The organism is Bacillus sp. HMSC036E02, from assembly GCF_001836235.1.
In the GTDB taxonomy this organism is placed as follows: domain Bacteria; phylum Bacillota; class Bacilli; order Bacillales; family Bacillaceae_G; genus Bacillus_A; species Bacillus_A cereus.
In genome coordinates, this window is record NZ_KV827816.1 from 374,708 (window position 1) to 487,595 (window position 112,888).

The window sequence follows — 112,888 nt, forward strand, 5'->3', positions numbered from 1 at the left end:
CACCAGCAGCAATTTTTTTACTCATAATCGAACTTGCAATAAGCGGAATTGAGTTTACTGTTGCTGTTACATCACGAAGTGCATATAACTTTTTATCAGCAGGCGTTAAGTTACCACTTTGGCCGATAACTGCGATTTTGTTTTCATTTACAAGACGCATGAATTCATCGTTTTCAATTTCCACATGGAATCCTGGGACTGCTTCTAATTTATCAATTGTACCACCAGTATGTCCTAAACCGCGTCCAGACATTTTCGCTACTGGTACATCTAAAGCAGCTACTAATGGACCTAATACAAGTGTCGTTGTATCACCAACACCACCTGTTGAATGCTTATCTACTTTTACACCTTCAATAGCTGATAAGTCGATTGTATCACCGCTATTTACCATTGCCATCGTTAAATCAGCACGCTCTTGATCGTTCATATCTTGGAAGAAAATTGCCATTGCAAGTGAACTTACTTGATAATCAGGAATATCACCATTTGTATATCCTTCAACAATAAAATTAATTTCTTCTGTCGTTAATGCATGTCCGTCACGTTTTTTTGCAATTAGGTCCACCATTCTCATTGTGAGGTCACCCCTTCATTTGTTTTACGATTGCTTTTACTAATGCTAAGAAGTTCGCTTTAACACGTTCTGTCGTTTCAATTACTTCATCGTGGTGAAGTGGCTGATCTAAAATACCAGCTGCCATATTTGAAATACAAGAAATACCTAATACTTTCATACCAGCATGACGCGCTACAATTACTTCAGGTACTGTTGACATACCAACTGCATCTCCGCCAAGTGTACGAAGCATACGAATTTCAGCAGGTGTTTCATATACAGGACCTGTCATTCCTACGTATACACCTTCTTGTACTTTAATATTTAAGTCTGCTGCAACTTGTTTCGCCATTTCGCGAAGTTCTACCGTATATGACGTAGACATATCAGGGAAACGTACGCCCATTTCAGAATCATTTGGTCCGATTAATGGATTCGTACCCATGAAGTTAATGTGGTCTGAAATTAACATAAGATCGCCTGGCTCAAATGATGTATTTACACCACCAGCTGCGTTTGTTACAACAACTGTTTCTACACCTAGTTCTTTCATAACACGAACTGGGAATGTTACTTTTTGCATGTCGTATCCTTCATAGAAGTGGAAACGTCCTTGCATTGCTACTACTGTTACACCTTGAAGTGTACCGAATACTAGTTGACCTGCATGGCCTTCTACAGTTGATACTGGGAACTCAGGGATTTCACTGTAAGGTACTGTTACTGCGTTCTCAATTTCGTCTGCTAATACACCTAGTCCTGATCCAAGGATTAGTCCTACTTGTGGTGTCTCTTGAAATTTCTCTTTTAAGTATGAAGCTGATTTTGTAATAAGTTCACGATTCATTTGTTTATCCCCCTATTTCTTTAGCTCGTTTAAGAAGCTTGTTCCGTATTCTGGCATTTTCACACCGAAGTTTTCTGCTACTGTTGCACCAATATCAGCAAATGTTTGACGAAGTGGTAACTCTTGTCCGCCTTCTTTCATGCTTGGGCTATATGCTAATAATGGTACATATTCACGTGTATGGTCAGTACCAGGATGAATTGGATCATTACCGTGGTCTGCTGTAATTAGTAATAAATCATCTTCTTTTAGTTTTGCGAATACTTCTGGAAGACGTGCATCATATTCTTGCAGAGCTTCTCCGTATCCTTGTGGATCACGGCGGTGGCCGAATAATGCATCAAAGTCAACTAAGTTTAAGAAGCTAAGACCTGTAAAGTCCATATTTAATGTATCTACAAGCTTATCCATTCCATCCATGTTAGACTTCGTACGAAGTGATTCTGTTACCCCTTCGCCATCATAAATATCAGAGATTTTACCGATAGCAATTACATCGTAGTCACTATCTTTTAATTCATTCATTACTGTACGGCCGAATGGTTTTAGTGCATAATCATGACGGTTTGGTGTACGTGTAAAGTTTCCAGGTTCACCAACGAATGGACGAGCAATAACACGACCTACCATGTATTTCTCATCTAATGTTAATTCACGTGCAATTTTACAGATTTTATATAACTCATCAAGTGGCACTACTTCTTCGTGTGCTGCAATTTGTAATACGCTATCAGCAGAAGTATAAACGATTAAAGAGCCTGTTTCCATTTGCTCTTGACCAAGTTCATCAAGAATCTCAGTTCCTGAAGCTGGCTTATTACCGATAATTTTACGGCCTGTTTTTTCTTCTAATTCATCAAGTAATTCTTTCGGGAATCCTTCCGGGAACACTTGGAATGGTGTATCAATGTAAAGGCCCATGATTTCCCAGTGACCTGTCATTGTATCTTTACCAGTAGATTTCTCTTGCATTTTTGTGTAATATCCAAGTGGTTTCTCTACTTTAGAGATACCTTTCATTTCTCGAATGTTACCAAGACCTAATTTCACCATGTTAGGCATTTGTAACCCATTCATATGTTCAGCAATGTGACCAATTGTGTCAGATCCTAAATCACCAAATTGCTCAGCATCTGGTGCTTCACCGATTCCCACAGAGTCCATTACGACTAGGAATATACGTTTATATTTATTCATAACTGCGACCTCCTATAAGTTCAGTTCTACTTCTTGTAGTATGTTCAAAACGCTATAAAGTGAAACTGTTATCCAAAAGAATTCTCATTGTCAAACAGTACTTCTTTAAATCATTTTCTAACCTATTTCGTTTACTTGAAACGATTCAAAAACATTTCTAGTTTTTTCTAAGTCAGATGTCAGACATCTGATACTGATATCATAACATGTTTACGCTTTCTTTTTAATACATTTTCGTAGAATTTCTCATTTTCTTCACACTTCTATTGTAATCCATTCTGCAACGAAGTGCTAATTTTTTTATGATTTATTTCTTCATATTAAAAATAAAAAGTAGCTCTAAAGAGCTACTTTTTATTTTACTTCTATTGTTTCTTCTTTATGTTCATGCAATTCGCCTTTTCTTACATGTACTTTCACTTTGTAAGCACCGTTCTCTTTGAAAGTATGTTTTGTTTCATACTCTCCTTTATTCCCTTCTTTCGCTGGAATAAATTCGTGTTTTTCAACACCATCTTTCCAAATCTCTAGTTGTACTTCAGCACCAGTTAGGGCTTCTTCTTTTTGTTTTAAATGAACTTTCATTGTAGATTCAGCATTTGCCTTTATGTCTCCAGCCATAAGATGGATCATTGTGTCACTTTTATGATCTCCATGTCCTGCACTGTGATCACTATTTTCTTTTTTTGCATCTTCTACTTTCGCATTTCCTACAGCAACTTTTACTTCTGGCATAACGTGCATTTCACGTGCATTTGTGTGAGCGATAATATGGTATACTCCATCCGTTTCGAATGTTTTCTCTACTGCATAAACACCTTTTCCTTTATGCTTACCATCTAACATCTCGTGTTTTTCGTCGCCATCTTTCCAAATTTCAAACTTTACATCATCGGCATCCGTTACTTTTTCTTTCCCTTGTGTAACAAGTGCTTGTACTTCTGTTTTTTCACCTGGTTTAATTTCTTTCGGATTTGTTTGTACTGCTACTTTTACAGCTTCAAGTTTCTGTTCTTTTTTCGGTTCTTCTTTGTTTGTATTACAGCCAGCCAACGCTAGCATCGCGATAAATAAAGTTATAATCAGTTTTTTCATCATCATTTCCTCCTTTATACTTTATTTAGTATAGAGGAAATACATTGTAATATTCCAGTCTTCTGCTGAAAACAATATACGAAATGTTTGTGAAGTTTCTGTGAAACGCTCTTCCCCTCTTAATCTATGAAAAAAAGAGCATAGTAACTATGCTCTCGGATGAAACTGTTTATATACATCTTTTAATCTAGTTTTTGAAACGTGCGTATAGATTTGCGTCGTTGAAATATCTGCATGTCCAAGCATTTCTTGTACAGCACGTAAATCTGCTCCATTTTCTAATAAGTGCGTAGCAAACGAATGACGCAACGTATGAGGTGTAAGCTCTTTTTCAATATTTGCTTCTTTCGCTAATCGTTTTAATATTTTCCAAAATCCTTGTCTTGATAATCGATTACCATGATGGTTTAAAAAGAGTGCATCTACTACTTTTTTCCCCATTAATTCTCTTCTTCCTTTTTCAATATACTTTTGAATCGCTTCCGTTGCTAAACTTCCTAGTGGAATAATTCTTTCTTTATTCCCTTTCCCTATGCAACGAACAAATCCCATTGTTAAATGTACATCTTCTAAATTGAGTGCAATCAATTCTGAAACACGAAGTCCTGTCGCATACAGTAACTCTAGCATCGCCTTATCACGAATCCCAAAAGCACTTGTCATTTTTGGTGTTTGAAGTAACGCCTCTACTTCATCAACTGATAATACTTTTGGTAATTTCCGTTCCCCTTGTGGCGTTTCAATATGTACGGATGGGTCGTGTTCTACCGCTCGTTCACGAAGTAAAAATTGGTGGAACGAACGAATTGATGCGATATGACGCGCCAATGTTTTCGAAGATTTTCCGTTCTCTTTTAAATACTGCAAAAAGTTAACAATGTGTAAACGGGTCACTTCATGAAAAGTTTTCGTCTGTTCCACATTTTGCAAATACTTTACGTAGCTTTTTAAATCCCGTTCATAAGATACTACTGTATTCTTTGCTAATCCTTTTTCGACAACCATATAATGAATAAAATCTTTTAATTGATCTTCCACTCTACACTACTCCCCATTTTCATAGAAAAACATCATTCTATTTACGAAAGCATCCTTTGCCGGTTCTTCATTCCCTGATACTTTTTCTACAGTCTCTTCTTTAGGTTTTTCATAACGATGATAGCTTTCATATTCTTCATTTATCCATAGTATAGCGAAATAAAACAAAATCGTACAACTTGTAAATAATAAAAATACTTTTATTCCATCAAAAGTTAATTTTAAAGCTCGGCGCATTGTAAATTCCTCCAAAATATAAGTTATTACAACATATGCCAAGCTTTCACCAATTTATACCTTATTCAAATAAAAAACCTCTTCCTAGATAAATAGGAAAAGGTTATTTTTCATCCGTTTCATTTTCTTGACAATTTTTACAAATCCCATGGAATGTTAAACGATGATCTTTCACCTTAAAGCTCCAGTCTCGTTCTACTTTCCTTTCCACTTCACCAAGTAAATCTTCTTGTATTTCTTGTACAGCACCACATTGTGTACAAATCAAATGATGGTGGAAACGCTGCGCACCTTCTTGGCGTAAGTCATAGCGTGAAACACCGTCTCCGAAGTTAATCTTATCGACAACTTTTAACTCAGATAATAGTTCTAAAGTTCGATAGACGGTTGCTAATCCGATCTCTGGCGACTTTTCTTTTACAAGGAGGTAAACATCTTCTGCGCTTAAATGATCTTCTTCATTTTCTAGCAGCACACGAACTGTTGCTTCACGTTGCGGTGTTAATTTGTAGCTCGCTGCATGTAATTGCTTCTTAATTCGTTCAATTCTTTCTTCCATTCGGTACTACTCCCTCCTCGCCACTCTTACACCATTATATCAGAAGAAGGGCTTCTGTCAAAAGAAAAAACAATAAAAACAAATTGATAATTATTCTCAAAAAGTATTCATTTTTTATTAATAGCCTCAACGACTTCTTTCATTAAAACTGGTGATGCGTAAGCCTCCACACTAGAAGCAAGTGCTAACACTACTCCAATTACGAGAAAGAAGCATGTATAACGGATTAATAATGGTAATAGTGGCTCGGTTATTTTTCTAATAAATTGATGCCTAATCATCCGTAAAGAAAAACTTGCAGCAATAGTTGTCATAACGAGAAAGACTGGAATGATAATTAAATTTTGTGGCAAAACAGATACAAATGCTAATAATAGTCCATTCCATCCATGCTGACTTACTAAAAAACCAACTGTAAATCCAACGACAACTCCTTTTACAAATAATAAAATAAAAATAAGTGGTAATCCAATAATTGAAATCCCTAAAATCCAAATAAACCCGATGTATTTTAATTGCGAAAAGTAACTTTCTCGAAACATTTCGCCCGCAATAGCAAATTCTCCTTTAGAGACTTGTCCAAAAAAACGTTGTAAATAAAATGATAAATCTTGTTTTTGATTGATTTGTAAACTATTCACCAGAATGGCTCCGAATATTACTCCCATCAATAATAAAACGACGTTAAATATATATAATGAAGAGTTTTCCTGTATGTGAGACATTACACGGTCTTGCCAATTTTTTCGCCACATTTTTCTTCCCTCCGTTCACACTCTTATTAAAAATGTATGAAAGAAAGAAAAAAGTATGACGAATTAACATTGAAATTCCGCTCTACTTTGCTAAACTAAAAAGTAGAGAATAGGAGGGATTTCTCTTGAAACCATTATTATTAGATTTTCCAACATTATTTCAAACTGAACGCTTGCAAGTTCGTAAACCATTTCCAGGTGATGGTGCAGAAGTATATGAAGCAATCCAAGCTTCTCTAGAAGACTTAGTACCGTGGATACCAATTAACGCTGAAACAGAAGAGAGTGCTGAAGAAATTGTTCGCGAAGCTCACGGACAGTTTTTACTTCGTGAAACACTTGATTTTCACTTATACGATAAAGTATCTGGTACATTCATCGGAGCAATTACACTAAAGCCTGAAAACTGGGATATTCCAAAGTTTTCACTTCACTTCTGGCTACATAGTGCCTATACAAAACAAGGCTATATGACCGAAGCTGTTAAAGGTGCAATTCAGTTCGCCTTTGATAAACTAGGCGCTAGAAGAATTGAAATTCGTACTGATGCAACAAATATAAATGCATGTAGCTTAGCAGAACGTCTAGAATTCATTCTAGAAGGTACAATGGAAAATGATTTCCTAGCACCAGATGGTAGCTTAAGTGATGCACGTGTATATGCAAAAATCAATTAAAAAACACTCGCCTTTGGCGAGTGTTTATTTTTGTAGTTGTAAATATTGTACTGCAAACATCGTCTTCGCATCATGAATACGAAGATCTTTCATAAGAGTAATCGCTTCTTCTAACGATACTTCCATTAATTCCACAAACTCATCTTCATCTAACTCAGCTTTATTTTCTTTTTTTGTCAAACCTGTCGCTTTATATACATATAAAATTTCATCTGCGAATCCTGGAGATGTATAGAAAGAAGTAATGAGCTCCATATTTTCACATACATATCCTGTTTCCTCTTCTAGTTCACGAACTGCTGTTACCTCAGGTTTTTCACCAGGTTCTAACTTGCCAGCCGGAATTTCTATAATCGCCTTTTCAAGTGCTTTACGATACTGCTCAACAAGCACAATTTTCCCCTCATCAGTAATAGCAATAATAGCAACTGCACCAGGGTGATTTACAATTTCACGTTTACTCATTGCTCCATTTGGTAATACTACATCATCAACACGAACTTTTATAACTCTACCATCAAAAATCGGCTCAGTTTTTACTGTTCTCTCTGCAAGATTACTCACACTACTTCATCTCCCTGTTCTATTTCCTATTCTTTCCTCATACATTTTACCACATTGAAAGGAGCGTGATAGAAATGAAAGTTTATATTTTACCAAATCGCGTCACTTTAGTCGGAAAAGCATGGCAAATTCGCCATAAGCTAAAGCAATATAGCAAAGAGTATACAACTGTACAAGAGTGGATTACAGCAAATAAAGTGAAACATTAATCATGCTTTTACGGGCAGTTAATGCGCAGCGAAAAGTAAACGTTTGTCAACCTCTTTTCCCTCTCGTACAATAAAGGTAAGGAGGTTGACCTATGAAAAAACGTCAATTAGGAAACTCAGATTTGTTTGTTACAGAAATGGGCCTTGGCTGTATGTCTCTCGGTACATCTGAAACAGAAGCTATGCATATTATCGATGAAGCGATCGATTTAGGAATTAATTTTTTTGATACAGCAGATTTATATGATTACGGATTAAATGAAGAATTTGTTGGAAAAGCCTTGAAGGGAAGAAGAGACCAAATTGTACTTACAACGAAGGTTGGAAATCGTTGGACAGAAGAAAAAAATGGCTGGTCTTGGGATCCTTCTAAAGCTTACATAAAGACTGAAGTAAAGGAAAGTTTACGTAGACTTCAAACTGATTATATTGACCTTTACCAACTTCATGGCGGAACGATTGAAGATCCAATAGATGAAACAATTGAAGCTTTTGAAGAATTGAAAAAGGAAGGTATTATTCGCCATTACGGTATTTCTTCTATACGCCCAAATGTCGTTCGTGAGTATGCAAAACGCTCAAACATCGTTAGTGTACTAATGGAATATAGCCTTTTAAATCGTCGCCCTGAAGAATGGTTCCCACTTCTGAATGAACACCAAATTAGCGTCATTGCCCGCGGGCCACTTGCAAAAGGAATTTTAACTGACAACAATGCAAGAAAAATAGAAAGAGTAAAGGAAAAGGATTATCTTTCTTATTCTTACGATGAATTACATACAACTCTAGCGAGTGTAAAAGAAACGATTGGAGAACGCTCTTTAACAGGAACAGCTATTCAATATTGCTTACATAATAAGACTGTTGCAGCTGTTATACCTGGTGCAAGCTCGCTTCAACAATTACAGGAAAATATACGAGCTAGCCAACAGTTACCTTTAACGAAAGAAGAATATATACAACTTCAAAAGATTGTTAAATATGACACATATGCTTTGCATCGTTAAAAATATCGAATTACCGATAAATAGAAGACTGTCTCCAGTATCAGGAGACAGTCTTTTTTATAACGTATCATATTTATCAGGATTCGTTCCTACATGTAAATCACGATTCAACGTGTTAATTTGACGTATCTCTTCTTCAGTTAGTGCAAAATCAAAAATAGTAAAGTTTTCTTTAATACGAGATGGTGTAACAGATTTAGGAATTGTAACAATCCCGCTTTGAATATCCCACCTTAATATAACTTGTGCAGGTGTTTTTTCATATTTGTTAGCAATAGCCTGAATGATTGGATGCTGGAATACTTCTCCGCCCCTCATTAACGGACTCCATGCTTCCATTTGAATTTGCTCATCTTGACAATAATTGCGCAACTCAAATTGCGTCAACATCGGATGAAGTTCCACTTGGTTTACCATCGGCTTCACTTTGCAATTTGGTAATAATAGTTCTAAATGATGTTTATGAAAATTAGAAACACCAATCGCGCGCACTTTACCTTCTTCATACAATTTTTCCAAAGCTCGGTACGTATCAACATACTTCCCTCTTACCGGCCAATGTATTAAATATAAATCTACATAGTCCATTTGTAATTTTTTTAAACTCTTTTCAAATGCCTCGAGTGTCTCCTCATATCCTTGATCGTCGTTCCATACTTTTGTTGTAATAAATAGATCTTCTCTTGGAATTCCTGATTCACGTATCGCCTCTCCGACACCGCTTTCATTTTCATATACAGTTGCTGTATCAATCGAACGGTATCCAACTTCTAACGCTGTTTTTACTGCTTGCTTTACTTCGTCTCCTTCTTTCGCTTTATATACGCCTAGACCAATCATCGGCATTTTCACGCCATTATGAAGTGTAGTTGTTGGAATATGCACAGTCGTCTCCCTTTCATTGTTACATTTTTTATAAGCCACAACTTTATTTCAACAAGATTCATCCCAAAAGTCAAAACATACGTACAGTTTACATAACACTTTTATATAGTTAAAAAATAACGTGAATTCATTCATTCACGTTATTTTTTCTCCATTCTTTCGCTTTTTCATCCACATTGCGCACAAACTCATTTTTTCCTTCCGTATATAACGCGCCATCATATGTATACTTTTCGGCTAATTCTTTCTTTAAGGTTGCATATGTCTCTGCTTCTTCACAATGAGCCATCATATAATCACGAAATGCTAAATGCCTTACTATCTCTGGATTTCCTTTTTCAAACACGTGTAAATGATACGAACGTTTTTCTTCAGTTCCATGAATAAAATATCGGCGTCTTGAAATACCATTTTCCCCTTTTACGATGTAACCAAGCTCTATAAATCGTTCATTCCACCCATCTACTCTTTCGATATTTTCTACTTCCATGATCATATCAATAATAGGTTTAGCTGCCAGTCCAGGAACTGACGTACTTCCAATATGATGAATTTTTACCGTTTCTGGCATCGCTGATTTTAATCTTTTAGCCTCCATTTGAAATTTTTCACTCCAATGGTTTTCATGTGGAACAACGACAATTTTTCTCATTCTAACTCCCCTTTTCTTACAAGCTCGTCAAAAAATGATCAGTGGTATTTCACTGATCATTTTTTATTATTTAAAGTCTTTCCAAGTAAGGTTACTTTCACTTAGCAGTTCTTCAAATGATTTATTCTTTTCACGTTCTTTTTGTTCTTGGCGCTTTCTTTCCAGTTCAGCTGCCTCTTTTTCCTCTTCTCTCACTTGCAACTCTTTCTTCTTACTCTTTAATTGTTGCATGAGTGAATCATTTAATTGATCGCCTAATGTAAGTGTTTCTTTCTTTGGTTGATTCACTTGCGATTGTCTTTGCATTTGTCTTTGTTTCTTTTTCTTCATGCTACTCACCTTTTACTTTTTTCTCCATTATAGTAGATACACGATGAAATCGACAATAAAAAAGGGTCTTTACTCTATTATTCACTTTTTGTAAATATGTTAATTTTTCGAAAATACTAAATTTTTGTGTAGCTATAATCCTATGAATCTATTAAAATTATGTCGTATGATGTCAGATTATAAAAAAAGGAGAATTATATTATGTGGAAAAAAATTATTCCTGCCGTTGCTGTTTTAAGCACCATTACTTTTTCAAGCGTATTTGCCGCTCCCCCATCTCAGAATCCAGCTGAACAAAACCGCTACATAGACGTACAAATGCTTGGTATTAATGATTTCCATGGACAACTAGATACTGTTAAAAAAATCAATAATAAAGAAGCTGGTGGCGCTGATTACTTAGCTACTTATTTAAAAGAACGTAAAAAACAAAACCCTAATACACTTCTCGTACATGCTGGTGATATCGTCGGAGCTAGTCCACCAGTTTCAGCATTATTACAAGATGAACCGACAATTGAATTTTTAAATGACTTAAAATTTGATGTTGGTACAATCGGAAACCATGAATTTGATGAAGGTATTGATGAAATGCAACGCCTCATTTACGGTGGATATCATGAAAAAACAGGAAATTTCAAAGGAGCTAACTTCCCCTATGTAGCTGCTAACTTCTACAACAAATCAACTGGCCGCTTATTTTTACCACCGTTTACTGTAAAAATGGTAGATGGTGTTCCTGTAGGATTCATTGGGGTTGTTACAACTGATACACCAAATGTCGTTATGCCTACGATGCTTAACAATGTACAAATTACTGATGAAGTAGAAGCAATTAATAAATCAACACAACAATTAAAACGTCTCGGCGTTAAATCTATCGTCGTTCTTGCTCATGTCGGTGGAACAACCGATGAGTCTGGGGTAACAAATGGCGATCTTACTCGAATTGCAAATGAAACAGACCCAGAAGTTGATGTTATTTTCGGTGGACATAGTCATACGTATGTAAATGGTACAGTAAATAATAAACTAATTGTCCAAGCAAATTCATACGGAACGGCTTTCTCAGACGTGGATGTAACAATTGATCGTAAAACAAAGGATATTGTAAAGAAAAAAGCTGAAGTTGTTACAACGTATCATGAAGGTGTAGAACCTGATAAACAAGTAAAGAAAAAACTAGATCAATATAAAGAAAAAATTGCACCACTTGTAAATGAAGTAGTCGGAAAATCTACAGCACCTATCGACCGTAAACAAAATGATGCTGGTGAGTCCACTCTTGGAAATTTAGTTGCCGATGCTCAGCGTCAAACAATGCAAACTCAAATCGCCCTCATGAATCCTGGTGGCATTCGTAATGACTTAGATGCTGGTGATATTACGTGGGGTGAGTTATACGGCATTCAACCTTTTGGAAATCAATTAATTAAAGTAGATTTAACAGGTCAAGACATTCGCGATATTTTAAATCAGCAATGGCAAAAAGGAACAACAAGAATGCTTCAAATTTCAGGTATTCAATATACGTGGGATGCAAATAAACCAAACGGTGAAAAAGTTACAAATATACGTTTAACAAACGGTGAAGAATTATCTCCATCTAAAATGTATAGCGTAGTTGCAAATGCCTTCTTAGCTTCTGGCGGTGACGGATTCGTATCATTTAAAAATGGTAAAAATGCAGAAACTGGTCCAAACGACTTTGAAGCGTTAGTCGATTACGTAAAACAATTAAAAGAACCAATTCAGCCAGTTATTGATGGAAGAATTCAAAAAGTAAATTAAGTGTTTCTCTAATAATAAATTTCATTTTTCACGCCATAAAGGATTTATACTGATCCTCTATTTTATATGTAATATACATTATAAAAAGGATACTCGTTCTTCCAATGAACATAGTATCCTTTTCTTTAGTTATCAAAATGTGATGTTTTGTCAACTTCATATTGCTGTAAAAATTGGTGCAACGCCTCTTCTACAAGTTTAGATTTTTGAACTCCTTTCGATTCTGATATAAGGTCCAATTGTGATAATATTTCTGTATTAATAGAAAAGGTTCGTCTCTTCTTCTCTGTACTTTTACTCATAATTGGTACAATTACTTCTTCTCTTTTTCTTAATAATTCATAAATGCTTTGTAATTGCTCATAAATTAACAATTGATAATCTGTTTTCTCATATTGAAGGGCGGTCGCTTCTTGGAGTTGTAAGTGACGTGGTTCTTCTCCATCTCCTACAAAAATACGTTTCTTCTGCTCTCCATCATATTCGTATCCAATCAATCTTAATTTCTTCGATAATGTATACGGGCTTATTTCAAGACGTTTTGCTATAATAGCGATGGGTTCACGTCTATTTAAACCATCTATAATTTCTCCAATCGTCACAATTTCCCTCCTCCCGTGTTGAAATGACACTAGTATGGTATGTTACAATGATTTTCTAACAGTATATGCAAAATGAATAGCCTGTGCGATTCATACGATTTCACAAAAGGAGGTTTTCAATATGCTTTTTCGTAGCTACACCCCTCAGTTCTATAATGAAAACAAACAACTCATTCCTAATAGTATCGCTACGATAGAAAGCGTTATGATTAATAATCGAAAACAAACTCTCCTTATGCGTGGACAAAACGTAGAGCAACCTATTTTATTATGCTGTCACGGCGGACCTGGGATGGCACAAATCGGATTTATTCGCCATTTTCAAAAAGAATTAGAGAAGCAATTTATTGTTATTAATTGGGATCAGCGCGGGGCTGGTAAATCCTTTTCACTGAAAGATTTCGGAGCAAATTTCACAATCGAACAATTCGTTTCCGATGCAAAAGAAGTGATTCAATATGTACTTAAAAGGTTCAACAAACAAAAACTATTTCTCGCTGGTCATTCTTGGGGAAGTATTATTGGGCTTAACATAGCACATCAATATCCAAAGTATATCGAGGCTTACATCGGTATTGGGCAAATTGTACATATGAAACAAAATGAAGAATTGCTATATCAACATTTAATTCATTCTGCAAAAAAACATGATCATAAAAAGGCATTAGCTTCCCTTTTAAAATTAGGCAAACCACCATTTTTAGATACGAGACGTCTCATTATTCAAAGAAAGTGGCTTGGCACATTTGGAGGCGCAATCCAAAACGGATCTTCCTTTTCTTTCATACGAAAAGGTTTCTTTTCTCCTGAGTATACGCTATTAGATTGGTTCAAGTTTCTCGCAGGAAATTTAAAATCTGGCGTTTTATGGGAAGAAATGCTGACAATCGATTTCTTTTCTTCTATCTCAAGTTTATCTATTCCAGTTTATTTTTGTTCTGGTCGCTATGATTATCAAACTCCTTATGCACTCGTTCAAGAATATTGCGATATTATTGAAGCGCCTATAAAAAAGATGATTTGGTTCCCAAATTCAGCACATTCTCCTGATTTAGAAGAACCAGAATTATTCGCTAATTCTTTGCAATCAATTAAACAAGAGCTAGCTTTTCAGCATTAGTAACAAAAGGCTCTTTTACATTTCATAGAAAACATTTTATAATAATATGTCGCAAGTATGTATAAACATAGCAAAACATTTCATATTTACTTGTCTTAACAGAATAAATATTTAGGGAGATTACATTTATTATGAACGCTGTACTCGTCGCAGTAGCAATTATGCTATTGCTTAGTTTGTTACGTGTCCAGGTCATTGTCGCCATCATTGTTGGAGCTTTAACAGGCGGAATTATCGGCGGACTCGGTATTTCAGAAACGATTAACACTTTTACAACTGGTCTTGGAAATAGTGCTCCAATCGCTTTAAGTTATGCAATGCTTGGTGGTTTCGCTATTTCCCTTTCCAAAACAGGACTTCCAGATGCTATGATTCAAACTGCATTAAAATGGATTGGCAATGAACAAGACACGAAAAAACAAGTTTATTCTAAAATACTTATTTTATTCATTATTTTAACGATGGCTTGTTTCTCACAAAATTTGATTCCTGTTCACATTGCTTTCATCCCCATCTTAATTCCAGCACTTTTAAAAGTATTAAATGAGCTGAAAGTGGATCGCAGACTTGTCACATGTATTATTACATTTGGATTGATTACTCCTTATATGTGGATCCCTGCAGGATTCGGAAAAATTTATCATGACGTATTACAAACCAACGCTGCGCAAAGCGGCCTTACATTTGATGTCACACTTATTCCAAAAGCAATGACTATTCCAGCAATTGGTATGATTATTGGATTATGTGTAGCGGTATTCATTACGTACCGAAAACCTCGTACGTATGAAACAGAACAAATTCATACTACCGAAAATGAAATCGTTCCCTATACAAAACGTAGCATTACTTTCGGGTTATTATCTATTATTGCTACATTAACTGTTCAATTAACAACCGAATCAATGATTTTCGGTGCTTTAGCAGGTATTATCGTCTTATCAGTTAGTGGTAGTCTACCACTTAAAGAAGCAGATGCGATATTAACAAGCGGAATGCGTATGATGTCCTTCATTGGCTTTGTTATGATTGCTGCCGCTGGATTCGGCGCTGTTCTTCGAAAAACAGGACATGTTGAATCTCTGGTGCAAACGAGTGCACATATAATCGGAAATAACAAACCACTCGCTGCATTTCTTATGCTCGTTATTGGACTTCTCGTTACGATGGGAATTGGTTCATCCTTTTCAACCATCCCTATCTTAACAACCATTTTTGTACCTCTTTGCATTCAGCTTGGATTTAGTCCAATGGCCACAATTGCAATTATCGGTACAGCCGGAGCACTAGGTGACGCAGGATCTCCAGCATCGGATAGTACCCTTGGACCAACATCCGGTTTAAATGCTGATGGTCAGCACCATCATATATGGGATACATGTGTACCCACTTTTCTACATTACAATATACCGTTACTTATATTTGGCTTTATTGCCGCAATTACATTATAAAAAGGTGCGTATAAAACGCACCTTTTACTTTTTTATTTTTCCTTTTAATTGTTGAAAAGCTACTTTTCCGTTATCTTTGACATAGCTTTCAATTGTCGGTAGTGATGAACCTATCCATTCACACTCTATACTCCCGTTCGGTCCAACAATTTTTAATTTATCTGGTATATGTATATTTAGAAATCTCGCTGACCGAATTAACTCAATAGCAATCTGATCACTTGAGGCTACAATTCCATCTACATACGGATTGTTTTGCAATAATGTAATAAATTGTTTATTTGTATACCCTTGTACACATTCTTCTCGATAAGAGATTCCTTCATCCCAAACAGCGTCTAAAAACCCTGCTATATGATCTTCCATTTCTTCACTTTCTTCTCCCTCACCGAAATATGCAAGAAAGTGACACCCTTTCTCTTTTAATAAAGAAACAGCTCTCTGTCCACTTTCATAATAATTTCCATGTGATTGTTGCTCATCGATCACAACAAACGGAAATGGAATTTTTCCTACACTTTTAAAAACTGCTCTTGTCAAAATAACACCTGCAATGTTATTTTGCTTCAGCATATGTATGTATCTATCTTTATTCTCTATATTACAAATAATGATTTGATAACCTTCTTTATATGCTATTTCCTCAATACAATGTAGCAAAGTGATGTTTGATTGGTTACATAAATTATCTACAAGTAATGCAATTATCGTTGAATTCTCTTTAAATAGTGGCTTCGCTGCACTGTTTGGCCTATAACGTAATTCTTCAATTGCTTCCTTTACTTGTTTTACTGTGTCCTCATGAACGTATCCTTTTTCATTAATAACTCGTGAAACGGTTGCGACTGAAACACCTGCCAATTTTGCAACATCACGTATAGTTGCCACATCGTCACCCCTTAATATGGTAATAGATTACAAATTTACGGTAACCTAAATTACACTATCCGTCAAGATTAATAACTCACATTTCTGAAAATTGTTACATCATTTCACTAAACGATACTCCAACTGAATTTCATGTAAAATTGGGATATTATCATATCCAATACGTGGAATTTCTTTCTTTATTTTTCGTGCCTCCTCTACCGCATTCACATATAAATTAGTCATTACAAAATTACGTTTTTGGTAAAATCGTAACGCATTCATATTATCATTTGTTGTAATAAGCCAAACCTGTCTGCACCGTTCTTCTTCTGCAACTTGTAATACACAATCCACAAGTTTCGTCCCTATTCCTTTTCTTTCTTCAAAGCTATCTAGCGATACAATTTCGCACATATTCCCGATCACTTCATACGTTATAATTCCGATTATTCTGTCATCTAAGAGCGCAACAAATCCTGGCAACTCTTCTAACTGATGTCCCTTACCACGTGAAACCATCAATGAACTTCCCCAGTTCTCACACATGAACATTCGGATTGTTTCTTTCATCGCTGGCGTAATTTTTTGTATATGCAGCATTTCCTATTTCTCCCCTTTTATATCATTGTGATACAATATAAGTGTATCACATGTAACGGTATTTGGAGGATGAGGTAAAGTATGAAACGTTTTTTTGCAGCATTGTTTACTATACTAGGTGCAATAACTGCCCTTGGGATTTTCTTTACAAATAAAGTGATGTACTTAAAGAAAAAAACAGAGGAAGAAGTACTCGAAAGAGAAACGAAAAAACATTTTCGTATAGAGGATTTTGATGCTCTTCATAAAGAAGAAATTCATATCCCTTCACAATTCGGATACGACCTTCACGGATATTACATTCCTGCTGGTCATTCCACCAATAAGTTTATGGTTTTTTGCCACGGTGTAACTGTAAATAAAATAAACTCTGTAAAATATGCAAACTTATTCTTAAAAAGGGGATATAACGTCCTCATTTACGATCATCGTCGTCATGGTAAAACTGGCGGAAAAACAACAAGCTATGGATACTATGAAAAACATGATTTAAAATCCGTAGTTGACTGGCTAAAAAACCGTTTTGGCACCAATATTACACTTGGTATTCATGGTGAATCTATGGGAGCTGCAACACTTCTTCAATACGCAGGACTTGTAGAAGATGGTGCTGATTTCTATATTGCAGATTGTCCTTTCTCTGATTTTCGCGGACAATTACAGCACCGTTTAAAGGTTGAATTCCATTTACCAAAATGGCCTTTATTACCTTTAGCAAACGCATTTTTGAAAGTTCGTGACGGTTATACAATTCGTGAAGTTTCACCAATCGACTGTATAAAAAACATTAACAATCCCGTTCTCTTTATTCATAGTAAAGATGACGACTATATTTTAGCTGATATGACAAAAGCGTTATATGAAGCGAAAGAAAATAATAAGCAGCTTTATATTGCAGAACACGGTGCACACGCTTGCTCTTATAACGAAAATAAAGAAGAGTACGAAGCAGCCGTCGATCAATTTTTAAACACATATGTGAAAGAAACAAAAAACAGGCTTGCATAAGCCTGTTTTTTATTGCGCTAAAACGTCTGTAACTTGTTCCATATTTTCAGAAATCCATTGCATTGCATCATCTAACGTTGGGAATTCTGTCGTTTGAAATGTTACTTCATCTTGCAGTAGCCAAACATCCTTTGCCTCTTGCCCTACACCTGCAATGGACCAATGTAACAAACTATATGGATGATTATCATTCAAAAATGATGCCCACGTGCGCTCATTTGCAATGTTTCGTAATGTATGTAATTGTTTATCCATCTCTCGTCACCTTACTCTAGTCAGTTATGAAAACTATTATAACACTCTCTTCTTTCTCAAACAAAGTGCTCTTTTTTCTCCGCTATTTGCGGGCAGTAAAACTCCCACCTCAAAATTCGGCTGAAACAAAGCAGTTAGGTGGGAGTTTTACTGCCCCTAAAAGCCCGATTGGTTCAACTAATAATTAGTGGGGGATACCTCCCCCACTAATTAAAGTTTCACTTTATATTGCCAAGCACTTCCCTTGATTATATGATGAAATTAAGCGTTTGGGAAGGAGGGATAACGTTGGCAAAAGTACAAATTAAAGTAAATGATAATGGCTCTTTTCGCGTTACAGGGGACGTGGAATTAGTCGACTCACAAGGGAATGCATTCCCAGCAAAACCGGCATTTTCTTTATGCCGTTGTGGTTTATCAAAAAATATGCCTTATTGCGACGCTTCGCATAAAGGTAAATTCGAGTCTGTTGTTAGAGCACCAGAGGCAGAATAATTTTACATGTGACATGCACATTTTTTTGTGCATGTTTTTTCTTTTTAGCAACTCCGTTATATCCCTTCTCTTTACAACATTTCTAATACTTTTATTTCCATTCCAGCCTGCATATATTTTCACACAATTCTTCACATTCGAATATTTTTTACTAGCCTTTTATTTTTTTTGTGCTATAATTTGAGCAAACAGCATCCTTCGGGGTCGGGTGAAATTCCCAACCGGCGGTGATGAAGTGAAAACTTCTAAGTCCGTGACCCGTTTTCAACTCGAAAACGGTGGATCTAGTGAAACTCTAGGGCCGACAGTATAGTCTGGATGGGAGAAGGATATGTTTCTAGTTTTTTATATAGTGAATACACTTTTATTTCAGTATGCATATTTTTAAAGATTCATTTTGATTCTTTATATATGTTTAATTTTCTATACTTATTTTTTATACTGAAATAAAAAGAGACAACTAGCGTTTAAAAATTCGATATTTTGCTAGGTTTTTTCCTTATGCAGAAATATCAATTATCGTTAGGTTTCTTTCCTATGCTTTCGTATTCAAACTATATTTCTAGAAATCACGTCTCCCAAACCCCAAGGATATTAAATCCTTGGGGTTTTTTGATTTTTTTAGGAGAGGTGAAGAAAATGACAGATCAAGAATATATGAGGATTGCCCTGCTGTTAGCAGAAGGAACATCAGGACAAACAAGTCCAAATCCTATGGTTGGTGCTGTTGTTGTAAAAGATGGAAACATCGTTGGTATGGGGGCTCATTTACGAGCTGGTGAAGAACACGCAGAAGTTCATGCCCTTCAAATGGCTGGTCAGAACGCCAAAGACGCTACCGTTTATGTAACACTGGAACCGTGTAGCCACTTTGGAAAAACACCACCTTGTTGTGAATTGCTCATCGAAAAAGGAGTTAAGCGTGTTGTAATTGCTACTCTCGATTGTAATCCGCTCGTTTCTGGTAACGGAAAAAGAAGATTAGAGGAAGCTAGAATTGAAGTAACTACCGGTGTTCTTGAAGCAGAAGCAGTTTTATTAAATCGCTACTTTTTTCACTACATGAAAACGAAACGCCCTTTTGTAACAATCAAAACAGCAATGAGCTTAGATGGAAAAACAGCAACTGTAACTGGTGAAAGTAAGTGGATTACAGGTGAAGAAGCACGTGCTGATGTTCACCAATATCGCCATACACATGATGCAATTCTTGTTGGAGTGAATACAGTTATAGCTGATAATCCTCATTTAACAACAAGAATTCCAAATGGTGGGAAACATCCTATTCGCGTTGTTTTAGATACCCATTTACGAACGCCACCATCTTCTCATGTTATAACAGATGGTTTAGCACCGACATGGATTATTGTCGGTAAGGATGTAAAGAAAGAGAAGATATCTTCTTATGAATCTAAAAATATAGCTATATTCCAAATGGAAACGAAGCATATAGAAATCGAGGACCTTCTTTCCTTTCTTGGAGAAAAACAAATTCTTTCTCTATTCGTTGAAGGTGGCCAATCGATTCATGCAAGTTTCTTAAAAACAAACAATTTTAATGAAATTGTAACCTATATAAGTCCGAAATTAATTGGTGGGAAAGATGCTCCTACTTTATTTGGAGGAAATGGTTTTTCAAAATTACAAGATGCGCTTTCCTTGAAAATTCAAGAGATGAAACAAATTGGTGATGATATAAAAATCGTTGCGAATGCCCGAAACGAGGTGACGAAATGTTTACAGGAATTGTAGAAGAATTAGGAACGATAGCAAACATGCAACAAAGCGGAGAAGCGATGAAATTAACGATTCATGCAAACAAAATTTTATCAGATGTTCACTTAGGTGATAGTATCGCTGTTAACGGCATTTGCTTAACTGTAACAAGCTTTACAACTACTTCATTTACAGTTGATGCAATGCCTGAAACGATGCAGTCGACATCACTTCGCATGCTTAAACCGCACTCTAAAGTAAATTTAGAGCGAGCAATGGCTGCAAATGGACGATTCGGTGGACATTTCGTTTCAGGACATATTGATGGCATCGGAACGATTTTAAATAAAAAACAACATTACAATGCCGTCTATTACAAAATAGCAATTTCTGATGAACTGCTGCGCTATTGTTTGCAGAAAGGGTCCATTGCTGTTGATGGAACGAGTTTAACGATATTTGCTATAGACGAATCTTCCATAACGATTTCACTCATCCCGCACACAGTAAGCGAGTCTGTCATTGGAGAAAAAAATGCCGGAGATATCGTAAACATTGAGTGTGACATGATTGGTAAATATATCGAACGCTTTATTACTAAACCTACAAAACGAGTAGGTTCAATGACTGAAAGCTTTTTACAAGAAAACGGATTTCTATAAGGGGGAAGCACAATGTTTCATCGTATTGAAGAAGCTCTAGAAGATTTAAAACAAGGTAAAGTCGTTATCGTATGTGATGATGAAAACCGAGAAAATGAAGGCGATTTTATTGCTTTAGCAGAGTACATTACACCAGAAACAATTAATTTTATGATTACACATGGCCGTGGTCTCGTTTGTGTACCGATTACAGCAGGGTACGCAGAACGTCTACAATTAGAACCAATGGTATCTCATAATACAGATTCACATCATACTGCGTTTACAGTGAGCATTGACCATGTTTCTACAACAACAGGGATTAGCGCTCACGAACGTGCAACTACGATACAAGAATTGTTAAACCCCGCATCAAAAGGCGCTGATTTCAATCGACCTGGACATATCTTTCCATTAATTGCGAAAGAAGGCGGTGTCCTGCGTCGTGCAGGTCATACAGAAGCTGCTGTTGATTTAGCAAAGCTATGCGGTGCCGAACCAGCTGGAGTTATTTGCGAAATTATAAATGAGGACGGCACGATGGCACGTGTACCTGATTTAATAGAATGTGCAAAACAATTTGATATAAAAATGATTACAATAGAAGATTTAATTGCTTATCGCCGCCATCATGAAACACTTGTGACGAGAGAAGTGGAAATTACATTACCTACAGATTTCGGTACTTTCCACGCAATTGGCTATTCTAACTCATTAGATACGAAAGAACATATCGCACTTGTAAAAGGTGATATTTCAACAGGTGAACCGGTACTTGTACGTGTTCATTCTGAATGCTTAACAGGAGATGTATTCGGTTCACATCGCTGCGATTGCGGACCACAACTCCATGCAGCACTTGCTCAAATTGAGCGTGAAGGAAAAGGTGTTCTTCTTTATATGAGACAAGAAGGAAGAGGCATTGGGCTTCTTAATAAGCTTCGCGCTTATAAATTACAAGAAGAAGGATTCGATACTGTAGAAGCAAATGAAAAACTCGGCTTCCCTGCTGATCTTCGTGATTACGGTATCGGTGCTCAAATATTAAAAGATTTAGGTTTACAAAGCTTACGATTATTAACGAATAACCCAAGAAAAATTGCTGGCTTACAAGGTTACGATTTAGAAGTAGTCGAGCGTGTACCGTTGCAAATGCCGGCAAAAGAAGAAAATAAATCGTATTTACAAACGAAAGTAAATAAATTAGGACACTTACTAAACTTATAATTAAAGGAGAGATTTATTATGGTATTCGAAGGTCATTTAGTTGGTACAGGATTAAAAGTTGGAGTTGTTGTTGGACGTTTTAACGAATTTATTACAAGTAAGTTACTTGGCGGCGCTTTAGACGGATTAAAGCGTCACGGTGTAGAAGAAAATGATATTGATGTTGCTTGGGTTCCTGGTGCATTTGAAATTCCTTTAATCGCTAAAAAGATGGCTAGTAGCGGAAAGTATGATGCTGTTATTACACTAGGTACTGTAATCCGAGGTGCTACAACTCACTACGATTACGTTTGTAATGAAGTAGCAAAAGGTGTTGCGTCTTTATCACTACAAATGGACATCCCAGTTATTTTCGGCGTATTAACGACAGAAACAATTGAACAAGCGATTGAACGCGCAGGTACGAAAGCTGGTAATAAAGGATATGAATCAGCTGTTGCTGCAATTGAAATGGCTCACTTATCAAAACAATGGGCATAAAAAAAGAGGCTGCGGCCTCTTTTTATTTTTTCACCTTTTTTTGTACATCTTTTATTAATTCATTCATCGTTTTTCCTTCTGTTTTTATATGAAGAGCTTGTGCTGTTCTCCATACATTCTCTCTTTTTTTCGCTTCTTCTATAATAGTAATTTCTTTTCTAACTTCCTTTAAATCTTTTCCTTCCGTTTTCAATCCAAAATGTTCAGCTTTCGTTCGAAAGTGTTGTTCGATTCTTTGTTGCATCTCTTTTTGTTCAGGATTTTCAGCAGCCTTAACTGGATCAGAACTTATTGCTTTTATTAAAATTAAACAAGTCATAATCGCTAATATGTATTTGTACATGTAAAATCCTCCAACCCAATATAAATTACATATTTACTATGTACAACTAGGGCTTGGAAAATTCGTCCACAAAAATTCTTTTTTTCGCTCAAAAACCAATAATATCAAGCGTTCACAACTATTTATTACATTTTATTTACAAAAAAAGCAAACCCTTTTACAAGTTTGCTTTTTCATCTATCTTATAATGCACATTCTTCAATCTCAAATCCTAAATCTGCAATCATACCCCAGTCCGCAGTCGGCTCTTGCCCAGCTGTCGTTAAGTAGTCCCCGACAAAAATAGAATTTGCTGCAAATAAACCGATTGGCTGTACAGAACGTAAATTGATTTCACGTCCTCCTGAAATACGAATTTCTTTTGTTGGGTTTACAAAACGCATCATTGCAAGTACTTTTAAACATTCTACTGGCGTTAACTCTTTTTGCCCTTCAAGAGGTGTCCCCTTTACAGCAACAAGGAAATTACAAGGGATAGAATCTGCATCTATACGTTGTAATTCAAATGCAATTTCAGCACGCTCTTCAATTGTTTCTCCCATGCCAAAAATTGCTCCAGAGCATGGTGAAATACCAGCTTGTTTTGCTTTTTGAACTGTATCAACACGATCATCATACGTATGAGTTGAACAAATACTATCGTAATTATTTGCATGTGTATTTAAGTTGTGATTATAACGGTGCACGCCTGCTTCCGCTAAACGTCCTGCTTGATCTTCATTTAAGAAACCTAAACAACAACAAATCTTCAAGTCTGTCGTTTCACGAATTTCCTTAACTGCTCCAATTACGTGATTTACCTCTTTATCCGTCGGACGACGACCAGACGCTACAATACAATATGTACCTGCTTTACGGCGTATTGCTTCATGTGCCCCTTCTACAATCTTCTCCTGCGTTAACCATGCATATTTATCAATCGGTGCTTCTGAAATAATAGACTGTGAGCAATATCCACAATCTTCAGGACATAATCCAGATTTCGTATTAATAATCATATTCAATTTTACTTTCTTACCAAAGTGATGATGGCGAATAATGTAAGCTGCATTCATAATTTCTAAAACTTCTGTATCATCAGCTTCTAATATCGCTATTGCATCTTCTTTCGTAATCATTTTCTCTTCCACTACGTCGTATGCAAGTTTTTTCCAATCCCTTTTTGTTTGTACTTGTTTCATTTCATCTCTTCCCCTCTTTTGTTATATGTATAAATAAAGCATGATACGTTGCCATTATCCCTTCATTTCCCGTGAAGTCTCTTTCGTATATGCGTAGCATCGCGCGAAAGAGTGAGGGACTTTGACAATATGATCCTTCATTGCTATTAGTTGCTCCTACTTTTCGAATAGAATGCAGAAACTCCTTAACTTCTGTAAAACTCTCTATGTAACATGTTTCAGAAACATGCACATCCCCTGTTTCTATCTTACATATATGAAGCAACTGATCTTTTGAATAAAAACGTTGACCAATCGATGTTTCATTTTTTATATTTCTTTCTTCTTTCGCACGTTGGAACGAAGCATGCAATTCTTGAAATGTTTCATGTCCAAACGTTGAAAAGAGTAATATCCCATCTATAGACAAATGTTGAAATAAATTTCTTAACACTTGTTGTAAATTATTTAACCATTGAAATGTAGCATTTGAAATAATGACATCATATGATTCTTCTAATCGTAATTGCTCAATATCTTCACAGTGAAACGTTACATTTTTTACATTTTGTTTAGTTTGCGCAATCGCAATCATACTTTCAGCAAAATCAACTGCTGTAATATGTGCTTTCGGAAATAACTTTGATAATTGTTCTGTTACATACCCCGTCCCGCATCCCAGTTCTAAAATACGTATTGATGCCGTTTCACTATATCGTTCCTTTAAGATTGAAAGTAATGAATGTGCCATCTTTTTTTGTACATTTGCATATCGATCGTAAGATACGGCTGCCCCATTAAACCGTTTTTGTAGTAACGTTTTGTTGATCATGTCGTATCCCCTCTACAAATTGAATTATCTCATTTGCACAATATTCAAAATTCGTTACACATAATGCATGCCCTGCTTCACTTACTACTTTCAGCTCGCTGCTGCTATTCTCCGTCATACTACGTGCCGCAGACAATGGGCATATTACATCCTGTTCTCCGTGAATAAGTAGTATAGGTACTTTAATTTCTTTTAGTTCTTCTCTCATATCTGTTTCTATTAAATAATCCAAACCTAGTTGTAAAGACTGAATAGAATCACCTTTAAAACGGTCTACAATGTCTTCAAAGTTTTTATTCCCTTTTAGCTCATCTTTCGTAAACATATTTTCATAAAACCGCTTGAGCGTATCCTCTCTCCTTCTCGCCAAATTCCTTTTCAGCCGTTCTACATGCAAAGCATTCCATCCATTACTATAGTCGCTCGTATTTGTAAATTTAGCAGTCCCACCAATTAATACGATGCCTTTTGCCTGAATCTTTTTATAAGCTTCAACTGCTGCTAACGCTCCTAGTGACCATCCAACTAAAATTACGTTGTCGTTATGCGCTACATCTATAATTCGTTCCGCAAATTCACTTCGTTCTTTCACATTACGCCAATCTACGCATTCAACAGGATATCCTTTAAAATACGGAAGTACTAAATCCCAAATATTCTCTTCCATTCCCCATCCTGGGATAAAAATAATCTTTAGCTCGTTCATACGAAAATCTCCTCTTCTTTCGCAATGTGAATAATTCGGTCAATAGCCCATTTTAAATCAGCTATTGTATGTTGCGATGTAACTGCAAAGCGAATTCGAGAACTATGAACCGGCACAGTTGGGGGACGAATTGCAATGGCCGCAATCCCTGCCTCTTGCAACCTTTTACTAAATCGTAAAGCATGTTCATTTGAACCGACTACAATCGGTACAATATGAGTTGAACTATTCCCAATATCAAAACCAGCATCCCTTAATTTAGTTCTGAAGTATTCTCCGTTTGCTATAAGGTTCTCTCTTCTTTCGTTATCTTCTTTTACAATTTCAATTGCTTTTTGCACTGCTCCTAACGTACTTGGTGGTAAAGCTGTAGTAAAAATAAAGCTTCTCATCATATTTTGTAAATACTCTATATAAATTTCATCACCTGTCAAATACGAACCATAACACCCTAAAGCCTTGCTAAACGTCCCCATATGTATATCAATTTTTTGAGCAAGATTTTTTTCTATATGAGATAACCCAGCTCCGCCGATTCCATATATTCCACTTGCATGTGCTTCATCGACTATAATGATTGCCCCGTATTTCTCTTTCAGCTGTACTAAATCTCTCAAATACGCAGTATCACCATCCATACTAAAAACGGTATCTGTTACGATTAATTTCCTTTTTTCAGGCGAAGCCATTTTCAACAGCTTCTCTAAATGATCCAAATCATTATGACGATACCTTTTATGCTCTGCCCCGCTTAATATGATTCCATCAACAATACTTGCGTGATTTAACTTATCACTAAAAACAATATCGTGCCGAGAGGCCAAAGAAGATATGGCACCTATATTTGCCGTATACCCACTATTTACAATTAAAGCTCTTTTAGTACCTTTCCAGTCACATATGCTTCTCTCAACCTCTTCATATAATGGATGATTTCCTACAACGAGACGAGAGGCAGTCGCTCCAGTTCCATATCTTTTTGTACAGGCAATAGCAGCTTCTTTTAACCTTTCATCTCCAGCTAACCCTAAATAATTATTTGACGCTAAATTTAACATCCTTTTTTTATCTCGAATAAGCCAAGTCTCTTCTGCCTTCTCTGTTACATGCAAATCACGATACTGCCCTTGCTCATGTAATTGTTGTAATTTACATTGAAGGTGCGCCCGCCACGTTTGATTCATTTTGGATAAACTCCTCTAATTTTGAAATCATAATATGTTCTTTTACAGATTCTAATACTTCTTCTTTCGTAAACTCACCTTCAAAGAATGGTAATAATCCTAAAACTGGTACCCCGCTCAGCTCTTCAATCATCTCTTTATTTTCTTGCACTCTTTCCATTTCACATTCTTTGCAACCTGATAAAATGACACCCGCTACGGTTAAGCCATGCGCCTTTGCGTAAGCAATCGTTAACACTGTATGATTTACTGTTCCTAATGTAGGACGAGCTACTACAATAAGAGGCAACTGTAATTCTTTTGCAAAATCAATTACTAAAGCATCTTCTGTATATGGGACAGCAAGCCCACCTGCCCCTTCTACAAATAAGCTATTAAACTCTTTTAATAGTTCATTATAGTAATCAGTAATTTCTTTTAACTTTACTACTCTTCCAGCTCTTTTCATGGCAAGTCTCGGAGCAAGTGGTTCTTCAATAGAATAAGGGCAAATTTCATTTTCTTGTGTCGGCACACCTGATAATGCTTTTAACCTTGCCGCATCTCCCTCAGGGTTTGATGCAACATGCCCACTTTGCAACGGTTTATATACTCCGATGTTATATCCCAATTCTCTAAATACACCGGCTAATGCACCGGCAACGACAGTTTTCCCCACTTCAGTATCTGTTGCTGTTATAAAAAAACCGCTCATTATTCTCCCTCCGTAACATCCGAGATTGCTTTATACAAAATACGTAACATATCATCAATCTCCTCAATTGTAGAAGCAAGAGGTGGCATAAATACAATCGTATTACCGAGCGGTCGTAAGATCATACCCAGCTCTCTTGCGCGTTTACATACTTGAACACCGACTCTTTCTGTCCAGTCAAACGCTTCTTTCGTTTCCTTATTCTTCACAAGCTCAATACCAACCATTAATCCGCACTGACGAATATCACCTACATGTTTATACGCAAAGAGCTTTTCTAATTGCGCTGCCACATAATCCGTTTTATGTGCCACTTCTTCTATTAAATTTGTTTTTTCATATAGCTCTAAATTCGCGATTGCTACGGCACACCCTAACGGATTGCCTGTGTAGCTATGTCCATGGAAAAATGTTTTTTGTTCTTCATATTCTCCTAAGAAGGCATTATATATTTCATCCGTCGTTACCGTAACTGCAATTGGTAAATATCCACCTGTTAAACCTTTCCCAGCAGTTAAAATGTCTGGCGTCACATTTTCATGTTCACACGCAAACATTTTCCCTGTACGCCCAAATCCAGTCGCTACCTCATCTGTAATAAATAATACATTGTACTTAGTACATAAATCGCGCAGTCCTTTTAAATATCCTTTTGGCATTGTAATCATCCCGCCAGCACCTTGCATTAATGGCTCCACAATGATGGCAGCTACTTCTTCATGCTTTTCTTTCAACAATTCTTCCATTTCTTCTAAATGGCTTTTTACAATTTCCTCCCTATTATTTCCGTAAGGAGAACGATATGTATATGGATACGGCATTTTAATCGCATCAAATAAGAGCGAACTATACACTTGGTGAAACAAGTCTATTGCTCCTACCGAAACAGCTCCAATTGTATCACCGTGATATGCTTCTTTTAATGTAACGAATCTTTGTTTCTTTCGTTTCCCTTTATGCTGCCAATATTGGAAAGCCATCTTAATTGCAATTTCAACAGCGGTAGAACCTGAATCAGAATAGAATACCTTCTTCAATCCATCTGGTACAACCTCAATAATTTTTTCTGCTAATAAAATAGATGGAACGTTAGCAAGTCCTAACATAGTAGAATGAGCAATTTTATTTAATTGCTCACGAATTGCTTCATCTAATTCCGGTACTTGATGTCCGTGAACATTTAACCATATAGATGAAACACCATCCCAATATTCATTACCATTTACATCGTATAGCTTTCTTCCCTCTCCACGTTCAATAATGACAGGATCTTCTTCTAAATAATCTTTCATTTGTGTAAATGGGTGCCATACGTAAGCTTTATTTTTCTCTGCTAATTCTTCATATGTATAAGATGATTTTTCAATCGTTTTACTATTTATTGCCACAATTGTCACCCCTAATGTTAACTTGTTTATAAATATAGTTAACATTAAATCTGAATGACTGTCAATTATTTTAAAATCAAATAGTTCTTAAAAAAGAACAACTTATCATACGATAAGTTGTTCTACTTTCCATGCTGTATCTTTCCAATTTCTAAAATAATTTCTTCATCTTTTTTCCCCTCTGTATCAATTCCAAGTTGCTTAGCGTGCTCAATTAATAAATCATGACGCTTCTCAAACCTAGCGGTATTTACTTCTTTCGTAACCTCTTCTTTTGTTTTTCCCTCTGTAGAAACTCCTAGTTTCTCTGCTGCTTTTTCCATTGATTTCTTCTCTTCTATTTCTTTTACTTTCTTCACTTCTGATTGTTGTATTTGCTTTTGTTTCAGCTGCTCTGATTCAGCCGCAAAAGCTGTGTAAATTCCAGCACTTCCTCCAATAACTAATAAAGTGGTAAAAAGAATTATTTTTTTCTTCACTCTTTCCTCCCCCTTTCAAATTCATTATAACGTACATTTTTACAGCATTAAAAACAATTATCCTTTATTTCTCTAAAAAAACATTTAATATTTTTATTGACATGTAAGATGAAAATATGATAAAAATTTAACTAACATCATATGAATCGGCGTTGATAGGATTTAGTAGTATTTCGATTTCTGATTTCAGAGAGCTGGTGGTCGGTGCGAACCAGTACAGAGCGAATTATGAATTACCCCCTGGAGCTTCTTTTACGAAACGTGAGGAGTAGTGAAAGACGGTTATAGACCGTTATGTCTAAAGAGTGGTGAAACGACACTGTTTCACAATTTAGGGTGGTACCGCGAATTTTTCGTCCCTGCATATATTGCAGGGGCGTTTTTTATTTTATAAGCGCATATCATATGACCCTTTATTTTGTGATACATTCATTTCACAAGCTAGGGTGGTACCGCGATTTCTTCGTCCCTGCATAATTATATGCAGGGACGTTTTTTTATCCAATCTTTTCCGTATCATATAGAAGAACAAACAATTACCGGTAATTTGTCACAAAATTCTAAATTTTAGAAGGAAATATACAATATTGGCGAATTTTATATAAAAAAGAGCTATTTCATATTACTTAGGAGGGGAAAACAATGGTTTCAAAAATTGAGTCTGTTCTTTTAACAATTTTTATCTTTTTCTGTATTGGTTTTAGTGTTATTCAATTAGAAGTTTCACCACACATCCCAATTTTATTTGGTATCGTTCTTTTATTAGCATTTGGATTCTTGAAGAGAATCTCTTGGTCTACTATGGAGAAAGGGATGATTAGTAGTATTTCAGCTGGTATTCCATCTATATTTATTTTCTTACTTGTAGGCGTATTAATTAGCGTTTGGATCGCAGCTGGAACTATTCCGACTTTAATGGTATACGGCTTCCAACTTGTATCTCCAAAAATTTTCGTTCCAACTGTTTTTGTTGTTTGTGCAATTGTTGGAACGAGTATCGGTAGTGCTTTTACAACTGCTGCAACTGTAGGACTTGCCTTTATGGGAATGGGTACTGCCCTTGGATACGATCCAGCTCTTATTGCTGGTGCAATTATTTCTGGTGCATTCTTCGGAGATAAAATGTCTCCTTTATCTGATACAACAAACTTAGCGCCTGCTGTAACGGGTGTAGATTTATTTGAACATATTCGTAACATGCTTTGGACAACAGTGCCAGCTTTCATTATTGCTTTTATCGCATTTTTCATTTTAGGAAGCGGATCTGGTGGAAACGTTGATTTCTCAGCATTTATTAACACATTAGAAAAAAATGCAACGATTTCTATCGTTACACTAATTCCTATTTTATTACTGTTCCTATTCGCATTTAAAAAGGTACCCGCAGTTCCAACATTACTTGCAGGAATTGTGGTAGGGATTATTATTCTCTTTATTTTTAAACCTAGCACTTCTTTAGCTGATTTAATAAAAATTATGCAAGACGGTTACGTTTCTAAAACTGGTATCAAAGATATTGATAGCTTATTATCTCGCGGTGGCCTGCAAAGTATGATGATGTCAATTGCTCTTATTTTCCTAGCTCTTTGTATGGGAGGATTATTACAAGGAATGGGTATTATAGCGCAGCTGATGAATATTATCTCTAGTTTCGTAAAAACTAGTACACGCTTAATTATTTCTACTGCTTCAACTGCAATTGGTGTAAACTTCTTACTCGGTGAGCAGTACTTATCCATCGTTTTAACAGGACAAGCATTTGCTAATAAATACGATGAAGTCGGTTTAGAACGTCGTAATTTATCACGAGTATTAGAAGATGCTGGTACAGTAATTAATCCACTCGTACCATGGGGTGTAAGTGGCGTATTCTTAACAAACGTTCTTAGCGTTCCAACATTCGATTACCTGCCATACGCAATCTTCTGTTTAGCATGTCCAGTCGTAACCATTATCGTCGGCTTTACTGGATTCGGTCTTTCATGGAAAAAAGAAAAAGCAGTACCAGTTTCATAATATAACAAAAAGGATTACCAAATCGGTAATCCTTTTTATATTTCTCGACTATCTATTCGCTTTCTTTCTTCTAAATAACATAAGTAATCCCGCTCCAACAAACGCAAGACCAGCTCCAATTGTAGAAGCAATACTTGCACCTGTTTTCGGTAAATCACGTTCATCTTTTTCAGCTTCTTTATTTTCACTTACAGTTGTTGTTGTTTCTTTTGTATTTTGATCATCTGTTGTAGTTTGTCCAGATCCGGTATTGTTCCCATCTTGCTTTGGTTCATTACCATTATTACCTTCTTCTGTTGGTGGTGTTGGGTTTTCTCCATTACCTGTTGGTGGTGTCGTCGGATTTCCTCCATCACCTTTCGGCGGTGTCGTTGGGTTTCCTTCACCAGTTTCTTTATCATCATTCTTCTTCGTTATATCAATTGCATATTTAGCAAATTGATTTTCAGATGGTCCAACATATGATATGTTCCCATCTTTCTTTATGTACTTTTGTGCATTTGGTGAAGAATCAAATGTTGTATTTAATTTATCTGCAACAATCGGTTTAAACGTCCAATTTTTATCTGCTGTCGGGTTAATAACTGGCGTTTCTTGCATATACTTTACAATAATTTGACGTGTTTCATCTTGCGATTGATATACAACTTCCCCTTTACTTACACCCGGGAACGTCTGGCTACTTCCACGATAGTTATTTGTAGCAACGATGAACTTTTGATCATCAGCTACTGGCTTACCTTCATATGTCATATTTACAATACGATTCGCATTTGCATTTACAACTTTTCCATCTTTATCGTATTTCGCCGGTTGTGTTACATCAATTTCGTATTTTAAGCCATCTAAAATATCGAAATTATATGTAGGATAGCCTATATTTACTAACGGCTGTTCTTCTGTTTTCTTTGGATTAATTTGATTAAACTGACCTGCAGACATTTCAAGCCATTCTTTCACTTGTGCCCCATTTACTTTTACAGCATATAACGTATTTGGATATACGTATAAATCTGCAACGTTTTTAATCGCTAACGTTCCAGCTGGAATATCCGTATAATATGTTGCACCGTTTCGGCCACCTGCTTTAAATGGTGCACCTGCAGATAAAACCGGAATATTTTTAATCTTTTCGTACTCTGGTTTTTTAAGTTCTTGTTCTACGTACCATTTTTGCGCATTTGTCACAATTTGTACGGAAGGATCATCTTGTACTAATGAAAAATAACTATTAATTGGTGCTTTCGTTTCACCTACAGCTGTATTTACATAATCGATTGTCGCTTCATGCTCACTTTTAATCTCATTAACTAATCTTGGATCAGGTCCTACATTACCTTTATCATTAACAATTGGGCGGTATTGTGGCTTAGATTGATCCTTTTGTACTTCCCATTTTCCCTTTACCTTTTTCAATTGCATATCAATAATCCCTAAGTTATTTCCAAAAACGCCAGGCATTACAACTGGAACACCATTAAATACACTTGCCACTTCAGTATGTGAATGTCCCATTAATACTGCATCTACGCCAGGAACTTCTGTTAAATAATACGACGCGTTTTCCATACCAACGTTGTATCCACTTTTATCAACACCGGAATGAGCTAGTGCAACGATAACATCTGCACCTTCTGCTTTCATTTTTGGTACCATTTTCTTCGCTGTTTCAACTATATCTTTCGCTTTAACTTGTCCTTCTAAATTCGCTTTATCCCAATTCATAATTTGTGGTGGAACAAATCCCATTACACCAATTTTCACTATTTGTTTTTTGCCTGCTTCATCCACTACTTCTTTCTCTAAAATATGATATGGTTTAAAATAATTTTCATCGTTCTCTTCCTTATCATCATGGTCGTCTTTATAGACATTCGAGTTAATAACCGGGAAATCCGTTTTTTCAATCACTTTGTTTAAATAATCTAAACCGTAGTTAAATTCATGATTCCCAAGAGAGATGACGTCATACTTCATTAAATTCATTACACGATATAATGGGTGTGTATAACTAGGATCCACACGATTCTTCTGATCTTTTATTTTATTTGCTACATAATCTCCAAGCGGTGTCCCTTGTAATGCATCTCCATCATCAAATAGGACAGAGTTTTTCGCTTCTTCACGTGCTTTATTTACAAGTGTTGCAGTTTGCACGAGACCTACTTTATTATCTGTTTTCGTTTGATAATAATCGTAATTCATTAAGTTAACGTGAATATCTGATGTTTCTAGAATTCGTAAGTTAACTGTACTCTCCCCAGTGTTCTCATCTGCATGAGCTGTTGTTGGCATTACTTGCGGTGCTATAACACCAATCGCAAGAGTTGCTCCAGCTAGCATTTTTTTTGACTTTTTCACAAAAAATCCCCCTTATACAATTACCAGAAATAATGAAATGAATCCCTATCCGTCTCTAACCACATACCTTTTTTCTTCTATTAGAGACACAATTTTCATTTCATCCTGCGCTAACGAGTAGTCCCCTTAAACGCCCGATTGATGAAGACTATTAATTAATAGGAAATAAAGCTCCCACTCATTAAAGTTTCACCTTATCTGACATTATCATATATAAAGTTCTTTCCTATCGTCAATATTTTTTGACAAACTTCAACAAATTTTCTGTAAAGTTATTATAAACTTTTCATAAACATATAATATGCCCTTACATTGCTAATACTGCTGAATATGATACAATTACCAATTACAAGGAGGATGAATTTATGAAAAAAGTCATCTTAACAATTGTTTGTCTCCTCCTTCTGATCATTTCTTATTCTTATTTTGAAAAGAACGACGAGACAAAACAAAATGAATCTGAAGAAAAAACATCTGCCCCAAATTGGATTGATAAGCAAACAAACGAATCTTTTTATCATCTTGTATTAGGTGATTCACTCGCTAAAGGATATGGATCGACACAAGGTGGATTTGCTGAATTAGCTTCTAAGCAAATAGAAGCACAAATTCATAAACCAATTACAGTAGAAAACCTTGGGGTAAACGGTCTTACAACAGATCGTCTCGCTAAAAAAGTTCAATCAGAAGATGTAAAGGAAAAAATTAGAGCAGCAAATATAATTACAATTAATATTGGAGGAAATAATTTATTTCGTTTAAATCGTGATGTTGGTGTTATAGATGGTATAAAAATGTTAAATAAAGAAAAAGCCCATTTTGAAGCGGATATAAAAAGTATTGTAAAGACAGTTCGAGATCAAAATCCGGACGCTTTACTCATTCTCTCAGAACTCTATAACCCGTTACAACTCGATGACTCCATCGCAAGTTATGCAGATATGTTTTTAGATGGCTGGAATGAATCTGTTTATTCCATTTCCAAAGCAAATCAACCATCTATCGTTTTACCAATTCGCAAATTAATATCGAATGATAAAAAAGAGTTATTATTTGACCAAGTACACCCAAATGATAACGGCTATGCAATTATTGCCAATACATTTACAAAGCAAGTGTTATCCTACAAATATTAAAGCGACCATGAAACAATTCTATTTTTATAACATGTCTTTTTTGTTACAATGATAGTGGAAGGGGGCCTTTATATGGAATCACGCGAGTGGGAACGTATTGTTGATCATCTTCTTTCGCTAGTGCCTCTTTTTTATCGCAAATTTATGCTTCCTGGAGAATTTTCTTCTCAAAGACATATGCCGCCATCACATACACAAGTATTACTGCTTTTGCATGAAAACGGCACATTAGCAGTTTCCGAAATCGGCAAGCGGCTAGCGATTTCACGGCCTAACATGACACCTCTATTAAACAAACTTATTCAAGAAGAACTAATAGAGCGTCATTATAGCGAAAAAGATCGACGGGTCATTTTAATTTCCCTAACAGCTGAAGGGAAATTATTAGTAAATCAGTATCAGCAATTCATTTTAGACAAACTAAAAGAAAATTTCCAAACATTATCTGAGGAAGAGCGCGAAAAGCTCATTCATTCTCTTCAAACCATTCAAAATTTAATTTTGAAAACAAACGTATAAAGCTGCTTCTAAATAGAAGCAGCTTTATGATTCGTAATAATTACCATAGTATACATTGGAATATGGCCATGTTGTTAAATATGGTTTTTTTTCCTGTGTAGGCTGTTGTGTTGGTAATTGTGGTATTTGTGCTAATTGCTGTAATTGTTGTTGCCGATATAATTCGTATTGTCTACTCGTATCATAAACCGGATAATAATTTACATATGGATATACTTGAGGTACGTAATAATAATACATTATCCTCTCCTCCTTTTTCTTAAACATATTCAAAGGAGAAAATGAATGTGACATTGTTTATAATTGTATAAGTGGTTCTCTCACTCGTTTCTTCCTTTTCTTCAAACGTAACTTACGGTTCTTTTCGTATAAATAATGCACAACGAAATATGAAATGAGACCAAACACAACTCCTAAAATCGTCATTCCAATTAATACATACACTTCACTTTGTAATAAGCTCTTTAATATCGTAAAAATGTGACTTGAAAACAAGTCCGATATGGTAAATGGTTCATGATGAATTTTCTGTACATGAAATGGATAAATCATTTTTCCTAGCGCATACGCAAGCGGAAATAAAAATACTGGGAGAAACGATATTTTCCCAATAATATTGCCAATAACTGCCGCAGGAAAAGATCCCTTTGCTAACCTGACGATTGGATAAAATATTACATATACGAGCGATGCCGTATAAATGACTAACATTTCTAAGCCGAATCCTATAGCAAACCCTAACGATACTTTCTTTGCGCCTTCTGGCGATCGAAGCAACTTATAATATTGAAACTTTAATATTCTCCACATCCGCTGGAAAAACGAATATGTTTTCTTAGTTGTTTTCACCCTCATCATCTCTTTAACTATATTTTTATATGTAGTATGTCCTTACACACTCTGAAAAACAAATTTAGTTTTCTCTTTTATTATAAATGATATCGAAATGGTTAACCAAATATACATCCGACATTTTAATATAAAAAAACCTCCCTTTTAGGAAGGCTCTTCTACATTTTTAAATAAACTCACTAATAACGCTTTTTGAGCATGCAATCGATTACCAGCTTGCTCAAAGACGATAGACTGCGGTCCATCTATAATTTCTCCTGTTACTTCTTCTTCACGATGGGCAGGTAAACAGTGTAAGAAACGATATGTTTGCTTCGCATGCTTAACAAGTTCGTTATTGATTTGGTAAGGTTGAAATAAAGTATACTTCTCTTCTTCGCCCTCTTGCCCCATGCTCATCCAAACGTCAGTATAAATGAAATCTGCTTCATTCACTGCTAATTCAGGATCATGCAAAACTTCAATTTCAGCTCCTGTTTCCTTGGCAATTGCTAACGCTTTTTTTACAATCTCTTCATTCGGTTCATACCCTACAGGCGTTGCCACAGTCATATGCATTCCGACTTTTGCACTCGCTAGCAACAATGAATGACATACATTATTTCCGTCACCTACGTAAGCCAATTTTATTCCTTTAAATGTATTTGTTTCTTCGTATATCGTCATAAGGTCTGCCAATGCTTGACAAGGATGATGATCATCCGTTAAACCGTTAATAACAGGAATACTCGATTCTTTTGCAAGCTCTTCTACATCCGCGTGTGAGAATGTACGTATCATGATCCCGTCAATATACTGCGATAATACTTTCGCAGTATCTGAAACGCTTTCTCCTCTTCCCATTTGCATCTCTTTCCCACTTAAAAACATACCATGTCCCCCGAGCTGTACCATTCCTGCTTCAAAAGATACACGAGTACGAGTGGAATGCTTATCAAAAATAAGCCCTAATATTTTGCCTTGTAATAAAAGCTCTTGCTTATTCTTTTTTAAATATATAGCGAACTCAATTAAAGAAATAATTTCTTCTTTCGTTAATTCTTCTAGTGTTAAAAGATCTTTCGTATTTAATTTCGGTACTTGTACAGTTGACATGAAACTTCCCCCTTATATGATTGATACGTTTTTTGTACAAACTACTTTTTTTATTATATATACTGCCTGTTCTAACTCTTCATTCGTGACAATGAGTGGCGGTAATAGTCTTATCACATTAGGACCTGCTTGTAATACGAGAAGTCCTTCGTTTTCTAGTTGTTCTATAAAACTTGCAACTTCATGCTTACACTCAATCCCAATCATAAGCCCCTTACCACGTATATTTTGAATACATTCGACATGCTGTAATTCCTCTTGCAACTTCTCTAATACGTACTCGCCTTTTTCTTGTACTTCTTTTAAAAACGATGGTTTTTTACTTACTTGCAATACTTCTTTCGCTGCAGCCATCGCGATGTAATTCCCGCCAAAAGTTGAACCGTGTGATCCTGCAGGAAACGACGCTCCGAGCTCTTTCCGGCCAATCATCGCTCCGACAGGAATCCCATTCCCAAGCGCCTTTGCAACGGTAACGATATCAGGCTCTATTCCCACTTGTTCATAAGCGAATAGTGTTCCAGTTCTTCCTATCCCCGTTTGTACTTCGTCTATAATAAATAAGGAACCGAACTTATTACATAATGTTTCAATCTCTTTCAAAAAAGATAGATCAGCAGGTATTACTCCTCCCTCTCCTTGAACAACTTCTACCATTACCGCCGCAACTTCTTCATTCATTACTTCCTCTAATGCTTTAATATCGTTAAAAGGGATATGTAAAAAAGATGGAAGTAATGGACCAAATCCTTCTTTTACCTTATCTTGGCCCGTTGCACTCATCGTTCCAAATGTTCTACCGTGAAAAGACTGCTGGCATGTTACGACGAGAGATTTTCCAGTATGCTTACGTGCTAACTTTAAAGCCGCTTCATTTGCCTCTGCCCCACTATTACAGAAAAACACATAATCTAATGCTCTATTTTCTGTTAATAATGACGCAACTTCTTCTTGCAAGCTGTTTGTAAACAGGTTAGATATATGCCATATATCATCAAGTTGCTCTTGTACACCTTTGAGAACAGTAGGGTGACAATGTCCTAAATTACATACGCCAATTCCTGATGTGAAATCTAAATATTCCTTACCGTCATTATCATTAACTTTCGTTCCAGTTCCCTTTACAAACTCAATAGTTCTTCTGCCATACGTTTGAAAAAGATGACTCGTCATGCAATACTCACACCTTTCGTTACCGTCGTTCCAATACACTCTCCCGTAACCTCAGTAAAATCTTTTGTACCATTCACAATACTTATCTTTTGCACTCCCATTTTTAATGATGCTAGTGCCGCCTGTACTTTCGGAATCATCCCACCTGTAATAACACCTGTTTCTATAAAAGTAGCAATTTCCGATTCATCCGTTTCCTTTACCAAATTCCCTTCATGTAATATTCCATCTACATCCGTAATAAAAATAAGCTCTTTTGCCCCTAACGCAGCCGCAATCCCAGCTGCAGCATTGTCCGCATTTATGTTATAAATTTCATTACCATTTATCCCGATTGGAGCAATAACAGGAATATACTCCATATTTATTAATCCTTTTAATAAGGCTGTTTCTACATAACTTACTTCCCCCACATATCCTATCTCTTCGCTGACAGGTTGAACTTGAAGTAAATTGCCGTCACACCCTGAACAACCTACCGCAAGTAAATTATGCTTTTGTAAATTCATTACGAGTTTTTTATTCGTACTTCCGCATAGCACCATTTGAACAACATCCATAACTTCTTTTGGTGTTACGCGTAATCCATCTCTTTTTTCTACGTTGATGTTACAATCTTTTAATTTGGCATCAATTTCTGGCCCACCACCATGGACAATCACTACTTTATACTTCTGCTGTAATTTCTTTATACAATCAAAAAACACATCATTTAATTGATTCAACATACTACCGCCGCATTTCACTACAATATATTCGCTCATCTTCTCTCTCCTTATGTACGATAACAAGCGTTTATTTTCACATATTCATAGCTTAAGTCACAGCCCCAAGCTGATCCTGTCTCTTCTCCTAAGTGTAAGTACACATTAATGACTATTTCATCTTCTTGTAATCTCTCTTTCATTTCTTCTTCAGAAAATGTTTGAGGCTCACTATTTTTTAATACCAATATAGATTGAAGAGTAATGTCAATTGTATTCGGATTAATAGCTACTTCACTTTGTCCAATACTGCTAATAATTCGCCCCCAGTTTGGATCTTCACCATGTATTGCTGTTTTCACAAGACTCGAACCGACTATTTGCTTTGCAATTTTTTTTGCCTCTTCATTCATTTGAGCTCCTAGCACATTTACTTCGATTAACTTTGTAGCGCCTTCACCATCTTGCGCAATTTTCTTTGCTAAATCTTCACATACCTTCTGTAAAGCACATACGAAAGTTTCCCAATCTGTATGTTCCATATTTATCGGCCTTGTTTCTGATAATCCACTTGCCATAACGATGACCATATCATTCGTAGAAGTATCTCCATCTACCGTAATTTGATTAAATGTATGATTCGTAATTTGGGATAATGCCGTTTGCAATACGTCATGCTCTATATGAGCATCTGTCGTAATAAAACTAAGCATCGTTGCCATATTCGGATGAATCATCCCTGAACCTTTTGCAACACCCGCAATCGCCACTTTCTTCCCATCAATAATCATTTCATAGCAAGTTTCTTTCGTTATAAGATCCGTCGTTAAAATTGCTTCAGAAAAAGAATATGCTTCACTTTCTTCCTTCGTCGGTATAAGAGTTGCAACTCCCTTTCGGATTATATCCATCGGCAGCGGAACACCAATTACACCTGTTGAAGCTACTGCAACGTAATTTTCTTTCAATCCAAAATGTTCCGCCCCTAATGCGCGCATCTCGTATGCGTCTTGTAATCCTTTCATTCCAGTACAAGCATTTGCATTTCCACTATTAACGATAATTGCTTGTAACTTCCCTTCTGCCGTTATACTATCCTTCGTTACTTGTAAAGGGGCTGCTTGTATTTGATTCGTTGTATACACAGCGGCACATGATGCTGGTACGTCACAAACGATTGCCCCTAAATCCTTTTTCTCCTTTTTCAGACCATTTGCAGTACCAATTGCCGAAAAGCCTTTCGGCGTTACAATCGAACCATTTTCTAATTTTGTAATAGACGCTACTTTAATCATCATGTCCCCCTTATAGATAAAGCGGCATATGTTGTAAACCTGTTGTCTCTTCTAGTCCCGCTATTATGTTTGCATTTTGAATCGCTTGCCCAGCCGCGCCTTTCATCATATTGTCTATAACAGAAACGACCGTAACTCTTTCTGTTCTTTCATCGTAAGCTATGCCAATATCACAATAATTTGAGCCTCTCACTTCTTTTGGACTTGGAAATTTCCCTTGCGTACAAATTCGGATGAAAGGCGATTGTTCATACGTTTCTTCATACAATTTTTGAAGTTGCTTTATTTCCATCTTTTGTTTTACTTTTGCATAAAGTGTAATCATGATTCCTCGTGATATCGGTATTAAATGTGTGCTAAATGTAATTGGCTGTAATTCACTATTCCATTCTGTAAGCATTTGCTCAATCTCTGGAACGTGCTGATGCTGGTTTACTTTATAGATGTGTAAGTTATCGTATAGCTCAGGAAAATGAGTCATTGTTGTTGGTGTTTTACCTGCTCCTGTTACCCCTGATTTCGCGTCAATAATAATCGAATCTTCTTCAATCATGCTACTACGTACTAACGGTGCTATCGCTAGCAATGTGGCTGTAGCAAAACATCCTGGGTTTGCAATTAAATTTGCCTTTTGAATCTCAGTCCTTTTCCATTCACTTAACCCATACACTGCTTTTCTAAGAATTTCTTCTTTCGCTGCTGGCCTTTTATACCACAGTTCATATGACGAAGGATCTATCATACGAAAGTCTCCAGATAGGTCAATTACTTTTAAACCTTCAGCTAATAACTTGGGAGTTAACTCCGCCGATACTCCTGCTGGTGTTGCTAGAAATACGATTTCTGCTTCTTTCCCTATTGTCTCCACATCAATTTCTTGTAACGTATGAACGAGGACATTTCGAAGATGCGGATATACATTTGTTATACACTCACCAACTTGTGAAAAAGAATGAAGAGATGCTATAGAAAAATATGGATGTTGTTCTAATAAACGAATTAACTCAATGCCCCCATATCCAGTGGCTCCAATAATTGCGACTTTCATAAGTTCCTCCTCAAATCGATTCTTTAAATTAAGTATGATTATAATATTGTATATTTATAGAGTCAATTAAATATTTATAAATTTTCCAAACTTAAAAAACTTAATTTTACTAGAAAAACAATATACACAACCGAATTTTTATACAAAAATAGTGCATGGTAGTTTTTTTATTTCACTTCAAGTACAATAAAACAATACATACGTACATACAGGCGGGAAAAAATATGAACGAAAAATTAATTGAGAAAATGATTATAAAAAGTTTTCAGCAATATCAATGCAGTCCAATATCAAAAGAAGATCAGGAAATGCTAGTGAAACATATTCAAACGGTGACTCATTCAAATATTGAAATTGATTTATACGAGGAGATTGAGGATATTGTTTATGATTATGTGACTGGAAAACAATAAAAATAGGAGATTTCCATGTGGAAATCTCCTATTTTTTACTTAATGATTTACCTGCTACACGTTCAAATAAACCTGGGAATAAAGCATAAAGTTTCGGGCCAATTCCCATCCACTTCGGTAAGTTTACTTCACGTTTTTTCGTGTGCATCGACTTTACGATTTGTTCTGCTACGTATGTTGGTTTTAACATGTAACGTCCCATATTCTTTACATATGTACCAGATTGATCCGCTATTTCAAAAAAGTTTGTATCTATCGGACCTGGATTAATTGCTGTAACATAAATATCTGTATTCGCTAATTCCATGCGTAAACTATTCGTAAATCCTAATACAGCATGTTTCGTTGCTGCATACGCACTTGATTTCGGAGTTGCAATTTTTCCGGCAAGGGAAGCAATATTAATAATATGTCCTTCGTTCTTGTTTACCATATAAGGTAGTACCGCTTTCGTACATGCTACTAATCCAAATACATTTACTTGGAACATATCTTTCACTTCATCCATTGACGCATCTTCAAACGTTTTAAAAATACCAAATCCCGCATTGTTTACTAATATATCAATACGTCCCACTTCTTGTAATACCTTTGAAAAAACAGACTGTACTTCCATCTCTTCACTTACATCTAATACATAATAATAGCAAGGCGTATTATAAGTTTCTTTAATTTTGTCTACTAACGCTTGTAGTTTCTCTTCTGTTCGAGCCATTAATACTGGAGTCGCTCCCTGTGCTGCAACTTGCATTGCAACTTGCTCACCAATCCCACTAGAAGCACCTGTAATGACGATTACTTTATTTTGTAAACGTCCTGTCATTGCTGTCACCTACTTTGCATAATAAATCAATTGTTGCGATGACTCATCAATCATCACTTGTTGATTATATGCTAAATAGTCCAATTGTCCAACCGTTTCTGAAATAGTAAGTGGTAATTGTTCTTTATATAATACCGGAAATAGTTTTACACATACTTCAAATGCTGTCATTGGTTTTTCCTTTAATAACTCAAGCACTTTAAAAGCACGTGTTTCTTGCTTTTGTAATCTCGTTTCAATAAGTTGTTTCACATTTAGAACATCTTCCCCATGCCCTGATAAAATACGTGAAATATTCATTTTGCTTAAACGCTGTAATGTTTGATTATATTGTAGTAATGGGCGTGCCCGTTCTGTTTGCCCTTCATATGGTGGTTCTAGTATTGGATTCGAAGAAATATGACTGATGAGAGCATCCCCACCAATTAATATTCCATCAGATTCTCTATATAAAGAAATATGAGTAGAAGCATGACCTGGTGTTTCAAGTACTATAAATCCAGGCAAAGAATCAATACGATCTCCTTCTCTCACAGTATGCGTTAACGATCTATTACAAGAATATTTAAGTGTCCTCGTCGTCAATAACGACTCGTCTTTCAAAAATGCTGCTGGCACACCAAACTGTAAGGCCGTCTCTCTAAAAAATTCATGATACCGCTTTAAAAATTCTGGATTTTGTGTGATCCAAGGCTCATTCCAAGGATGTCCAATAATATTCGTCTTCTCAGAAAATATATTTAAAAGTCCACAATGATCTGCATGATGATGCGTAATGACTACTGTTTCAATATCTTCTAGCGTATGTCCTAATGCACCTAATTGACTTTCTAACGCATTCCTTGCCTCTTCTGTATTCGTCCCTGTATCAATTAATGTTAATGTCTCCCCCTCAACTAAAAACACATTCACAGTTTCCACTGCAAATGGTACAGGAATCTCCATTCGGTGAATCGCCGTCATGCTTAGCCCCCCTGTCTCTTTCCGGTTCAAAAATGAATACTTCTTCAGTTTACAACTTCTATATATATTTGTCATTATTTTCAGATAAAAAGAGGTGTTTCCTATAAAAAAACGAATGTATGTACATTTATAAGAATTTCTAACCAAAATTAAAGGAGGAACATCATGTCTATTCAAAACATTTCCTTTCTCGGTGCAGGCTCCATTGCCGAAGCTATTATTGGTGGCTTGTTACATGCAAATGTTGTTAAAGGTGAACATATTACTGTAAGTAATCGTTCTAACGAGACAAGATTACAAGAGCTACATAAAAAATACGGTGTCAAAAGTACTCATAATAAAAAAGAATTGCTTACTGATGCAAATATTCTTTTTCTAGCAATGAAACCAAAGGATGTTGCAGAGGCGCTTACCCCTTTTAAAGAATACATAAATAATAACGTGCTTATTATTTCATTACTAGCAGGTGTTTCTACTGACTCAATTAGAAAACTACTTCAAAAAGACGTTCCAATTATTCGTGCAATGCCAAATACATCCGCAGCCATTTTAAAATCAGCTACCGCTATCTCCCCTTCAAAACATGCAACAGCGGAACATATTCGCACTGCAACATCTTTATTTGAAACGATTGGTCTCGTCTCTGTTGTAGAGGAAGAAGATATGCATGCTGTCACTGCATTATCCGGAAGTGGACCTGCTTATATTTATTACGTAGTGGAAGCTATGGAAGAAGCTGCAACAAAAATTGGTTTAAAAGAAGATGTTGCAAAATCACTTATTCTTCAAACGATGATTGGTGCTGCTGAAATGTTAAAAGCAAGTGACAAACATCCTTCTATTTTGCGAAAGGAAATTACTTCTCCTGGTGGAACTACCGAGGCAGGTATTGAAGTATTACAAGAACATAAATTTCACCAAGCACTTGTTTCTTGTATTACACAGGCAACGAAACGATCACATAATCTTGGAAAAACATTAGAACAACTAACAAAAGAAAAATAGAAAAAGGAGCTCAAGTTTATTTGAGCTCCTTTTTCTATAATTACACTTAGTTATTGTTCTTCCCAAAAATCTCTTCTTGCAGGCGACGACCAGTCGGCGTTGCTGCAAGTCCACCTTCTGCTGTTTCACGAAGTGCTACTGGCATCGTTTGTCCGATTCTAAACATTGCCTCAATTACTTCATCACATGGAATTGTACTCGTTACACCAGCTAATGCTAAATCTGCTGAGATCATCGCATTTGCAGCTCCTGCTGCATTACGTTTTACACAAGGTACTTCTACAAGTCCTGCAACAGGATCACACACTAAACCAAGCATGTTCTTTAATGAAATTGCCATCGCTGTAGCTGCTTGATCTTGTGTTCCACCAGCCATCTCAACTGCAGCTGCAGCCGCCATTCCACTTGCTGAACCAACTTCAGCTTGGCATCCTCCTGCCGCACCAGAAATACAAGCGTTATTCGCAACAACCATACCGAAAGCTCCTGCTGTAAATAAGAATTCAATCATTTCTTCACGTGTAGGCTGCAATTTTTCTCTTAGTGCAAATAGTACACCTGGCACTGTTCCAGCAGACCCTGCTGTTGGTGTTGCACAAATAATTCCCATCGCTGCGTTTACTTCATTTGTTGCAACAGCTTTGCTTACTGCATCCAAAATCGTATCTCCAGATAAGCCTTTTCCACTCTTCATATACGCTTGAACTTTTACAGCATCTCCACCAGTTAAACCAGTTGGTGATTTCACGCCGCGAATACCACGTTCTACTGCTTGCTCCATCACGACTAAGTTCTTTTCCATACCAGCAATTACTTCTTCACGTGAAATACTTCTTGTTTCCATTTCACATTGAATCATAATTTCTGCGATTTTTACATTTTGTTCTTTAGCTTGCGCCACTAGTTCCGCTGCGTTCCGAAACATGGTGTGTCCCCCCTGCAATTATTCCATAATAGTTACTTGACAAATATTTTGTTGCGCTTTTATTTCTTCAATTACTTCATCTGCTAATAATTCATCTGTTTCGATGACCATAAGCGCTCTTCTTCCTTTTTCTTTACGAGATACACTCATTGTACTAATGTTAATCTCATGTTTCGCAAGGATTGAAGCTACCGCTGCAATAGCACCGAAGCGATCGTTATTTACAATAAGTAGTGCTGGGCTCGTGCCTGATAATTGAAGATCGAATCCGTTTAATTCTACAACTTCAATTTTACCGCCACCAATTGAGCAAGCAACAACTTCAATTTCATCTTCACCTTTATACAAACGAATTCTCGCTGTATTTGGGTGAGGTGCATTGGCATCTTCTTCAATGAATTCTACTTCAATTTCGCGCTCTTTTGCTATTTCTAGCGCCTCTGGAATACGTAAGTCATCTGTTTCAAATCCTAATATCCCACCTATTAGCGCTACATCCGTACCATGCCCACGATACGTCTTTGCAAATGATCCATATAATGAAATGCTTACTCTTTCTGGTTCATGACGAAACAGCTGGCGAGCAACTTGCCCCATTCTTGCCGCGCCTGCTGTATGTGAACTTGATGGTCCAATCATAACTGGACCGATAATATCAAATACTGAGCGATACTTCATCATAACTCCCCCTAAACCTCTATGAAAAAATTTATTCTACTATTCTATTAAGCTGCTACATCTGTCGCTTTTCCAGTTGTACCACGAATTTGTTCTGCTGTACGAATTGGATAGTTTTTGAATAAAAGTAATCCAATATAACCTGAAATAATGCCAGTTATCATAATACATAAAATTCTTAGTATTATTTTTATTAAAAAATGATATAAGATAATCCACAATAAAGTCTGGTAGCAATCCAAAGTTTAACACAGAAGCCATTGCAAGCATAGCATAAACAAGTGATATAACCATTGCTAATGCAACTAAATTTGCACCCGCTATTCCGCCTAGACTACCTGCTGATGTTCTGAACTCTTTTAAAGAGTGGTGTACCAATTAAATCTCCACCACCTTATTAATAAAAAGCTTCTACTAAGGAACTTGCAATAGATACACTCGCTAATCATATCGTTTAGCTAAAAAGTGAAAAAGACTTATGACAAATAATAGTAATATCTTTCCTATTATAATTCTCGTGTTACTCTCTCATGATTTAGTCAACTTCACTTGTTACGATAATGACTAAACTACATGTGACTTATCATAAATTATAATCTGCCCTCATTATAGCTTGTTTTTTATAAAACGCTTACTTTTGTTGAATTTTAAAAGTTCTGAATAAAAGTCCATTTCTGCTATTTGTATCACTTGTATGTCATCTGACTTATATAACAGTTTTTCTAAATAATCATTATTTCGTATTTTTATCCTATATATTCAAACCATCCTAATTTTCTGTATCATCCAAGTATAAGTATAAAATAATAACAGTTTTATTTTTAAATTTTTTTAGACATAAAAAAATGGTAACCCGCCGTTACCATTTTTTATAAAATTATCATTTTTCTACTGGGAATGATTTCAAATCCGTCGCTATTTCTGTATTAGAAAACAACTCTCTAGCCTCTTTCAATAATTCCTTATATGTATCTCCTTGATAGCGAGAACTAATGTGAGTTAATATTAGTCGCTTCGCATTTGCCTGAAGTGCAATGCTCGCAGCTTGCTTAGATGTAGAATGAAAATAATCATACGCTTGTTGCTCATCTTCTGCTGCGAAAGTCGCTTCATGGACAAGTACATCTGCATCTTGCGCAAGCTCCCTACTCGCTTCGCAATATCGCGTATCACCTAAGATAGTAATAATTCTTCCTTTTTGAGGTGGGCCGATAAACTCATTTCCATTTAATATCGTGCCATCCTCTAATTCAACTGCTTCACCATCTTTTAAACGTTTAAAGATTGGACCTGGTTTCACACCCATCTCAAGCAACTTATCAACTAAAAGAGCACCTTGTATATCTTTCTCTACAATACGATATCCAAAACATTCTATACCGTGTGACAATCTTTTCGTTTCTACATAAAATTCATTATCTTCAAATACGGTACCTTCTTCTGTTATCTCCACAACTTCAAGTGGATATTTCACATGTGTCGTACTTACCGATAATGCCACTTCAATAAATTGTTTAATTCCTTTCGGTCCATACACCGTTAAAGGCGTAGTTCCTCCTTGAAATGAACGACTACCTAATAAACCAGGCAATCCAAAAATATGATCGCCATGTAAATGCGTAATAAATATTTTTTCAATGCGGCGCGGACGTACAGATGTATGTAATATTTGATGTTGCGTGGCCTCGCCACAATCAAATAACCAAGTTTGTCCTCGTTCTTCTAACAATTGTAAAGCAATTGCTGAAACGTTCCTTCCTTTTGAAGGAACACCTGCACCAGTTCCTAAAAATACAAATTCCACTTTCTTTCCTCCAGCTCTAAATATACTCTATCTCTCATCTTACGGAATGTTATTTCAAATGGCAAATTGAATTTACATAACCAATCATCTAGACAACTATATAACACGAACATTATACTTAAAAAATTTAGCTATCGTTCGTGTTTTATGGTAAAATGATTATACTACATTTTAAGGGAGCGTTTTATTATGAAAGAAGTATTTCGTTTACAAACTGATTTTTCATCTTCATTTGATCGCTGGGTAAGTTCTTTCGTGTCTGATCACCCAGCACAATTAGAATGGACAACTTTAAAGGAATTAATCCATGAATATACAACATCACATACAAATGATACGTTACCAGCATATATTTCTTCAGCTTTAACATATTACGCCCAACGTGTTTCAACTACAAACAGTTCAGAGATTGTTATTTTTGAAAACCCTACAATCTCGTGATCTATAAATAAAAAAGCACTGGTTACAGTGCTTTTTTATTTATACTTATTTAGTAAATCGTCATATTCCGTCCAAAAGTTTGTATACATCCTTTGATCAAACTCATCTAAAATTATCTTGTCACTTGATTTATTAAATAATTCTTTTGCTTGTAGTGCAAAAGAAACAATTTGTCTTCTATATTCATTTTCATTCAATTCTATATGAAGTCCTTCATAGTATATAGCCTTTTGATCAGTAGAAATAACTTTGACAAAGTCCTTTAAAATCACGTTTTTACCTATATGGTTTATAGTCCAATGAATTGAAATTGGGCATCCTAACATTAGCATAGTGCCACATCCGTGCAAAATAAGCCCCTCTTCATTTTCAATATCACAAATATATTCTTTATCTAAAGTTCGTAACAAAGCTAAAGCTGATTCACTTATTCCCCATTCCTCATCCATACCTGCCTGCGTAATAATCGTTCCAGCCATATTTAAATATATTTCTCCATGAGAACATAAATCTTCCTGCTCATTAAACAACCATTTTTGATTCTTAATATTTATAATAAAATTTTGTGGTACCATTACAAATTCCCCTTTTATAAAAATATTTATTTTCCATATTATTTATAATCAATATCATGCATTTCATCCCATATATCTATTATAAATCCATTTAATATTTTAAAAACACAGATAAAAAAGATATTGACACTAAGATTTTACAGTGCTAACATCAACATGTAATTGAATATGGTCTCTGTTAGGTGAGGCTCCTGTATAGAGAAACGCTGCTGCCCAAAAATGTCGAGAGACGCCAATGGGTCAACAGGAAAGGTCGGAATGAAGGCCTTTTTTAACGTAGCTGGTTTCAGTACCTATGCTATACAGTGCTAAAACTCAACGAGGGAGAGGTGCATGTATTTTGTCATACACAAAAACTGTTTTTATTTATATCTACTAACAGTCTTTGTTGTGGACTCTTTTAACTGCGAATTCAGACCTTTACTCGTTTTGAGTAAAGGTCTTTTTACGTCTATATGCACCTTACTATGAAACAAACATAGCATATTCAGAAACTACTAAATTGTACGGAGGTGAGGAACAGTTGGCAATTGATGATTCGGCCCAGATACCCATACGTTTTACATTCATATTTCATCATGTAGGTAGGAAAGAAACTGTTCCTCACCATTTCAAATAGTTAGGTAACAGATTGTTTCCTCCTTCATGACAGAGGAGGAACTACCGATGTTTAATTTACAAAGACAAGAAACAAAGCATGCTTATGAGCAAGATAGCATGAAAACAAATAACGAATTATTAGTGGAGGTTGCAACACAAGATGTAAGCTCTGCGTTAAAACTTTTAGAAACAACACAAGATGGATTATCTAAACAAGAAGCGTCTCGTAGACTTTCTTTATATGGTCCGAATGAAATAGCTCATAATAAAATGGCGCCGTGGTACATTCAATTTCTATTGGCATTTAAAAATCCATTTATTTTCGTTTTATTAGCTCTTGGAGCACTCTCCTTTTTCACAGATGATATGCAAGGAACGATTGTCGTATCTGTAATGGTCCTACTTAGTGCAACGATTCGGTTCTCCCAAGAATTTCGTTCTCAAAAAGCTGCCGATAAGTTAAAAGCTATGGTTCGAACAACTGCGAGCGTATTTAGAATAAATGGATTTGTACATGAAACAAAAAATGTAAAGAATTTAAACCGAAATTACACAACAGAAATTCCAATTGAGGAACTTGTACCTGGCGATATTATTTCCCTTTCAGCTGGTGATATTGTTCCAGCTGATGTGCGTGTTGTATCCGCTAAAGATTTATTTGTTAATCAATCTTCTTTGACAGGGGAAGCACTTCCTGTAGAAAAATACGAACACTGCTACCATACAGAAAATAAGCATATCTTACCGAAAAACATGAAAAAAAATTACAATCCACTCGATATGGAAAACCTTTGTTTCATGGGAACAAATATTGTAAGTGGCAGCGCAAAAGCTGTTGTCATCTCAACAAGTACCGATACGTATTTCGGCTCTTTAGCAAATAAGGTAATTGGAAAGCGTGTAGAAACAAGCTTTGATAAAGGTGTAAACAAAGTAAGCTGGCTCTTAATTACATTCATGCTTATTATGGCACCTATTGTCCTTCTCATTAATGGATTCACAAAAGGAGATTGGCAAGAAGCTTTCTTCTTCGCTATTGCCGTTGCTGTTGGCCTTACACCTGAAATGTTACCAATGATTGTAACTGCTAATTTAGCTAAAGGTGCCGTTAACATGTCTAAACAAAAAGTAATTGTAAAACAGCTAAATTCTATTCAAAACTTAGGTGCTATGAACATTCTTTGTACAGATAAAACCGGAACTTTAACAGAAGATAAAGTGGTCCTTGTTCGTCACTTAGATCCCAAGGGAAATGAATGCAATCGCGTCTTGCAATTTGCCTATTTAAATAGTTTCTATCAAACTGGATTGAAAAATTTAATAGATAAAGCTGTTATTAAGCATACAGAGGAAAACAATAAATTTAATCCATCAGCTTTTCAAAAGCTAGATGAAATTCCATTCGATTTCGCCCGCCGGCGTATGTCAGTTATCGTAAAGGATATTTCAGGTGAACATACAATGGTTTGTAAAGGTGCCGTAGAAGAAATTTTATCAATTTGTAACTACACTGAAGTGGATGAAAAAATCGTTCCACTCACCGAGGAAATACGTTCAAATGTCAAAAAACTAAGTGAGACACTAAATAGTGAAGGTATGCGAGTTATTGCTGTGGCTTATAAAAAAGATAGAAGAATAAATGATACAGAGTACGCAGTAAAAGACGAAACTGATATGATTCTCAGTGGATATATCGGCTTTTTAGATCCACCGAAACCATCTGCAGCAGCTGCAATTCAAGCATTACAAAAACATGGTGTACAAGTGAAAATTTTAACTGGCGATAACGAAATTGTTACAAGAAAGGTTTGTAAAGAAGTTGGATTAGATATCGGCGAACCAATCCTCGGTTACGAGATTGATTCTTTACCAGATAAAGCATTAGCAAAACTTGCTGAAGAAACGACTGTATTTGCGAAGCTTAATCCAATGCAAAAATCTCGTATTATACACGCATTACAAGGAAATGGACACACTGTAGGTTACATGGGAGACGGCATTAACGATGCTGTAGCATTACGTGAAGCTGATGTCGGAATATCTGTTAATACTGCTACTGATATTGCGAAAGAAGCTTCCGATATTATTCTACTCGAAAAAAGTTTAACTATATTAGAAGCAGGTATTTTAGAAGGACGTACTACATTCGGAAATATTTTAAAATATATTAAGATGACAGCTAGCTCTAACTTCGGTAATGTGTTTAGCGTGTTAGTAGCAAGTGCTTTCATTCCTTTTTTACCGATGCTTGCCATTCATCTTTTAATTCAAAACTTACTTTATGATATTTCACAACTTTCTATTCCATGGGACAAAATGGATAAAGAGTTTCTAGAAAAACCACGAAAATGGGATACTGCAAACTTACGAAGCTTCATTATTTCTATCGGCCCAATTAGTTCCGTATTTGATATTATCACATACGTAGTCATGTGGAATGTATTTGGTGCAAATACACCGAGCGAGCAATCATTATTCCAGTCCGGTTGGTTTGTCGTTGGATTGTTAACACAAACTTTAATTGTTCACATGATAAGAACACAAAAGATTCCATTTATTCAAAGCACTGCATCAACACCAGTCGTTTTATTAACCGCTCTTATTATGGCAATCGGGATTTATATTCCATTCTCACCACTTGGTGCAGCCGTTGGTTTGCAAGCATTGCCACTTAACTACTTCCCTTGGTTAGTAGGAATACTATTAGGCTACGCTTTTTTAACACAGTTCCTAAAAAAGCTTTATATTAAAAAGTTTCATAGCTGGTTGTAAAAATAAGAATGAGTGGGTATTCCCCGCTCATTCTAAAAAACATAACACATATTTATATATGGAGGTGACCATGATGGTATGGTACGACATTGTATTCAGATTAGTTATCGCAATTATTGTAGGAGCTTGCATTGGAATGGAAAGACAATGGAGACACCGAATGGCTGGGTTACGGACAAATGCTCTCGTATCACTTGGTACCTGTATAATAGGAAAGGTGTCATGATTTTACTACTTCATGACACCTTCTACATAAATTTATTTTCTAACTTTTGTTGAAACGACTTCTCTTGCTTACGTAGTAGTTGACTACCTCGTTGTAAAATCGGTGTTCCATACTTATCATTAATTTGATCAATGACAGCAAGTAGTGGTTCTTTTTTCGCATCCTCTTCAAATGAAAACAAATCTAATTGTTTCACCGATTCTGTCTTCCACTCTATTTCAGTAGCTGTAACACCTAGTAAACGAACGGAATCACCATCCCAATGTTGCTTCCATAAACGGGATGCTGCTTGAAAAATATCGCGTTCTTCCCAAATTGCATTTTTCAATTGCTTACTCCGTGTTACTGTTCGCCTATCATGGTATTTAATCATAATTTGAATATTATAGCTGACAAGGGTTCGCTTTTGTAATCTTTTACTCACTGATTTTGATAAACGTTCTAACATATCAAGCAATTCTTTCTCTTCATCCATATCCTTTGAAAAAGTCATCGAGTTACCGACACTTTTATGTTGGCCCATTTGACTCGGATCCACTTCCCTATCATCCGTACCTTTTGCACGCTTTTGTAAATCAATACCGTGCTTCCCAATTTTAGCGCGAATGATATGCTCGTCTCCCTTCGCTAACTGTTCAATTGTATGTATATGAATTTCATTTAATTTTTCAGCTGTTTTTTCTCCAATCCCATGCATTGCTTCAACTGGAAGTGTCCAAATCATTTCTGGAATATCACGTTTTCGAAGTACGGTAATACCGAGAGGTTTTTTCATATCAGAAGCTGTTTTTGCTAGGAAAAGATTTGGAGCAATTCCGATACTACACGGAAGCTGCAACTCTGTTAATAGTGCTTGTTGAATCATCTTTGCTATTTCAAGAGGCGAACCAAGTGCGTAGCAATCTGTAATATCTAAATATCCTTCATCTATTGAGACTGGTTGTATCTTTTCTGTAAAACGGGAAAGGACTTGAAACATTTGAAATGAAGCTTCGCGATATAATGTGAAATTAGGACGCCTTACAACTAATTGCGGGCATAACCTTTTCGCTTCCCAAAGGGGCATCGTCGTACGTATTCCGTATTCTCTCGCCTCATAACTACATGTTATAATAATTCCTTTTCTCTCTTTTTCATTTCCAGCAACCGCTAATGGCTTTCCTTGTAATGATGGATCATGAGCAATTTCAACAGATGCGAAAAAGCAATTCATATCTACATGTAAAATAACACGACCATTTTTCGGATACATTTCTCGCATAGTACTCACTCCCTAATCAGAACGTTCGTTCTTTCATTATATCAAATTTTGCACAATAGTTATAATAATTACTTGTTCTTTTTTATAATCGATATATATGTGAAAGGGTCTGATTATGATGAGATCAGCTAATAAAGTGAAACTTTAATCAGCCTCACCAATCGGGTTTTTGCGGGCAGCAGGGCCCCCACTTAACTTCTTTACTTTCGCAGAATTTTGAGGTAGGGAGCTTACTGTCCGGCAAATAGCGGGATAAACTCAACTATACATTCCTTGTAGTTATATTAATCATTGCAATTAATTATTTACTACTTCCGATTTTCAATATGAATACGTTAGGATTATTCCTTCGTCTAGTACATGTAGCAACAACGTATATACTTCCATAGGTTTTCTTATATTGGCTTATACGTCTTGTCAAAGCAATCGAATCAAAATAAAAAGCGTGTAAATCACAATTGATTTACACGCTTTTTCTATTTCATTACTTCGCTACTTCTTCAATAATTGCAACAACTAATTCTGCTGTTTTTGCTAATTCTTCAACAGGAATCTTCTCGTTTGTTGTATGAATTTCTTCATAACCAACTGCTAAGTTAACTGTTGGGATACCATGTCCTGCAATTACGTTTGCATCACTTCCGCCACCACTTTGGTGAAGAGAAGGTGTACGACCAATTTTTTCAGCTGCACGTTTTGCAACTTCTACAACGTGATCGCCATCAGCAAATTTAAATCCTGGGTACATAACGTTTACTTCAACGTCTGCATGCCCGCCCATTTCTTTTGCAGTTGTTTCAAATGCTTCTTTCATTTTCGCAACTTGTGCTTCCATTTTCTCATTGATTAAAGAACGAGCTTCTGCAAAGATTTGTACATGATCGCAAACGATATTCGTTTGTGTACCACCTTCAAAACGCCCAATATTTGCAGTCGTTTCAGAGTCAATGCGACCAAGTGGCATCTTCGCAATTGCTTTCGCTGCGATAGTAATTGCAGATACACCTTTCTCCGGCGCTACACCAGCGTGAGCTGTTTTTCCGCGAATAATTGCGTTCACTTTCGCTTGTGTTGGAGCTGCAACAACGATTTCACCAACTTTTCCATCGCTATCTAATGCGTAGCCATATTTCGCTGTAATACGCTCACGGTCTAATGCTTTTGCACCAACAAGACCTGATTCTTCTCCGACTGTAATAATAAATTCAATTTTACCATGAGGGATATTTTTCTCTTTTAAAACACGGATTGCTTCGAACATTGATGCTAATCCAGCTTTATCATCCGCACCTAAAATTGTTGTACCATCTGATACGATATATCCATCTTTAATAGAAGGCTTAATTCCATTACCAGGAACTACTGTATCCATATGAGAAGTAAAGTAAATTGTATCAACACCATCTTTTGTTGCTGGTAAAGTACAAATTAAGTTACCTGCACCATGACCAGTTACAGCCATTGTGTCATCTTCAAATACTTCTACACCTAAATCTGTGAATTTCTTCGTTAATACTTTGCAGATTTCTGCTTCAAATTTCGTTTCAGAATCTACTTGTACTAATTCCATAAATTCATTTACTAAACGTTCTTGATTAATCATAAGACTGCGCCTCCTGCACTACCATTATGTATGTAACACTATTAATTATAACAGAATTTCGCAAAAGTTTCGAAATACAAGACAAAAAACAGATGGTTTACATGTCTAGATAACCATCTGCTTTCTATTACTCATTTAACAATACCCAGCGCATATGATCTTCCCACACGCCATTTACCATTAACATCTTCCTAGACACGCCTTCATATTGAAAACCTATCTTCGTTACTACTTGTATAGATGCTAAATTACGAGGCATAATCGGAGCTTCTATACGATGTAACTGAAATTCCCCAAAAGCAACTTGAATTGCTTTTCTAAGCGCTTCTGTCGTATACCCTTTGTTTAACTCTGCTTTATCTAATTTATAACTGAGTACACAAGATTGATAAATGCCACGAACGATTAAATTAAATGAAATACACCCAATTATTTTCGTATCATCACCCTTTTTAAAAATCCATAGTCTGATGATTTTCCCTTCTTCGAACTCTTTTCTATCCTTTTGCAACTTTTTCTTTTGATAATCTAGCGTAAAAAAATCATCCGGTCTATACTCTTCCCAAGCTTTTAAAAATTCACGATTTCTGTCGTAATATTGAAGAACTGTTTCAGCATACGACTCATCAATTTCCCTTAAGTATAAACGATCTGTTTCGTATATTTTCATCATCGTATCTCCATTCTTCAGCTTGCCCAACTAAAAATTAACAATATACCCTTTTACTATATTCTCTACACACTCTCAAATTTCCTGTTATATTTTGCAATCCCCTCCCGAATTTTGTCCTCACTCTCCCCTTGTCCATAATTTCATTTCTCGTTACAATGAAATTGTACTGATTTGCAAGGAGGTATAACGATGCATAAAAAAGCTCAAAAAGTTATGGTTTATGTGATGCTAATTTCTATGCTTGTAACAACATTACTTGCTGGCGCGAGTATGTTTTGGTAAAAAGGGCGATGTGTTCGTCCTTTTTTTACTTTTTACACATAACAAAATAAACCATCTCGACATCGAGATGGTTTATTTTATATAAAACACAATCGCTACAATACTAAAGGAAAATGACATTACAAGCGCTATTACAAAACTTGTATATTGTTTCTGCTGAAATGCCCCAATAACAAAAGTGAGATTAAGTAATGCCATACATACAATCGCTACAAGATAAGAACATATATTAAAAGTTGCCAATATGAATGTAATAACAAATAGAAATCCCATAAAAAACTGCATATACGAAAGTTTTGGATTCAAGTACATATGAGCAACCCCTTTATCTAATTTTATCTTTCTATACTCTCATTAACGCACGGTTATGTACACATGTCAAGACAACTTATTATAATAGAAAAAGCCAACCTTTTCGTTGGCTTTTTCATATGCAACGGCTCCTTTTTCTTTTGCCAATTGCTGAAATGATTTTTTCGATTTCACAATCCATACTTTCGTTCCAATTGGAATGCGATCAAACAAATATTCCACATCGTTTTTCTTCATTCTTATACACCCTTGTGAAATATACTTTCCAATTGAACTCGGTTGGTTTGTTCCATGTATTCCATATTTACTTCCATCAGTTCCTCTTGCATTAAATCCAATCCACCTTGACCCAAGTGGATTTTTTGGCGATCCACCTGGAATATCCTTCGCAATGTAATACGGATCCTTTGCTTTCATTACAACATCAAAATTTCCTTCTGGAGTTAATTCATTCGTTTTCCCTGTCGCTACTGGAAAAACCTTTTGAATCTTTCCATCGTCAATGTAAGCTAATTTATTCGTTGCTTTATTTACAATAATAAAAGTATCTCCGGCACGTGGATTATCCCCAAGAGGCCAAATCGGCGATAAAGAAAGACATAATATGATAGAGAGAAGATACGGCATAGATAATTCCTACCTTCTATATAAGTTCTTTTATATTATCCTTTCCCTTAAAGCGACTTTTAATGAGTAAATATTGTTCCATTTCATACACAAGTTGAACAAGTTTCGCACGTATCTCAAATTCTTCGCGTGTAGCTGGCAATGGCATGTCTCTAAATAATCCCCTCATTTCTTGAAGCTGCCTTAAGGAAATAACGCCAGTACTCTCAGGGCTAATAGCATTACCAATGTTTTCAACAACATCTGCAATCATGTCAGCTTGTTCATATGTCCACGATAAAGAAGCTGCTAGTGGTATCATTCGCTCTAAAATTTCGAATTGTTGCATACGCATATTAAAATAACGATAGTAATAATCATCTTCTCGCATAAATGCATTCTCAAGTTTTTTAAACGATAAATCTCTTGCTTCATTTAACATATTCTCGGTTTCAATGAGTTCTGCTCCACTCCAACTACTTTCTCGATTTCGTAAATACACAACCATTTCAAACAAAATCGTTTTAAAATTATTCTCTATTTTATCCTGATACTCTTTTAGCTTATTTTCACTACTCGGCATATACATATTTACTAATAACGCCACGCTAATCCCTATCGTTAATATAGCAATTTCATTTCCAACTATAAGCCATGTAATTTGCTTCAATGAATATAGATGCATAACAATAACTGAACTCGTGACAATACCTTCTTGAATTTTAAGCATTACTGCAGTCGGAATAAATGTAAGTAACAATATGCTAATTGCAAGTGGTGTATAGCCAATCGTTTCAAAAATACAAAACGCGAATGCCATTGATAATACACACGCTAGAAAACGATGTAACGACACTTGAAGTGATTTGCGCTTCGTATTTTGTACACATAAAATAACTAAAATGCCTGCTGAACTATAAAATTCTAACCCTAATAACTGAGCAATAAAAACTGCCGCACCTGTCCCTATTGCTGTTTTTACTGTACGATATCCAATTTTAAACATATCATTACTCCTATATGTATAAACGTATTTACAGCTAGTATAAAAAAAGGATGACACAATGTCATCCTTTTCTACTTATTATTCACATAACCTTTTCATATTACAATATTTTTTGTAAAAATTGTTGCGCACGTTCACTTTTCGGCGCTGCAAAAAATTCTTCTGGCGCACTATCTTCTACAAGCTTTCCTCCGTCCAAGAAAAGAACACGATCTGCCACTTCTTTTGCAAAGCCCATTTCATGTGTAACGATAGCCATCGTCATTCCTGTCGTAACTAACGATTTCATAACTTCTAACACTTCTTTCACCATCTCTGGATCTAGCGCCGATGTCGGTTCATCAAATAACATAACTTCCGGTTCCATCGCTAACGCTCTTGCAATTGCTACACGTTGCTTTTGTCCTCCCGAAAGACGATTTGGATACGTATCTTTTTTATCTACTAATCCAACCTTTTCTAAAAGTTTCTCAGCTTTCTTTTCAGCTTCTTGCTTCGTTACCCCTTTTACATTGATAGGAGCATACGTAATATTTTCTAATACAGTCATATGAGGAAATAAGTGAAAATGTTGAAATACCATACCGACATTTTCACGAACATGCATAACATTCGTTTTCGGATTCGTTACTTCTTCCGTCCCAATCCAAATGTGACCATCCGTTGGTGCTTCTAACATATTCATACAACGTAAAAATGTTGATTTTCCTGATCCAGAAGGCCCTATAATTGCGACTACTTCCCCTTTTTCAATTGTTGTTGTAATTCCTTTTAATACTTCGTTTTTACCAAATGATTTATGAAGGTTTTCAATTTTAATCACTTTTCTTCATTCTCCCTTCAATTGCCTTCCCGACTAATGTAAGAATAATGACTAACATATAATAAATCAGTCCAACAAAAAGTAATGGTTCAAGATATTTAAATGTCTCACCGCCTACAATGTAAGCACGACGCATTAAATCAGTCGCGCCTATTACTGTTACTACAGCCGATTCTTTCGTAAGTGTCGCAAATTCGTTCACAAGCGCTGGTAATATATTTTTTAATGCTTGAGGGAAAATAATATTTCTCATCATTTTTCCGTACGGTATCCCTAAAGCCATTGCTGCTTCTGTTTGTCCTTTATCAACCGCTTGAATACCAGCACGAATTACTTCTGACATGTATGCACCTGAATTTAAGCTAAATGCAAGTACAGCAGCTAAAAATGCTGGTATTTCATAACCAATTATTTGTGGGACGCCGAAATAAATAATCATTAATTGCAATACAAGGGGTGTACCACGAAAAATTGATGTATAAAAATCTGCTGCTATATTTAATGCTCGTATTCTAGCAATTTTACAAAGTGCTAATAGCGTTCCTAAAATAAATCCTGCTAAAGCTGATACTGCTACAATTTTCAAAGTAACTTCTAAACCTTTTAGTATATATGGTATCGAAGGCGTAATCGCCGAAAAATCTAAGTTCATTCTTTTCATTCCCCTCACAGAAAAGTGAAAGGCAGCTTATTTTCCGCTGCCAAACCATTTCTTCACTAATTTATCCATTTCTCCATTTTCTTGCATTTTTTTAATTACTTTATTAAATTCAGCTGTTTTATCACTGTTTTTCGGAAGGGCAATTGCTGCTCCAACTTCTTCTGGTGCTTCTTTAATTTCAATTCCTTGTAAATCTTTCATTTTCTCTAAATAATTTTTAGCAACTGTATCTTCTATAATTGCAGCGTCAAAACGACCAGCTTTAATTTCTTGTACGATTTCTGGTATACGGTCACGTCCCTCAACTTGGAAATCTACTTGTTTTTTAAATTCTGCAGCTTTCTCTTCTTGAATAGACCCTGTTTGTACCCCTACTTTTTTCCCTTTTAAATCCTCTACAGATTTAATGTTAGAATCCTTTTTAGAAACGACCATATTTTTCGCAACAAAATAAATATCTGTAAAATCAACATTATTTTTACGCTCTGCAGTTGGCGTCATACCTGCCATTACGAAATCAACTTTTCCTGAACTAAGAGATGCTAATAAACCACCAAAATCCATATCTTTCACTTTCACTTCATACCCAAGTTCTTTTCCGATATATTTAGCAACATCAACATCAAAGCCAATAATTTCATCGCTCTTTGACGCATCTACATATTCATAAGGTTTATAATCTGCTGAAGTTCCCATTACGAGTACTTTTTTATTTCCTTTTGTTTCTTTCGATTCCCCATTACTACAAGCGCTGAATATACTTACAATTAAAATAAGTGCAAACGATATTGATACTAACTTCTTCATCTTTCTTCCCCCTAATAATGTATATTTAAAAGTTTAATAGAATATTTATTCGATGTTTGTATTGTATCAGCACTTTTATTTTTATGCAATATATAAAATAAAAATAAATAATATAACAATACAAATGCTGTTTGTTATGTATAAAATGATGCATAAAATAACATAACTATGCATATCTCAGAAATTTTAATAATAAATAAAAAAGGCGGCACATCCACTTGATTGTGGACGTGCCGCCTTTTCTCTTATTTTTTATAGTTCTTCACAATTCTCTTCGAAATACGATTGTAATTTCGCAATAACTTGCATCGGTTCATGACCTTCAATTTCATGACGCTCTACCATCGTTACAATTTTTCCATCTTTTAATAAAGCAAATGATGGAGAAGAAGGTGGGTACCCTTCGAAATATTCACGCGCTCTTGCTGTCGCTTCTTTATCTTGACCTGCAAACACCGTTACAAGGTGGTTAGGACGTTTATCATAATGTACGGAATGCGCAGCAGCAGGACGAGCAATACCACCTGCACAACCACATACAGAGTTTACCATTACAAGTGTTGTTCCATTTCTTTTAAACGCTTCTTCTACCGCTTCTGGCGTCGTCAATTCTGTATATCCAGCAGAGACAATCTCTTCACGCGCTTGGCGGACAACATCATTCATAAAAAAGTTAAAATTAATCACTCTTTTCCCTCCTCTAAAACTACCTATTTGTATCTTACCAGTTAATGTTTATGAAATACAAGTAAGTTTACTTGTATTTAAGTATAGAAAAGGTGTTAGAGCTCTTGCTCTAACACCTTTTCTTTAATGACCACGATGTTTTTGCTTTGCTTTTTGTACTTTCATTAAACGTCTTCTTTCTTTTTCAGCTTCTCGCTTCTCTTTAGACTGCAGTTTCTTTTCTTGTTTATGCAATTCATAAGATAAACTAATCGCCTCTTGCGCCTTAGTAAAACGTTTAATAGTTGTTTCTTTTGCTGCTTGTCGTATGATACGCTTTATGTTTTTAGGACGCTGTTTTTCTTTAACTTCTACACCACATTTTGCAAAGTGCTGAAAATGCTCTAAAAGTGAACCATTCACAAACATAAGCACTTCTTCATCTGACGGTTCCGCCCCAAAAATATACCTCGCCCCATACAATTTCCCTTTTTCTTTACATGTAATGATTCCAACAAAAAATTGGCCATCGTGATATACTGTCAAATCCATTGACAGCCCCTCCTTTAAAAGATTAGAAATACGGGACATCCCGGAGGGGAAGGTTACTGACATGAAATCATGCGTCTGGACTACCAACCAGAGCTGTGTTTTTGTATTTCTTTCACTATTATTATATCTTTTTTTCCATAATCTTCATATATTCAGCAATCATTTTTTTATGCGATCCTACAATATAGTCAGGTAGTTCTGTTACTGAAAAGAATTTAAGCTGAACTGCTTCTTCTTTATTCATAACAAAATCCCCTTCGTATTCATCCGTATAATAGGCGGTTGTTACAGATTGAAATTCATCACCGTTTTCTAATTTTGTAAAGTAGTTCGCTCCAGAAAATACATTGATTAGTCGCAAGTTCTTCACTTTTATTCCTGTCTCTTCATATACTTAACGATAAGCTGTTTCTTCTGGTGATTCACTAAGCTCCATTAGCCCGCCAGGTAGCCCCCATTTTCCGTACGGCTCTGTCCGCTGCTGCAATAAAACATATCCATTTTCATTTATAACGAGTACAACAGCACCAACTAAAATTAAAGGGCGATGACCAACTATTTTTCGTAATTCTTCTACATATCCCACCGTATCGCCTCCTTTTTCGTTGTCCACACTATTGTATCATATGTACGAAACGACAAAATGCGTATATTTTTCATTTTTTTAACAAAATATTTATTTTATGTGATTCATCTACTGTAGCTAACATAATAGATTCGACTTCTGTACTCTCCTCTAGAAATTCTCTCGCCCACGCTTCTGTTTTTCCTAATAATGCAAGAACATCTTTCTGTATCCTCCCATCCTTTACTAATACAAAAGAAACTGGAGATTTTTTTCCCGCCACTTTAAGATCAAGCCGCGAAACTGCTTCATATTCTGGATACCGAAATATAGAAACGACACCGTTTGCTTCCCATAACGCTAATTTAATCGTTTGAATATCGCTCACATTTCGCATACGAAGTTCCGAAAACAAATATTCCAAGGTAATTCTCGCCTTTTTCAAATTGCTAAAATCAATGGAACCATTGTGTATAAGAATAATAGGTGCAGGCTCTAAAAAGCGTCTCCATCTATCCCATTTCAGCATTAAAACTGAGCTTATAATATGAAGTACAACAAGTATGAACGTTGTAATCATCGATCCCAGTAACCCTACTTTTTCATCAGACAATGCGTTAGAAATATTCCCACCAAGCAATAACACTAATACAACATCTAAAAAACGAAGTTGTGCGATAGACCTTTGCCCCATCGCTTTCGCAACTAATATTAAAAATATGTATGCTATAATAGCCCGAATAACCCATTCACTAGTAGAAAGATGTCGTGCTCCTTCAAAAATATGCATATGCATCACTTTGCACTCCTTACCCGTCTCAAACTGCTATCCTGTTTAGTTTGCAACGTTTATGAGCATATATGTAAAAAAGCTGGTTCGTTTAAAAACGAACCAGCTTTTTTTACTTAACTGAAAACATATATTTTTTATAAGTTTTCCGTACCGATAATATGAGCCCCATCATAATCATATTTGAGAATAAGGAACTTCCCCCATACGATAAGAAAGGTAATGCAATACCTTTTACAGGCATTAATCCAACGATCATACCGATGTTTTGGAATATTTGAACTGTTAATATACCGATTGATCCAGCGCATAATAATGTACCAAATAAATTATCAGCGGAATAACCAATAATAATTGTTCGATATAGTAGTAATAGGAACAAGAAGACAACTAAGGCTGCTACGATAAATCCACCTTCTTCGGCAATTGTAGCGAAAATAAAGTCAGTATGCTTCTCTGGGATATAGACGCTTCCTCCACCGTATCCTTTACCTTCCATTCCTCCACTACCTACAGCTAAAATCGATTGTTGCGTTTGATAACCTTGATCTGCATTTTCAAATGGATTTAACCAACCTACAATACGCGACTGTTGGTGAGGTTTTAGTAAAGTAACTAACTTATTATAGAAAAAATCTGGATACTTAAAGAAAATAAATATTAAAGCAGATAATATGGTCAACGGAATAACTGTACATAATGCTATCAATTTCTTTTGAATACCTGACATAAATAAAATACATGCAATAGCAGCAGCATATAAGAACACCATACCTGTATCCGGTTGGCTATATACAACAGCCATAGGCGGAAGAGAAACTAGCATAATTTTACCTACTAATTTTAAATCCGTTTGGAATGTCCTCGCCATATACTGCGCATTATGTTTCACAGCTATGCTTGCTACTACAAGAAGCAATGCAATTTTGAAAAACTCCGACGGCTGAATTTGTCCAAGTACTGGAAAAACGAACCATCTTTTTGCACCTAATTTTTCAGGTGTGAAGGTGGAAACCGGTAGTATTTTCAAAAGAATAAGTGAACCAAACCCGGCAATATAAAGTGGCCAAGATAATTTTTGCAATTGATCTAAGTCGATGCTTGCAACAAGAAGTAACAATACAACCCCAATTATGTAGTTAACACCTTGTTTCATAGCAAAGTTTGCAGCTCCATACTGTCCCGTTTGCTGACTGCTATATATAGCAGCTATACTCGTCACACATAGTGCACACAAAATTAAAATTAATTTTACATCTAAACTTTTTAGAAACTCGGTACTTCTTTTCATGACATCCTCCTGAAACATTGTTACGGCAAAAATAAAAAACCAGGAGTCAACATTCTTCATGTTTTGACGACTGATTACACATTATCTATAAAACACTTATATAGAATAACTCTCTTTTTCATACAATACAATATATTATACTACAGTTTCGTCAGTAAGATTTGCCAAAAAAATTATTCTTTTCTTATTTTATATCCATATACCATATATCAGCAATGTATTTTCGTAAATTCCTAATACATAATCGTTTATTGTAAGATTACTGGGAAAGATATTTATACATATAGTAGGATGTAGATGAAGAAATAAGATAATAAAAAGCTCGCATAAGCGAGCTTTTTATTAATATACAGATGTATTGTTTTCTGACATGTTTTCTAAAATTTCTTTAACACGTCCTAAGAACTTACCACAAATTAAACCATCAAGTACTCGGTGATCAAGTGATAAACATAAGTTAACCATATCACGAGCACCGAACATTCCGTTATCCATAATTACTGGGCGTTTTACAATTGATTCAACTTGTAAAATAGCTGCTTGCGGGTAATTAATAATACCCATAGATTGAACAGAACCGAATGATCCTGTGTTATTAATTGTAAATGTTCCACCTTGCATTTCGTCTGCTTTTAACGATTTCGTACGTACTTTTCCTGCAAGTTCTGTAATTTCACGAGCGATACCTTTAATTGTTTTCTCGTCCGCTTGCTTAATTACTGGTACAAATAGTTCTTCCTCTGTTGCAACAGCGATAGAAAGGTTAATATCTTTCTTCTGAACAATTTTATCGCCAGCCCACATTGAATTAATTTGAGGATACTCTTTTAACGCTTGTGCTACTGCTTTTACGAAGAAAGCAAAGAACGTTAAGTTAAAGCCTTCACGCTTCTTAAAGTCACCTTTAATTGAGTTACGGTATGACACAAGGTTTGTCACATCTACTTCAATCATCATCCAAGCATGTGGTGCTTCGTGTTTACTACGTAACATGTTTGCTGCGATTGCTTTACGCACACCTGTTACTGGAATTTCGATATCTCCAGGCATTGTAGGTACAGAAACTGGTTTCGCAGCTTCTACTTTTTGCGCTACTGGTGCTGCTTTTGGTGCTTCTGGGCGAGCTTCTACTACTGCCGCTACAGCTTCCTCTTTCTTCGCCGCACCTGCTTGTGGGATATTTCCAGATTCCACTAGCTTTAAAATATCTTTACGAGTGATACGGCCGTTTGCTCCCGTACCTTCTACTAGATCTAAATCAACGTTATGCTCACCTGCAAGCTTTAACACAGCTGGTGAAAAACGTGGTTTTCCATCAGTTGGTTGTTTTACTTTCGGTGCTTTTTCAGACGTAGCTACTTCTGCCTTTGATTCTTCTTTTGTTTTTTCCTCAACAGCTGTTGCTGCTACTTCATCTGCGCCTTCTACTTGAATAACACAAACTACTTCACCTACAGCTAACGTATCACCTTCACCAGCGATTAACTCTTTCACAACACCCGTGAAAGAAGATGGTACTTCAGCATTTACTTTATCAGTCATTACTTCTGCAAGCGGATCATACTTATTTACGTGATCGCCAACATTAACGAGCCATTTACTAATTGTTCCCTCTGTAACGCTCTCCCCGAGCTGAGGCATTGTAATATTTTCTACAGCCATGTATAGTCCCCCCGATTAAAATTCCGCAAGTTCACGCATTGCTTTTTCAACTTTATCTGGATTTACCATAAAGAATTTTTCCATTGTTGGTGCATATGGCATTGCTGGAACGTCTGGACCTGCAAGACGTGCGATTGGCGCATCTAAATCAAATAGACAGTTTTCAGCGATAATTGCTGCCACTTCACTCATAATGCTTCCTTCTTTATTGTCTTCTGTTACAAGAAGAACTTTACCTGTTTTAGAAGCTGCTTCAATGATTGCTTCTTTATCTAATGGATATACAGTACGTAAATCAAGAATGTGTGCAGAGATGCCATCTTGTGCTAATTTTTCAGCCGCTTGAAGAGCAAAATGAACACATAATCCGTACGTGATAACTGTAATATCATCACCTTCACGTTTTACATCTGCTTTTCCGATTGGTAATACGTAGTCATCCTCCGGTACTTCACCTTTAATTAAACGATATGCACGTTTATGTTCAAAGAATAATACTGGATCTTCATCACGAATGGCTGCTTTTAATAAGCCTTTTGCATCATATGGTGTAGAAGGGATAACGATTTTTAAACCTGGTTGGTTTGCAAACATCGCTTCTACAGATTGTGAATGATACAATGCACCGTGAACACCCCCGCCAAATGGTGCACGGATTGTAACTGGACAAGTCCAATCATTATTAGAACGATAACGAATTTTTGCTGCCTCAGAAACAATTTGGTTTACTGCTGGCATGATGAAATCAGCAAACTGCATTTCAGCGATTGGACGCATACCATACATTGCTGCACCAATTGCTACCCCAGCAATTGCAGATTCTGCAAGCGGTGCATCAAGCGCACGATCTTCACCAAATTGATCATACAAACCGTGTGTCGCTTTAAACACGCCACCTTTTTTACCAACATCTTCTCCTAAAACGAATACTTTCTCATCGCGTTCCATTTCTTCGCGCATTGCTAATGTAATAGCATCAATATAAGACATTACAGCCATGAAACGTTCCCCCCTATTCTGCGTATACGTGCTTCAATGCATCTTCAGGTGCTGCATACGGAGCATTTTCTGCATATTCTGTTGCTTCATTTACGATATGCATAATTTCGTCTAACATTTGTTTTTCGGATTCCTCAGTTAACACACCAGCTTCTTTTAAATAAGCTGCGAATGTTATAATTGAATCTTTTTTCTTTGCTTCTTCTACTTCTTCTTTATCACGATAAACACGATCATCATCGTCACTAGAATGTGCTGTTAAACGATATGATACTGTTTCAATTAAAGTTGGTCCTTCACCACGACGACCGCGATCTGCTGCTTCTTTTACAGCTTTATATACTGCAAGTGGATCGTTTCCGTCTATTGTATATCCAGGCATACCGTAACCAATCGCACGATCTGATACGTTTTTACATGCTAATTGTTTTTCAACTGGAATAGAGATTGCATATTTGTTATTTTCACACATAAAAATAACAGGTAGTTTGTGTACACCAGCAAAGTTTGCCCCTTCATGGAAGTCACCTTGGTTTGAAGAACCTTCTCCAAATGTAACGAACGTTACTAAATCTTTCTTCTCCATTTTTCCAGCTAGTGCAATACCAACTGCATGTGGTACTTGTGTTGTTACTGGGGATGAACCTGTAACAATACGATTTTTCTTTTGACCGAAGTGACCAGGCATTTGACGACCACCAGAGTTTGGATCTCCAGCTTTCGCAAAAGCAGACAACATAAGCTCTTTAGCTGTCATACCAAATGCTAGTACAACACCCATATCACGGTAGTATGGTAATGCATAATCTTTCTCTCTATCAAGAGCGAACGCCGCTCCAACTTGTGCAGCCTCTTGTCCTTGACAAGAAATTACGAATGGAATTTTACCAGCGCGGTTTAATAACCACATACGTTCGTCAATTTTACGTGCAAGTAACATCGTACGGAACATTTCTAATACTTGCTCATCACTTAAGCCAAGCTCTTCATGGCGCTTTTCTTTTACTTCTGCCATTTTTCATAACCTCCTAAATCCACATTTTTATGCGTGTAACGCTCTTCCATCTACAGCAAGTGCTGCTTCACCAATCGCCTCAGATAATGATGGATGCGGATGAATTGTATGTGCTACTTCCCAAGGTGTTGCATCAAGTACTCTTGCAAGACCCGCTTCAGAAATCATATCTGTTACATGTGGTCCAATCATATGAACACCAAGAATGTCATTTGTCTCTTCATCAACTACAAGTTTTACGAAACCATCTGATTCTCCGTATACAAGTGCTTTTCCGATTGCGCGGAATGAGAACTTACCTACTTTTAACTTATAGCCTTTTTCTTTCGCTTCTTGTTCTGTTAAACCGACAGAAGCAACTTCTGGACTGCTATATACGCATTTTGATACCATAGAGTAATCAATTGGTGTAACTTCTTTCCCTGCAATATGTTCTACTGCAGCAATTCCTTCATGAGAAGCAACATGAGCAAGTTGCAGGCCACCGATTACATCTCCAATTGCGTAAATATGCGATTCTTTCGTTTGATAAAACTCATTTGTTTGAATGTATCCTTTTTCCACAACGATATCTGTGTTCTCTAAGCCAATATTTTGCGTATTCGCTTGTCTTCCTACAGATACAAGCATTTTTTCTGCTTTAAATTCTTTATTTTCACCGTTGTGTTCAGCTTGGATTGTTACTCCATTATCTTTTACCAATGTTTCTGGTAATACTTTTGCACCAGTTACCACTTTAATACCTTTTTTCTTAAATAGACGTTGCATTTCTTTTGAAACGTCTTGATCTTCTAGTGGTAATATTGTTTTTGCATACTCTAATACTGTAACTTCTACACCGAAGTCAGCAAGCATAGATGCCCACTCAATACCGATTACACCGCCACCAACGATAATAATCGAACTAGGAAGCGTTTCCATTTTTAGGGCATGATCTGAAGACATTACGTACTCTCCGTCTAATTCTAAACCTGGTAATGAATTTGGACGAGAACCTGTTGCAATAAGTACATTTTTTGGAATTAACATTTCATTCTCTTCTCCACTTGCAAGTTCAACTGAAATTGTCCCTGGCATCGGAGAGAAAATAGATGGGCCAAGAATACGGCCAATACCTTCAAACACATCAATTTTACCTTGTTTCATTAAGTGTTGAACGCCTTTATGAAGCTGCGTTACAATCTTCTCTTTACGCTCTTGTACTTTCGCAAAGTTTAGTTCTACATTGCTTGCAATAACTCCGAACTCTTCGCTTTTTTTAGCAGTTGCATATACTTCCGCACTACGTAAAAGAGCTTTACTAGGGATACATCCTTTGTGTAAACAAGTACCACCAAGATTTTCTTTTTCGACTAGTGCAGTTTTTAACCCTAGTTGTGATGCACGAATTGCAGCAACATATCCACCAGTACCGCCGCCAACGATGACTAAATCATATTCTTTTGCCATTATCTCAACCCCTAGCTACCGTTTCTTTTTCACGTACAACGTATTCTTTTGGAGCTTCTTCTTCACGTAATACACGAAGTGCTCCTTCTGCTAACGCTTCTAACTCATCTTCGCCTGGATGTACGATAACATCTGCAATCCAGTCCACTCGCTCTTTTATTTCATCGACAAGAATTTTACTGTATGCCAGTCCACCAGTTAATACGATTGCATCGATTTTCCCGTGAAGTACAGCGCTAGCTCCGCCAATCTCTTTTGCAACTTGATATGCCATTGCTTTATAAATAAGAGTTGCTTCAGGATCACCTTTTTCAACCATTTTCTCTACTTTAATCGCATCATTTGTACCGATTAAACTTACAAGTCCACCTTGTCCGACAAGCTTTTTAATCATTTCATCTCGGTAATACTCACCAGAGAAACACATTTCTACTAGTTGCCCTACTGGCACTGTACCAGCACGCTCTGGACTAAATGGTCCTTCTCCGTTTAAACCGTTATTCACATCGATTACTCTTCCTTTTTTATGAGCACCAACTGTAATACCACCGCCCATATGTGTAACTAATAAATTTAAATCCTCATATTTGTGGTTTAACTGTTCGGCTACTTTACGAGCAACTGCTTTTTGATTTAATGCATGGAAGATACTTTTACGTTCCATACCAGCAATACCACTTATACGAGCAACTGGCTCCATCTCATCTACAACGACAGGATCCACAATAAATGCAGGAATGTTTAATCCAGAAGCAATTTCATATGCTAAAATGCCTCCAAGGTTTGAAGCGTGATGACCGCTAAACCCATTTTTTAAATCTTCTAACATCGCATCGTTTACTGTATACGTACCGCCTTCGATTGGACGAAGTAATCCACCACGTCCACAAACAGCGTTTAATTTTGAAATGTTAATACCATGAGAATGTAGAACTTCTAAAATCGTTTCTTTTCGAAACTCATATTGGTCGATAATTCGCTTGTATTTCCCAATCTGTTCTACGTCATGACGAATCGTTTCTTCTAAAACGGGTCTTTCATTATCAAAAACACCAATTTTTGTGGATGTACTACCTGGGTTAATAACAAGAATTCGATTTACAGACAATGTTGCTACCTCCACTAATAAATTCAAAAGGAAGTGGAAACCTCATAAGAGGTAACCACGCCTTTTGTAAAAGTTATATATGAATGATTAGCGACGGCTAATAATATCGTGACCGTTGCGTAAGTAAGTGCTACGAGAATTTTTCAAGCTTGCAATGCGCTCTTCAGCTAGACGATCTGCCGCTACATAAGTTGCTATGCCATCGCGTTTTGAAATTTCGATTACTTTTGCAATTGTGTCATAAATAGACTCAACACGTTTTAGTGCACGTTCTCTATTGTATCCATATAATTCGTCTGCTACGTTAATTACGCCACCTGCATTAATTACATAATCTGGTGCGTATACAATACCCATTTCATGAATGATGTCACCGTGACGATTTTCTTTTAATTGGTTATTTGCAGAACCTGCGATTACTTTTGCTTTAAGTTGTGGAATAGTTTCATCATTAACTGTTGCGCCTAATGCACATGGTGCGTAAATATCGCATTCAACACCATAAATTTCATTTGGTTCAACTGCTGATGCACCGAATTCTTCTACAGCACGTTGTACAGCTTCTTTATTAATATCTGTAACGATTAATTTTGCTCCTTCAGCGTGTAAATGTTTGCATAGGTGATATGCTACGTTACCAACGCCTTGAACAGCAATTACTTTTCCTTCTAAATTGTCAGTACCGAAAGCTTCTTTTGCAGCTGCTTTCATACCACGGTAAACACCGTATGCAGTTACTGGAGATGGGTTACCAGAAGAACCGAATGATGGTGAGATACCTGTTACAAAGTCAGTTTCTTCATGGATAATATCCATATCATCTACTGTTGTACCAACATCTTCAGCTGTAATGTAACGTCCGTTTAGTCCTTGGATATAACGTCCTAGTGCACGGAACATTGCTTCGCTCTTATCTTTACGAGGATCACCGATAATTACTGTTTTCGCACCACCTAAGTTTAAACCAGCTGCTGCGTTTTTGTATGTCATCCCTTTTGCAAGACGCAATGCATCTTCAATCGCCGCTTCTTCAGAATCATATGTCCACATTCTTGTTCCACCAAGAGCCGGTCCAAGTGTTGTATCATGAATTGCAATAATTGCTTTTAAACCAGATTCTTTATCTTGACAAAATACTACTTGCTCATAATCATATTTTTCTAAGTATTCGAAGATTTCTAATGTCATTGTCGTTTCCCCCTAATGTTTTACCCTTTTTGGTTTATTTTGAAGCAGTCGCAACTGCCAATGCTAATGAATATACTTTTGTTTCTGCTGAATCAGCACGAGATGTTAAAACAATCGGTGCTTTTGCGCCAGCAATCATTGCTCCTACTTTTGCATCCGCAAAGTATACGAGTGATTTATATAGCACATTTCCAGCTTCAATCGTTGGGACGAGTAAAATATCTGCCTTACCTGCTACATCACTTACTATGCCTTTATGCTCTGCTGCAATTTGTGATACTGCATTATCTAAAGCAAGTGGTCCATCAACGATACAATCTTTAATTTGTCCGCGGCGATTCATTTGTGTTAACATCGCTGCATCAATTGTCGCCTGCATCGCTGGATTCACAACTTCTACTGCTGCGATTGGTGCCACTTTGGGCAAGTCGATTCCTATTGCCTGGGCAACTTCTACAGTATTTTGTATAATAGCAGCTTTTTGTGTTACGTCAGGTGCGATGTTCATCGCTGCATCTGTAACGAAAATAAGACGGTCGTAATTTTGAACTTCAAATGCTGCTACATGTGAAAGTACGCTACCTTTACGTAGGCCCCACTCTTTGTTTAACACAGCCTTCAAAATATTCGCTGTTGGGATGTTCCCCTTCATAAGCACATCTGCTTCACCATTTCTCACAGCTTTAACAGAAAGTTCTGCAGCTTCAGCACTAGACATTGTTGCAATCACTTCAACATGTTCTGAAGTTTGTAAACCATGTTCTTGTAGCATCCCCATTATTTTTTCTTGATTTCCATATAGACGAAATTGAGCTAGCTGTAATTTAATTGCTTTCGCTACAGCTTCAATTACTTCATGATCTTCAGCTACTGCTACAGCCACAGTTTTTTTAGGCTTTCCTGCTGCTTGATCAATTAAGTATTCTAACTTCATATTTTGTAATCAACCCTTTCCGTCGTCCCTCGTCTATTTATAAAGCAAATACCGTGCCAACTTTTAAAAGTGGTCTTACCAATAATGAAAACGCATTCAAAATGCAGTAAAATCAATACTTTGGAAAATAACGAAAGATTCTGTCTTATTTTGTCGCTTTTTGTATACCATGCAATAAATTGCACGGTACGCAATTTATTGCATGCTATTTTTTGCATAGTCATACTTTTCTAGCTTGTAATATAAATTTCGAACGGAAATTCCTAACGCTTTTGCAGTTTGTGTTTTATTCCCATCAAATCTCTCCAAATATTCATAAATAATATTCCCTTCAAACTCTGTCACTAAATGTTCAAGTGGCTTTTCTTCTAATTCAGGTAATAAATGAGATTGCTTTGACTCCACCTGCTCTTCGTTATGTAATGGCGGTAAATGGTGTACATCAATATAGGTCTCGTTATAATTCATAAAGATAATAGCTCTCCCCAAAATATTTTCAAGTTCCCTCACATTTCCTGGCCATTCGTATGATTGTAAATATAAAACGGCTGAATCAGTGAGCCCTTCTACATTACGACCGTAATCTTGATTAATTTTTTGAATCAATCTGTCCGCAATTGTCGGTATATCTCCTTTACGTTGACGAAGAGATGGAATTTGAATTGGAATTTTATTTAATCGATAATATAAATCCTCCCTAAACTTCCCTTCTAGAATAGCCTTTTCTAAATTCACATGTGTCGCTGCAATTACTCGAACATTAATAGGTATCGCTTTCGTTCCACCAACTTTTACAATTTCTTTTTCCTGCAATACACGAAGGAGTTTCGCTTGTGTATTTGCAGACAACTCCCCTATTTCATCTAAAAAAATACTACCGTTATTCGCTTCCTCAAAGAACCCACGTTTCCCGCCTCTTTTCGCTCCAGAAAACGCCCCTTCCTCATAACCAAATAATTCACTTTCTAACAACGTCTCCGAAATGGCCGCACAGTTTACACGGACGAACTTATTGTATTTTCGATTACTTCCATTATGGATTGCATGTGCAAACAATTCTTTACCAGTCCCAGATTCCCCGCGTAACAGTACTGTTGCTGGTGTATTCGCTCCTAGCTTCGCCTGTTCGATAGCTGCCGTTGTTTCATCTGAATTTCCGACAATATCATCAAATGAATATTTCGCTTCTAATGTACGAATAATTTGCCTTGCTCTATTCAATTCATTTGTTAATTTTTGAATTTCCGACACGTCACGGATAACACCGACGCTTCCTTTCAATATTCCATCCACAATAACTGGTGCTACGTTTACAATTACATCTCGCTTTTTTTGCCCAATCTTCATATGTATTCCGCGCACCGCACGACGCGTTCGAAGTACTTTCATATGCATACTTTCGCCTTCTACAATATCAGTTGTAGCAGGCTTCCCAATAATATCTTCTTCTGTTAAACCCGTTAATTTCGTATATGCTGGGTTAATGACTAAACCTCTTCCTTTTTCATCCACAACCGAAATCGCTTCTTCAGATGAGTTAATAATTGCCTCTAATAGTGTTTGAATTTCTTTTAAGTCTGTAACTTCTTCCGCAAGATCTACAACTTCTGTTATATCTTTAAAAATTGCAAATGCCCCTTGTACCTCTCCTCCTTCTTTTAATATTGGAATACGCGTTGTAATAATTTTCTTTCCATTCTCTAATGTCAGTTCATAATTTACTTCTATTTGTTTCGTACGTATAATGCGAAGTAATTTACTAGTTGGAATGACTTCTAAAATATACTTTCCTATCGCCTCTTCTTTTTTATATCCGATAATACGCTCTGCACTTTTATTAAAAAGACGAACTTGTCCCTCTCGATCAATTACAATCATGCCGTCATGTGTAGAATTTAAAATTAATTCTCCTTGTTGCGTCTGTTCCTCTAACCGCCCAATTAGCCCTTCCTTCTCATGCGCTAATCCTGTAACAATTTTTGCGATATCACCTGGTATAAGAAGAGTGTCTTTTTTCTTTTTTTCTAATAAAACTTTATGTACATCATCTTCACCTGTCATATCAAATATTACATCGATATGCATAGAAAGAAATGGAGTTACACTTTCTCCAATTGCAATCCCGTATTCCTTAGCAATTTGTAGTCCTTTTGCCAACGGATTTATATCAATAATCCCTATAATTTGAAATATATTCGAACTTTGTAACAGATTCAGCAGCGCGCTCCCGCCTTCACCTGCACCAACAATTAATACTTTTTGTTTCATATATTACACTTCCTCTCGAAGTAACTCTGCAAATTTTTTCACACCCTTATCTTACTCGTTCAGCACCCTCTTGACAAACCCCCTTTCCGTATAACATCATTAAAATATACAAAATAATCTGAAAAGGAGCGTTATGTATGCAGCGTTACGTTGCTCTACTATTAGCACTCATCCCTATTTCATTAGCTGTGTTTGGTATAAAGTTAATGAGAGATACTGTATTCGGGATTCAATTTCCACCAATTTCCATACTGTGGTTACAATTTTTAATCGGCGCTCTCTGCTTCGCGCTCGGGTTTTATATCTTTGGTGGCTTCGTCTTGCACCGAGATCGCAAACGAAATAAAGTACAAGCTCGCTTTAGAAGATAGGAATGCCCCACTATTTATAAATAAAAAAATGAGACCGTTACACGCGGTCTCATTTTTTTATTGGCAATAAGGTTCTTGCCGTTTCAGGGTAATCAGTAATAATCGCCGATATATTCATATCAAAATATTTACGCATAAGCGTTTCTTCATTAATTGTATAAGGGCGAACTTCTACACCACTTTCCATCGTTAGTTCGGCAATAGCATCTTGAAGATAACGATAATTCGGATGTACTGCTGTAGCCCCCATTTTTTTCGCGTATGCCCACGGACTATGCAAACCTTCGCGATATAAAATTGCTGTTTGAATATCAGGAGCCATCATATGGCACCGTTTCATACTGTAGTGATTAAACGAAGAAAATATAACACGATCCTCTAGACTAAATTTCCGTACAAGCGTTATAACTTCTTCCTCTAAACCTCTGTATGGAATTTTATTATTTTTAAGTTCAATATTAAGTAGCAAACTCGTTTGTTCAAGCCATTCTAATACCTCTTCTAAAATTGGTATTTTACAAAAACCTACTTTATCACCAAATTTATAACTTGCATCTAACTTGCATAAGTCCTCATATACATAATTCCGAACCGCACCTTTTCCATTTGTTGTCCGGTCCACCGTTTCATCGTGAATGACGACAACTTTTCCATCTTTCGTTAATTGAACATCAAGTTCAATTCCATCCGCTCTAAAAGACTCAGCTGCTTCAAATGAAATCATTGTATTTTCTGGGTACGTTCCAGCCGCACCACGATGTGCAAATATAAGAGTCATCCTCACTCCCCCAATCTTATGCTATACTATACGAAAAAGGAGGTACTTCTATGAGACCATTACAAATCTCTCCAGATACTGCAGTCCGCTTATCAAAAACACTAGGTGTTCCACTTGAACAACTCATGCATATGCCGCAGCACATTTTAATTCAAAAACTAGTTGAATTAGAAAAACAAAATAAAGACGAAGAATAATACAGTCCTGTTTTTTGCAGGACTTTTTATTATTTTCTATTATATCACGGATGCCTTTCCTACTAAAATCCTTTAACAGATGTACTACGATGTGATTTAGCCGTTCCTTCATCATTTAATAATGAATCACATCTTTTCTTTTTTGTTACACGTCATAAAGAAAGCAGACCATTTATTTATAAGTCCCCATTGCGTCCTAAAAACACGATCATAAAAAACTAGAAGCCCTTTATATTGTTTTTTATTGAACGTGCGGAGCATCCCCTGATTCGTATAGTTCTTTCGCTTTTTCCTCCCCGAATGTAGTTAAAATATAATGTTGCTCTTCTAACGCATCCATTGCTCTAGTTGCTTTACAAACGCTATCTTCTTGAGCATCTGAGAAATAATTGTGATCTTCTACAATTTTACTAAAATCTTTTTTCGCCCATCTATCAGCAATTGCTAAAAGTTCATTTTTCTTCGCAAAGCTACTCTTATTTATAATTTCTTTTAATTTTTTAGTATTACTTTGAATCATTGGGATAGAGCCCGATTTTCGTTCTGCCACCACTTTTTGATGAGTCATGCGATGCATCGCTGTAATGACTTCGCTTTCAGTAGAATTTTCAGTAACATACACATCAACAAAGACCCCATCTACCTCTCTACCTACTATTGTTTGGTCTTCTTTTTTATCTATTTGAGCACTCACTTCTTTATCTACGGGATTATCTGCAAGTTCTAACATTCCAAATGTAACTGCAATAGCAAGAACTCCCATAGCTGCTACTATTCCTAGCCAAGTTGAAATTTTATTTTCCATTCCCCTTCTCCCTATCTATATCTATTTTATTGCCTTATAAAAACTCACTTACATGTAATATTACTAAAAATAGGTTTTATTTTCCATGCTATCAAATAATCTCTTTTTCTCAACAAAATAAAAAGACCAACGAATTATAACATTCATTGGTCTTTAAATAAAAAGTTCATTGGCTTTAAATTTGATATCGAGTATCAATTTCAAGAATTATTAAGCTTTACTAAAGCTTAAATCCCTTACTACTTTTACTCTCAACTAGCTTTATGTTCAAGTCTCAGCTTATCCGCAACCATTGCGATAAACTCAGAATTCGTAGGTTTTGCTTTTGACATGGATACTGTATAACCGAATAAGGACGAAATAGAATCAATATTCCCACGGCTCCAAGCTACTTCAATTGCGTGACGAATTGCGCGCTCCACACGGCTTGCTGTTGTATTATATTTCTTTGCGATATCTGGATACAATACTTTCGTAATCGATCCTAATAATTCGATATCATTGTATACCATGGAGATTGCTTCTCGTAAATACATATATCCTTTAATATGAGCGGGTACACCAATTTCATGAATGATACTCGTAATACTCGCATCTAAGTTTTTCGGTTTTCCATCTACTGTTGTGGCTGATCGAAATGATGGTAGTGGACGCTTAATCATAGTGTTTGCTTTACCACTCACTTGACGAATATGACTCGTTAAATTCTCCATATCAAATGGTTTTAATATGAAATATGAGGCACCTAAGTCAACTGCTTTTTTCGTCACATCTTCTTGGCCAAATGCTGTCAACATAATTACGCTAGGCTGTTTTAACCTTTCAATATGTCGCATTTTCTCCAATACAGCTAAACCATCTAAGTGTGGCATAATAATGTCTAAAACGAGTACATCAGGTTGCTTATCTGTTAATAAGTTTAAACACTCTTGACCATTATAAGCAGTACCGATTACTTCCATATCATCTTGAGCGGCTACATAGCTCTCTAACATTGATACTAGTTCTTTATTATCATCCACAAGACATACTTTAATTTTCTCCACAGCTTTTCCTCCCTTACCGAATCGATTCTCCGACATGTGTATCCTTCTAGGCTACATGAATTGTTCGACAATTGTGTGAAAATTCCCTTTTAAAGTTTCTTACTTTCCGATAAAATCACAAAAAAATATGTTTATCGTTCATTTATTCCCTTTCGCAACACATTCCATCATAGAAATACAACGAAACGTTCAACCCTTTCCTTTTATTTTACAACAAAAAACACCTCTTGCGGAGCTTTTACAAAATTTCAACGAATTTTTCAACAGAAAAAGCGAGCTAATAATATATATTAGCTCGCTTTTTTCTCTTGATCATAAATATTAATTCCAGCTTGATGTAACATCCATTCAATATGAACACCATATCCTGATGTTGGATCATTTACAAATACATGTGTAACAGCACCAATTACTTTTCCATTTTGTACAATTGGACTTCCGCTCATTCCTTGTACGATACCGCCCGTTTTCTCTAATAGACGTTTATCTGTTACTTTTATTACCATACCCTTTGTAGCTGGGAATTTTTGCTGCACTGTACTAACAACTTCAATATCAAACGCTTCTACTTTATCTTGATCAATAACTGTTAATATTTTTGCCGGTCCTTCTTTTACTTGATGAGATAATGCGATAGGCATTGCTTTATCCATTATACCGTTTTTCATATTCGTATTTAATTTTCCAAAAATACCATATGGACTATTAATTGTAATATTGCCAATCACTTCACGGTCTGGTGAGAATCTTGCTAATTTCTCCCCTGGATTCCCATGACTACCTCTTTCAATTGATGTAACTGTCGAGCGCATAATTTGTCCATCTTCGACTTGAATCGGCTTTTTCGTATCATTATCAGAAATAACATGACCAAGTGCCCCATATTTCATAGAATCTGGATGAACAAATGTCATCGTTCCAATTCCAGCTGCCGAATCACGGATATACAAGCCAATTCGATAAGACGATTCACCGTTGTCTTTTTGTGGAGTTAGCTTCGTACGAATATATTTTCCATCTCTTAACAATACAAGATTAAGCGGTTCACCTGTTTCTCCACTATTATGAATAAACGGTGCTACATCACTCATTCTTTCAATTGTTTTACCATTAATTTCAGTAATCATATCTCCAATTTGTACACCTGCTGTTTCACCAGGAGATATTTTACCTTTTTCAGTTTGAATTAAATGATGGCCTACAACAAGTACACCTTTTGTATTTAATTTCACACCAATTGATTGTCCACCTGGAATCACTTTAAAATCTTTTAACACTTTCACATTTACTTTTTTCACTGGAAAACCAGCAAGCTGAAATACCATATCAGCTTCACCATTTTGATGAGAATTTACCATAAGTCCTTGTTTTTGTTCATTCGAACTCACTGTAAATACATGACGATTTGTGGATGAAGCTTTGAAAACTGGTAATGATGATATTTCTGATTGTTGTCCTTCAAAAACAACAAGTTGTTTCGGTGATGAAATAAACGTTCGAAGCGGTTTAAAACATCCAATAAAAACTAAAGAAACAAGGAGACAAAGACCTATTATTTTTCGAAATTTTTCTAATTTCAACTTGTTCACTCTCCTCGCTCCTACCCCACATTCAGCCTCTTGGCTTCACTTTTTAATCTCTCCTTGCAGTGCTTTATTTATAACCGGAAGAATTAAGAAATCGTCATTTGAGAAAAAAAGCTATCCATTACTGGATAGCCTCTGCTGTCTGTTTAAAATGATGCGCTTGCGTAAGTAATTCTTTCGCATGCTCTGTCGTTAAATCTGTGATTTCCACACCAGAAATCATTCGAGCTATTTCTGTTACTTTATCCTCCATAGTTAAAACAGTAACTGATGTAATTGTCCGATCATTCGCTACTTGTTTTCGAATAAATAAATGTGAATCCGCCATTGAAGCTACTTGAGGTAAGTGCGTAATACAAAGTACTTGCGAGTTTACTGATACTCGATAAATTTTTTCCGCAATAGCCTGTGCGACCCGGCCACTTACACCCGTATCCACTTCATCAAAAATAACAGATGCAACCCCTTGATGCTTAGAAAAAATGCTTTTTAAAGCTAAAATGATACGAGATAACTCTCCGCCAGAAGCAACCTTTGAAAGTGGTTTTAGCGGCTCTCCTGGGTTCGTTGAAATATAAAATTCCACATGATCGTAACCATCCGCCGTAAGTCTTACCGGCGCACCTTCCACAAGGGGCTCTTCTGCATTTCCTTCTCTCTTCATAATTCTCACTTCAAATTTCGTTTTTTCCATATATAATTCTTTTAATTCCTGATGAATTGCATTTGTAAGGTGTTCTGCAAGCTCATGACGCATATTACTTAACAACGTTGCTTCTTTCATAATAACACTTTCTAATTCCTTCAACTGTTTCTTCGTCGTTTCAATATGAACGTCTTTATTTTCAATCGTAAAAATTTCCTGTTCAATTTTATCAGCATACGCTAAAATCTCTTCTACATTATTTCCATATTTTCTCTTTAGCATACGAATTTCATTCAAACGTGTTTCGATTTCATCTAAACGATTTGGATCATATTCCATCATATCGAGCTTTTCCCTCAGTTGATAGGCAACCTCTTCTAATAAGTAATAGCTATTTGCAATTGAATCATGATTCTCTTGATACACATCATCTAAATGTGTAATACTTTCCATTTGCCCCATTGCACTTCTTACATTATCTAATCCTTGTCCGTCGGCACTTAAAGAACGATATGCATCACCTAACGCTTTATAAATCTTTTCAAAATTAGAAATTTGCAATCGTTCCTCAGTTAATTCATTTTCTTCATCCATCTTTAAATCCGCCTTGCGAATTTCCTCGTGCTGAAATTGAATTAAATCTAAGCGATGTGCCATTTGTTGCTCATTTTCACTTAACGATTTCAATTGTTTTTTTAATTTTTCATAGTCAGCGTATACGTTTTGATATATGTCTAATTGTTTAACGATTCGATCCCCATCAAAGTGATCAAGCATAAACAGATGTCGTTCTTCATTCATTAAATCTTGCGTTTCGTGCTGTCCATGAATATCAACAAGTGTTTTCCCAATTTCTTTTAATATGCTAAGTGTAACAAGCTTCCCATTTACACGACATACACTCTTCCCGTTCGCAGCAATATCACGCTTTAAAATAATCATACCATCTTCTATTTCTATATCTAACTCTTCTGCCTTTTCAATACATGGATGCTTCTCATCTTCAACATAAAATAGCCCTTCAATCTCAGCCTTTTCTGTTCCATATCGAACAAATTCTGCTGACCCACGGCCACCTACAAGTAAACTAATTGCATCAATAATAATCGATTTTCCGGCCCCTGTTTCACCGCTTAAAACCGTTAAACCTTTTTGAAAAGAAATATTTAATGCTTCAATAATAGCAAAGTTTCTAATCGATAATTCCGATAACAATGCCCCATTCACCTCGTTATAAAATAATCCCTTACTAAAGGATTTTCTCAGTTCTTCATTCAAATAATCATGCTATATATTTGTATGTATATACTCTTCTAACCCGCTTCATTGTACCAAACATTTGTTTTACGGGTCAATCCATCTATTTTTTAACTTTATGCAAACAAAATATTATATTACAATTGAAAATTCATATTTTTAACCAATAAAAATATCTTGTTCACTTTCCACTTTACGATGGAAAGCAAACAAGATTTTTTGTTACAACATATTTAAGAAACGATCAGAGACAACACCTGTATCGTCAGGTGTACGGCAAATAATTAAGCAAGTATCATCACCACAGATGGTTCCGATGATCTCATCCCACTCTAAATGATCAATAAGTGCTCCAAGTGAATGAGCGTTACCAGGCAATGTTTTTAGCACAAGCATATGTCCTGCCGTGTCTAATTTTACAAATGAATCCACTAGATTTCGTTTTAATTTTTGTAACGGGTTAAATCGTTGATCTGCTGGCAAGCTATATTTATAGCGCCCATCATGTAATGGCACCTTCACTAAGTGCAGTTCTTTAATATCGCGCGATACTGTTGCTTGCGTTACATTAAATCCCTCATTACGTAAAATATCAACTAATTCATCTTGTGTTTCAATTTCTTTGTTTGCAATAATTTCCCTGATTTTAATATGGCGCTGACCTTTATTCATACATTTGCACCTCACACTATCTCTTACCATAGTTTAAACATTGGTATACTTCACTTATTTATGTTAACTTATAATTCGTTTCTTGTACACAATTGTTTTTACAATCATTATACAATTACAGCAAAAAGAGGAACAACATATGTTATTCCCCTTTCCCTTTTTGTTTTAGAACGTCATGCGCTTCTGTAACAACTTGCTCTATAGAAATTGGAGAATGATTTTCGCCATTCTCACGTTCACCATGCCATTTCAGATGAATTAAAAATTCAATATTACCATCCCCACCCGTAATTGGTGAGAATGTTAAACCTTCCACATCATAGCCTTCTTTTAAAGCAAACTCGACAATCATTTCTACAACAGCTTCATGTACTTTTCTATCACGAACGATACCTTTTTTCCCAACTTGCTCTCTTCCAGCTTCAAACTGCGGTTTAATTAACGCTGCTACATCTCCGTTAGGCATAAGCATTGTTTTTAAAACTGGCAGTATAAGCTTTAATGATATAAATGAAACATCAATACTTGCAAATTGAGGTAAACCACGTTCTAAGTCTGCTGGTGTCACGTAACGGAAGTTTGTTCGTTCCATTACAACAACACGCTCATCTTGACGTAATTTCCACGCTAGTTGATTGTATCCTACATCTAATGCATAAGATAATTTCGCTCCATTTTGAAGCGCGCAATCTGTAAAGCCACCAGTTGATGAACCAATATCTATCATAACTTTATCTTGTAAATCAAGATGAAATGTCTCTAATGCCTTTTCAAGTTTATAACCACCACGACTTACATACGGCATAACTTGTCCCTTCACCGTAATCTCAGTATCTTGCGAGATTTTCTCTCCTGGCTTATCAAGTCTCATCTCATTTGCATATACGAGTCCGGCCATAATGGCGCGCTTTGCTTTCTCACGCGTTTCTATAAGTCCTCGCTCTACTAATAGTACATCTACTCTTTCTTTTTTTACGCTCATTTGTTACGCCCTTTTTTGTTTTGATGGAATCATTGTATGAATACGGTCTACAACAGCATCTGTCGTTAAACCAATTTCTTCTAATAATTTTGTTACACTTCCGTGCTCTATGAAGCGGTCTGGAATACCCATTCGTTCAACTAATGCACTATGGTAACCATTTTCAGATGCAAATTCAACTACTCCTGTTCCAAAACCACCGATTAAACAAGCTTCTTCAATCGTTAAAATCGGTATATTCTTTCCTAGAAGATCATGTAAATATGCTTCATCCATTGGTTTAATAAAGCGAGCATTCACTACTTTCACTGAAACCCCAGCTTTTTCAAGACGCTCAGCTGCTTCCATTGCCATTGGTATTGTCGTACCAAACGTTAAAATAGCTGCTTGTGTACCCTCTTTTAACGTCTCCCACGTACCGATTGGAATCGCCTTTAATTCTTTATCCATATGAACGCCAAGTCCATTACCGCGAGCATAACGCAATGCGATTGGTCCATCTTCATATTGCATCGCCGTATAAACTAAATGTTGCCCTTCATTTTCATCTTTCGGCATCATAAGCACCATATTCGGCAAGTGACGTAAGAATGAGATATCAAATACGCCTTGATGCGTTTCACCATCTGCTCCTACTAATCCCGAGCGATCTATTCCGATGAAAACATTTAAATTTTGGCGGCATATATCATGAACAACTTGGTCATATGCTCTTTGTAAAAATGTTGAATAAATCGCTAAGAATGGCTTCATTCCTTGCGTTGCCATACCTGCTGCCATTGTTGTAGCATGCTGTTCTGCAATACCTACATCAATCATACGATCTGGGAATTCTTTTTGGAATTTCTCAAGTTTTGATCCAACAGGCATTGCAGGTGTAATTGCTACGATACGCTCATCCGCTCTCGCTAGCTTAAGTACTGTTTCACTAACAACAGCACTCCATGCTGGTGCAACTTCTTTCGGCTTAACGAAGTCACCTGATTCAATTTTATAAGGTCCTGTTCCATGCCAAGTTCCAATAACGTCACTCTCAGCCGGTTTATAACCTTTTCCTTTTTTCGTAATAACGTGAACAAGCACTGGGCCTTTTGTTTTCTTTGCATATTGCAACGTTTCGAATAACTTTTCATAATCATGCCCATCGACTGGACCTAAATATGTAAAGCCTAACTCTTCGAAAAAGACACCAGATACTAGTAAATATTTAAGACTATCTTTTATTTTCTCTGCTGTCGCAGCCACTTTCCCGCCAACTGCTGGGATTTTCTTTAATATATACTCTAATTCATCTTTTACCCAGTGATATTTTCCTGCGGTACGTAAACGACCGAGCACATTATGAAGCGCACCAACGTTTGGTGCAATTGACATTTCATTATCATTCAAAATAACAATCATGTCTGTTTTTTCATGTCCAATATGGTTCAATGCCTCTAAAGCCATTCCGCCTGTTAAAGCACCATCTCCAATAATTGGTATAACATATTCTTTCGTTTTCTTTAAATCACGTGCCAGAGCCATTCCCATTGCAGCCGATAACGAAGTCGAGCTATGACCAGTTTCCCATACATCGTGCTCACTCTCGCAACGTTTCGGGAAACCACATAGACCTTGATATTGCCTTAATGTACCAAACTCTTTCGCACGTCCAGTTAAAATTTTATGTACATAGGATTGATGTCCTACATCCCATAAAAATTTATCTTGCGGGCTATCAAATAATTTGTGCAGAGCAATTGTGAGTTCTACTACACCTAAATTAGGTGCAATATGTCCACCTGTTTGAGAGAGCTCTTCAATTAAAAACTTACGAATATCCTCACTCAATCCCTCTAGTTCACTGATAGACATATCTTTCAAAAAACTAGGGTTTTGAATTTGCGTTAGATCCACATGGATCACTCACTTTCATTTCATAATCTGTCAACATGTCAAATATTATAAAAAACATTTACACAAAACAAGAAATTCTCTTTTCTATTTTTCGTCTTGTCCCGCTATTAACCAGTCTATTGCGCCCTAATCCTATTATAAACCATATTTCTTTAGGCGATGAAAAAAATAGCCGCTAACACGAAGTGATAACGGCAATGTAATCTACATATATTTTTGCCAATAACAAGAAAAGAAAAACCTTTTCCTACATTTATATCATAAAATGATGAATGACTCAACAAATGAAAACGCTGTTATATTAGTTATTACGTTTTGCAATCAAATCACAAATAGATAGTAAATATTCATCTTGTAATTGCAAGGAACTAATCGCACCTTTTGCTTCTGCAATTGTTTCTTCTAAAATATCTTTTGCTCTATCTACAGTAAACAACGTTGTATATGTGCTCTTTTCATTAGAAAGATCGCTACCAATCGGTTTTCCAATCTCTTCTTCAGTTCCTTCGACATCTAAAATATCATCTCGAATTTGGAAAGCTAGACCGATATATTTGGCAAACGTAAGCAACTTTTCTTCTTGCTCTTCTGTCGCATCAGAAAGTATCGCACCCGCAAGTACAGCAAATTCAAGCAGTTTTCCGGTCTTATGTTTATGGATGTACTCCAATTCATCAATCGTAAGGCGTTTCCCTTCAGCTTCCATATCTGCCACTTGTCCGCCAACCATTCCTTCTGGTCCTGCTGCTTTTGCAAGTTCAAGTACAAGTCTTACTTTTTTTTCGGCAGAAATTTCTTTTTGCTCATATGCCATAATAACTTGAAAAGCATACGTCAATAAGCCATCTCCTGCTAAAACTGCCATCGCTTCACCAAATACTTTGTGATTTGTGGGCTTTCCTCTTCTTAAATCATCATCATCCATACAAGGTAAATCATCATGAACTAATGAATATGTATGAATCATTTCAAGAGCACAAGCTGCACCTACTCCAAGATTTCTTTCTTTCCCAAACGCTTGTAATGTTGCAAACAAAAGTAACGGGCGGAGACGTTTTCCACCCGCTTCCAAAGAATATGCCATCGCTTCACGAAGTACATTTGGACATTGTAATTCATTTGCATAGCTTACAAGTTTTTCTTCTACGAAAGTTTTACTTTCTTTCAAAAAAGTATCAAAAGCAATCGTCACTATGCTTCATCTCCTAAAGCAGTAAACGGTTCAAGCTCTCCATCTTCCCCAAGAATAACTGCCATTTGTTCTTGTACATTCTTCAGCTTCTCATCACAAAGCTTAGATAATTCCATACCTTCTTTAAAATAAGAAATCGCTTCTTCTAAAGGTACGTCACCTTGTTCTAGCTTAGAAACAAGATGCTCAAGTTGCGAAATTGCCTCTTCAAAGCTTAATTTATTTTCCATTATTCAATTCACGCTCCTCTATGCCTGATACGCTACAATCTAGTATTCCATCTTGTAATTGAACTGAAACAGCATCTCCAAGGCTTACATCTTTCACACTTTTTAACACTTGCTTCTCTTCATCATATACAAGCCCGTACCCTCTCATCATTACTTTAAGCGGACTTAACGCTTCAAGTTTTTGAGCAGCTCTTACAAAGGCAAATTCTTTCGTTTGAAGTAACGTTTGCATTTCACGTTGTAATTGCTTTTGCAACGTTTCAACAGCTACCTTCGTTTGCATAATTTTTTGAGATGGGTGGTGCTTCTCTAAATAAAATGAAAGTTGCTTTAACTGATTCACCTTTTTATCAATATAGCGCTCTTTCGCTAAAACAAGCTGTTCTAGCGCTCTATCTAATTGCTCTTCCTTTTGCTCATATACTTGTCTTGGATAACGGAACGCATACGATTTTTGCAACACTTGTAGTTTTTCTTCTTTTTTATGTACTAACTCTCTCATTGCTCTTTGCAATCTCAGAGTTCTTTGTAATACCTTTTCTTGTAACTCTATAATGTTAGGTGCTGCCAGCTCAGCTGCTGCAGTCGGTGTTGGCGCGCGTAAATCTGCAACAAAATCTGCGATTGTAAAATCCGTTTCATGGCCTACTGCCGAAATAATAGGAATTTCACTCTTAAAGATTGCTCTTGCAACCATTTCCTCATTGAAAGCCCATAATTCCTCAATAGAACCTCCACCACGACCAACGATTAGTACATCTATCTCTCCCATTTCATTCGCTGTACGAATCGCTTGTACAATCGAGGGAGCCGCTGACTCCCCTTGTACAAGTACCGGAAATACAATAACATTCCCAATTGGATAACGACGTTTAATCGTTGTTATAATATCACGAATCGCTGCTCCTGTTGGCGACGTAATCACACCTATTGTTTTAGCGTAAGGAGGAATCGCTTTTTTATAAACTTGAGAAAAAAGTCCTTCTTCTTCTAAACGAACTTTTAACTGTTCGTACGCTAAATGTAAATTCCCGACTCCGTCAGGCTGCATGTCTTGAATATAAATTTGATAAGAACCACTCGCCTCGTAAACAGAGATTTTCCCTTTCACGAGTACCTTCATCCCATTTTCAGGTTTGAATTTAATATTACGATTATGGCCCGCAAACATAACCGCTGCGATTCTTGCATTTTCATCTTTCAATGTAAAATACATGTGGCCACGGCTATGATTTTTAAAGTTGGAAATTTCACCTTTTAACCAAACAGACTGCAAATGCGGATCATATTCTATTTTTGTTTTTATATAGCGTGTTAACGCTGTAACGGTTAAATATTGCTTCTCCATTTCTCTCTCCTCATAGCCGACTCAAATTATTTACAAACGACACCTGCACGTTTGGCAGATTCAACAGTATTATGAAGAAGCATTGTGATTGTCATTGGACCAACACCCTTTGGCACAGGTGTAATGTAACCCGCAACATCTAACACATTGTCAAAGTCAACATCACCACAAAGTTTTCCTGTTTCTAAACGGTTAACACCAACGTCAATTACAACCGCTCCTTCTTTAATATAATCCGCTGTTATCATTTTAGGTCGTCCAACAGCTACGATTAAAATATCAGCTAACTTCGATAACTCTTTCATATTTTGCGTCTTAGAATGACAATATGTTACAGTGGCATTTTCATTTAAAAACAATTGTCCCACTGGTTTACCGACAATATTACTTCTTCCAATTACTACTACATGTTTTCCAGAAATATCAAGATTTGTTTCTTTTACTAATTCTACAATACCATGCGGTGTACATGGAAGGAATGTATCTTGTCCCGTCATCATACGTCCCACGCTGATTGGGTGAAATCCGTCTACATCCTTTTCTGGTGAAATTCTTTCAATGATAGCTTTTTCTTCAATATGTTTTGGTAAAGGTAATTGCACTAATATGCCATTAATACGGTCATCTCCATTTAAGCGATCGATTTCAGCAAGCAAACGTTCCTCAGTAATTGTTTCAGGAAGTTCAATTAGCTCTGAGTAAATCCCTACTTGTTCACAGCCTTTTTCTTTTCCTTTCACATAAGAACGAGATGCTGGATCTTCTCCAACTAAAATAACTGCTAATCCTGGTACAATACCTTGCTCTTTCAACTTCACAACTTCTTCTGTTAATTGTGCTCGTTTTTTCTCCGCAACTTCATTTCCTTTGATGATTACTGCTACCATTTTAAGATTCCCCCTTAAAGAATTTACAGTGTATCTTTTATATTAGATAAAACGCCGTTAATAAAACGACGAGATTCCTCATCCCCAAATGTTTTTGCAATTTCAATTGCTTCGTTAATTGTTACGTTGTGTGGAATTTCTTCCATGTACTTCATTTCATACACAGCTACACGTAAAATACTGCGATCAACAATACTAATACGCTCAAGCTTCCACTTTTTTAAGTTTTGACGAATCGCTTCATCGATTGCTTCTTTATTTTCTACAAAACCTACTACAAGTGACTCTAGAAACTCATTTGTTTCTTCGCCTTCATCCAGCGTGTTTTCCACTGCTACTTTCGGTTCTAATTCACCTGTAATATCCATTTGGTATAATGCTTGCATTGCTCTTTCTCTAGCCGTCCTACGTTTCATTGTAACTCTCCTTTATGCTTCAAGTCTTTCCTTATACTTTGTTATATTATTATAATTTATAAGCCGTCAATTCACTTACTCTTACAGTTTTCATTGATTTTCCAACCTTATAATACAATGATAATAACACAATTTATCGTTTCACACACGGGTTACAAGGCTGAAAAATAATAAAAAGATTAACTTCAAGTTCCATATCTTATCACAATGTACGTTTTTTGGAAAAACGACACATTTTCTTGTTTATTTCTTATTTTTTGAAATAGTATAATAATTAGAGGGTTGTAATTTGTGAAGAAATGAAACGATAAAAAAGATGCCTATGTTACTAGGCACCTTTTCATTCTTACACTGGTTCGATTTCTGTTTTTTGTGTTTCGAATGTTACGCCAACGATGTGAACATTCACTTCTTTTGGCTCAAGTCCTGTCATTGTAAAGAGTGCTTGGCGAATATTGTCTTGAATCTTTTGTGCAACAACTGGAATTGCTACACCAAAATACATTACAACATAAAGGTCAACGATAATATCTTCGTTTGCTAATTCAACCTTTACACCTTTACCATGATTTTTCTTACCTAACTTCTCAACAACATCTGTAGCAAAATTACCGCGCATTGCCGCTACACCTTCTACTTCAGCAGCTGCAATACCTGCAATTACTTCAATTACTTCTGGTGCAATTTCTACTTTACCAAGAGTTGTATCTTGACCCATATCTAACATATGTTCAGCCATGAAAAAAACCTCCTTTAATGTATCACTGCGTCACAAGTTCATGCTCTTCCAAAAATTTCGTATTAAACTCACCTTTTACAAAATCAGGATGATCTAGCAATTGCAAATGGAACGGGATTGTTGTATGTACGCCTTCAATGACAAATTCACTAAGTGCGCGCTTCATTTTTGCAATTGCCTCTTCACGTGTTTTTCCGTGAACAATTAATTTAGCAACCATCGAATCATAGAAAGGTGGGATTGAATATCCCGGATATACAGCTGAATCGACGCGAATACCAAATCCTCCTGGTGGTAAGTACATTTCTACTTTACCTGGGGATGGCATAAATTTTTTGGCAGGGTTTTCCGCATTAATTCGACATTCAATTGCCCAACCATTAAATTGTACTTCTTCTTGCTGTAACGATAACTTTTCTCCTGAAGCAACAAGAATTTGCTCTTTAATTAAGTCCATTCCCGTTACCATTTCAGTAACCGGATGCTCAACCTGAATTCTCGTATTCATCTCCATGAAATAAAAGGTTTTCGTTTTATATTCATAAATAAACTCAACCGTACCAGCACCTGTATAATCAACCGCTACCGCCGCTTTAACTGCCGCTTCACCCATCTGCTTGCGAATATCTTCATCAAGTGCAGGTGATGGACTTTCTTCTAATAGTTTTTGCAAACGGCGCTGAATTGTACAATCACGCTCTCCTAAATGAATGGCATTTCCGTGTGTATCTGCCATTATTTGAATCTCAACATGGCGGAAATCTTCAACGTACTTTTCTAAGTATACACCAGGGTTCCCAAAAGCGGTACTAGCTTCTTGCTGTGTAATTTGAATTCCTTTTACAAGCTCTTCTTCATGGCGTGCAACACGAATACCTTTTCCACCGCCACCTGCAGTCGCTTTAATAATAACTGGATATCCAATTTGATCAGCAAGCTCGATCGCTTCTTCGGTATTTTTAATAATCCCTTGTGAACCTGGTACAATCGGAACCCCTGCTTCTTTCATTGTATCACGAGCAACGTCTTTTGTGCCCATCTTTGAAATAGCTTCTGGACTTGGACCGATAAAAATCAAGTTACATTCACGGCATAACTCTGCGAAATCTGCATTCTCTGCTAAAAATCCGTATCCCGGATGAATAGCATCGCAGCCTGTTAACTTCGCAACGCTAATAATGTTTGTCAAATTTAAATAGCTTTCTTTCGAAATCGTTGGTCCTACACAATACGCCTCGTCTGCAATCTGTACGTGAAGTGACTCTTTATCTGCTTCTGAATAAATTGCAACTGTTTCAATATCCATTTCTTTACAAGCACGAATAATTCGTACAGCAATTTCCCCACGATTGGCTATTAATACTTTTTTTATCATCACAAAGACTCCCTTATTACGCTTTTACAAGAAATAGCGGTTGTCCATACTCAACAAGCTGTCCGTTATTAACAAGAATTTCAACAATTTCGCCCTCTACATCAGCATCAATTTCGTTAAATAACTTCATAGCCTCGACAATACATACGATAGAATCTTTCGATACTCTATCCCCAACACTTACATATGGAGGTGTATCAGGCGAAGAAGAAGAATAGAATGTACCTACCATCGGTGATGTGATTTTATGTAGGTTTTCATTTTGAACAGCCTTCTTCTCTTCTTGTTTTGGCGCTTCTGCTTGTGCTGCTGCTACTTTCGTTTCAACTTCAACAGGCGCTACTGGTTGCATAGCTTGTTTTGCTGCAGGTGCTTGCACAGCAACAACTTCATTACCACGCTTTTTCATTTTGATTGTTGTACCGTCTTTTTTGTATTCAAATTCATCAATATTAGAGCTATCAATTAATTTAATTAATTCGCGAACTTCTTGAATTTTAAACATGTAAAATCCACTCCCATACTCTTGTTTGTCCCGTTTTTACAGATTCTCGTCACGAAAACTAGATTGACTGTAAAAATACGATGTATTCTATTAGAAAATATATTTCATTAACTAATAGAAATATTTACTATTTCCATCTTACGATAAATTTTTTAAACATTCCAATTTATATTTCTTTATAATAAATCGAAACTCCTGTAAAAATATTATTCCAATAAAAATTTAATACCTAGTAATAATACCAGGTTTCACACGAAATTGGCAAGACCACTTCTTAAAAAACATTCACTACTTTTTCAAAACGTTACACAGCAAACATGCCATCCCCTCTCCACTCTTCACCACATCTATAGTCAACAACATATTTTTACCAAATATTATTTTTTTGTTTACACGCCATTCATCATTCCTTCATATAAGAATAGTATGTTCAAAGTGTAGAAAATATATTGTGTCGAGGTGTGGAAATATGATATGGCTCATTCTCTTTTTACCTGCCGTAATCGTTTGGGCATGCGTTCTTTGCATCCACGTCAAATCCGGAAAAAGTAATCATCAGTACCATGAACCATTAATCTTTTACTCACAACGTGTTTCTCCATTCCGAGTTGAACATAGTAAAAATAATTACAAAGACGAAATAGAAAAAAGCTATCGAAAATGATAGCTTTTTTCTATACACACGTTTACTTACATACTCTATTTTACTATTTGCATACCCTTTGCTTAGTAAAAGATAATAATCCGTAGGGAAATCCCTACGGATTAAGGTTTCACTTATTTCGCTGGTGGATCAAATTTCACACCTACATCTTTTGATCCGCCTTCACTTCTTACAAGTTGAATAATTTTATTTGCTTCTTTCTGTGAATGTTTTGCCGCTTTAACCGTTACTCTAATATCAGTACCATCAGCTCTTACAAGAGCATCTGGATATCCTCCTTGAGATTTAATTACTGTCTCAAGTAATTCTTGCTTCGTTTCCATTGTCGTAATGGCATCAAAATTTTCTTTCGCTTTATTCTTTTCTGTTGCTGAAGCTTTTGTTGAACTCATCACTTCTTGTAATTTTGCTTTTTGTTCACTACGCTGATCTTCCATTTGCATACGTAAAGCTGTGAAATTCTCATCACTTGATTGAACTGATACATTGCCCTCTTTTTTACTTGTTTCTTTTTTTGCATTTTCTTTTTTGTCTGTTTCTTTATTTATTGTTTCTTTGCTTGTATTTTCTTTTTTCGGAGTTTCTTTAGGCGCTTCGTTTGTTACTGCTTTATCAGTACCTTGTTTTTCTTGTCCAATCTTTTCACCTGTTGCTGGCGATGCTGTATTCATTTTGTCAGGAGTTGTCACGTAATACACAGATAGTACAACAACTAAACTTAACATCGTTAATAACCAAACTGTTTGTTTTTTTAACACTTTATTTCCTCCCTATCAATTTTTCGGTGAAACTGAAACGCGATGGGCCGGTACATCTAGCAGCCTTATCACAGCTTCTTTTACCATTGCTTTAACTTGTATATTATCCACTCCCTTTGCTACGACAAGAACACCACGTACTTTCGGCTTCTCTGTTCGTAAAACAACAGGAGTTTCTTTATCCCCTTCACGTATAATGACAGTCTTTTCATCAAGAGACTCGTCCTCTACTTCTCTCTTACCGCCTGTTTTATCTGTTTCACCTGTTGTTTGTGAGCGTTTCACTGTATTTTTTTCTAAAATTTTTTCTTCAGATGAATCTAAATTCACTTTAATCGTTACGTCTTTTACTCCTGCTATTTCTTCTAAAGCAGTTTTTAATTCTTGTTCATACGCTTTTTCATATTTTTCTACATTTGACATACTATCATTACTTTTTTGTCCGAAAGTTGGTACGTCTTTTTCTTGGTTTTGAGTTTTTTGTTCTTTAAATACAGGTACTTCTTCTTTTTTACTTGAAAAGAGACTACTAGAAAACATAAGCAAAATTCCAAGTATGAGTAGGACAAGTAAAAACTTAGGTGTTACCTTTTTACCCTTCTCGTTGCTTTCTTTTTGATCCCCATTCAATAAGTTTCGAAAAAATGAGAACTTCGAATTTTTATCTTTATTGTCCATTTACTCTACCTGTCCTCCCTTCCATTTGAACTTGGATTTGTTTACCCTCTAGTTGCCACCTGCTTGAAAAGAAATCTTTCATTTCTCCATTCGTTTCTTCCACTTTTTTTGGAGGCTCTTTCGTGTTAATTTCAATTGGCTTTACTGTTTCGATTGCATCATTTTTACTACGTTCTTTTTCTTTCAACGTCACAACAACAGATTGAATATCTTTCGCTGACTTTACTTCTTCTATATTTTCTGCTGCGACTATTTGTATTTCAGAGACAGCCATACCATACTTTTTCTCAAACTCTTTTCCTACTTCTTTTTTCATTTTGGTAGCCATCTCTTCTAAACTATATGCACGTGTTAGAGCTTGTATTTCTTTTTTCTTCGAATCTATTGAATTTTTTACAGATCCTTCTGCTACGTACTTTTCTTCATTAAAATTTGCAATTACTTCATTTACATCTGTCTGCAATAGTTTAAAAAGGGGGGTTAAAATTAATACGACTAACAAAAGACTTACAACAAATTTAACGTATTTTTGCAAATTCGAATTTGGAAGAATAAGATGAAGCATTGTCGCTAAGAGCAAAAAAACGATAATATTTCTGATCCACTCTGTAACAAATTGCATACTCTTCACCTCCTACCGCATCATAAGTGTAATATTCCCCGCAGCAATAATAATTGTAATACTTAAAAAGAACATAAATGATACGATAGCTAAGCAAGCAAATACGTAAATGATGCTTCTTCCAATAATGTCTAAACATTGAATAATTGCTCCGCCGCCAACCGGTTGTAATACTGCTGCTGCGAATTTATAAATAAATGCAATACAGAAAATTTGAATCGCAGGAAAAGCAACAATTAAGCATAAAATGACGAGCCCAATAATTCCGACTGTGTTTTTCAATAATCCTGATGCGCTAATAACAGTATCTGCCGCTTCCGTAAACATCCTTCCAACTACTGGAATGAAGTTTCCTGTTACAAATTTAGCAGTTTTCACAGCTATGCCATCAGCAACGGCTGTCGCTGTTCCTTGTACAGATAATACCCCTAAAAAAATCGTTAAGAAGATACCGATAATCCCAACGCTAACGTTTTGCAGAAGCTTGGACAATTTTGTAACTTTATATTGATCACTCATTGTACTTACAATACTTAATATCGTTGCCAGTAATAAAAGCGGTAGAACGATATAATTCATAAGAAGCCCGCTTGTATTCATTAAGAAAATGATAATCGGATGAAAGAAAGATACAGATACAACCCCGCCACCAGTCGCTATAAGCGCCAATAAAATTGGCAATAGCGCTAATATGAAATCTACCATTGTTTGTATCGTTTCTCTTGCATATGTCATAACGACATAAAAACTATTTAAAGCAAAAATAATAAGTACCATATATACAACAGCATCAGCAATTTTACTTACACTACTTTTTGAAAAAGCGGATTGCAGTGATTGCAACAATGCACTAAAGATTGTGAGCATAATGAGTGTGCCAAGCAGTTTTCCATTAGCTGCAAGCTCATGAAATAAATATTTTAATAACCCTATCATCCACTCTTTTAGAGAGAATTCTTTTTCTCCCTTTACAAACTCCATAAAACTCCCTTTTTGACTCTCTGGCAAATAGCCACCATATTTTGTAACAAGCCCGTCCCAAAATTGCTTCACATCTTCAATTCCGAGCTTATCCAATTGTTGATCAACGACGTTTGTTTCTACAGGAGAAGCTTGTACAACAACCGGTAAAGAAAAGAAAAGGAAGCAAGCAAATAGCAGCTTAGCTCCAAACCTCCTCAACATTCACTCCCCCTTATCCCGTCGGTAAAAATCCGAGAATAGTTTCAATTACAACCGTCAAAATAGGAATTGCCATAACGAGAATTAAGATTTTCCCAGCAAGTTCAATTTTCGAAGCGATGGCACCTTGACCAGCATCTTTTGTAATTTGAGCTCCAAACTCGGCAATATAAGCAATTCCAATAATTTTTAGTAACGTTTCCACGTAGACGTTGCTAACTTTCGCTTCACTCGCTACTCTCTCAATCATTTGTAAAATAGAATGAATTTGATCGATTAAAATAAGAAACATCACGCTACCTACGAACACAATAAATAAAGATGTAATACTAGATTTATGCTGGTTCAAAACAGCAGCTAAAAACGTAGCAACGAGGCCTAATCCGACAATTTGTATAATTTCGATTCGAACCGCCTCCTTTACTGGAAGAGAAAGACACTTTTAATCTTGTCGAATAGCGTATTAATTAAAAATGCAACATGAAATAAAATGACGACAAAACCGACAAGGATAACCCAATTTGCAATATCCTCACGCTTCAATTCTTTTAGTACAGTATGAATGAAAGCTAAAACAATGCCGATTCCGGCGATTTGAAATATTAATCCAACATCAATGGACATCGCCTTTCTCCCCCCTATAGCAGTAAAATTACAATAAGTAGCCCTGCTAGTACCCCTAAGCTCTTAATCATTTTTTCGTATTGCAGTTGTAAAGCTTTCGCTTCCTCTTCTTCTCTCTCCAAATGTGTAATACATAAGCGAATATGTTTTTGTTGTGATTCACGATCATGTTGCCCGAGCGTTTCACCAAATTGCTGCAGTATTTCATACTCGGTTTGTTGAAAAGCCGTCAACTTCCAATTCTCTTTCAAACTATCTATCCAAGCTTCCCTTACTGTTTGTTCTCCACTTTCTAGTTTTTTAGCGAAACTTTGAAATATCCAATTTAATGGCTTTGGCATTTGTTTAACTAATCGCTCGGCAGCCTCAGATAAAGGTGTGTGTCCATACATAATTTCTGCCTCTAATGATTGAAGTGCTGATTTTAATAACCTAAGTTGCCTCGGTCTCTCACTGTATCTTTTAGCATACGAAAACCCGAAAAAGGTGCTGACCGCAACGATTAACACTGCACCAAATATTTTCACCATACGCCCTCAGCCTTTCTATTTGATAACACTGGTTTTCCATATTTATCTTTCACCTGCATAACCGTTCCTGGACCCCTCGCTTTTGACAACTCCACAAACCTATCAAATATACCAAGCTCTAGCACTGCCTTGAGCGATGGACGTCTCACAACATCCTCATAGGAAAATCCGTGTGCGCTTATAAAAAGCTGGACACCTGCATGCACTGCCTCCATAATTGCTTCACTATCTTCTTTACGGCCAATTTCATCTACGATCAAAATATCAGGACTCATAGAACGAATCATCATCATCATTCCTTCTGCCTTTGGACATGCGTCTAACACATCGACTCGGGTACCAAAATCATATTGCGGGATCCCTTTCACACAACCAGCAATTTCTGACCGTTCATCAACGATCCCCACTTTACAGGAAGGAATTTCCGAAGCACTTACCCCTTGACTCATGCAACGTGCTACATCTCTTAAAAGTGTCGTTTTACCCGTTTGGGGAGGGCCAATTACCATCGTGTTTAACCACCTTTTTTCATACAAATATGGCAAAAGCGGTTCAGCAATCCCTATTTTTTGACGAGCAATACGAATATTAAAGGAAGAGACATCACGAATCATTTTCACTGCGCTTTTTTCTGTAATAACTTTTCCTGCTAACCCGATTCTATGCCCCCCGCGAAGCGTCACATACCCACGTTTTAATTCCTCTTCCATCGTATAAATTGAGAATTGACTTAACTTATTCAATAAGTAAATAGCATCCTCTGCAGTAGTGATATAGTCATAAAAAAACACCTTTCCGTGTGCAATACACTCTAGCGGCCTTCCAATTCGAACACGAATTTCCTCTAAAGCATCGTATTGCTTACATTCTTCAATTAAGTACTTCATCGTTTTTGGTAAAACTTCTAATACCTCTTTCATCGGCTTCTCCCCACTATACTCGACTTACTATTTCAGTAATGCGATAAAAATACAGCAAATTCCAAGCGCTAGAAAAAAGAGCTTCAAGAAAGAAATTTCACTTGCTACACTCGCTATCCCAATTGTCATTGTTAAAATTAATACGGTAGGTCCAACAAACGCCAACATACCATTTATAAACAACGCTTTCTTCGCATCATTCACATAAAGCATAAGCAAAGCAGCAAATATCTCCGCACTACCTGAAAATAATCGAAGTGCCCCCATAACAAGCACGGATGTTTCCATTGCCGCTAGCCACTGTTTCATTCTTCCACCTTCTCCCGTAACAGTTACTAACTTCGTATTCTAAAAAAGAATATATTTGTACAACCATATGCAGAGGTTGTCTATTTCAGAAGTAAAATCATAATTTTTCTCTAAATTCCGAATTACAATCTGAATATTCATATTATTTCATGGTATATTATGGTATATTTAGTTTAAAAGAGGTTTAAACCATGCAGCACGTCACTTTATTACCACTAGATTTATGCTATACAAATGTGATTTTCGAGCTATCAAGTGATCCACATATAAAAAATGCATTGGAGATAACGGTAGAAAACATCGAAGACACGAAAACATTTCTTCTTTTCGCAATAGACGAAGAGCGTCAAAAGAAATCCTTATCGAGAATGATTGTGAATGAAGAAAATGAAATAATTGGCCTCACCACACTTAAACATATTAATAATGAGAAAAAGCAATCTCACATTGGTAGTTGGCTCGGCTATCCGTACTGGGGAAAAGGCTATAACGAGGCTGCTAAAAAAGAAATCTTTAAAATCGCCTTTTTAGACTTACAACTTTCCTACGTATTTGCTGGTGCTAAAACGAATAATATCCGCTCTTTAAAAGCACAAGAAAAACTACCTTATATTTCATTGCATGTGGAAAACAAGTTTCCAGACGAACACGCTGCACTAGAGAAAGAAGTAAAGTCACCTTGCTCTCTGCATGTCGTGTCACGTGAAAATTTTTTAAACTGGTTGAAATTACAGAATGAGGGGGAAAAATATGAAGGCATTGAAAGTTAGTTTAACCGTTGTAGTAGAATTAGCTCTTATTTATCTTTTTTCATTATTGGTCGGTTGGTCATTTATAGAGACCTTTTTCCTTGGTAGTTTAGCAATATTTGCAATTATGTGGTTAATTATTATGAGTAACCATAGAAATAACATTACAGATCACGCAATAAGTAAAACATTAACTGGCGTTGAGACTGGCGAAATAAAACCATTTCAAATTGTTTTGACTCCATCTATTATGGGTACTCTTTCACTTGTTTTAGTCAGTTTTATAATAACAGCTATTTACTATCTACCCTATTTCCTATAAAAAAAGCACTCGTGAATTATCACGAGTGCTTTTCTACTATGCACGAGAAACGTATTTACCTTCACCAGTGTTGATGATAAGCATTTCGCCTTCGTTAATGAAGATTGGTACTTGTACAACAAGACCAGTTTCTAATGTAGCTGGTTTTGTTACGTTAGAAGCAGTATCACCTTTAATACCAGGCTCTGTTTCTGTAACTTGTAATTCAACTGTGTTTGGAAGTTCAACACCAAGTACTTCGCCTTGGTAAGTCATGATTGCTACTTCCATGTTTTCTTTTAGGAATTTAAGCTCGCGCTCGATTTGTTTTTCACCAAGTTCGATTTGCTCATAAGTTCCGTTATCCATAAATACGTGAGCCTCACCGCTTGCGTATAAGTATTGCATACGACGGTTTTCGATGTGTGCTTTTTCTACTTTCTCACCTGCACGGAATGTTTTCTCTTGAACAGAACCTGTGCGAAGATTACGTAGTTTAGAACGAACGAATGCAGCACCTTTACCTGGCTTTACGTGTTGGAAATCAAGTACTTGCCAAAGGGCATTGTCCACTGAAATTGTTAAACCTGTACGAAAATCGTTTACTGAAATCATGTAAAAAAATCCTCCTGTGTATTACAAAATAATAAGTTCTTTTGGTGATTTCGTAATTACTTCATTACCTTCACTTGTCACAATGATATCATCTTCAATACGTACGCCGCCAATACCTGGAATATAAATACCTGGTTCTACTGTTACAGCCATACCTGGTTCAAGTACTGTATGAGAACGGAACGCTAAACCTGGTGCTTCATGGATTTCAAGACCTATTCCATGACCAGTAGAGTGTCCAAAGTATTCACCATATCCTTTTTCCGTTATGTAGTCACGCGTTAGCGCATCAGCCTCGCGACCTGTTAAACCAGCTTTAATACCGTTCACACCACGTAGTTGTGCTTCTAAAACGATATTATAAATTTCTTTTAATTTATCAGATGGTTCACCGACTGCAATCGTACGAGTAATATCAGAGCAATATCCTTTGTAATAAGCGCCGAAGTCTAATGTAACGAAATCTCCTGTTTCTATCACTTTTTCAGATGCCACGCCGTGCGGTAATGCCGAACGAAGACCTGAAGCAACGATAATATCAAACGAAGAAGATGTTGCTCCTTGTTTTCTCATGAAAAATTCAAGTTCATTTGACACTTCAATTTCAGATACTCCCGGGCGAATGAATGATAGAATATGCTCAAAGGCAGCATCTGCAATCTGTGCAGCTTCCTTTAATATCTTAATCTCTGAATCAGTCTTTATCAAGCGTAACTTTTCTACAAGTCCAGAAGTCGGGATAAATTCAGCATCAATCGCTTCCTTATGCACTGAATAAGAACTATATGTAAGAGTATCTTGCTCAAAACCAAGCTTTTGAATTCCAAGCTCTTTCACTTGCTTTGCCACTTCATCAATGATCAACCCTGCGTGCTGTACAACCTCATATCCAACCGCTTGTTTACTTGCCTGCTCGACGTAACGGAAATCTGTAATAAATTGAGCACGATCTTTTGAAATAAGAACAACGCCTGCTGTTCCTGTGAAGTTAGCCATATATCTACGACTATGTTCATTTGTTAACAAAATACCGTCAATACCAGCCTCATCAAATGCACTTCGTAATCTTTCAATTTTCTCCATTACTTTATGCCTCCCTCAATTTCTCCATTAATGCAAATAACGCTAACTTATAGCCATAAAAACCAAATCCTACAATTTGACCTGCACAAACAGCTGCCGTCACAGATTCATGACGGAACGATTCACGCTGATGAATGTTAGAAATATGTACTTCAATAACAGGAATCGAAATGCTCGCAATGGCATCACGAATCGCATAGCTATAATGCGTAAATGCTCCCGGATTTAAAATGATCCCTTCATATATATCTTCCGCTTCATGAATAATGTCGATAATGGCACCTTCATGATTCGATTGGAAACATTCTAACTCCACTCCCATTGTTTCTGCTTCTTGCTTCATATCTGCTTCAAGTGTCGTTAGCGTGCCCTTTCCATATACATTTACCTCACGAACACCGAGGCGATTTAGGTTAGGACCGTTTACGAGGAGTAACTTTTTCATATTCTTAAAACTCCTTAATATTAAATATCTATACAATATTTTAACATAGGAGTTACTTATTTGAATAGTTCGTCTTCTCTTACCCTTCTTGTTCTGCTTTATTGCTATTTACTGCGTAAGAAACAGAATATGCTATAAACACACCATACAATATAAAAATACATATTGTCGTCACAATTGTCTCTTTTGGTAAATGGAGCGCACTTTTAATAACAGGAGCCATTAAACCCATCCCCAAAAACAGTAGTGCCCACCAAAATAGCCCATAAATAATTCCCGCTATAATCCCTTCAAACTTTGCAAAAAATGCTTTATACAAAAAGGCAATCAAAATTGAAAGAAGTCCCATACACACTATTCCGAACACATTGCCCCATACACCCTCTTTCCAACTTCCAAACGCAAATGGTAAAAGGAAATAATTCGGGCCCGCCTCCGTGAATGAAAATATATGAAGGAAATACCATACCCCGCCCCAAAAGATTCCACCAAACAAACCAATCTGCACAAAATTCCTTGTTCCTAATTGTTCTTGACTCACATCGACACCTCCGCTCAATAGTATGCCCGAAACTATTTTGAAGCATGTTTAAATCCTGCGAAATTTGTCTATAAAAAGAATAAGAAATGTCCGACTCTCATAACATTTTCCCTTGTCATCTACTTGTATTTGCCGATAAAATAAAGGAAACTCGGTGATTGTCTTATTTCAAAACGACAGAACCCAGTATGACAATTGCCTCTTTTTCTACATAAGAGAGAAACAAATACAGGTTGGTGTTAACATGGCAGAAGAGTCAAAACAAATATATGGCGGGCAAGCGGTCATAGAAGGAGTTATGTTTGGCGGTAGAGAATATACTGTTACAGCGGTTCGTCGTAAAGATAAATCGATTGAATTTTATCGATTACCACGCGTTCGTAATAAAGTACTATCTACCCTAAAAAAAATTCCATTTTTACGAGGGATTGCCGCTATTGTGGATGCAAGTGCGAATGGAGCAAAGCATTTAAACTTCGCTTCAGAACGATTTGACGTCCACCCAGAAGATGATGAACAAATTGCAAATAAAAAAGAAGAACAATCAAAATTAACGATGGTATTAGGAGTTGCAGCTGTTGGCGTTTTATCTTTTATATTCGGTAAAGTCATTTTCACAGCAGTTCCTGCACTATTAGCTGAATTAACAAGACCGATTTTCCCGTCTCATACTGGGCAAATCATTGTCGAAAGTGTCATTAAGCTCATGCTATTATTGAGCTATATATACTTTATTTCTTTAACCCCACTTATTAAGCGGGTATTTCAGTATCACGGTGCAGAGCATAAGGTAATCAATGCTTACGAGAATAACCTTCCTCTGACTGTAGAAAACGTTCAAAAGCAAACTCGTCTCCATTATAGATGTGGCAGTAGCTTTATTATATTTACAGTCATTATTGGAATGTTCGTTTATTTCCTAGTCCCTACAGATCCTCTTTGGGCACGAGTTATAAACCGAATTTTATTAATTCCAGTTGTACTTGGTATTTCTTTTGAAGTATTACAATTTACAAATCGATTACGAGATATTCCTGTATTACGCGTACTTGGATATCCTGGATTATGGCTACAACTATTAACAACGAAAGAACCAACAGATGATCAAGTGGAAGTAGCAATTGCATCGTTTGAAGAATTATTACGTTTAGAGAACAAACAATAATTATTTAAAAATGGTGTTCAACTCCTTTCCTCATCGTTAATATACTAATTTTAATATACGTTTTTAGGAGGTGTCCCTTATGAACGGTCGTTCGTTTACTTTCGCTATATTTGTGCTTATTATCGGATTGGCAATATTCGGCCTTGTTTCATCTGTTATTACAAATCCCATGGGTGTATTAAGAAATATCGGGTACATGTTACTTGTTGTTGGTATCTTTTACTTGCTATACAAGATGTTTACAAATTCCAGTGGTTCTGCAAATTCACAAAGCTCATATAAGCGTGCGGCAAAACAATCGAACCGCAAACATGGGAAACAAAATGTAGCACCCCTAGGCAATTCTTTCTTTAAGTCAAATACTTCTAATGACAAAAGTAAAAAAGGGAATTCTTCCACTTTGAAACGAAAAAGAAAACAGTCTCATTTAACTGTCATTGAAGGCAAAAAAAGCAAAAAGAAAGACCGTGCTTCCTTTTAGGAAATACGGTCTTTTTTTATACTTTGAAGCACTTCTTTTAAACTTTTCTCTCTCATACTTTCAATTCGAAGATGATGATTTTCAAATGGTAAATTCCGTGTCACATCATTAGGTACCACAACGCACGTTAATCCCGCTGCAACTGCTGCTCTCAATCCATTTAATGAATCTTCAAATACAACAGCTTCAGACGGCTTAATTCCTAATTCTTCTATTGCAACTCGATAAAGAGCTGGATCTGGTTTTACCTTCTCAACATCTTCTCTCGTTTTAATTACTTCAAAATATTCTCGAATTTGTAGCTCTTCTAAAAAATGAATAACCCATTCTCTAGAAGAACTAGAAGCTAGTGCGATTTTTAATCCCATTTCTTTCGCTTCTTCTAAATATTCTTTTACCCCGTCACGAGCTTCTGGTATTCTCATTTTCTCTTTATGTAAAGTTGCCACTTTTTCTTTTAATGCACTTTTGTTAAACTTCTCTTTTAATTGATCATTTAAATATGTATAAAGTACCTCATCTGTTGTTCCAATGCATTTCGCAAATTCCTCTAAAGGTAGTTCCCCGCCGTATTCACGAACAGCATCTCTGAAAGAGTGAAACCATATCGTTTCTGTGTCCACAATTAATCCATCAAAATCAAAAATAATTGCTTTCATAATTCTCCCATCCTTTTCGAATTGAAATAAAAAAGGAAACGCCATACGTTCCCCTTAATTACTTTTCTCTTCATTTGCTCTTTGAACACCACGAAGTGTTTCCACTCGGACTGCATCTTGTTCAAAGTATTCCACTAAATCACCAATGCGATCAATTGCTTCCCAACTTAAATGATGTTCAATTCCTTCTACATCATTGTAAATTTTACTTTCATCCACACCGATAATACGCATAAATTGCTCTAGCAAGTCATGACGATATACGAGACGTTCTCCGATTTTTTTACCTTTTGTTGTTAATACAAGCCCTCTATATTTTTCATAAATTAGATATTCATCTTTGTCTAATTTTTGCACCATTTTTGTTACAGAGGATGGATGTACACTAAGCGCTTCAGCAATATCAGATACGCGGGCGTAACCCTTTTCATCAATCAACAAATAAATTTGTTCAATATAATCTTCCATACTAGGGGTAGGCATCGGTTTCCTCCATCCAAGTTCATTTTGCTTATTCCGTACGAAGCAATCAATAAAATGATACACCAGAAAGAATAACGTGACAAGTTGAAAACGAGCCTAAATATATAAAACAAAAAAGAATCTGTATTTGCATGCAGACCCCCCTTAAGTAAAATATTGTATTTCTGCATTAGGAAAAAACTCATTTATATAACCTCTTATCGTTTCTTCCAATACTGCTGCATCATCCTTTTTATATACATATTTTCCGATGGTTTTGGAAAACGATGCTGAATCAATTCAAACGTTAAATTTGGTATCGTCATATCTTTGTCACTCAAATAGTTTACGGTTCCTTCTTCCCATTCTTCATGCATTTAAATTGGCGCAACTATAAAACCAAGTGGATATTCAAGTGCCTTTCGTTCAAAGTAAACGAGCTTTGGCATAAATGGTCTCATATGCTTTTCGCCCTCTCGTTAGTATGGGGGACATTAAAGTTTTCCACCCCAGTAACTTGCGTTGCAAGTTACTGAATGTTATAATTTGGATACCAGCTACCTTGCAAAGCAAGTTACCTGAATAAAAGGTGGTGAAATCATGCACAGCCAAATGTTAAAAGGCGTGCTCGAAGGGTGCATCCTATACATCATTTCACAAGAAGAAGTGTACGGATATGAACTGAGTACAAAATTAAATAAACACGGATTTACATTTGTAAGCGAAGGAAGCATATATCCATTATTGTTACGTATGCAAAAAGAAAAATTGATTGAAGGAACATTAAAAGCTTCCTCACTCGGTCCAAAGCGAAAATATTATCACGTAACCGATAAAGGGCTAGAACAACTTGAAGAATTTAAAAAAAGCTGGGGAATGGTTTCTACTACGGTAAATAACTTATTACAGGGGGAGTGATAGGGATGAATGCACAAGACATGATTGAATTGAATAATAAAAAACGTGAGCTTCTAACTTCCGAAAACGAAATTGCTTATGGTGATATGTTAGTATATCTTCGGTTATCTAATGTACCCGAACATCAAGTGGAAGAACTTTTGTTAGAAATATTAGACCACCTTATCGAAGCACAAGCTGAAAATAAAAATGCTTATGACATTTTCGGAAATGATTTACAATCTTACTGCGATGAACTTATAGCTGCTTTACCCGCCCAAACAAAACTAGAAAAAACTTCTTTAATTGGCTTTGTTATTAGTTTACTCCTTGCTATACAATTTGGAATGGATACCCTTGCTTCTCTTTTCATTTTCCTGTTTGAAAAAGATACCGATATAATAAGTCCACCTTTTAGCATCCCTGGAACTACTTTGTCTATTTCATTAATTGTACTAGGAATACTGCTTATTTTATATTTATTAAAGCGTTATTCTTTTAATAAAAAGATAAATTGGAAAAAACGAATTCTATTCGGGTTCGCTTTTGCTACTCCATTTTGTTCAGCTATATTCGTAAATATTTATTTCAGAAAACAACCTTATTTCATTTACCATCTAACTTTTTGGCAAAACGCCTTAATCGCAATCTTATTTTTTATTTTATATAAACTACTATACAAAAAATCAAATTTTTAACAGCCCTTCAAAAGGCTGTTTTTTCTTCTGTCTAATTTTACAAATTGAAAAATTTCATAAAGAAAATAAGAAAAATGCAAAATAATTAAAGTTAATTGTTGACGTGATGCTTTTATTATCGGTATCATAAATCTTCGTGAGCAATTATTTTTCGTTATACGATTTTTTTATTATTACTGAATTTTTGAGAGGAGAAATTAGATGTCAGTTAAGAAGAAAACGCAAGTACGCACCGGCAAAATGGTACGTGAACTAATGTTAGCAGACGAAGATGTAAATGCTTCGCTAATTATGGTATATAGTGAAAACGGTGTAAACGCAGAAATTAAAATCGAGGGCTTAACGCCGAAATGTAACGAAGAATTATTTTTGAGCGGAAACGTGGATTGGAACAAGAGTGTTATTTATAAAATTGTTGATTTCACTGGAAACGCTGAAGTTGGTAAAGTTACATTAACAGCGATGAACAAAAACAATGTTTCTCTAGAAATTGAACGCGTTATGTGGAGTAAAGAAAATAAAGAAGCTGCCGAGCAAGAAGAAACACAGGTAGAAGCAGCACCGAAAAAAGAAGTAGTTGTAGAAGCTCCAAAAGCAATTACGCGTGTGGAAACACCTGCTATGGCACCTAAGCCTACTCCGGTACCGACACCGAAGCCAGTAAGCGTAGAAGCAGCTGTAGAACTAGTTACTCCAGCGCCTGTGAAAAAAGCAGTCCCTACTCCAGTTACAAAGCAAGAGACAGCACCGGTTGCTCCTGCAAAACCGAAGCAGCCTGCTTTGACTGAAACAAATTCAAAACTACAAGAAAATTATGTTAAACTCGTGAAAAAGACAATTGAAGTTTGTCAAGATTACGAGCTTGGCATCGACATAGATGATTCTATTGAAAGCTTAAAAGAAGAACTACAAAGCCAAGGTATTAGCGTTACATTTGACAAAGAAATTATGGACGTTGTAAGTCGCCTTCGTTCTTTACAAGATAAAGGAATCAAAGTAGAAAAAGTACTTAATTTACTATAAAAAAATAAGAGGTGGCTATCGCCACCTCTTATTTTTTATAATTCCACTCATTACTTTCATACTTTTCTTTCGCTAACGTTTGAACTTCATGTAACTGTTCTTCTGTTAATTCATATGGAACAAGTTCTACATCCAATCCTTTTTCAAAGCCAACTTCAAACGCTTTAATTAACTGTTCTATCGTAAATGTACGGTCTGTTAATTCATTAATTGCTACTGCTTTAGAAGAGAACATACTCTTCATACGTTCCTTCACACGTTCATTTGGGAATAAAAATAGATCATATAGTTCATCTAAATCAATTTCTAATGGAATCGATCCATGCTGTAAAATAACACCTTTTTGACGTGTTTGAGCACTACCAGCAATTTTTCGTCCTTCCACTACAATTTCATACCAAGATGGTGCATCAAAACATACGCCTGAACGTGGATTTTTTAAATTTTCACGATCTGCTTCTGTTTTTGGAACTGCATAATAGGCTTCTAACCCTAATGCCTTAAAACCATCTAATAAACCTTGCGAAATAACACGATACGCTTCTGTAACTGTTTTCGGCATGTTCGGATGATCTTCAGACACAATAACACTATACGTTAACTCTTTGTCATGTAGTACACCCCTGCCGCCTGTTTGACGACGAACGAATCCATATTTCTTTTCGTTAACTACATCCATATTAATATCTTTTTCAACACGTTGAAAATATCCAACTGTTAATGTTGGTACTTCCCATTCATAAAAACGAATTGTTGGTGGCATTTTCTTGTCACTTTGCCAATTTAATAAACATTCATCTAACGCCATATTAAATGCCGGTGAACATTGACCAGAGTTAATATAACACCATTTTTCTTTTCCCATCCTGCACCTCATATAACCAATTATTTTTCACATTCTCTAGTCTACCAAATTCGACAAAATTTGTGAAAGAATACGAAATTTCTTCTTATATGCAAATGAATCTGTTGCATAAATACATAAGGGCATTATAATATTGAAAGTAGGATAAGAAAAAAGGGAGCGATAGAATCGTGTCAACAACTTGGATTATTTTATTAGCCGTAATCGTAGCATTTATCGGCTACACTGTATGGATGTACTTCTATCAGAAAAAATTAATTAAAACTCTTACAGAAGAAGAATTTCGCGCTGGCTACCGTAAAGCACAGCTTATCGATATTCGTGAAGCAGACGAATATAACGCAGGGCATATTTTAGGTGCACGTAACATTCCGTTATCACAAATTCGCCTTCGCCATAAAGAACTTCGTCAAGATCAACCTGTTTACTTATATTGCCAAAGCGGATTCCGTACAGGTCGTGCAGCGCAATACTTAAAAAAACAAGGCTACAAAGATTTCTACCAATTACAAGGTGGATTTAAATCTTGGACAGGCAAAATTAAAAAGAAATAATAACATACAAAAAACTAGCTGAATAAATCAGCTAGTTTTTTCATTTCATCTTATTCGCAATGTATAATAAATTCTGCTTGATTACCTTTTCATCGTTCTCTTCTACATTCCGATACAGCAGTTGATATTCAATTCCTTTCTCTTTCCATATAAGCGTAGCAAATTCGTCACCACGTTCATAATCATCTTTATTTTTAAAATAAGCAGACGTTCCATTATTCAGTTTCATTTGTTCTTGAAATCGCTTCTCTTCCACAAGATCCGGAAAACTATAAGGAAAGTTCGCGACATTTAACTCAATATACTCATTTCTACCTGACTCCTTCTGTTTATATTTAATCGTTAAGACAGTGTTCTTTTTCCCAAGCGTTCTTACTTCCCCCTTCACATCACTTGTAATGTCGTACGGTAAAAACGTTGGAACTTTAAACTTCACCGGAAAATATTTTGGAAGTTCCTTTAGCGGAATAGGATCCGTAACACGATCCATAGCTCCTCCTGTTGTTCCCACAAAGTGTTTTTCTTCTTGCATCGTTTGCTGAAACGAACACGAACTAAGCATGAAACTAGAAAACACGAAACAAATGATTCTTTTTTTCAATTTGTTTCCGCCCTTTCATACAGCTCTCTTAACGAACGAAGCGTTGATATTCTCTTCATATTCGCTTTGTCACCAAACTCCACCTTTGAAAACTTTCCACGTTATTCTCACACATTTTGACAACACTTTTTGCAAACAAAAAAGACCCCTATCATTCTTACGCCCAAGTGAAAAGGTTACGCGAATAAAAAGAAGTCTTATTAATACCATAGTTTGTGAAAAGCTTTTCAGGTCAAGATTTTTTCTTTCTTATTATTTTCCCTTTATAATAAGGGAAAGAGGTGATACATATGGCCAATATAAAACAAATTGCTAAAACTGCTGGTGTATCGATATCAACTGTTTCTCGTGTCCTGAATAATCACCCTTACGTAAAAGAAGAAAAGCGTAAGCGTGTTCTAGATGCTGTTGAAGAATTAAACTACGCAAAAAATATAAATGCTGTCCATTTAATAAGAGGGAAAACATATACAATTGGCGTTATGCTTCCTTTCATTAACCTCCCCTACTTCAGTACGATTATTGAAGGAATCGGAAACGAAGCGTTAGCTGCCGGATATCACATTAATTTATGTCAAACGAATTACGATAGCATTGAAGAAATTCGTGTTCTTGAAATGATGAAAATGAAACAATTTGATGGGATGATTATTTGCTCCCGAACGAGCTCTTGGGAACAAATCGAACCTTTTGCAAAATTTGCCCCTATTATTTCATGTGAAAAAATGAAGCATCCCCTCATTTCATCCATCTACGTAGATCATTATGAAGGTTTCCGTCTCGGTACTGCCTATTTACTAAGTAGAGGCCATGAAAAAATCGGAATTTGTTTAGCAAGAAAAACAAGTGTAAATTCCATGGAGCGCGAAAAAGCGTTCGCCGATACACTTCGTAACGAAGGGAAAACGTTGCATCCTGAATGGATTTTCCACCAATGCTATACAATGCAGGACGGAGCACAAATACTCCATCGTATTTTAAATATGAAAAATCGTCCAACTGCTATTTTCACAGCGAACGATCAAGTTGCAGCTGGTTTATTAACAGAGGCTCGAAAACATGGTATTCGAGTACCTGAAGACCTTGCTATCCTTGGATTTGATAATCATGAAATTTCAAAGGCATTAGAAATTTCCACAATTGAACATCCCGGTCTCGCAATGGGCTCACATGCTTTTTCTTTATTCCATAAGCAGATCCAAAGCGAGCACATTGTCGGCAGTGCAAAAGAACTTTCATTCCATTTAATTGAGCGAGAGACTGTCTAAAAAGAGCGTTACCTATAACGCTCTTTTTCAGCTCTTCACCTATTGACATTATATTTTTCATCTCATATAATGAACCTAACGAACGGTAGGTAGGGGATGAAAATGACAGCAAACCGCATTAAAGCTGTAGCACTTTCTCATTTCGCACGCTACGGCTATGAAGGAACTTCATTGGCAAATATTGCTCAAGAAGTTGGGATTAAAAAACCATCGATTTACGCACACTTTAAAGGAAAAGAAGAGCTATATTTCATATGCTTAGAATCTGCTCTTCAAAAAGATTTGCAGAGCTTCACAGGCGATATCGAAAGCTTTTCCAATTCGTCCACTGAAGAATTGCTTTTAAAATTATTAAAAGGGTATGCAAAACGATTTGGTGAAAGTGAAGAATCAATGTTTTGGTTACGAACTTCTTATTTTCCGCCTGATGCATTTCGCGAACAAATTATTAATAAAGCAAATGTACACATTGAAAACGTCGGAAAACTTTTATTCCCTGTATTTAAAAGAGCAAGCGAACAAGATGAGCTGCATAACATTGAAGTAAAAGACGCCTTAGAGGCTTTTCTATGCTTACTCGACGGTCTTATGGTTGAACTATTATACGCAGGTTTAAATCGTTTTGAGACACGTTTAGACGCTTCTTGGAAAGTATTTTGGCGCGGACTTTCAAACTGACGGATTGCCCTTTGCAATGCGTCGTTTTTAAGCCCTTTACCTAACGACTGGTAGGAAGGAGAAATGACATATGGCATGGATTTATGTAATCATCGCTGGTATTATTGAAATCTTTTGGGTGATTGGACTAAAAAAAGCAGAGGCACCACTTGAATGGGCTGGTGTTGCTCTATTAATTACAATTAGTTTCGTCTTATTATTTAGAGCTTATAAAGATTTACCTGTCGGCACTGTATACGCAGTCTTTACAGGAATCGGAGCTGGTGGAATCGTTCTTACAGAGATTTTCATCTTCGGAGAACCTTTCTCTATCGTAAAAGTTTTATTAATCGGTTTAATCTTCTTCGGAGTAATTGGTTTAAAACGAGTAACAGAAGAAAAAGAAGCGAAGGAGGCCGCATAAAATGGCTTGGGTATTTTTAATTCTAGCTGGTATTTGTGAAATTATTGGTGTACTCTTTATGAAAGTAGCCACTGAAAAGAAAGGCTGGGCACCAAAAGTTATTTTAATCGCTAACTTCGGCGTAAGCTTCTTCTTCTTATCTCTTGCGATGAACACATTACCGATGGGAACTGCTTACGCAATTTGGACTGGAATCGGAACTGCTGGAAGTGCACTTCTAGGCATTCTCATTTTCCGAGAATCAGCGGATTGGCGTCGTCTTGCTTTCTTAAGCTGCATTTTATGCGGCGCTGTTGGCTTAAAACTATTAAGCTAACGTGAGGTGAATGTCATGTGGAAAGAACAAGGAAAGAAAATATTAGCATGGATCACACTTTGTATCGTCATTCTATTACAAATAAGTTTTCATATAATAGAATCATTGTTTCATAAAGTATTATCCATTCTCACATTCCTTCCTAACATGACACTTGAAATTATATCGATTGTTTGGTCCATTATCGCCTCCATTGCAATCGTCATTATATGGAGTATCGCCAAACTATGGAATAAGTTATTTAAAAAGGACAGTACTTCTGAAAAAGAGT

128 protein-coding genes, 3 pseudogenes, 2 riboswitches and 1 other annotated feature (2 of these 134 cut by a window edge) are annotated in these 112,888 nt (G+C 36.2%); of the genes and pseudogenes, 37 read left to right on the plus strand and 94 right to left on the minus strand.

The window, feature by feature from the left end:
- From HMPREF2590_RS06290 to spoIIM, 8 genes are all read right to left on the minus strand, one after another.
- On the minus strand, positions 1–577 hold the start of the coding sequence (locus HMPREF2590_RS06290) for a pyrimidine-nucleoside phosphorylase (RefSeq protein ID WP_001243069.1). The gene continues 728 nt to the left of window position 1, outside the view; 577 of the gene's 1,305 nt are visible here — the first part of the coding sequence; its start codon is at positions 575–577; the stop codon falls past the left edge of the window.
- 7 nt (positions 578–584) lie between these two features.
- Positions 585–1,406: a purine-nucleoside phosphorylase gene (locus HMPREF2590_RS06295; RefSeq protein WP_001078446.1), complete on the minus strand. Its 822-nt coding sequence runs from the start codon at positions 1,404–1,406 to the stop codon at positions 585–587.
- A 12-nt stretch (positions 1,407–1,418) separates the two neighbouring features.
- The gene (gene deoB, locus HMPREF2590_RS06300; RefSeq protein ID WP_001046079.1) at positions 1,419–2,603 is read right to left on the minus strand and encodes a phosphopentomutase; all 1,185 of its coding nucleotides are present in this window, start codon (positions 2,601–2,603) and stop codon (positions 1,419–1,421) included.
- Positions 2,604–2,957: 354 nt separating this feature from the next.
- Positions 2,958–3,698, minus strand: a complete 741-nt coding sequence (locus tag HMPREF2590_RS06305; protein ID WP_000733456.1) for a FixH family protein — start codon at positions 3,696–3,698, stop codon at positions 2,958–2,960.
- A gap of 147 nt (positions 3,699–3,845) precedes the next feature.
- On the minus strand, positions 3,846–4,736 hold the full coding sequence (gene xerD / locus HMPREF2590_RS06310; RefSeq protein ID WP_000390088.1) for a site-specific tyrosine recombinase XerD: 891 nt from the start codon (positions 4,734–4,736) through the stop codon (positions 3,846–3,848).
- Between the two features lie 6 nt (positions 4,737–4,742).
- On the minus strand, positions 4,743–4,973 hold the full coding sequence (locus HMPREF2590_RS06315; RefSeq protein ID WP_001250432.1) for a YqzK family protein: 231 nt from the start codon (positions 4,971–4,973) through the stop codon (positions 4,743–4,745).
- Positions 4,974–5,076: 103 nt separating this feature from the next.
- Positions 5,077–5,532: a ferric iron uptake transcriptional regulator gene (gene fur / locus HMPREF2590_RS06320; RefSeq protein ID WP_000392657.1), complete on the minus strand. Its 456-nt coding sequence runs from the start codon at positions 5,530–5,532 to the stop codon at positions 5,077–5,079.
- Between the two features lie 107 nt (positions 5,533–5,639).
- Complete coding sequence (spoIIM, locus tag HMPREF2590_RS06325) at positions 5,640–6,257, minus strand: stage II sporulation protein M (protein WP_227595443.1); 618 nt, start codon at positions 6,255–6,257, stop codon at positions 5,640–5,642.
- A gap of 155 nt (positions 6,258–6,412) precedes the next feature.
- Between spoIIM and HMPREF2590_RS06330 the strand changes: the two genes are divergently transcribed.
- The gene (locus tag HMPREF2590_RS06330) at positions 6,413–6,964 is read left to right on the plus strand and encodes a GNAT family N-acetyltransferase (RefSeq protein WP_000803480.1); all 552 of its coding nucleotides are present in this window, start codon (positions 6,413–6,415) and stop codon (positions 6,962–6,964) included.
- 24 nt (positions 6,965–6,988) lie between these two features.
- On the opposite strand, the gene HMPREF2590_RS06335 is transcribed toward HMPREF2590_RS06330, so the two are convergent.
- The gene (locus HMPREF2590_RS06335; protein ID WP_000067041.1) at positions 6,989–7,528 is read right to left on the minus strand and encodes an NUDIX hydrolase; all 540 of its coding nucleotides are present in this window, start codon (positions 7,526–7,528) and stop codon (positions 6,989–6,991) included.
- 74 nt (positions 7,529–7,602) lie between these two features.
- Between HMPREF2590_RS06335 and mciZ the strand changes: the two genes are divergently transcribed.
- Positions 7,603–7,737, plus strand: coding sequence for a Z-ring formation inhibitor MciZ (mciZ, locus tag HMPREF2590_RS06340; RefSeq protein WP_000870302.1), 135 nt, complete (start codon positions 7,603–7,605; stop codon positions 7,735–7,737).
- Positions 7,738–7,829: 92 nt separating this feature from the next.
- The gene (locus HMPREF2590_RS06345; RefSeq protein WP_000747213.1) at positions 7,830–8,744 is read left to right on the plus strand and encodes an aldo/keto reductase; all 915 of its coding nucleotides are present in this window, start codon (positions 7,830–7,832) and stop codon (positions 8,742–8,744) included.
- A gap of 57 nt (positions 8,745–8,801) precedes the next feature.
- Here HMPREF2590_RS06345 and HMPREF2590_RS06350 read toward each other — a convergent pair whose 3' ends face one another.
- The 3 genes from HMPREF2590_RS06350 to HMPREF2590_RS06360 all read right to left on the minus strand — a co-directional run bounded on the left by HMPREF2590_RS06350 (position 8,802) and on the right by HMPREF2590_RS06360 (position 10,611).
- Complete coding sequence (locus HMPREF2590_RS06350) at positions 8,802–9,629, minus strand: aldo/keto reductase (protein ID WP_000547994.1); 828 nt, start codon at positions 9,627–9,629, stop codon at positions 8,802–8,804.
- Between the two features lie 127 nt (positions 9,630–9,756).
- Positions 9,757–10,281 (minus strand): GrpB family protein, encoded by a 525-nt coding sequence (locus HMPREF2590_RS06355; RefSeq protein ID WP_001227188.1) that lies wholly within the window; start codon positions 10,279–10,281, stop codon positions 9,757–9,759.
- 66 nt (positions 10,282–10,347) lie between these two features.
- Positions 10,348–10,611, minus strand: a complete 264-nt coding sequence (locus HMPREF2590_RS06360) for a YqkE family protein (RefSeq protein WP_000727561.1) — start codon at positions 10,609–10,611, stop codon at positions 10,348–10,350.
- A 201-nt stretch (positions 10,612–10,812) separates the two neighbouring features.
- On the opposite strand from HMPREF2590_RS06360, the gene HMPREF2590_RS06365 reads away from it, so the two are divergent.
- Positions 10,813–12,402: a bifunctional metallophosphatase/5'-nucleotidase gene (locus HMPREF2590_RS06365; RefSeq protein WP_000265548.1), complete on the plus strand. Its 1,590-nt coding sequence runs from the start codon at positions 10,813–10,815 to the stop codon at positions 12,400–12,402.
- A gap of 125 nt (positions 12,403–12,527) precedes the next feature.
- Here the strand turns inward: HMPREF2590_RS06365 and HMPREF2590_RS06370 are convergent, their stop codons facing one another.
- Positions 12,528–13,004: a ribbon-helix-helix domain-containing protein gene (locus tag HMPREF2590_RS06370; RefSeq protein WP_000151927.1), complete on the minus strand. Its 477-nt coding sequence runs from the start codon at positions 13,002–13,004 to the stop codon at positions 12,528–12,530.
- 121 nt (positions 13,005–13,125) lie between these two features.
- Here HMPREF2590_RS06370 and HMPREF2590_RS06375 point away from each other — a divergent pair, with 121 nt between their 5' ends.
- The gene (locus HMPREF2590_RS06375) at positions 13,126–14,124 is read left to right on the plus strand and encodes an alpha/beta fold hydrolase (protein ID WP_000898966.1); all 999 of its coding nucleotides are present in this window, start codon (positions 13,126–13,128) and stop codon (positions 14,122–14,124) included.
- A gap of 131 nt (positions 14,125–14,255) precedes the next feature.
- The gene (locus HMPREF2590_RS06380; protein ID WP_000994808.1) at positions 14,256–15,575 is read left to right on the plus strand and encodes a Na+/H+ antiporter family protein; all 1,320 of its coding nucleotides are present in this window, start codon (positions 14,256–14,258) and stop codon (positions 15,573–15,575) included.
- A 24-nt stretch (positions 15,576–15,599) separates the two neighbouring features.
- Here HMPREF2590_RS06380 and HMPREF2590_RS06385 read toward each other — a convergent pair whose 3' ends face one another.
- On the minus strand, positions 15,600–16,463 hold the full coding sequence (locus HMPREF2590_RS06385; protein ID WP_000201351.1) for a LacI family DNA-binding transcriptional regulator: 864 nt from the start codon (positions 16,461–16,463) through the stop codon (positions 15,600–15,602).
- Positions 16,464–16,562: 99 nt separating this feature from the next.
- Positions 16,563–17,045 (minus strand): GNAT family N-acetyltransferase, encoded by a 483-nt coding sequence (locus HMPREF2590_RS06390; protein WP_000902432.1) that lies wholly within the window; start codon positions 17,043–17,045, stop codon positions 16,563–16,565.
- 81 nt (positions 17,046–17,126) lie between these two features.
- On the opposite strand from HMPREF2590_RS06390, the gene HMPREF2590_RS06395 reads away from it, so the two are divergent.
- A complete protein-coding gene (locus HMPREF2590_RS06395; protein WP_003317744.1) occupies positions 17,127–18,053 on the plus strand; it encodes an alpha/beta hydrolase in 927 nt (308 codons plus the stop codon).
- Positions 18,054–18,062: 9 nt separating this feature from the next.
- Here the strand turns inward: HMPREF2590_RS06395 and HMPREF2590_RS06400 are convergent, their stop codons facing one another.
- Positions 18,063–18,308: a DUF2552 family protein gene (locus HMPREF2590_RS06400; protein ID WP_000360793.1), complete on the minus strand. Its 246-nt coding sequence runs from the start codon at positions 18,306–18,308 to the stop codon at positions 18,063–18,065.
- A gap of 288 nt (positions 18,309–18,596) precedes the next feature.
- On the opposite strand from HMPREF2590_RS06400, the gene HMPREF2590_RS06405 reads away from it, so the two are divergent.
- The 5 genes from HMPREF2590_RS06405 to ribH all read left to right on the plus strand — a co-directional run bounded on the left by HMPREF2590_RS06405 (position 18,597) and on the right by ribH (position 22,867).
- Positions 18,597–18,803, plus strand: a complete 207-nt coding sequence (locus HMPREF2590_RS06405) for a CDGSH iron-sulfur domain-containing protein (RefSeq protein WP_001151579.1) — start codon at positions 18,597–18,599, stop codon at positions 18,801–18,803.
- Between the two features lie 190 nt (positions 18,804–18,993).
- Positions 18,994–19,137: riboswitch (FMN riboswitch) on the plus strand.
- 305 nt (positions 19,138–19,442) lie between these two features.
- Complete coding sequence (gene ribD / locus HMPREF2590_RS06410; protein WP_000131955.1) at positions 19,443–20,555, plus strand: bifunctional diaminohydroxyphosphoribosylaminopyrimidine deaminase/5-amino-6-(5-phosphoribosylamino)uracil reductase RibD; 1,113 nt, start codon at positions 19,443–19,445, stop codon at positions 20,553–20,555.
- Entirely contained in the window at positions 20,537–21,181 is a 645-nt protein-coding gene (gene ribE, locus HMPREF2590_RS06415) for a riboflavin synthase subunit alpha (RefSeq protein WP_003317731.1), read from the plus strand. Before ribD ends, ribE begins: the two co-directional genes overlap by 19 nt.
- A 12-nt stretch (positions 21,182–21,193) precedes the next feature.
- Positions 21,194–22,387: a bifunctional 3,4-dihydroxy-2-butanone 4-phosphate synthase/GTP cyclohydrolase II gene (gene ribBA, locus HMPREF2590_RS06420; protein WP_000468983.1), complete on the plus strand. Its 1,194-nt coding sequence runs from the start codon at positions 21,194–21,196 to the stop codon at positions 22,385–22,387.
- A gap of 18 nt (positions 22,388–22,405) precedes the next feature.
- Entirely contained in the window at positions 22,406–22,867 is a 462-nt protein-coding gene (ribH, locus tag HMPREF2590_RS06425; RefSeq protein WP_000230895.1) for a 6,7-dimethyl-8-ribityllumazine synthase, read from the plus strand.
- Positions 22,868–22,889: 22 nt separating this feature from the next.
- Here ribH and HMPREF2590_RS06430 read toward each other — a convergent pair whose 3' ends face one another.
- From HMPREF2590_RS06430 to HMPREF2590_RS06465, 8 genes are all read right to left on the minus strand, one after another.
- Complete coding sequence (locus tag HMPREF2590_RS06430) at positions 22,890–23,210, minus strand: hypothetical protein (protein WP_000280032.1); 321 nt, start codon at positions 23,208–23,210, stop codon at positions 22,890–22,892.
- Positions 23,211–23,392: 182 nt separating this feature from the next.
- Complete coding sequence (gene bioB, locus HMPREF2590_RS06435) at positions 23,393–24,391, minus strand: biotin synthase (protein ID WP_000815856.1); 999 nt, start codon at positions 24,389–24,391, stop codon at positions 23,393–23,395.
- Position 24,392: 1 nt separating this feature from the next.
- On the minus strand, positions 24,393–25,202 hold the full coding sequence (bioC, locus tag HMPREF2590_RS06440; protein WP_000608903.1) for a malonyl-ACP O-methyltransferase BioC: 810 nt from the start codon (positions 25,200–25,202) through the stop codon (positions 24,393–24,395).
- Entirely contained in the window at positions 25,168–25,908 is a 741-nt protein-coding gene (locus tag HMPREF2590_RS06445) for an alpha/beta fold hydrolase (RefSeq protein ID WP_001004164.1), read from the minus strand. Before HMPREF2590_RS06445 ends, bioC begins: the two co-directional genes overlap by 35 nt.
- The gene (gene bioF / locus HMPREF2590_RS06450; protein ID WP_001077289.1) at positions 25,905–27,092 is read right to left on the minus strand and encodes an 8-amino-7-oxononanoate synthase; all 1,188 of its coding nucleotides are present in this window, start codon (positions 27,090–27,092) and stop codon (positions 25,905–25,907) included. The genes HMPREF2590_RS06445 and bioF overlap by 4 nt, the downstream gene beginning before the upstream one ends.
- On the minus strand, positions 27,058–27,786 hold the full coding sequence (gene bioD, locus HMPREF2590_RS06455; RefSeq protein WP_000012497.1) for a dethiobiotin synthase: 729 nt from the start codon (positions 27,784–27,786) through the stop codon (positions 27,058–27,060). The genes bioF and bioD overlap by 35 nt, the downstream gene beginning before the upstream one ends.
- Positions 27,786–29,219: an adenosylmethionine--8-amino-7-oxononanoate transaminase gene (bioA, locus tag HMPREF2590_RS06460; RefSeq protein WP_002098103.1), complete on the minus strand. Its 1,434-nt coding sequence runs from the start codon at positions 29,217–29,219 to the stop codon at positions 27,786–27,788. Before bioA ends, bioD begins: the two co-directional genes overlap by 1 nt.
- A gap of 77 nt (positions 29,220–29,296) precedes the next feature.
- Positions 29,297–29,653 (minus strand): hypothetical protein, encoded by a 357-nt coding sequence (locus HMPREF2590_RS06465; protein WP_000726902.1) that lies wholly within the window; start codon positions 29,651–29,653, stop codon positions 29,297–29,299.
- Positions 29,654–29,796: 143 nt separating this feature from the next.
- Positions 29,797–30,017 (plus strand) — a binding site (T-box leader).
- A gap of 278 nt (positions 30,018–30,295) precedes the next feature.
- On the opposite strand from HMPREF2590_RS06465, the gene nhaC reads away from it, so the two are divergent.
- Positions 30,296–31,669, plus strand: coding sequence for a Na+/H+ antiporter NhaC (gene nhaC / locus HMPREF2590_RS06470; protein WP_000253736.1), 1,374 nt, complete (start codon positions 30,296–30,298; stop codon positions 31,667–31,669).
- A gap of 48 nt (positions 31,670–31,717) precedes the next feature.
- On the opposite strand, the gene cpdB is transcribed toward nhaC, so the two are convergent.
- Complete coding sequence (gene cpdB, locus HMPREF2590_RS06475; protein WP_000748657.1) at positions 31,718–34,030, minus strand: bifunctional 2',3'-cyclic-nucleotide 2'-phosphodiesterase/3'-nucleotidase; 2,313 nt, start codon at positions 34,028–34,030, stop codon at positions 31,718–31,720.
- A gap of 365 nt (positions 34,031–34,395) precedes the next feature.
- On the opposite strand from cpdB, the gene HMPREF2590_RS06480 reads away from it, so the two are divergent.
- A complete protein-coding gene (locus tag HMPREF2590_RS06480) occupies positions 34,396–35,166 on the plus strand; it encodes a GDSL-type esterase/lipase family protein (protein ID WP_000755856.1) in 771 nt (256 codons plus the stop codon).
- A 72-nt stretch (positions 35,167–35,238) separates the two neighbouring features.
- The gene (locus tag HMPREF2590_RS06485; RefSeq protein ID WP_000445819.1) at positions 35,239–35,685 is read left to right on the plus strand and encodes a MarR family winged helix-turn-helix transcriptional regulator; all 447 of its coding nucleotides are present in this window, start codon (positions 35,239–35,241) and stop codon (positions 35,683–35,685) included.
- A 24-nt stretch (positions 35,686–35,709) separates the two neighbouring features.
- Here HMPREF2590_RS06485 and HMPREF2590_RS06490 read toward each other — a convergent pair whose 3' ends face one another.
- The 7 genes from HMPREF2590_RS06490 to argC form a co-directional block, all read right to left on the minus strand.
- On the minus strand, positions 35,710–35,925 hold the full coding sequence (locus tag HMPREF2590_RS06490; protein ID WP_000291953.1) for a hypothetical protein: 216 nt from the start codon (positions 35,923–35,925) through the stop codon (positions 35,710–35,712).
- A 57-nt stretch (positions 35,926–35,982) separates the two neighbouring features.
- Positions 35,983–36,543 (minus strand): DUF2062 domain-containing protein, encoded by a 561-nt coding sequence (locus HMPREF2590_RS06495; protein WP_043328074.1) that lies wholly within the window; start codon positions 36,541–36,543, stop codon positions 35,983–35,985.
- 138 nt (positions 36,544–36,681) lie between these two features.
- The gene (argF, locus tag HMPREF2590_RS06500; RefSeq protein ID WP_000108846.1) at positions 36,682–37,632 is read right to left on the minus strand and encodes an ornithine carbamoyltransferase; all 951 of its coding nucleotides are present in this window, start codon (positions 37,630–37,632) and stop codon (positions 36,682–36,684) included.
- A 12-nt stretch (positions 37,633–37,644) separates the two neighbouring features.
- Positions 37,645–38,805 carry an acetylornithine transaminase gene (locus HMPREF2590_RS06505; RefSeq protein ID WP_000200561.1) on the minus strand — a complete coding sequence of 387 codons (1,161 nt, stop codon included), beginning with the start codon at positions 38,803–38,805 and terminating at the stop codon, positions 37,645–37,647.
- Entirely contained in the window at positions 38,802–39,569 is a 768-nt protein-coding gene (gene argB, locus HMPREF2590_RS06510; RefSeq protein WP_000006081.1) for an acetylglutamate kinase, read from the minus strand. The genes HMPREF2590_RS06505 and argB overlap by 4 nt, the downstream gene beginning before the upstream one ends.
- A gap of 11 nt (positions 39,570–39,580) precedes the next feature.
- Positions 39,581–40,804: a bifunctional glutamate N-acetyltransferase/amino-acid acetyltransferase ArgJ gene (gene argJ / locus HMPREF2590_RS06515; RefSeq protein ID WP_000598379.1), complete on the minus strand. Its 1,224-nt coding sequence runs from the start codon at positions 40,802–40,804 to the stop codon at positions 39,581–39,583.
- A 10-nt stretch (positions 40,805–40,814) separates the two neighbouring features.
- Entirely contained in the window at positions 40,815–41,852 is a 1,038-nt protein-coding gene (gene argC / locus HMPREF2590_RS06520; RefSeq protein ID WP_000861250.1) for an N-acetyl-gamma-glutamyl-phosphate reductase, read from the minus strand.
- Positions 41,853–42,076: 224 nt separating this feature from the next.
- On the opposite strand from argC, the gene HMPREF2590_RS06525 reads away from it, so the two are divergent.
- Positions 42,077–42,265 carry a YqzH family protein gene (locus HMPREF2590_RS06525; RefSeq protein ID WP_001003222.1) on the plus strand — a complete coding sequence of 63 codons (189 nt, stop codon included), beginning with the start codon at positions 42,077–42,079 and terminating at the stop codon, positions 42,263–42,265.
- A 28-nt stretch (positions 42,266–42,293) separates the two neighbouring features.
- On the opposite strand, the gene HMPREF2590_RS06530 is transcribed toward HMPREF2590_RS06525, so the two are convergent.
- Together HMPREF2590_RS06530 and HMPREF2590_RS06535 are read right to left on the minus strand one after the other, a co-directional pair.
- Positions 42,294–43,088, minus strand: coding sequence for an SDR family NAD(P)-dependent oxidoreductase (locus tag HMPREF2590_RS06530; protein WP_000147791.1), 795 nt, complete (start codon positions 43,086–43,088; stop codon positions 42,294–42,296).
- Between the two features lie 9 nt (positions 43,089–43,097).
- Positions 43,098–44,051 carry an MBL fold metallo-hydrolase gene (locus HMPREF2590_RS06535; RefSeq protein WP_000125123.1) on the minus strand — a complete coding sequence of 318 codons (954 nt, stop codon included), beginning with the start codon at positions 44,049–44,051 and terminating at the stop codon, positions 43,098–43,100.
- A gap of 165 nt (positions 44,052–44,216) precedes the next feature.
- On the opposite strand from HMPREF2590_RS06535, the gene proI reads away from it, so the two are divergent.
- Positions 44,217–45,056, plus strand: a complete 840-nt coding sequence (gene proI, locus HMPREF2590_RS06540) for a pyrroline-5-carboxylate reductase ProI (RefSeq protein WP_000027245.1) — start codon at positions 44,217–44,219, stop codon at positions 45,054–45,056.
- Positions 45,057–45,102: 46 nt separating this feature from the next.
- Here proI and sdaAA read toward each other — a convergent pair whose 3' ends face one another.
- The 3 genes from sdaAA to rnz form a co-directional block, all read right to left on the minus strand.
- Complete coding sequence (gene sdaAA, locus HMPREF2590_RS06545; protein ID WP_000489461.1) at positions 45,103–45,981, minus strand: L-serine ammonia-lyase, iron-sulfur-dependent, subunit alpha; 879 nt, start codon at positions 45,979–45,981, stop codon at positions 45,103–45,105.
- Positions 45,982–45,999: 18 nt separating this feature from the next.
- The gene (gene sdaAB / locus HMPREF2590_RS06550; protein ID WP_000877445.1) at positions 46,000–46,659 is read right to left on the minus strand and encodes an L-serine ammonia-lyase, iron-sulfur-dependent subunit beta; all 660 of its coding nucleotides are present in this window, start codon (positions 46,657–46,659) and stop codon (positions 46,000–46,002) included.
- A gap of 880 nt (positions 46,660–47,539) precedes the next feature.
- Positions 47,540–48,463: a ribonuclease Z gene (gene rnz, locus HMPREF2590_RS06555; RefSeq protein WP_000397453.1), complete on the minus strand. Its 924-nt coding sequence runs from the start codon at positions 48,461–48,463 to the stop codon at positions 47,540–47,542.
- 189 nt (positions 48,464–48,652) lie between these two features.
- Here rnz and HMPREF2590_RS06560 point away from each other — a divergent pair, with 189 nt between their 5' ends.
- Entirely contained in the window at positions 48,653–48,904 is a 252-nt protein-coding gene (locus tag HMPREF2590_RS06560; RefSeq protein ID WP_000665709.1) for a DUF3932 family protein, read from the plus strand.
- A gap of 35 nt (positions 48,905–48,939) precedes the next feature.
- On the opposite strand, the gene HMPREF2590_RS06565 is transcribed toward HMPREF2590_RS06560, so the two are convergent.
- A complete protein-coding gene (locus HMPREF2590_RS06565) occupies positions 48,940–49,479 on the minus strand; it encodes a hypothetical protein (protein WP_000249066.1) in 540 nt (179 codons plus the stop codon).
- Between the two features lie 167 nt (positions 49,480–49,646).
- A riboswitch (M-box (ykoK) riboswitch) is annotated at positions 49,647–49,814 on the plus strand.
- 331 nt (positions 49,815–50,145) lie between these two features.
- On the opposite strand from HMPREF2590_RS06565, the gene mgtA reads away from it, so the two are divergent.
- The gene (mgtA, locus tag HMPREF2590_RS06570) at positions 50,146–52,851 is read left to right on the plus strand and encodes a magnesium-translocating P-type ATPase (protein ID WP_000482690.1); all 2,706 of its coding nucleotides are present in this window, start codon (positions 50,146–50,148) and stop codon (positions 52,849–52,851) included.
- Between the two features lie 73 nt (positions 52,852–52,924).
- Positions 52,925–53,059: pseudogene (locus HMPREF2590_RS28595) on the plus strand (MgtC/SapB family protein); the annotation flags it as partial.
- A gap of 40 nt (positions 53,060–53,099) precedes the next feature.
- Here the strand turns inward: HMPREF2590_RS28595 and HMPREF2590_RS06575 are convergent.
- From HMPREF2590_RS06575 to HMPREF2590_RS06585, 3 genes are all read right to left on the minus strand, one after another.
- Entirely contained in the window at positions 53,100–54,338 is a 1,239-nt protein-coding gene (locus tag HMPREF2590_RS06575) for a DNA polymerase IV (protein WP_001208860.1), read from the minus strand.
- Between the two features lie 484 nt (positions 54,339–54,822).
- A complete protein-coding gene (locus HMPREF2590_RS06580; protein ID WP_000609803.1) occupies positions 54,823–55,941 on the minus strand; it encodes a tripeptidase T in 1,119 nt (372 codons plus the stop codon).
- Positions 55,942–56,068: 127 nt separating this feature from the next.
- Positions 56,069–56,614 (minus strand): GNAT family N-acetyltransferase, encoded by a 546-nt coding sequence (locus HMPREF2590_RS06585; RefSeq protein WP_001987197.1) that lies wholly within the window; start codon positions 56,612–56,614, stop codon positions 56,069–56,071.
- Positions 56,615–56,803: 189 nt separating this feature from the next.
- On the opposite strand from HMPREF2590_RS06585, the gene prli42 reads away from it, so the two are divergent.
- The gene (gene prli42 / locus HMPREF2590_RS30285) at positions 56,804–56,896 is read left to right on the plus strand and encodes a stressosome-associated protein Prli42 (protein ID WP_000549040.1); all 93 of its coding nucleotides are present in this window, start codon (positions 56,804–56,806) and stop codon (positions 56,894–56,896) included.
- A gap of 72 nt (positions 56,897–56,968) precedes the next feature.
- Here prli42 and HMPREF2590_RS06595 read toward each other — a convergent pair whose 3' ends face one another.
- The 19 genes and pseudogenes from HMPREF2590_RS06595 to HMPREF2590_RS06700 all read right to left on the minus strand — a co-directional run bounded on the left by HMPREF2590_RS06595 (position 56,969) and on the right by HMPREF2590_RS06700 (position 75,598).
- Positions 56,969–57,208 carry a DUF3894 domain-containing protein gene (locus HMPREF2590_RS06595; RefSeq protein WP_000281167.1) on the minus strand — a complete coding sequence of 80 codons (240 nt, stop codon included), beginning with the start codon at positions 57,206–57,208 and terminating at the stop codon, positions 56,969–56,971.
- Positions 57,209–57,274: 66 nt separating this feature from the next.
- Complete coding sequence (locus HMPREF2590_RS06600) at positions 57,275–57,835, minus strand: L,D-transpeptidase (protein ID WP_001146570.1); 561 nt, start codon at positions 57,833–57,835, stop codon at positions 57,275–57,277.
- 16 nt (positions 57,836–57,851) lie between these two features.
- Positions 57,852–58,820, minus strand: coding sequence for an aromatic acid exporter family protein (locus HMPREF2590_RS06605; protein WP_000472666.1), 969 nt, complete (start codon positions 58,818–58,820; stop codon positions 57,852–57,854).
- A 100-nt stretch (positions 58,821–58,920) separates the two neighbouring features.
- On the minus strand, positions 58,921–59,643 hold the full coding sequence (locus tag HMPREF2590_RS06610; protein WP_000590202.1) for an amino acid ABC transporter ATP-binding protein: 723 nt from the start codon (positions 59,641–59,643) through the stop codon (positions 58,921–58,923).
- Positions 59,636–60,295 (minus strand): amino acid ABC transporter permease, encoded by a 660-nt coding sequence (locus HMPREF2590_RS06615; RefSeq protein ID WP_001046915.1) that lies wholly within the window; start codon positions 60,293–60,295, stop codon positions 59,636–59,638. The genes HMPREF2590_RS06610 and HMPREF2590_RS06615 overlap by 8 nt, the downstream gene beginning before the upstream one ends.
- Before the next feature lie 36 nt (positions 60,296–60,331).
- Positions 60,332–61,111 carry a transporter substrate-binding domain-containing protein gene (locus tag HMPREF2590_RS06620; RefSeq protein WP_000737673.1) on the minus strand — a complete coding sequence of 260 codons (780 nt, stop codon included), beginning with the start codon at positions 61,109–61,111 and terminating at the stop codon, positions 60,332–60,334.
- A 252-nt stretch (positions 61,112–61,363) separates the two neighbouring features.
- A complete protein-coding gene (locus tag HMPREF2590_RS06630; RefSeq protein WP_001979317.1) occupies positions 61,364–61,777 on the minus strand; it encodes a BrxA/BrxB family bacilliredoxin in 414 nt (137 codons plus the stop codon).
- 144 nt (positions 61,778–61,921) lie between these two features.
- The gene (locus tag HMPREF2590_RS06635; RefSeq protein ID WP_000366585.1) at positions 61,922–62,329 is read right to left on the minus strand and encodes a YjdF family protein; all 408 of its coding nucleotides are present in this window, start codon (positions 62,327–62,329) and stop codon (positions 61,922–61,924) included.
- 121 nt (positions 62,330–62,450) lie between these two features.
- A pseudogene (locus HMPREF2590_RS06640) lies at positions 62,451–62,915 on the minus strand (NUDIX hydrolase).
- A gap of 70 nt (positions 62,916–62,985) precedes the next feature.
- Positions 62,986–63,690: a DUF421 domain-containing protein gene (locus HMPREF2590_RS06645; protein ID WP_000550978.1), complete on the minus strand. Its 705-nt coding sequence runs from the start codon at positions 63,688–63,690 to the stop codon at positions 62,986–62,988.
- Between the two features lie 106 nt (positions 63,691–63,796).
- Positions 63,797–64,975, minus strand: coding sequence for an FtsW/RodA/SpoVE family cell cycle protein (locus HMPREF2590_RS06650; RefSeq protein WP_000831182.1), 1,179 nt, complete (start codon positions 64,973–64,975; stop codon positions 63,797–63,799).
- Positions 64,976–65,317: 342 nt separating this feature from the next.
- The gene (locus HMPREF2590_RS06660; protein WP_000257681.1) at positions 65,318–66,637 is read right to left on the minus strand and encodes a dihydrolipoamide acetyltransferase family protein; all 1,320 of its coding nucleotides are present in this window, start codon (positions 66,635–66,637) and stop codon (positions 65,318–65,320) included.
- A 15-nt stretch (positions 66,638–66,652) separates the two neighbouring features.
- Positions 66,653–67,636 (minus strand): 3-methyl-2-oxobutanoate dehydrogenase subunit beta, encoded by a 984-nt coding sequence (gene bfmBAB, locus HMPREF2590_RS06665; RefSeq protein ID WP_000290071.1) that lies wholly within the window; start codon positions 67,634–67,636, stop codon positions 66,653–66,655.
- Between the two features lie 13 nt (positions 67,637–67,649).
- Positions 67,650–68,651 (minus strand): 3-methyl-2-oxobutanoate dehydrogenase subunit alpha, encoded by a 1,002-nt coding sequence (bfmBAA, locus tag HMPREF2590_RS06670; protein WP_000852551.1) that lies wholly within the window; start codon positions 68,649–68,651, stop codon positions 67,650–67,652.
- 27 nt (positions 68,652–68,678) lie between these two features.
- Complete coding sequence (gene lpdA, locus HMPREF2590_RS06675; RefSeq protein ID WP_001051289.1) at positions 68,679–70,100, minus strand: dihydrolipoyl dehydrogenase; 1,422 nt, start codon at positions 70,098–70,100, stop codon at positions 68,679–68,681.
- A gap of 4 nt (positions 70,101–70,104) precedes the next feature.
- Positions 70,105–71,208: a butyrate kinase gene (gene buk / locus HMPREF2590_RS06680; protein ID WP_000115780.1), complete on the minus strand. Its 1,104-nt coding sequence runs from the start codon at positions 71,206–71,208 to the stop codon at positions 70,105–70,107.
- An 87-nt stretch (positions 71,209–71,295) separates the two neighbouring features.
- Positions 71,296–72,396 (minus strand): leucine dehydrogenase, encoded by a 1,101-nt coding sequence (locus HMPREF2590_RS06685; protein WP_000171357.1) that lies wholly within the window; start codon positions 72,394–72,396, stop codon positions 71,296–71,298.
- 34 nt (positions 72,397–72,430) lie between these two features.
- Positions 72,431–73,330, minus strand: coding sequence for a phosphate butyryltransferase (yqiS, locus tag HMPREF2590_RS06690; RefSeq protein WP_000764672.1), 900 nt, complete (start codon positions 73,328–73,330; stop codon positions 72,431–72,433).
- Positions 73,331–73,525: 195 nt separating this feature from the next.
- A complete protein-coding gene (locus tag HMPREF2590_RS06700; protein ID WP_050822105.1) occupies positions 73,526–75,598 on the minus strand; it encodes a sigma-54 interaction domain-containing protein in 2,073 nt (690 codons plus the stop codon).
- 137 nt (positions 75,599–75,735) lie between these two features.
- Here HMPREF2590_RS06700 and HMPREF2590_RS06705 point away from each other — a divergent pair, with 137 nt between their 5' ends.
- Positions 75,736–75,969 (plus strand): DUF2627 domain-containing protein, encoded by a 234-nt coding sequence (locus HMPREF2590_RS06705; protein WP_001190214.1) that lies wholly within the window; start codon positions 75,736–75,738, stop codon positions 75,967–75,969.
- Between the two features lie 49 nt (positions 75,970–76,018).
- Here the strand turns inward: HMPREF2590_RS06705 and HMPREF2590_RS06710 are convergent, their stop codons facing one another.
- Complete coding sequence (locus tag HMPREF2590_RS06710) at positions 76,019–76,747, minus strand: glycerophosphodiester phosphodiesterase (RefSeq protein WP_000172572.1); 729 nt, start codon at positions 76,745–76,747, stop codon at positions 76,019–76,021.
- Positions 76,748–76,797: 50 nt separating this feature from the next.
- On the opposite strand from HMPREF2590_RS06710, the gene HMPREF2590_RS06715 reads away from it, so the two are divergent.
- Positions 76,798–76,944, plus strand: coding sequence for a YycC family protein (locus tag HMPREF2590_RS06715; RefSeq protein WP_001247674.1), 147 nt, complete (start codon positions 76,798–76,800; stop codon positions 76,942–76,944).
- 241 nt (positions 76,945–77,185) lie between these two features.
- Here HMPREF2590_RS06715 and HMPREF2590_RS06720 read toward each other — a convergent pair whose 3' ends face one another.
- From HMPREF2590_RS06720 to accB, 15 genes are all read right to left on the minus strand, one after another.
- On the minus strand, positions 77,186–77,749 hold the full coding sequence (locus HMPREF2590_RS06720) for a PRK06770 family protein (RefSeq protein ID WP_000428232.1): 564 nt from the start codon (positions 77,747–77,749) through the stop codon (positions 77,186–77,188).
- A 251-nt stretch (positions 77,750–78,000) separates the two neighbouring features.
- Positions 78,001–78,795 (minus strand): sporulation transcription factor Spo0A, encoded by a 795-nt coding sequence (gene spo0A, locus HMPREF2590_RS06725; RefSeq protein ID WP_021727703.1) that lies wholly within the window; start codon positions 78,793–78,795, stop codon positions 78,001–78,003.
- Positions 78,796–79,085: 290 nt separating this feature from the next.
- Positions 79,086–80,384 (minus strand): SpoIVB peptidase, encoded by a 1,299-nt coding sequence (gene spoIVB / locus HMPREF2590_RS06735; protein ID WP_002098091.1) that lies wholly within the window; start codon positions 80,382–80,384, stop codon positions 79,086–79,088.
- A 118-nt stretch (positions 80,385–80,502) separates the two neighbouring features.
- Entirely contained in the window at positions 80,503–82,242 is a 1,740-nt protein-coding gene (gene recN, locus HMPREF2590_RS06740; protein WP_000947763.1) for a DNA repair protein RecN, read from the minus strand.
- 264 nt (positions 82,243–82,506) lie between these two features.
- Positions 82,507–82,956 carry an arginine repressor ArgR gene (gene argR / locus HMPREF2590_RS06745; RefSeq protein WP_001032580.1) on the minus strand — a complete coding sequence of 150 codons (450 nt, stop codon included), beginning with the start codon at positions 82,954–82,956 and terminating at the stop codon, positions 82,507–82,509.
- A 142-nt stretch (positions 82,957–83,098) separates the two neighbouring features.
- Positions 83,099–83,938: a TlyA family RNA methyltransferase gene (locus HMPREF2590_RS06750; RefSeq protein WP_000111874.1), complete on the minus strand. Its 840-nt coding sequence runs from the start codon at positions 83,936–83,938 to the stop codon at positions 83,099–83,101.
- A 3-nt stretch (positions 83,939–83,941) separates the two neighbouring features.
- A complete protein-coding gene (gene dxs / locus HMPREF2590_RS06755; protein ID WP_000366454.1) occupies positions 83,942–85,834 on the minus strand; it encodes a 1-deoxy-D-xylulose-5-phosphate synthase in 1,893 nt (630 codons plus the stop codon).
- 301 nt (positions 85,835–86,135) lie between these two features.
- The gene (gene ispA, locus HMPREF2590_RS06760; RefSeq protein WP_000150374.1) at positions 86,136–87,026 is read right to left on the minus strand and encodes a (2E,6E)-farnesyl diphosphate synthase; all 891 of its coding nucleotides are present in this window, start codon (positions 87,024–87,026) and stop codon (positions 86,136–86,138) included.
- Positions 87,026–87,256: an exodeoxyribonuclease VII small subunit gene (xseB, locus tag HMPREF2590_RS06765; RefSeq protein ID WP_000428423.1), complete on the minus strand. Its 231-nt coding sequence runs from the start codon at positions 87,254–87,256 to the stop codon at positions 87,026–87,028. The genes ispA and xseB overlap by 1 nt, the downstream gene beginning before the upstream one ends.
- A complete protein-coding gene (xseA, locus tag HMPREF2590_RS06770; protein ID WP_000415249.1) occupies positions 87,246–88,604 on the minus strand; it encodes an exodeoxyribonuclease VII large subunit in 1,359 nt (452 codons plus the stop codon). The genes xseB and xseA overlap by 11 nt, the downstream gene beginning before the upstream one ends.
- 26 nt (positions 88,605–88,630) lie before the next feature.
- Entirely contained in the window at positions 88,631–89,491 is an 861-nt protein-coding gene (gene folD / locus HMPREF2590_RS06775; RefSeq protein ID WP_000226732.1) for a bifunctional methylenetetrahydrofolate dehydrogenase/methenyltetrahydrofolate cyclohydrolase FolD, read from the minus strand.
- 23 nt (positions 89,492–89,514) lie between these two features.
- Complete coding sequence (gene nusB, locus HMPREF2590_RS06780) at positions 89,515–89,907, minus strand: N utilization substance protein NusB (protein WP_000830247.1); 393 nt, start codon at positions 89,905–89,907, stop codon at positions 89,515–89,517.
- 346 nt (positions 89,908–90,253) lie between these two features.
- The gene (locus HMPREF2590_RS06785; RefSeq protein WP_000807630.1) at positions 90,254–90,646 is read right to left on the minus strand and encodes an Asp23/Gls24 family envelope stress response protein; all 393 of its coding nucleotides are present in this window, start codon (positions 90,644–90,646) and stop codon (positions 90,254–90,256) included.
- A 22-nt stretch (positions 90,647–90,668) separates the two neighbouring features.
- A complete protein-coding gene (accC, locus tag HMPREF2590_RS06790) occupies positions 90,669–92,021 on the minus strand; it encodes an acetyl-CoA carboxylase biotin carboxylase subunit (RefSeq protein ID WP_000592869.1) in 1,353 nt (450 codons plus the stop codon).
- Between the two features lie 16 nt (positions 92,022–92,037).
- On the minus strand, positions 92,038–92,526 hold the full coding sequence (gene accB / locus HMPREF2590_RS06795; RefSeq protein WP_000472859.1) for an acetyl-CoA carboxylase biotin carboxyl carrier protein: 489 nt from the start codon (positions 92,524–92,526) through the stop codon (positions 92,038–92,040).
- 469 nt (positions 92,527–92,995) lie between these two features.
- Between accB and HMPREF2590_RS06800 the strand changes: the two genes are divergently transcribed.
- A complete protein-coding gene (locus HMPREF2590_RS06800; RefSeq protein WP_002000935.1) occupies positions 92,996–93,190 on the plus strand; it encodes a hypothetical protein in 195 nt (64 codons plus the stop codon).
- 113 nt (positions 93,191–93,303) lie between these two features.
- On the opposite strand, the gene HMPREF2590_RS06805 is transcribed toward HMPREF2590_RS06800, so the two are convergent.
- Genes HMPREF2590_RS06805 through HMPREF2590_RS06845 form a run of 9 tightly spaced genes read right to left on the minus strand, consistent with a single transcriptional unit; the run spans position 93,304 to position 98,813 of the window.
- Positions 93,304–93,948, minus strand: coding sequence for a SpoIIIAH-like family protein (locus HMPREF2590_RS06805; protein WP_000914705.1), 645 nt, complete (start codon positions 93,946–93,948; stop codon positions 93,304–93,306).
- Between the two features lie 15 nt (positions 93,949–93,963).
- Positions 93,964–94,626, minus strand: a complete 663-nt coding sequence (spoIIIAG, locus tag HMPREF2590_RS06810; protein WP_000368890.1) for a stage III sporulation protein AG — start codon at positions 94,624–94,626, stop codon at positions 93,964–93,966.
- The gene (spoIIIAF, locus tag HMPREF2590_RS06815; RefSeq protein WP_001161032.1) at positions 94,616–95,248 is read right to left on the minus strand and encodes a stage III sporulation protein AF; all 633 of its coding nucleotides are present in this window, start codon (positions 95,246–95,248) and stop codon (positions 94,616–94,618) included. Before spoIIIAF ends, spoIIIAG begins: the two co-directional genes overlap by 11 nt.
- 12 nt (positions 95,249–95,260) lie before the next feature.
- Positions 95,261–96,433, minus strand: coding sequence for a stage III sporulation protein AE (gene spoIIIAE / locus HMPREF2590_RS06820; RefSeq protein ID WP_000946110.1), 1,173 nt, complete (start codon positions 96,431–96,433; stop codon positions 95,261–95,263).
- Between the two features lie 10 nt (positions 96,434–96,443).
- Positions 96,444–96,827, minus strand: coding sequence for a stage III sporulation protein AD (gene spoIIIAD, locus HMPREF2590_RS06825; protein WP_077393170.1), 384 nt, complete (start codon positions 96,825–96,827; stop codon positions 96,444–96,446).
- A 23-nt stretch (positions 96,828–96,850) separates the two neighbouring features.
- Positions 96,851–97,054 (minus strand): stage III sporulation protein AC, encoded by a 204-nt coding sequence (spoIIIAC, locus tag HMPREF2590_RS06830; RefSeq protein ID WP_000020914.1) that lies wholly within the window; start codon positions 97,052–97,054, stop codon positions 96,851–96,853.
- A 14-nt stretch (positions 97,055–97,068) separates the two neighbouring features.
- The gene (spoIIIAB, locus tag HMPREF2590_RS06835; protein ID WP_000238702.1) at positions 97,069–97,584 is read right to left on the minus strand and encodes a stage III sporulation protein SpoIIIAB; all 516 of its coding nucleotides are present in this window, start codon (positions 97,582–97,584) and stop codon (positions 97,069–97,071) included.
- Positions 97,578–98,504 carry a stage III sporulation protein AA gene (gene spoIIIAA / locus HMPREF2590_RS06840; protein ID WP_000665905.1) on the minus strand — a complete coding sequence of 309 codons (927 nt, stop codon included), beginning with the start codon at positions 98,502–98,504 and terminating at the stop codon, positions 97,578–97,580. The genes spoIIIAB and spoIIIAA overlap by 7 nt, the downstream gene beginning before the upstream one ends.
- A 27-nt stretch (positions 98,505–98,531) precedes the next feature.
- A complete protein-coding gene (locus tag HMPREF2590_RS06845) occupies positions 98,532–98,813 on the minus strand; it encodes a YqhV family protein (protein ID WP_000816050.1) in 282 nt (93 codons plus the stop codon).
- Between the two features lie 191 nt (positions 98,814–99,004).
- Here HMPREF2590_RS06845 and HMPREF2590_RS06850 point away from each other — a divergent pair, with 191 nt between their 5' ends.
- Positions 99,005–99,583, plus strand: a complete 579-nt coding sequence (locus HMPREF2590_RS06850) for a GNAT family N-acetyltransferase (protein ID WP_001164983.1) — start codon at positions 99,005–99,007, stop codon at positions 99,581–99,583.
- Entirely contained in the window at positions 99,564–99,884 is a 321-nt protein-coding gene (locus HMPREF2590_RS06855; RefSeq protein ID WP_000645695.1) for a hypothetical protein, read from the plus strand. Before HMPREF2590_RS06850 ends, HMPREF2590_RS06855 begins: the two co-directional genes overlap by 20 nt.
- A 36-nt stretch (positions 99,885–99,920) precedes the next feature.
- Here the strand turns inward: HMPREF2590_RS06855 and efp are convergent, their stop codons facing one another.
- The 4 genes from efp to HMPREF2590_RS06875 form a co-directional block, all read right to left on the minus strand.
- Positions 99,921–100,478: an elongation factor P gene (gene efp / locus HMPREF2590_RS06860; protein ID WP_000626516.1), complete on the minus strand. Its 558-nt coding sequence runs from the start codon at positions 100,476–100,478 to the stop codon at positions 99,921–99,923.
- A gap of 21 nt (positions 100,479–100,499) precedes the next feature.
- Positions 100,500–101,561: a Xaa-Pro dipeptidase gene (gene pepQ / locus HMPREF2590_RS06865; RefSeq protein WP_000411041.1), complete on the minus strand. Its 1,062-nt coding sequence runs from the start codon at positions 101,559–101,561 to the stop codon at positions 100,500–100,502.
- 4 nt (positions 101,562–101,565) lie between these two features.
- The gene (gene aroQ / locus HMPREF2590_RS06870) at positions 101,566–102,006 is read right to left on the minus strand and encodes a type II 3-dehydroquinate dehydratase (protein WP_000735147.1); all 441 of its coding nucleotides are present in this window, start codon (positions 102,004–102,006) and stop codon (positions 101,566–101,568) included.
- A 79-nt stretch (positions 102,007–102,085) separates the two neighbouring features.
- Positions 102,086–102,547 (minus strand): YqhR family membrane protein, encoded by a 462-nt coding sequence (locus HMPREF2590_RS06875; RefSeq protein WP_000076893.1) that lies wholly within the window; start codon positions 102,545–102,547, stop codon positions 102,086–102,088.
- A 244-nt stretch (positions 102,548–102,791) separates the two neighbouring features.
- Here HMPREF2590_RS06875 and HMPREF2590_RS06880 point away from each other — a divergent pair, with 244 nt between their 5' ends.
- Together HMPREF2590_RS06880 and HMPREF2590_RS06885 are read left to right on the plus strand one after the other, a co-directional pair.
- A complete protein-coding gene (locus HMPREF2590_RS06880) occupies positions 102,792–103,712 on the plus strand; it encodes a DUF1385 domain-containing protein (RefSeq protein WP_000807121.1) in 921 nt (306 codons plus the stop codon).
- Between the two features lie 79 nt (positions 103,713–103,791).
- A complete protein-coding gene (locus HMPREF2590_RS06885) occupies positions 103,792–104,193 on the plus strand; it encodes an SA1362 family protein (RefSeq protein WP_001014463.1) in 402 nt (133 codons plus the stop codon).
- Here HMPREF2590_RS06885 and HMPREF2590_RS06890 read toward each other — a convergent pair.
- From HMPREF2590_RS06890 to HMPREF2590_RS30640, 3 genes and pseudogenes are all read right to left on the minus strand, one after another.
- Entirely contained in the window at positions 104,190–104,852 is a 663-nt protein-coding gene (locus tag HMPREF2590_RS06890) for an HAD family hydrolase (RefSeq protein WP_025966333.1), read from the minus strand. The two genes, HMPREF2590_RS06885 and HMPREF2590_RS06890, sit on opposite strands and share 4 nt — an antisense overlap.
- Positions 104,853–104,906: 54 nt before the next feature.
- Positions 104,907–105,335 (minus strand): transcriptional regulator MntR, encoded by a 429-nt coding sequence (mntR, locus tag HMPREF2590_RS06895; protein ID WP_001143083.1) that lies wholly within the window; start codon positions 105,333–105,335, stop codon positions 104,907–104,909.
- Between the two features lie 144 nt (positions 105,336–105,479).
- A pseudogene (locus HMPREF2590_RS30640) lies at positions 105,480–105,724 on the minus strand (spore photoproduct lyase family protein); the annotation flags it as partial.
- Positions 105,725–105,914: 190 nt separating this feature from the next.
- On the opposite strand from HMPREF2590_RS30640, the gene HMPREF2590_RS06900 reads away from it, so the two are divergent.
- The 3 genes from HMPREF2590_RS06900 to HMPREF2590_RS06910 all read left to right on the plus strand — a co-directional run bounded on the left by HMPREF2590_RS06900 (position 105,915) and on the right by HMPREF2590_RS06910 (position 107,932).
- Positions 105,915–106,232, plus strand: coding sequence for a PadR family transcriptional regulator (locus HMPREF2590_RS06900; RefSeq protein ID WP_000556081.1), 318 nt, complete (start codon positions 105,915–105,917; stop codon positions 106,230–106,232).
- 5 nt (positions 106,233–106,237) lie between these two features.
- A complete protein-coding gene (locus HMPREF2590_RS06905; protein WP_000993589.1) occupies positions 106,238–106,909 on the plus strand; it encodes a DUF1129 domain-containing protein in 672 nt (223 codons plus the stop codon).
- 201 nt (positions 106,910–107,110) lie between these two features.
- Positions 107,111–107,932 (plus strand): hypothetical protein, encoded by an 822-nt coding sequence (locus HMPREF2590_RS06910; RefSeq protein ID WP_003317461.1) that lies wholly within the window; start codon positions 107,111–107,113, stop codon positions 107,930–107,932.
- A 28-nt stretch (positions 107,933–107,960) separates the two neighbouring features.
- Here HMPREF2590_RS06910 and HMPREF2590_RS06915 read toward each other — a convergent pair whose 3' ends face one another.
- On the minus strand, positions 107,961–108,797 hold the full coding sequence (locus tag HMPREF2590_RS06915; RefSeq protein WP_000514067.1) for a lipoate--protein ligase family protein: 837 nt from the start codon (positions 108,795–108,797) through the stop codon (positions 107,961–107,963).
- Positions 108,798–108,967: 170 nt separating this feature from the next.
- Between HMPREF2590_RS06915 and HMPREF2590_RS06920 the strand changes: the two genes are divergently transcribed.
- Complete coding sequence (locus tag HMPREF2590_RS06920) at positions 108,968–109,351, plus strand: rhodanese-like domain-containing protein (protein WP_000108653.1); 384 nt, start codon at positions 108,968–108,970, stop codon at positions 109,349–109,351.
- Positions 109,352–109,391: 40 nt separating this feature from the next.
- Here HMPREF2590_RS06920 and HMPREF2590_RS06925 read toward each other — a convergent pair whose 3' ends face one another.
- Complete coding sequence (locus HMPREF2590_RS06925; protein WP_025966335.1) at positions 109,392–109,928, minus strand: hypothetical protein; 537 nt, start codon at positions 109,926–109,928, stop codon at positions 109,392–109,394.
- Between the two features lie 314 nt (positions 109,929–110,242).
- Here HMPREF2590_RS06925 and HMPREF2590_RS06930 point away from each other — a divergent pair, with 314 nt between their 5' ends.
- The 5 genes from HMPREF2590_RS06930 to HMPREF2590_RS06950 all read left to right on the plus strand — a co-directional run.
- Complete coding sequence (locus tag HMPREF2590_RS06930; RefSeq protein ID WP_001273981.1) at positions 110,243–111,220, plus strand: LacI family DNA-binding transcriptional regulator; 978 nt, start codon at positions 110,243–110,245, stop codon at positions 111,218–111,220.
- A gap of 96 nt (positions 111,221–111,316) precedes the next feature.
- Entirely contained in the window at positions 111,317–111,898 is a 582-nt protein-coding gene (locus HMPREF2590_RS06935) for a TetR/AcrR family transcriptional regulator (protein ID WP_002005730.1), read from the plus strand.
- A gap of 70 nt (positions 111,899–111,968) precedes the next feature.
- Positions 111,969–112,301, plus strand: coding sequence for a DMT family transporter (locus HMPREF2590_RS06940; RefSeq protein ID WP_000312339.1), 333 nt, complete (start codon positions 111,969–111,971; stop codon positions 112,299–112,301).
- 1 nt (position 112,302) lies between these two features.
- On the plus strand, positions 112,303–112,617 hold the full coding sequence (locus tag HMPREF2590_RS06945; protein WP_000312623.1) for a DMT family transporter: 315 nt from the start codon (positions 112,303–112,305) through the stop codon (positions 112,615–112,617).
- Between the two features lie 15 nt (positions 112,618–112,632).
- On the plus strand, positions 112,633–112,888 hold the 5' portion of the coding sequence (locus HMPREF2590_RS06950; protein ID WP_000265427.1) for a DUF3975 family protein. Its footprint extends 2 nt past the window's final position; only the first 256 of its 258 coding nucleotides appear in the window; the start codon lies at positions 112,633–112,635; only part of the stop codon is in view: it crosses the right edge, with 1 base visible at position 112,888.

Excerpts from the sequence above, each read along its gene's own strand:
- bioA (WP_002098103.1), bottom strand. The coding sequence starts at position 29,219 with ATGTTAACTATATTTATAAACAAGTTAACATTAGGGGTGACAATTGTG.
- spoIIIAC (WP_000020914.1), bottom strand. The coding sequence starts at position 97,054 with ATGTCCATTGATGTTGGATTAATATTTCAAATCGCCGGAATCGGCATT.
- HMPREF2590_RS06800 (WP_002000935.1), top strand. The coding sequence starts at position 92,996 with ATGATATGGCTCATTCTCTTTTTACCTGCCGTAATCGTTTGGGCATGC.
- xseB (WP_000428423.1), bottom strand. The coding sequence starts at position 87,256 with ATGGAAAATAAATTAAGCTTTGAAGAGGCAATTTCGCAACTTGAGCAT.
- bioD (WP_000012497.1), bottom strand. The coding sequence starts at position 27,786 with ATGAGCGGTTTTTTTATAACAGCAACAGATACTGAAGTGGGGAAAACT.
- HMPREF2590_RS06940 (WP_000312339.1), top strand. The coding sequence starts at position 111,969 with ATGGCATGGATTTATGTAATCATCGCTGGTATTATTGAAATCTTTTGG.
- efp (WP_000626516.1), bottom strand. The coding sequence starts at position 100,478 with ATGATTTCAGTAAACGATTTTCGTACAGGTTTAACAATTTCAGTGGAC.
- mgtA (WP_000482690.1), top strand. The coding sequence starts at position 50,146 with ATGTTTAATTTACAAAGACAAGAAACAAAGCATGCTTATGAGCAAGAT.
- bioC (WP_000608903.1), bottom strand. The coding sequence starts at position 25,202 with ATGATCAACAAAACGTTACTACAAAAACGGTTTAATGGGGCAGCCGTA.
- HMPREF2590_RS06600 (WP_001146570.1), bottom strand. The coding sequence starts at position 57,835 with ATGCCGTATCTTCTCTCTATCATATTATGTCTTTCTTTATCGCCGATT.
- HMPREF2590_RS06560 (WP_000665709.1), top strand. The coding sequence starts at position 48,653 with ATGAAAGAAGTATTTCGTTTACAAACTGATTTTTCATCTTCATTTGAT.
- HMPREF2590_RS06885 (WP_001014463.1), top strand. The coding sequence starts at position 103,792 with ATGAACGGTCGTTCGTTTACTTTCGCTATATTTGTGCTTATTATCGGA.
- sdaAB (WP_000877445.1), bottom strand. The coding sequence starts at position 46,659 with ATGAAGTATCGCTCAGTATTTGATATTATCGGTCCAGTTATGATTGGA.
- HMPREF2590_RS06445 (WP_001004164.1), bottom strand. The coding sequence starts at position 25,908 with ATGAACGAGCTAAAGATTATTTTTATCCCAGGATGGGGAATGGAAGAG.
- HMPREF2590_RS06345 (WP_000747213.1), top strand. The coding sequence starts at position 7,830 with ATGAAAAAACGTCAATTAGGAAACTCAGATTTGTTTGTTACAGAAATG.
- prli42 (WP_000549040.1), top strand. The coding sequence starts at position 56,804 with ATGCATAAAAAAGCTCAAAAAGTTATGGTTTATGTGATGCTAATTTCT.
- pepQ (WP_000411041.1), bottom strand. The coding sequence starts at position 101,561 with ATGGAGAAAATTGAAAGATTACGAAGTGCATTTGATGAGGCTGGTATT.
- HMPREF2590_RS06585 (WP_001987197.1), bottom strand. The coding sequence starts at position 56,614 with ATGATGAAAATATACGAAACAGATCGTTTATACTTAAGGGAAATTGAT.
- bfmBAA (WP_000852551.1), bottom strand. The coding sequence starts at position 68,651 with ATGGCAGAAGTAAAAGAAAAGCGCCATGAAGAGCTTGGCTTAAGTGAT.
- HMPREF2590_RS06685 (WP_000171357.1), bottom strand. The coding sequence starts at position 72,396 with ATGACATTAGAAATCTTCGAATACTTAGAAAAATATGATTATGAGCAA.
- HMPREF2590_RS06710 (WP_000172572.1), bottom strand. The coding sequence starts at position 76,747 with ATGACTCTTATATTTGCACATCGTGGTGCGGCTGGAACGTACCCAGAA.
- bioF (WP_001077289.1), bottom strand. The coding sequence starts at position 27,092 with ATGAATCAAACGTGGCGGGCGCACCTTCAATGTAAATTACAACAATTA.
- HMPREF2590_RS06845 (WP_000816050.1), bottom strand. The coding sequence starts at position 98,813 with ATGAAACAGTGGCTAGCGGCAATGGAAACATCCGTGCTTGTTATGGGG.
- HMPREF2590_RS06480 (WP_000755856.1), top strand. The coding sequence starts at position 34,396 with ATGAAAAAAGTCATCTTAACAATTGTTTGTCTCCTCCTTCTGATCATT.
- HMPREF2590_RS06485 (WP_000445819.1), top strand. The coding sequence starts at position 35,239 with ATGGAATCACGCGAGTGGGAACGTATTGTTGATCATCTTCTTTCGCTA.
- HMPREF2590_RS06620 (WP_000737673.1), bottom strand. The coding sequence starts at position 61,111 with ATGAAGAAGTTAGTATCAATATCGTTTGCACTTATTTTAATTGTAAGT.
- aroQ (WP_000735147.1), bottom strand. The coding sequence starts at position 102,006 with ATGAAAAAGTTACTCCTCGTAAACGGTCCTAACCTAAATCGCCTCGGT.
- HMPREF2590_RS06525 (WP_001003222.1), top strand. The coding sequence starts at position 42,077 with ATGAACGAAAAATTAATTGAGAAAATGATTATAAAAAGTTTTCAGCAA.
- ribBA (WP_000468983.1), top strand. The coding sequence starts at position 21,194 with ATGTTTCATCGTATTGAAGAAGCTCTAGAAGATTTAAAACAAGGTAAA.
- proI (WP_000027245.1), top strand. The coding sequence starts at position 44,217 with ATGTCTATTCAAAACATTTCCTTTCTCGGTGCAGGCTCCATTGCCGAA.
- sdaAA (WP_000489461.1), bottom strand. The coding sequence starts at position 45,981 with ATGTTTCGGAACGCAGCGGAACTAGTGGCGCAAGCTAAAGAACAAAAT.
- HMPREF2590_RS06915 (WP_000514067.1), bottom strand. The coding sequence starts at position 108,797 with ATGGGAAAAGAAAAATGGTGTTATATTAACTCTGGTCAATGTTCACCG.
- HMPREF2590_RS06905 (WP_000993589.1), top strand. The coding sequence starts at position 106,238 with ATGAATGCACAAGACATGATTGAATTGAATAATAAAAAACGTGAGCTT.
- HMPREF2590_RS06390 (WP_000902432.1), bottom strand. The coding sequence starts at position 17,045 with ATGCTGCATATACAAAAAATTACGCCAGCGATGAAAGAAACAATCCGA.
- HMPREF2590_RS06565 (WP_000249066.1), bottom strand. The coding sequence starts at position 49,479 with ATGGTACCACAAAATTTTATTATAAATATTAAGAATCAAAAATGGTTG.
- spoIIIAB (WP_000238702.1), bottom strand. The coding sequence starts at position 97,584 with ATGGTGAAAATATTTGGTGCAGTGTTAATCGTTGCGGTCAGCACCTTT.
- HMPREF2590_RS06575 (WP_001208860.1), bottom strand. The coding sequence starts at position 54,338 with ATGCGAGAAATGTATCCGAAAAATGGTCGTGTTATTTTACATGTAGAT.
- HMPREF2590_RS06430 (WP_000280032.1), bottom strand. The coding sequence starts at position 23,210 with ATGTACAAATACATATTAGCGATTATGACTTGTTTAATTTTAATAAAA.
- argR (WP_001032580.1), bottom strand. The coding sequence starts at position 82,956 with ATGAATAAAGGTCAGCGCCATATTAAAATCAGGGAAATTATTGCAAAC.
- HMPREF2590_RS06650 (WP_000831182.1), bottom strand. The coding sequence starts at position 64,975 with ATGAAAAGAAGTACCGAGTTTCTAAAAAGTTTAGATGTAAAATTAATT.
- fur (WP_000392657.1), bottom strand. The coding sequence starts at position 5,532 with ATGGAAGAAAGAATTGAACGAATTAAGAAGCAATTACATGCAGCGAGC.
- HMPREF2590_RS06530 (WP_000147791.1), bottom strand. The coding sequence starts at position 43,088 with ATGACAGGACGTTTACAAAATAAAGTAATCGTCATTACAGGTGCTTCT.
- spoIIIAF (WP_001161032.1), bottom strand. The coding sequence starts at position 95,248 with ATGCAATTTGTTACAGAGTGGATCAGAAATATTATCGTTTTTTTGCTC.
- HMPREF2590_RS06395 (WP_003317744.1), top strand. The coding sequence starts at position 17,127 with ATGAAACGTTTTTTTGCAGCATTGTTTACTATACTAGGTGCAATAACT.
- HMPREF2590_RS06850 (WP_001164983.1), top strand. The coding sequence starts at position 99,005 with ATGCAGCACGTCACTTTATTACCACTAGATTTATGCTATACAAATGTG.
- accB (WP_000472859.1), bottom strand. The coding sequence starts at position 92,526 with ATGTTTAAAATTCAAGAAGTTCGCGAATTAATTAAATTAATTGATAGC.
- mntR (WP_001143083.1), bottom strand. The coding sequence starts at position 105,335 with ATGCCTACCCCTAGTATGGAAGATTATATTGAACAAATTTATTTGTTG.
- argF (WP_000108846.1), bottom strand. The coding sequence starts at position 37,632 with ATGTCAACTGTACAAGTACCGAAATTAAATACGAAAGATCTTTTAACA.
- HMPREF2590_RS06495 (WP_043328074.1), bottom strand. The coding sequence starts at position 36,543 with ATGATGAGGGTGAAAACAACTAAGAAAACATATTCGTTTTTCCAGCGG.
- HMPREF2590_RS06605 (WP_000472666.1), bottom strand. The coding sequence starts at position 58,820 with ATGTTTAAAATTGGATATCGTACAGTAAAAACAGCAATAGGGACAGGT.
- HMPREF2590_RS06890 (WP_025966333.1), bottom strand. The coding sequence starts at position 104,852 with ATGAAAGCAATTATTTTTGATTTTGATGGATTAATTGTGGACACAGAA.
- HMPREF2590_RS06630 (WP_001979317.1), bottom strand. The coding sequence starts at position 61,777 with ATGAATGATGTTGTCCGCCAAGCGCGTGAAGAGATTGTCTCTGCTGGA.
- argJ (WP_000598379.1), bottom strand. The coding sequence starts at position 40,804 with ATGATTAAAGTAGCGTCTATTACAAAATTAGAAAATGGTTCGATTGTA.
- HMPREF2590_RS06595 (WP_000281167.1), bottom strand. The coding sequence starts at position 57,208 with ATGTACTTGAATCCAAAACTTTCGTATATGCAGTTTTTTATGGGATTT.
- HMPREF2590_RS06660 (WP_000257681.1), bottom strand. The coding sequence starts at position 66,637 with ATGGCTGTAGAAAATATTACAATGCCTCAGCTCGGGGAGAGCGTTACA.
- nusB (WP_000830247.1), bottom strand. The coding sequence starts at position 89,907 with ATGAAACGTAGGACGGCTAGAGAAAGAGCAATGCAAGCATTATACCAA.
- mciZ (WP_000870302.1), top strand. The coding sequence starts at position 7,603 with ATGAAAGTTTATATTTTACCAAATCGCGTCACTTTAGTCGGAAAAGCA.
- HMPREF2590_RS06315 (WP_001250432.1), bottom strand. The coding sequence starts at position 4,973 with ATGCGCCGAGCTTTAAAATTAACTTTTGATGGAATAAAAGTATTTTTA.
- HMPREF2590_RS06720 (WP_000428232.1), bottom strand. The coding sequence starts at position 77,749 with ATGGAAAATAAAATTTCAACTTGGCTAGGAATAGTAGCAGCTATGGGA.
- HMPREF2590_RS06535 (WP_000125123.1), bottom strand. The coding sequence starts at position 44,051 with ATGACGGCGATTCACCGAATGGAGATTCCTGTACCATTTGCAGTGGAA.
- HMPREF2590_RS06910 (WP_003317461.1), top strand. The coding sequence starts at position 107,111 with ATGTCAGTTAAGAAGAAAACGCAAGTACGCACCGGCAAAATGGTACGT.
- HMPREF2590_RS06295 (WP_001078446.1), bottom strand. The coding sequence starts at position 1,406 with ATGAATCGTGAACTTATTACAAAATCAGCTTCATACTTAAAAGAGAAA.
- argC (WP_000861250.1), bottom strand. The coding sequence starts at position 41,852 with ATGAAAGTCGCAATTATTGGAGCCACTGGATATGGGGGCATTGAGTTA.
- HMPREF2590_RS06715 (WP_001247674.1), top strand. The coding sequence starts at position 76,798 with ATGAGACCATTACAAATCTCTCCAGATACTGCAGTCCGCTTATCAAAA.
- accC (WP_000592869.1), bottom strand. The coding sequence starts at position 92,021 with ATGATAAAAAAAGTATTAATAGCCAATCGTGGGGAAATTGCTGTACGA.
- spoIIIAE (WP_000946110.1), bottom strand. The coding sequence starts at position 96,433 with ATGTTGAGGAGGTTTGGAGCTAAGCTGCTATTTGCTTGCTTCCTTTTC.
- folD (WP_000226732.1), bottom strand. The coding sequence starts at position 89,491 with ATGGTAGCAGTAATCATCAAAGGAAATGAAGTTGCGGAGAAAAAACGA.
- HMPREF2590_RS06635 (WP_000366585.1), bottom strand. The coding sequence starts at position 62,329 with ATGGATTTGACAGTATATCACGATGGCCAATTTTTTGTTGGAATCATT.
- HMPREF2590_RS06645 (WP_000550978.1), bottom strand. The coding sequence starts at position 63,690 with ATGCATATGCATATTTTTGAAGGAGCACGACATCTTTCTACTAGTGAA.
- HMPREF2590_RS06705 (WP_001190214.1), top strand. The coding sequence starts at position 75,736 with ATGCAGCGTTACGTTGCTCTACTATTAGCACTCATCCCTATTTCATTA.
- HMPREF2590_RS06880 (WP_000807121.1), top strand. The coding sequence starts at position 102,792 with ATGGCAGAAGAGTCAAAACAAATATATGGCGGGCAAGCGGTCATAGAA.
- HMPREF2590_RS06580 (WP_000609803.1), bottom strand. The coding sequence starts at position 55,941 with ATGATTAATCAAGAACGTTTAGTAAATGAATTTATGGAATTAGTACAA.
- ribH (WP_000230895.1), top strand. The coding sequence starts at position 22,406 with ATGGTATTCGAAGGTCATTTAGTTGGTACAGGATTAAAAGTTGGAGTT.
- spoIIIAA (WP_000665905.1), bottom strand. The coding sequence starts at position 98,504 with ATGAAAGAGGTATTAGAAGTTTTACCAAAAACGATGAAGTACTTAATT.
- HMPREF2590_RS06365 (WP_000265548.1), top strand. The coding sequence starts at position 10,813 with ATGTGGAAAAAAATTATTCCTGCCGTTGCTGTTTTAAGCACCATTACT.
- HMPREF2590_RS06900 (WP_000556081.1), top strand. The coding sequence starts at position 105,915 with ATGCACAGCCAAATGTTAAAAGGCGTGCTCGAAGGGTGCATCCTATAC.
- HMPREF2590_RS06400 (WP_000360793.1), bottom strand. The coding sequence starts at position 18,308 with ATGGATAAACAATTACATACATTACGAAACATTGCAAATGAGCGCACG.
- bioB (WP_000815856.1), bottom strand. The coding sequence starts at position 24,391 with ATGAAACAAGTACAAACAAAAAGGGATTGGAAAAAACTTGCATACGAC.
- deoB (WP_001046079.1), bottom strand. The coding sequence starts at position 2,603 with ATGAATAAATATAAACGTATATTCCTAGTCGTAATGGACTCTGTGGGA.
- HMPREF2590_RS06930 (WP_001273981.1), top strand. The coding sequence starts at position 110,243 with ATGGCCAATATAAAACAAATTGCTAAAACTGCTGGTGTATCGATATCA.
- yqiS (WP_000764672.1), bottom strand. The coding sequence starts at position 73,330 with ATGAAGTTAGAATACTTAATTGATCAAGCAGCAGGAAAGCCTAAAAAA.
- spoIIM (WP_227595443.1), bottom strand. The coding sequence starts at position 6,257 with ATGTCTCACATACAGGAAAACTCTTCATTATATATATTTAACGTCGTT.
- HMPREF2590_RS06360 (WP_000727561.1), bottom strand. The coding sequence starts at position 10,611 with ATGAAGAAAAAGAAACAAAGACAAATGCAAAGACAATCGCAAGTGAAT.
- HMPREF2590_RS06490 (WP_000291953.1), bottom strand. The coding sequence starts at position 35,925 with ATGTATTATTATTACGTACCTCAAGTATATCCATATGTAAATTATTAT.
- xseA (WP_000415249.1), bottom strand. The coding sequence starts at position 88,604 with ATGGAGAAGCAATATTTAACCGTTACAGCGTTAACACGCTATATAAAA.
- bfmBAB (WP_000290071.1), bottom strand. The coding sequence starts at position 67,636 with ATGGCTGTAATGTCTTATATTGATGCTATTACATTAGCAATGCGCGAA.
- HMPREF2590_RS06785 (WP_000807630.1), bottom strand. The coding sequence starts at position 90,646 with ATGGCTGAACATATGTTAGATATGGGTCAAGATACAACTCTTGGTAAA.
- ribD (WP_000131955.1), top strand. The coding sequence starts at position 19,443 with ATGACAGATCAAGAATATATGAGGATTGCCCTGCTGTTAGCAGAAGGA.
- HMPREF2590_RS06945 (WP_000312623.1), top strand. The coding sequence starts at position 112,303 with ATGGCTTGGGTATTTTTAATTCTAGCTGGTATTTGTGAAATTATTGGT.
- HMPREF2590_RS06700 (WP_050822105.1), bottom strand. The coding sequence starts at position 75,598 with ATGAAACAAAAAGTATTAATTGTTGGTGCAGGTGAAGGCGGGAGCGCG.
- HMPREF2590_RS06935 (WP_002005730.1), top strand. The coding sequence starts at position 111,317 with ATGAAAATGACAGCAAACCGCATTAAAGCTGTAGCACTTTCTCATTTC.
- HMPREF2590_RS06305 (WP_000733456.1), bottom strand. The coding sequence starts at position 3,698 with ATGAAAAAACTGATTATAACTTTATTTATCGCGATGCTAGCGTTGGCT.
- HMPREF2590_RS06750 (WP_000111874.1), bottom strand. The coding sequence starts at position 83,938 with ATGAGCGTAAAAAAAGAAAGAGTAGATGTACTATTAGTAGAGCGAGGA.
- HMPREF2590_RS06505 (WP_000200561.1), bottom strand. The coding sequence starts at position 38,805 with ATGACGAGTCATCTTTTTCAAACGTATGGCAGAAGAACTATTGAGTTT.
- ribE (WP_003317731.1), top strand. The coding sequence starts at position 20,537 with ATGTTTACAGGAATTGTAGAAGAATTAGGAACGATAGCAAACATGCAA.
- lpdA (WP_001051289.1), bottom strand. The coding sequence starts at position 70,100 with ATGGCAAAAGAATATGATTTAGTCATCGTTGGCGGCGGTACTGGTGGA.
- spoIIIAG (WP_000368890.1), bottom strand. The coding sequence starts at position 94,626 with ATGGACAATAAAGATAAAAATTCGAAGTTCTCATTTTTTCGAAACTTA.
- HMPREF2590_RS06855 (WP_000645695.1), top strand. The coding sequence starts at position 99,564 with ATGAAGGCATTGAAAGTTAGTTTAACCGTTGTAGTAGAATTAGCTCTT.
- argB (WP_000006081.1), bottom strand. The coding sequence starts at position 39,569 with ATGAGCGAATATATTGTAGTGAAATGCGGCGGTAGTATGTTGAATCAA.
- HMPREF2590_RS06615 (WP_001046915.1), bottom strand. The coding sequence starts at position 60,295 with ATGAACTTAGATTTTTCGGCGATTACGCCTTCGATACCATATATACTA.
- HMPREF2590_RS06375 (WP_000898966.1), top strand. The coding sequence starts at position 13,126 with ATGCTTTTTCGTAGCTACACCCCTCAGTTCTATAATGAAAACAAACAA.
- HMPREF2590_RS06355 (WP_001227188.1), bottom strand. The coding sequence starts at position 10,281 with ATGAGAAAAATTGTCGTTGTTCCACATGAAAACCATTGGAGTGAAAAA.
- nhaC (WP_000253736.1), top strand. The coding sequence starts at position 30,296 with ATGGTTTCAAAAATTGAGTCTGTTCTTTTAACAATTTTTATCTTTTTC.
- HMPREF2590_RS06380 (WP_000994808.1), top strand. The coding sequence starts at position 14,256 with ATGAACGCTGTACTCGTCGCAGTAGCAATTATGCTATTGCTTAGTTTG.